Origin of the sequence: Agrobacterium sp. El2ro-1b (genome assembly GCF_048298475.1) — a bacterium.
Classification (GTDB): Bacteria; Pseudomonadota; Alphaproteobacteria; order Rhizobiales; family Rhizobiaceae; genus Agrobacterium; species Agrobacterium fabrum.
In genome coordinates, this window is record NZ_CP103458.1 from 1 (window position 1) to 115,343 (window position 115,343).

The window sequence follows — 115,343 nt, forward strand, 5'->3', positions numbered from 1 at the left end:
ATGATGCATGATGCGCTGTTTGAACGTTTTAGCGCGCGGCTCAAGGCACAGGTTGGTCCCGAGGTCTATGCAAGCTGGTTTGCACGGCTCAAACTCCATACCGTTTCGAAAAGCGTCGTCCGCTTTACCGTTCCGACGACCTTTCTGAAGTCCTGGATCAACAACCGTTACATCGATCTGATCACCAACCTCGTCCAGAGCGAGGATCCGGATGTGCTGAAGGTGGAGATTCTTGTCCGCTCGGCCAGCCGTCCGGTTCGCCCGGCGCAGACTGAAGAACGGGCGCAGCCTGTTCAGGAGGTTGGTGCGGCTCCGCGTAACAAGTCCTTCATTCCGTCGCAGTCCGCGACAGCGCCTGCGGCTCAGCCTATGGCGGCGCAGGTGACCCTGCGTCAGGGTGGTTCCGGGCCGCTGTTCGGTTCGCCGCTTGATACGCGCTTTACCTTTGATACCTTTGTCGAAGGGTCATCCAACCGTGTTGCCCTTGCGGCGGCAAAAACGATCGCCGAAGCCGGTGCTGGCGCCGTGCGCTTCAATCCGCTGTTCATTCATGCGGGTGTCGGCCTCGGCAAAACACATCTTCTGCAGGCCATTGCCAATGCAGCCATCGACAGCCCGCGCAATCCGCGCGTGGTCTATCTGACGGCCGAATATTTCATGTGGCGTTTTGCGACTGCGATCCGCGACAATGACGCGCTGACGCTGAAGGACACGCTGCGCAATATCGACCTGCTCGTTATCGACGACATGCAGTTCCTGCAGGGCAAGATGATCCAGCACGAATTCTGCCACCTGCTGAACATGCTGCTCGACAGCGCCAAGCAGGTCGTGGTTGCGGCTGACCGTGCGCCCTGGGAGCTGGAGTCGCTCGATCCGCGCGTCCGTTCCCGTCTTCAGGGCGGTATGGCGATCGAGATCGAAGGTCCCGATTACGACATGCGCTACGAAATGCTCAACCGTCGCATGGGCTCGGCGCGTCAGGACGATCCGTCTTTCGAAATTTCGGACGAAATCCTGACCCATGTGGCCAAAAGCGTGACGGCGAGCGGTCGCGAGCTTGAAGGCGCCTTCAACCAGCTGATGTTCCGGCGCTCTTTCGAGCCGAACCTCTCGGTTGACCGTGTCGATGAACTGCTGTCGCACCTCGTTGGCAGCGGTGAAGCCAAGCGTGTCCGTATCGAGGACATTCAGCGCATCGTCGCCAGGCACTATAATGTGTCGCGGCAGGAGCTGGTCTCCAACCGTCGCACCCGCGTCATCGTCAAACCGCGCCAGATCGCCATGTATCTGGCAAAGATGTTGACGCCGCGCTCGTTTCCCGAGATCGGTCGCCGTTTCGGCGGTCGCGACCATACCACGGTTCTTCACGCGGTGCGCAAGATCGAGGATCTGATTTCCGGCGACACCAAGCTCGGCCACGAGGTTGAGCTGCTGAAACGCCTGATCAACGAAAACAACGCATAAAAAAGAAGCGGCCTTCGGGCCGCTTTTTTATTGGTTCCTCGTTTATCGGGTGCAAGCGCGGATGGCGCTGGCCTCAGCAGGCGAGATCGGCCACCACGGCATCCAGAATAAGCATGCCTGAAGGCGTGCAGCGCAGGCGGGAATTGCCGAGCCTTTCCACGAAACCGTGCTGGAGAAGAAACTCCTCCTTTTCCGGGTCGAGGTCGCGGCCGGAAAGATCGCTCCAGCGGGCGAGATCGATGCCTTCGCGCAGGCGAAGGCCCATCAGCAGCAATTCATCTGCCTGTTCATCGACACCGAGCAATTCCTGATCGACCATGCCATGGCCTTCCCGCTCTACTGTTTCGAGCCAGGTCTCGGGGTGCCGCTCGGTGGCGGTGGCGAGCTTGGAAGCGCCCCGCGTCAGGCGTCCATGCGCACCGGGGCCGATGCCGGCGTAATCGCCATACCGCCAGTAGGTGAGGTTATGGCGGCTTTCGGCGCCGGGCCGGGCATGATTGGAAACCTCATAGGCGGGCATGCCGTAACGCTCGGTGATTTCCTGCGTCGCTTCATAAAGCACGGCCGAATGCTCGCCATCCGGCACGATGAGCTTGCCGGCCTTGTGGAGGCCATAAAAGGGCGTGCCTTCCTCGATCGTCAGCTGGTAGAGCGACAGATGGTCGACGGCATAGGAGACAGCCTCCTTCAGTTCGGCATCCCATTCGGCCACCGTCTGGTTCGGGCGGGCGTAGATGAGATCGAATGACATGCGCGGAAAAATCTCCCGCGCCAGCCGGATGGCTTTCAAGGCATCGGCGACATCATGCAGGCGGCCGAGGAATTTCAGGTCGCGGTCATTCAGCGCCTGCACGCCGAGCGAGACACGATTGACGCCTGCCGCGCGATAACCGCGAAAGCGTTCCGCCTCGACGCTGGAAGGGTTGGCTTCCATGGTGATCTCGATACCATCGGGCACGTGCCAGAAGCGAGAGACGCCATCGAGAACCGCACCCACTGTCTGCGGGTCCATCAGCGACGGCGTACCGCCACCCATGAAAATGCTGGTAACGACGCGCGGGCCGCTGAGCGTCCGCATATGTTCCATTTCACGCAGGAAAGCCGCCGTAAACCGTTCCTGATCCACTGGCCGGTGGCGGACATGGCTGTTGAAATCGCAATAGGGGCATTTGGCCGCGCAGAACGGCCAGTGCAGATAGATCCCGAAGCCGGGATCGCCCGTATCCGGCAGAAGCGATGCGCCGGGGGCAGAAAGTTGGTGCTCCCCGACCATTGGGTTCATGCCTCCAGGCAGGTTTCTACGAATTTTTTGAACGCCCGGGCGCGGTGAGAAAGTGCGAAAGCGTCGCCATGTTTCCAACCGTGTTTTTCATCCGCGCTCATTTCGCCGAATGTGGTGTCATATCCCTCGGGTTTAAAGATGGGATCATAACCGAAACCGCTCGTACCGCGCGGCGGCCACACGACAGTGCCTTCGACCTCGCCACGGAAATATTCGACATGCCCATCCGGCCAGGCCAGGCAGAGCACGCTGACAAAGCGGGCTGTGCGATCTTCCGGCTTGGAGGCTCCGCGCTCGGCCAGCGCATCCTCGACCTTCTGCATCGCCATGGCGAAATCGCGCGTGCCATCGGCCGTCTCCGCCCAATTGGCGGTATAGACACCGGGTGCACCATCGAGCGCGTCAATCACCAGGCCAGAATCGTCAGACAAAGCCGGCAGGCCGGACGCCTTCGCAGACGCAAGCGCCTTGATGGCGGCATTTTCCTCGAAGGTGGTGCCCGTCTCATCCGGCTCCGAGAAGTTCAACTCCGCCGCCGATTTGGCGGAGAAGCCGAAAGGCCCGATCAGATCGGCGATTTCGGCGATCTTGCCCTTGTTGTGGCTGGCGACGACGATCGTTCTGGTATCGAGCTTGCGCATGGTGCTTTCCTGTCGGCTCAGGCGATTGCCTGTTTCTGAAGGGCAACCAGTTCGCTGCAACCGGCCTTGGCAAGACCGAGCAACGTCAGGAACTCTTCCTCGGAGAAGGGCGCACCTTCCGCCGTTCCCTGAACCTCGACGATGCCGCCGGAACCGGTAATCACGAAATTCGCGTCGGTCTCGGCGGAAGAGTCTTCCAGATAATCAAGATCGATCACCGGCTGCTTGGCGAAGATGCCGCAGGAGATCGCGGCGATATGGTCCTTCAGAACCTTCTCGACCTTGATCATGTTACGGGTTTCCATCCACTTCAGGCAGTCATGCAGGGCAATCCATGCACCGGTAATGGAGGCGGTGCGGGTGCCGCCATCTGCCTGAATGACATCGCAGTCGATGCTGATCTGGCGCTCGCCAAGGGCCTGCAGGTCAACGACGGCGCGCAGCGAGCGGCCGATGAGGCGCTGGATTTCCTGCGTGCGCCCGCCCTGCTTGCCGGAAGCAGCCTCACGCTTCATGCGCTCATTCGTGGAGCGTGGCAGCATGCCGTATTCTGCGGTGACCCAGCCCTTGCCGCTGTTGCGCAGCCACGGCGGCGTCTTTTCTTCAAGGCTTGCGGTGACGAGCACATGCGTGTCGCCGAATTTCACGAGACAGGAGCCTTCAGCATGTTTCGAGAAATTGCGCTCGAAGGAAACCTTGCGCATCTGGTCGGTTTTTCTGCCTGAAGGCCGCATATGATCCACTCTCCATGTTGGTTCCTGCCTTCTAAGGTGCGCTCCGGGCTTTTGCAAAGCCAATTTCCGTTTTGCCCCGGCGTTGCAACGCATTATATTGGCGTAAAGTAGATTTGGACGATAAAGAACGGACAAGATGGGTTTTTCAGCACCGCTTTCAAAAGATCAGGCATCGCTGCTCGATGAGCGGTCGCGGGAAATTTTCCGGCGCATCGTCGAAGGTTATCTCGATACGGGCGAGCCGCTCGGATCGCGCAGCCTGTCGCGGCTTTTGCCGATGTCGCTTTCCCCGGCCTCCGTCCGCAACGTCATGAGCGACCTGGAGGAGCTTGGTCTCATCTATTCGCCGCATATCAGCGCCGGACGCCTGCCCACGCAGACGGGGCTGCGCTTCTTCGTGGATGCCTTCATGCAGGTAGGCGATCTGCCTGCCGACGAGCGGGCGAATATCGACCGTCAGATCGGGCCGGTCGCGGGCCACGAACAGTCGCTGGAAGGTTTGCTGACGGAAGCGAGCCGCATGCTCTCAGGCATGTCGCGCGGGGCTGGTCTCGTGCTGACGGCCAAGAATGATGTCATCCTCAAACATGTCGAATTCATCAGGCTCGAGCCCACCAAGGCGCTTGCCGTGCTGGTCGGCGATCACAATCAGGTCGAAAATCGTATCATCGAATTGCCGGCCGGCATCTCCTCCTCGCAATTGACCGAGGCGGCGAATTTCATCAATGCCCACCTGTCCGGACAGACGCTGCAGGAGCTGCGCGGGCAGTTCCAGACCCAGCGTACGGAGTTGCAGTCGGAACTCGGCATGCTGGCGCAGGATCTCGTGGAGCGAGGTCTCGCTATATGGGCGGGTGATAATGAGGAAGGCAAGCTTGGCCGGCTCATCGTTCGCGGCCGCTCCAACCTGCTCGAGGGCCTTGCCGGCGAGGAAGATATCGATCGGGTCCGCATGTTGTTCGACGATCTCGAGCGTAAGGAAAATCTGATCGAAATCCTCAACCTGGCCGAAAGCGGTTCAGGCGTCAGGATTTTCATCGGTTCGGAAAACAAGCTGTTTTCGCTCTCCGGTTCCTCTCTCATCGTTGCGCCCTATCGCGATGAGGAAAATCGAGTCGTGGGTGCTGTCGGCGTCATCGGGCCCACCAGGCTGAACTATGCCCGTATCGTACCGATGGTCGATTATACCGCGCAGATCATGGCGCGCCTTTCCCGTAAACAAAGATAGGACACATCGGCAAGATCAGAGAATGCGGCAAGCTTTTTGCCGCAAGCCTTGATTTTTGCGCGTCAAAGCTCGATATCGGGCCCAACCACTAACAGTCTAATCTGGAGAACGTCATGACCGACGATACAAAAAAGCCCGGACCTGACGCGGACGTCGCGGAAGAGTTTGTCGATCCTGCCCAGGCAGGTGAAGAACAGGCCGAAACGGCAGAGCCCGATCCGGTGGAGCTGCTCAAGGCTGAGAACGCCGATCTGCGCGATAAATTCCTCCGCCTTGCCGCCGAGATGGACAATCTTCGCCGTCGCACCGAGCGTGACGTCAAGGATGCCAAGGCCTATTCGCTGGCCGGCTTCGCCCGCGACATGCTCGCCGTTTCCGATAATCTTCGCCGCGCGCTGGAAGCCATTCCGGACGAACTCAAGACCAATGGCGAAGCCGGTCTCAATGGCCTGATCGAAGGCGTGGAAATGACCGAGCGCTCGATGCTGTCGACGCTGGAGCGCCACGGTGTGAAGAAGATCGACGCCGAAGGCCAGAAATTCGACCCGAATTTCCATCAGGCCATGTTCGAAATTCCGAACACGGCGGTTCCCAACAACACCGTACTTCAGGTCATTCAGGCCGGTTTCACCATCGGTGACCGCGTTCTGCGCCCCGCCATGGTGGGTGTCGCCAAGGGCGGCCCGAAGGCTGAGGCCTCCGCATCGGCCGAACCGGGCACGTCGTCTCTTAATGAAAAGGACGCGTGAGGCATTTATCCTTCCGTAATAAAAAACGCGCCTTCAGGGCGCGTTTTTTTATTGCCGTTGAACTGAGAGGATGTGCCTGGGATCAGGCCGCCGTTGCCTGTTCCTGATTGAGGAAAGCGTAGATTGCCGTGTCGGAATCGGTGGCGCGCAGCTTGGTCACCAGTTCAGGATCGCGCAGCGCCCGCGCAATGCGCGATAGCGCCTTCAGGTGATCCGCGCCGGCGCCTTCTGGCGCGAGCAGCAGGAAAACCAGATCGACCGGCTGGTCGTCCAGAGCTTCGAAATCGACCGGCGTTTCAAGACGTGCGAAGACGCCGGTGATCTGATGAATGCCGTTGAGCTTGCCATGTGGAATGGCAATGCCATGGCCCACACCGGTGGAGCCGAGTTTCTCACGCTGGAGGATGACGTCGAAAACTTCCCGTTCCGAGACCCCGGTAATTCTGGCTGCCTTTGCGGCCAGCTCCTGAAGCAACTGCTTTTTGGAATTCACCTTGAGGGCGGGAATAATCGCATCTTGTTGCAGCAAATCTGCCAACGCCATTCTCTTTTTCCTTCATGCCATCGAGACGATGCAGGAGGCAGATGCGCCTTGGCGCTCTGCCTCCCACGTCTTGTCAGACTGTTCAGCTCTTGATCGTTTCCGCGTCGATCCAGCCAATATTGCCGTCATGACGTCGGTAAACGATGTTGAGATATTCCTTGCCGGGGCTGCGGAACAGCAGAACCGGCTCGTCTGTCATGTCGAGCGCCATCACGGCGCTGGCGACTGACATTGTCTTAATCTGCTTCGAACTCTCCGCCACAATGGTGGGTGCGTAATCTTCGGGGACCTCGTGGTCCTCATCGGGAACAGCATCCATCACCGTATAGGCGATTTCCGGCAGCGCGCCGTTCGAACCACTGTGATGGTCCTTCAGTTTGCGCTTGTAACGACGCAGGCGCTTCTCGATCCGCTCTGCGGCAGCATCGAAGCTGGCTTGCGGATCGTTCGCCTGACCCGCCGCATGCAATACGACGCCGGTATCGAGATGCAGCTTGCAATCGGCCGCAAAACGCGATCCGGACTTCTCCACGGTTACCTGGCCTGAATACCCCCCATCGAAGTATTTGGTAACTGCCAGACCTATATTGTCCTCAATCCGCTGACGGAAAGATTCACCGATCTCCATATGTTTACCAGATACACGCACACTCATGGAAATTTTCCTTTTTGTAGTGATTTGCGAGTACCAGCTTACGTCAAGCCGAGCGCGCATCCAAGCGTTTCGAAGACCTTAAAAAGCCCTCATTCGAATTTTACGCCCATGGACGGAGGAGATTATTCCGTTACAAATGACCTTGCTGACGTGTGCGGCGGGCTTCTAGCCCCTGCCGTGACAAGAGTCAATGGTGCGGCAAAAAACCGCCGCAAACGTGATCACCGGGTTGCTCAGAAGGCGGAAAGTTTCGCCATCGCTTTCTTCTCCCGGCGCCTCTGCACAGAGGAGGGGATATTCATCGCCTCGCGATATTTGGCGACGGTGCGGCGGGCGATATCGATGCCGCTCTTTTTCAGATTGTCGACGATATCGTCGTCGGAAAGAACGGCCTCAGCGGCTTCCTGCGTGATCATCGCCTTGATGCGGTGACGCACTGCTTCCGCCGAATGGCTGTCGCCGCCTTCCACCGCGCTGATCGATACGCTGAAGAAATATTTGAGCTCGAACAGCCCGCGCGGCGTTAGCATGTATTTCTTCGACGTCACCCGGCTGACGGTGGATTCATGCATCTTGATGGCATCGGCCACCGTCTTGAGGTTCAGTGGGCGCAGCTGGTCGACACCGTTGATGAGGAAGGCGTCCTGCTGGCGCACGATTTCGCTCGCCACCTTCATGATCGTCCGGGCGCGCTGGTCAAGACTGCGTGTCAGCCAATGGGCCGTCTGCATGCATTCGGACAGAAAATCCTGATCCTCTCCTGCGCGCGCCTTATGTTTTGAAACCTCCGCAAAGTAGCTCTGGTTGATGAGCACACGCGGCAGGGTATCGGGATTGATCTCCACCAGCCAGCCACCGGTGGAGGAGGGGCGGACGATGATATCAGGAACGATGGTTTCCGAAACCATCGAATCGTAACCCGCTCCGGGGCGCGGATTGAGCGTCCGGATTTCCGCCAGCATGTCGAGAAGGTCTTCTTCATCGACGCCGCAGAGTTTTTTCAAGGAGGCGAAATCGCGTTTCGCCAGAAGCTCGAGATTGTCGACAAAAGCCCGCATGGCCGGATCGAGCCGGTCCTTCTGTGCGAGCTGGATCGCCAGACATTCACTCAAGGACCGGGAAAAGATGCCCGGCGGATCAAAGCCCTGAAGCGTCTTCAGAACGTGCTCGACCGCCGATGGGGTAGCACCCAGCCGTTCGGCAACGTCGTCGACGGCATCCGCGGCGATATAACCGGTCTCATCGAGCTGGCCGATCAGCGCATCGGCGATCATCCTGTCCTCGGCGGCGGAGATGGCGAGCGGCAGTTGCTGATTGAGGTGGTCACTGAGGCTTTGTCGGGCCGCCACGAAATCGTCGAGGTCGTAGCTTTCTCTGGACTCCTGCCCGGGCATGGATTTCCACTGGCTTGCGAGTTCGGGCGCATCGGCCTTTCTTGGTTCGCCATCATCGGGAAAGACGTTTTCGAAGCTGGTGTCCAGCTGCTCGCCAAGATTTGCGGCGCGCTCCCCGTACCAGTCATCGCTGTCGGGCGTTACCCTGGTGGCCGCATCCGAAGCTTCAGCGTCGCCGAAATTATCGACATCGACAGGAGTATCGCTGCCCAAATCGCCATCGTTTGCTGCAATTTCCAGCAGCGGATTGCGCTCCACCTCCTGCGCGATGAACTGCGTCAGCTCGAAATGCGTCATCTGAAGCAGCTGGATGGACTGCATCAGTTGCGGTGTCATCACGAGAGACTGGTTTTGACGCAGCAAAAGGCTGGCAGACAATGCCATGGCGGACGCGAAACTCCCCTTACAGCTTCTCCATAGCCACAGTTTTCATAAATTTTGCGGAGGAGACAGAACTTGGCCCAAAAATTGCTTTTTTATCTTGTTTGGTCAAGCGTCAGGGCGGGGCGCGATGAAGAATCTTTCGCGCCCTATCGTTAAAGGCTGAAATTATTGCCGAGATAGAGACGGCGTACGTCCGGATTGTTGACGATGTCGTCAGGACGTCCATGCGTCAGCACTTCGCCGGCATGGATGATATAGGCGCGGTCGATGAGGCCGAGCGTTTCACGCACATTATGGTCGGTGACGAGAACGCCAATGCCGCGTGCGGTCAGATGCCTGACCAGATTCTGGATGTCGCTGACCGAAATCGGATCGACGCCCGCAAAGGGCTCATCCAGCAGCATGAAGGTTGGATCAGTCGCGAGCGCGCGCGCGATTTCCAGACGCCGGCGCTCGCCGCCCGAAAGCGCCACGGCCGGCGATTTGCGCAGTTGCGCAATATGGAACTCTTCCAGGAGTTCGTCGAGCTTGCGGTTGCGCTTGGCGGCATCCGGTTCATGCACTTCCAGCACGGCGCGGATGTTTTCCTCGACCGTCAGCCCGCGGAAAATCGAGGCTTCCTGTGGCAGATAACCGACACCGAGACGAGCACGCCTATACATCGGCATGCCGGTCACATCGTTGCCATTGATGGCGATCTTGCCGCTATCGACAGGCACCAGGCCCGTGATCATGTAAAAACAGGTGGTCTTGCCGGCGCCGTTCGGGCCAAGCAGCCCCACGGCCTCTCCACGGCGCACGACCAGTGAGACGCCGTTGACGACACGACGGGTATCATAGGTCTTAGTCAGGCCATGCGCGATCAACGTGCCCTGGTAAGGGGTTTTGTCGGCCGGTGAGGCGGCGTCTGCGGAACGGTTGCGTCCGCCGCCGAGAATTTTTGAGATCGAAGGTATCTTCACGAGGAAAGACTACTGTTTTTTCTGGGATTTCGGATCAAGCATGATCCGAACAGGGCCGCCGCAGCTTTCGAGCTTTGCCTGCCCCGTATTCATGAGAACGGTCAGTTTGCAGCCGGTGAAGACATTGGTGCCTTCGGACAGGACTACTTGCTTGCCGGTCAGAATGAAGGTCTGCGCCGCCATGTCGAATTCGCCGTGATCGGCCGTGGCCTTCTGGGTCTCGGAGGTCAGGTAGACGTTGTTGTCGACGAAGATTTTCTCGATATTGGCATCACCGCTGGTGAGCGAGGAGCCCTGACCCTTGTAGTTCACCGTCATCTTGCCGGCCTGAAGGGTGGTCGTACCCTGCACAACCTTTACGTTGCCGGTAAAATAGGCCTTACGCTCCTGATCGCGAATCTCGAGCTGATCGCTTTCAATGGCGATCGGCTGGTCGCCGGAGAGCTTGACGCCCTGCATGCTGCTAGTCGTGTTCTGGGCGAAAGCCACAGTTGCAAGACACAAAAAAACAAGACCTGCGGCTGTAAGGCCTGCGGTTCTGCCAAGGGAAACGGGACGGGAAACTTGCATCATCTGGACCGGGCTCTCACTTGGCTTCATTTTTGATATTGGATGCAGCGATACGTGCCCGTACCTGCCCCGAAAATGTAATCGTCTTGCCATTATCGGCGATATCAATCGATTGCGCAACAATGGCACCGTCGTTTGTTTTGATCGAAACGGGCTCTTTGCTGCTCATTTTTCCGGCCTTCAGATCGACATCCGCAGACTGGAACTTCGCTTGTATGCCATTGCTGAGATTGATGTCAAAAGGCGCAGTCATCTTCAGCGTGTTGGTGGAGCGGTCGAAAATGCCTTCCTGGGCGATAACCTGCGCGACGCTGTCATTCACAGGCACGGCGGCCAGCACTTTTTCGAGCGTCATCAGGTTCGGGTTGGCGATATCCTGCAACGCGCGGTCGGCGTTCATGGAATAATCTATACCCTTTTCGTTGCGGCCCGCAACGGCGGGCTTTTCCATCACGATCTTGCCGTCTTCTATCCGCGCGCTTTCCAGCGAAACCTTTTCGGGCGCCCAGGTGCGGATGACCGAAACGGCGATGAAGGCGAGCGAGATGACGGCCGCGCTGAGCGGCAGAATGATCTTCAGCCGCTTTACACGCGCGGAATGCCGCAGCGCGGTGTCATAGGCGCCGTTCTGGTCATTGGGCAGCGAAAATGCTGGCGCGGGTTCACGGAGTCGTTCGAGCATAGGAGTAGGTCCGGAATGCTTCACCGGCGCCTTCTGGCGCGCAATCGAAGCTTGTGTCTTTATCTAAATGTGTTTGGCACGAGTGCTTTGTCCTGCCAATATGGTTTTTGTCTGGAGAGGTGCAAGGGAAATGCGAATTTTATCGTAATTCTGGTTTCTTTATTGTTTCCTTGCGGCTTCGCGTTAGAAGAACCATATGGCCTGAAACGCACGGGCGGACGACAGAGGTTTCTATGGATAATATGGCGATAGCTGATCGCAGGCGTTTGCGCCGCAAGCTGACTTTCTGGCGGATTGCCGCCGTTCTCCTGCTCGTCGCCGGCGCCTTCGGTCTTTACCGGTTTTTCTGGCAAGGCCCGCAGCAAAGCGCAAAACCCCATATCGCCCGCATCGAGGTCTCCGGCCTGATCACGGACAATACGGAACTTCTCGAGCGGCTCGACAAGATCGCCAAGAGCGATAATGTCAAAGGCTTGATCGTCTCGATTTCCTCACCCGGCGGCACAACCTACGGCGGGGAGCGCATCTTCAAGGCTATTCGAGGCGTCGCGGAAAAGAAGCCCGTTGTCTCGGATGTACGAACGCTCGCCGCTTCCGCAGGTTATATGATCGCATCGGCAGGCGACGTCATCGTTGCCGGCGAAACCTCCATCACCGGCTCGATCGGCGTGATCTTCCAGTACCCCCAGATCGGCCAGCTGATGGAAAAGCTCGGCGTTTCGCTGCAGGAAATCAAGTCGTCACCGATGAAGGCCGAGCCTTCTCCGTTCCATGAGGCGCCGGAAGAGGCAAAGACCATGATCCGCGCCATGGTGATGGACAGCTACGGCTGGTTCGTCGACCTCGTTGCCGATCGCCGCAAATTGCCGCGCGAAGAGGTGTTGAAACTGGCCGATGGGTCGATCTTCACCGGTCGGCAGGCGCTTGCCAATAAGCTGGTCGACACGCTCGGCGGCGAAAAGGAAGTTCGCGCCTATTTCGAAACCCGTGGTGTGGCCAAGGATTTGCCGATCGTTGAATGGCGCGCGCCGTCCTCGAATTCGCCTTTTGCGCTTTTCAGTGTTGCGCAAATAGCGAAACTTCTGGGATATGACGATTTAATTCCCTTCGCAGGCCCCAGCCAGCTCGGTGCGGACAAGTTGTTTCTTGACGGTCTTGTTTCCGTTTGGCAGGTTGAGCCGCGTTAAAAATCCAATTCTTTCAGGGGGCAACCGTGATCAAGTCTGAACTGGTGCAGATCGTTGCTGCGCGTAACCCGCACCTTTATCACCGCGACGTGGAAAACATCGTCAATGCGGTGCTGGATGAAATCACCGATGCCCTGGCGGCGGGAAATCGTGTCGAGCTTCGTGGTTTCGGCGCATTTTCGGTGAAGAACCGTCCGTCCCGTTCGGGCCGGAACCCGCGTACGGGTGAGTCGGTTTTCGTCGAGGAAAAATGGGTGCCTTTCTTCAAGACGGGCAAGGAACTGCGCGAGCGCCTGAACCCGGGTATGGGCGACGAAGAAGACGATTGATCGTTCTTGACGCCTGGCGACTGAAAAGGAGCCGGCGGAACACCCGCAGCGATGGAGTATTGTCGGATGTCTAAAAAAATCATCAACCTCATCATCCTGCTTCCGCTGGCGATCATCCTCGTCATCCTGTGCGTGGCCAATCGTCAGTCCGTGACGCTGGCGCTCAATCCATTCCGGCCGGACGATGGCGTTCTGTCCTTCACCGCGCCGTTTTTCGTTTTTCTGTTTCTGGCGGTCATTTTTGGCGTTCTCATGGGCTCGGCGGCCACATGGTTCACGCAGGGCAAACATCGCAAACGTGCCCGTATCGAAGCGAAAGAGGCCGTTCGCTGGCACGACGAGGCGAACCGCCAGAAGGCGGCCGCCACCGGGCAGCTGCCGCATGCGGGACAACTCCCGGCAAAGTGATGGTGGCGACAGCCGTTCCGGCTCTAGTCGAGCGGCGTGCGGAATGCTATTTGCTGGCGCAATAAGACGCGGGCAGAAGCGGAAAGATTTCCATTGAAGAAAAAAGACAGCCGGCCGGGCAATCGTGCGCGTGCCGGGAGCGAGAAAAAACAGGTCCATGCCGCAAAGCCGGCGCGCCGCGCGGACGCCGCGCCGAAAAAGCGCGAGCCTGATGCGGTGCGCATCGTGCAGAAAGCCGCGCCGAAGGAAAAAACCGTCGTGGCGGCTGCCGTTGAGCAAGTCCCCGCGCGCGCACTTATGCAGCGCACCGGTCAATTGCCCGCAGAACAGGTTCCTGTCATTCTGGAATCGAGCGGCGCGGGTGATTTTCACCTGATCGACAGTGGTAACGGCCTGAAGCTTGAACAATATGGTGATTACCGCGTCGTTCGTCCCGAGGCGCAGGCGTTGTGGCGGCCATCGGTTCCCGACCGCGTATGGCAGAATGCCGACGCCATTTTTACCGGCGATACGGATGAGGACGGCATGGGCCGCTGGCGTTTTCCGAAGGACGCGCTTGGCGAAACCTGGCCTCTCTCCCTGCTCGGGGTTGAATTTCTCGGTCGTTTCACGGCGTTCCGCCATGTCGGCGTCTTTCCGGAGCAGATCGTGCATTGGGAATGGCTGAAAAATGCCGTGGAGACCGCCGACCGGCCGCTGAAAGTACTGAACCTCTTCGGTTACACCGGCGTCGCCTCGCTGGTTGCGGCGGCTGCCGGTGCCGAAGTCACCCATGTCGACGCCTCCAAGAAGGCGATCGGCTGGGCGAAGGAGAACCAGGCTCTCGCCGGGCTCGAACAGGCGCCGATCCGCTGGATCTGCGAAGACGCGATGAAATTCATCCAGCGGGAAGAACGTCGTGGCAGCACCTACGACATCATTCTCACCGACCCGCCGAAATTCGGCCGCGGCACTCATGGTGAGGTCTGGCAATTGTTCGACCATCTGCCGCTGATGCTTGATATCTGCCGGGAAATCCTGTCGCCCAAGGCGCTCGGTCTGGTGTTGACCGCCTATTCCATCCGGGCCAGCTTCTATTCGATGCATGAGCTGATGCGCGAAACCATGCGCGGTGCCGGCGGTGTCGTCGCATCCGGCGAACTGGTCATTCGCGAAGCCGGGCTTGACGGCAAGACGCCGGGCCGCGTGCTTTCCACATCGCTGTTCAGCCGCTGGGAGCCGAAATGACGAAGGACATGCGCGAAAACACCACGCGCCGGGTTGGCCAGGTCAAGGAAGTGACGAGCCTTGCCAATCCCATCATCAAGGACATCAAGGCGCTCACCCAGAAAAAGGGCAGGGAAGAGACCGGCACCTTCATGGCTGAGGGCCTGAAGCTGGTCATCGACGCGCTTGAACTCGGCTGGACGATCAAGACGCTGGTTTACGCCAAGGCCGCCAAGGGCAAGCCGCTGGTGGAGCAGGCGGCGGTCAAGACCGTTGCGTCAGGTGGTCTGGTGCTCGAAGTCAGCGAGAAGGTCATCGCCTCGATCACCCGCCGCGACAATCCGCAGATGGTCGTCGGTATTTTCGAACAGAAATGGAAGCCGCTGAAGGATATCCGCCCTAAAAAGGGCGAGACCTATATCGCGCTCGACCGGGTGCGCGATCCCGGCAATCTCGGCACCATCATCCGCACGGCGGATGCGGCCGGCGCCTCGGGCGTCATTCTGGTGGGCGATTGCACTGATCCCTTTTCGCTGGAAACGGTGCGCGCCACCATGGGCTCGGTCTTTGCCACCCCCATCGCCCGTGCTTCGGTTGAGGAATTCCTCTCCTGGAAAAAATCGGCTCATGTCAGCGTCGTCGCCACACATCTTGCCGGTTCCGTGGATTATCGAAAGATCGACTACGCCGGCAAACCGGTCGTGATTTTGATGGGCAACGAACAGTCTGGCCTGCCGCCGGAACTGGCCGGCAAGGCGGACCAGCTGGCGCGCATTCCCCAGCAGGGCCGTGCCGATAGTCTCAACCTCGCCATCGCAACCGCTGTCATGCTGTTTGAAGCACGGCGACACCTCCTCGAACTTGCACCGGTGACGTAATGGCCAAAGCGGCATTGTTCTCGAAATTCGGCCCGGCTTTTGCGCTGATCGTCGCCGCACTGGTGCTGGATCAGATCGTCAAGCAGCTGGTCGAGGCCTATCTGCCGTTGCAGGAGATGGTTCCCGTTGCGCCGTTTCTGGCGCTTTACCGCACCTATAATCTCGGCGTCGCCTTTTCGATGCTGGAAGACATGCACGGCTGGTTCATCGTCAGCATGCGCCTCGTCATCGTGGTCTTCGTTCTGTGGCTCTGGCGCAAAACGGCGGCTGACCGGACCTTCGCCCATCTCGGTTTTGCCTTCATCATTGCAGGTGCTGCCGGCAATCTTCTCGACCGCTTTTTTTACGGTCACGTCATCGACTATATCCTGTTCCATACGCAGACATGGTCGTTCGCGGTGTTCAATCTGGCTGATAGTTTCATAACCATCGGTGCAGCCTGCGTCATTCTCGATGAATTTCTGCACGCCCGGACGGCCAAAAAGTAAAATTTTAGCGTTTCAGCCAAACATATCAAAACCGCTGCCGTGGTAGCGGTTGTGTATGAGCGAACTGGCACGACTTCGGCAAAAAGTTTCAGATGGTCTCGGCCTAGCCGCCCCAGCGGCGGATCCTGACGACAAGACAACGCGCCTTACGAACGAGGAACATGCCAGCGATGTCAGGGCGGTTGCGCTTTATGTCGCCGTTTCGCTATCGGTGGGGGCCTTCACCGCCGCCCTGATCGCACTTGCGGTGCCGTATGTCGTCACCGTCACGCTCGCCTGTTTTTTTGGCGCGGTGCTTATGGGTGCCCTGTTCTATGCGCTGTTCGGCAAATCTTTCCCGCTTCCCGGCACGCTGCCCGCGGATTATTCGGATGTCCGGCTGCGGCAAACGCAAAACCGGTCGCTGATTGCCGAAATGCAGGAGTCCATGGGCGATATCGTTGTGATCCGCAACATGAACCGGCGCATCGTCGAGGCGAACCGCGTTTTTCGTGAAATGACCGGCTGCACGTCGCCGGAAGGTTTGAGCTGCGAGGAGATCGGCATTGCTTTCCGCCCGGGTGACAGGGTCCATGCCTATGATGTGGAGATTGCGACCCCGTTCGGTCAGCGCATCTTCTCCTGGCACGATGTGGTAACCCGCGATCTCGCAAGCAGCCGTCTCATGATCAGCAGTATCGCAAGAGACGTGACCGAAGAACGGCTTGCGCTGGCCGAACGGGAAGATGCCCGCCTGCGCGCCGAAAAAGCCGATGCCGAAAAGGCGCGGCTCCTTGCCACAGTCAGCCATGAAATCCGCCTGCCGCTCTCCGGCATGCTCGGCATGAACCACCTTCTCTCGCAGACGAAGCTCAACCAGGAACAGCGCAATTATCTGGATGGCATGAAACAGTCCGGTCAGTCGCTGGTGCAGCTTGTCGAGGATCTCCTGGATTATTCGACCATGGAAGCCGGCCGCTTCAGGCTCAATCCGCGCGCGGAAAACCTGCGGCGGCTGATCGAGAGCATCGTGGAGATGCTGGCCCATCGCGCCCATGAAAAGGGCATCGAAATCGCCTCCTTCGTCACGCCTGACGTGCCTGATTATCTCGATTTCGATCCGGCAAGGCTGCGCCAGGTCCTGTTCAATCTTATCGGCAATGCCGTGAAATTCACGCAGGTGGGCGGGGTCGTCATCCGGGCGCGCATGGCTGACGGCGAATTGCAGATCACCGTCGAAGATACCGGCCCCGGTATGAGTGAGGCGGAGCAGGCCCGCATCTTCGGGGAGTTTGAGCAGGCCGGGCCGCTGTCGCAACGAAGCGCCGGCACGGGTCTCGGCCTTGCGATCTCCGCCCGCATCGTTCGGGAATTCGGCGGCAACCTCACGGTGTCGAGCCGCAGGGGTGAGGGCAGCACCTTCAAGCTGGTGTTCCGCCCGGGCAGGGCTCCCGCCGAGATGCCGGATTCCGGCCGGAGACATTGCCTGCAGCACACCAACGTCCTGCTGATTGCGCCGGAGGGTGTGGCGGCGGCGGTGACGATGGAAGCCATCGAGGCTTTCGGTGGCAAGTGTATTCTCATCCATCAGCCGCAGGATCTGGACAGGCTCAGGAATGGCCCTGCCAGCCGGACCGCCGATCTCACCGACATCATCGTCGATCTGCGTATCTCGGCACTGTTCAGGGATGCCCTGCGGGATTGGCCGCAGCAGACGATCCGCCGTACGCTGCTCGTCAGTCCCGAAGAGCGGGCTTCGACCACCCATGCGTCCTTCGACGCCTGGCTGATCCGCCCCCTGCGTGAAAAATCCCTGATCGATGTGCTGTGTGGCCGCCTGCGCGGCATAGAGCGGCGGGACGCGATCAACGATAACCACCCTGATGTGGGATTTTCGTCAAGGGTGGTGGAAGGGGTAAGCGGCATCGAGATACTCGTGGCCGAAGACGATGCGGTCAATGCGCGCATCATCCGGGTTGTCCTGGAAAAAAGCGGCTATATCGTCCGTGCCGTCGACAATTTTCAGGCCCTGCAGCAATCGCTGGCGTCGGGTGCGTCCCGCCTGCCAAATCTCATCGTCTCCGATCTTAATATGCCGGGCGGTGAGGGCCTCGACGTGTTGCCGGACCTCCTCGGTAAGCTGAAAGATGAAAGAAATATTCCCGTCATCATTCTCAGCGGGGACGCCGGTGAAGGGACCGCCCAGATACTGCTGAAGGCCGGTGCAGGCGCTGTTTTGGCCAAGCCCGCCGACCCGCGCCGGCTGGTTGAGGAAATCCGTCGCCTACTGGAGGCGAAACGCGTGTTGTCATCATAACTTGACAGACTCGCGTTGGCGGCATTTTGTCACTATTCTGTCGCGAATTAGTGATTTATGACAGGAAAACTCTTTGGTGGCGGAGCGATTCCCCATGGTTGCCGAAATCTTCAATCACGACATTTGTGAAAATAATGTTGTCATTAGTCCTCGTTCCGAGACAGCTCAGGACAATGAGGGTCTTTTCGGCCGTATCGGCACGCTGGAAACACGGCTTGCCAGAAATGAACGTGAAATCGATGCCGCGCAATCCGTGCGCTACCGTGTCTTTGTCGAGGAAATGAAGGCGCGCCTTCCTGCCGAAGCGATGCGCCGCAAGCGCGACGTCGACGCCTGGGACAGCGTCTGCGACCACCTTCTCGTGCTCGACAAGTCGATTGAAGGCGATAGCGAGGACCAGATCGTCGGCACCTATCGTTTGCTGCGGCAGGAAACGGCGATCGCCAATAATGGCTTCTATTCCGCCAGCGAATTCGATATCGCTGGGCTCGTCGCGCGCCATCCGGGCAAGCGTTTCATGGAGCTTGGCCGTTCCTGCGTGCTGCCGGAATATCGCACCAAGCGTACCGTCGAGCTTCTGTGGCAGGGCAACTGGGCCTATGCCGTAAAACACCGCATGGACGCCATGATCGGCTGCGCTTCCTTCCCCGGCGTGCAGCCGGAAGCACATGCGCTGGCGCTGTCCTTCCTGCACCATAATTGCCTTGCAAAGGGAGAGTGGGAAGCGGTCGCTTTGCCCGAACTCTATCATGAAATGGACCTCGTGCCGGTCGAGGCGCTCAATACCCGCAAGGCATTGAATGCCATGCCGCCGCTGATCAAGGGTTATATGCGTCTTGGCGCCATGTTCGGCTCCGGTGCGGTCGTTGATCATGCTTTCAACACCACCGACGTCCTGGTGGTTCTGCCGGTATCGTCCATCGCCGGCCGCTATATCAGCTATTATGGCGGCGAGGCCGAACGCATCAACGGCTGACCGGGTTTTGATCGAGGCCATCAGGATGTTCCTGTGGGCAGCGTTGCCGTGTGTGTTGTGTTGGGGCGGGCAATGCCGCTAGTGTCGGCGCTCCTTTTCCGCAACACGATATGACATCGGCAGGCCATTGACGGACGTTCTGACAACCGCTTCCCTGATCTCGGAAGAGAGCCGCGCGACGGCCACTCCGATGATGGAGCAATATATCGAGATCAAGGCGAACAATCCCGGTTCGCTGCTGTTTTACCGCATGGGCGATTTTTACGAATTGTTCTTTGACGATGCGGTCGAAGCCTCCCGCGCGCTCGGTATCACGCTGACGAAACGTGGCCAGCATATGGGGCATGATATTCCCATGTGCGGCGTTCCCGTTCACGCGGCGGACGATTATCTCCAGAAGCTCATCCTGCGCGGTTACCGTGTCGCCGTCTGCGAGCAGATTGAAGACCCGGCTGAAGCGAAGAAGCGCGGATCGAAATCCGTGGTCAAGCGTGATGTGGTGCGGCTCGTCACGCCCGGAACGCTCACTGAAGAAAAGCTGCTGTCGCCGACGGAATCCAACTATCTGATGGCGCTTGCCCGTATTCGCGGCAGTGCGGAGGCGCAGTTCGCGCTGGCCTGGATCGATATTTCCACCGGCGTCTTCCGTCTGGCGGAAACCACGCTGACGCGGCTTCTCGCCGATATCTGGCGTATCGATCCGCGAGAGCTGATCGTGGCCGACAGCCTGTTCCACGATGAGGAACTGCGGCCGGTTTTCGATGTACTGGGCCGCGTCGCGGTGCCGCAGCCGGCCATACTCTTCGACAGCGCCGTGGCGGAAGGCCGCATCGCGCGTTATTTCAACGTCTCGACGCTCGATGGTTTCGGCACGTTTTCGCGGGTGGAAATGGCCGCTGCCGCTGCCGCGGTGGCCTATGTCGAAAAGACCCAGATTGCCGAGCGCCCGCCGCTTGGTGCGCCGGAACGCGAAAGTGCGGCATCGACGCTTTTCATTGATCCTGCCACCCGCGCCAATCTGGAACTGGTAAAGACGCTGTCAGGCGACCGGGACGGATCGCTGCTGCACGCGCTGAACCGCACGGTCACAGGAGGCGGTGCGCGGCTTCTGGCCGAGCGGCTGATGTCGCCCTTGACTGATCCGGAAAGGATCAATGCCCGTCTCGATGCCGTGGCCTATCTCATCGATGACGTCGCCCTCTGCGATGGCCTGCGCGACGCGCTGAAACATGTCGCGGATATGCCGCGCGCGCTTTCCCGGCTTGCGCTGGAACGTGGTGGCCCGCGCGATCTTGGCGCTATCAGGCAGGGTCTGGTTTCGGCGGAAAAAATTGCAATCATTCTCGACGGTGGGCTGCTGCCGGATGAGCTGGCGACAGCTCTCAGGGATTTGAACGCCCTGCCCGGGGCTCTTGAGGCGATGCTTGGCTCGATGCTCGCCGACGATCTGCCGCTATTGAAACGTGACGGCGGCTTTCTGCGTGAGGGTGCCAATCCCGAACTCGATGAAGTGCGGGCGTTGCGCGACCAGTCGCGCCGTGTGATTGCCGGTCTGCAACTCAAATATGCCGATGAGACCGGCATCAAGTCGCTCAAGATCAAGCACAACAATGTGCTTGGTTATTTCATCGAGGTGACGGCGGGCAATGCCGATGTGATGATGGCAACGGATGAGGCCAAGGCGCGCTTCATCCACCGCCAGACCATGGCGGGCGCCATGCGCTTCACCACCACAGAGCTTGCCGATCTCGAAAGCCGCATCGCCAATGCCGCGGCCGAGGCTCTGACCATCGAGCTGGAAGCCTTCGAGCGCATGGTCAAGGCCGTGGTGCAGCAGGCGGAAGCAATCAAGGCCGGTGCGCTGGCACTTGCGGTGATCGATGTCGCCTCAAGCCTTGCCCATCTCGCCACCGAACAGGCCTATTGCCGTCCGATCGTCGATGCCTCCATGACCTTCGCGATCACAGGCGGGCGTCACCCGGTGGTCGAACAGGCTTTGCGGCGGCAGTCCGCCGGCCCGTTCATCGCCAATAATTGCGATCTGTCGGCAATTGATGGCGGCAAGAACGGTGCGATCTGGTTGCTGACCGGCCCCAACATGGGTGGTAAATCGACCTTCCTGCGCCAGAATGCGCTGATCGCCATTCTCGCCCAGATCGGTTCCTTCGTGCCGGCCGAGGCCGCCCACATAGGCGTCGTTGACCGGCTGTTTTCCCGCGTCGGGGCCTCCGACGATCTGGCGCGCGGCCGCTCGACCTTCATGGTGGAGATGGTGGAAACCGCCGCCATCCTCAATCAGGCAACGGATCGCTCGCTGGTCATCCTGGACGAGATCGGCCGTGGCACGGCAACTTTTGACGGACTTTCGATCGCCTGGGCGGCGGTGGAGCATCTGCACGAGGTCAATCGTTGCCGTGGTCTCTTCGCCACCCATTTCCACGAACTGACGGTACTGTCGGAAAAACTCGGCCGCCTTTCCAATGCCACGATGCGGGTGAAGGAGTGGGAAGGTGATGTCATATTCCTGCACGAGGTCGGGCCGGGTGCCGCGGACCGTTCCTACGGTATTCAGGTCGCGCGTCTCGCGGGCCTTCCGGCATCGGTGGTGGAGCGTGCCCGTGAGGTACTGACGAAGCTCGAGGATGCCGACCGCAAGAACCCGGCCAGCCAGCTGATCGACGACCTGCCGCTATTCCAGATTGCCGTGCGCCGCGAGGAAACCCGCAAGGCCGGCCCATCGAAGGTGGAGGAGGCTTTGAAGAGGTTCAACCCGGACGAAATGACACCGCGTGAGGCGTTGGACGCGCTTTATGCCTTGAAGAAAGAACTTGGCAAGACTTGAAGAGATACAGTGCCTGTCCATCGCCTTTAAAATTCTTTATAGGACACTCCCATCGCAAGCGGTGGGGTCTCCCACAGGACATGGATACCGGCATAGATGGCCATCAAGGACCTGGATTTTTCCGACATTCTCGATGTCTCGGCGCTGAAGCGTGACTGCGACGTTATCTTCAAGGAAGACGGCAAGCGTACCGCCGATATCAGGTCCGATCTGCTGCCGCTCTTTCGCAAGGCCAGCACGGAAGGCCGGGAAAAGGCGCGGGAACTGCTGAAAACCGATGGCAGCGGCATTGATTGCGCCCGGCGCATCTCCTGGCTTCAGGACCGGCTGATCGAGACGCTTTATGATCTCACCTGCCAATATGTCTATCCGAAGGATGCGCCCCAGATCGCGGTTGCGGCGGTCGGCGGTTACGGTCGTGGCACGCTGGCGCCGGGATCGGATATCGACCTTCTGTTCCTGCTGCCGGCCAAGAATACGCCTGATATGCACAAGGCCGTGGAGTTCGTGCTTTATCTGCTATGGGATCTCGGCTTCAAGGTTGGGCACGCCACCCGCACGGTGGATGAGTGCATTCGCCTCTCCAAATCCGACATGACTATCCGCACCGCCATTCTGGAAGTGCGGGCGATCTGCGGCAAAAAATCCCTGACCGACGATCTCGAAAAACGCTTCGAGTCGGAAGTCGTCACCGGAACCGGCCCGGAATTCATCGCCGCCAAGCTCGCCGAGCGTGACCAGCGCCACCGCAAGGCTGGCGACACACGTTATCTGGTGGAGCCAAACGTCAAGGAAGGCAAGGGCGGTCTGCGTGACCTGCACACGCTGTTCTGGATCGCCAAATATTATTACCACGTCCGCGATACGGCCGATCTGGTGAAACTCGGTGTTTTGTCGAGGTCCGAACTGAAGCTTTTCGAAAAGGCCGATGATTTTCTCTGGGCCGTCCGCTGCCAGATGCATTTCATCACCGGCAAGGCGGAAGAGCGTCTTTCCTTCGATATTCAGCGCGAAATCGCCGATGCGCTGAATTATCAGCCGCGCCCCGGCCTTTCCGCCGTTGAGCGCTTCATGAAGCATTATTTCCTCGTGGCCAAGGACGTCGGCGATCTGACCCGCATCGTCTGCGCCGCGCTGGAAGACCGGCAGGCGAAGGATGTGCCGGGTCTGTCAGGCGTTCTCAGCCGCTTCGCCCACCGCGTCCGTAAGATTCCGGGCTCCGTCGAGTTCGTGGAAGACCGCGGCCGCATCGCGCTGGCCAAGCCCGATGTTTTCAAGAACGACCCGGTCAATCTGATCCGGCTCTTCCACATCGCCGATATCAACAATCTCGAACTGCATCCGGATGCATTGCGCGTTGTCACCCGCTCGCTCTCGCTCATCAATGACGAGCTTCGCGAAAACGAGGAAGCGAACCGGCTTTTCCTGTCGATCCTCACCTCCCGTCGCGATCCGGCGCTGACTCTGCGCCGCATGAACGAGGCTGGGGTGCTGGGCAAATTCATTCCTGAATTCGGCAAAATCGTCGCGATGATGCAGTTCAATATGTATCATCATTACACCGTGGACGAGCACCTGATCCGCTCGGTCGGCGTTCTGTCGGAGGTGGACAAGGGAACCGCCGTGGATGCCCATCCGCTCGCCAATCAGTTGATGCCGGGCGTCGAGGAACGCGAGGCGCTTTACGTCGCCGTGCTGCTGCACGATGTGGCAAAGGGCCGGCAGGAGGATCATTCCATTGCCGGCGCGCGCGTCGCCCGCAAGCTCTGCCAGCGTTTCCGCCTCACCAGCAAGCAGACCGAGACCGTCGTCTGGCTGATCGAGCAGCATCTTTTGATGTCCATGGTCGCCCAGACGCGCGACCTGCACGATCGCAAGACCATCACCGATTTCGCCGACAAGGTGCAGTCCATGGAGCGGCTGAAGATGCTGCTCATCCTGACGGTGTGCGATATCCGCGCCGTCGGTCCGGGCGTGTGGAACGGCTGGAAGGGGCAGTTGCTGCGTTCGCTTTATTACGAGACGGAACTGCTGCTATCAGGCGGCTTTTCGGAAGTCTCGCGCAAGGAGCGTGCGCAGATCGCCAAACAGGCGCTCTACGACGCCCTTGAGGACTGGGGCCAGAAGGCGAGGCGCAAATATACCAAGCTGCATTACGAGCCCTATCTGCTGACGGTGGCGCTAGAAGACCAGGTGCGCCACACCCGCTTCATGCGCGAGGCCGACAAGCAGGAAAAGGCGCTGTCAACCATGGTGCGCACCCATTCCTTCCATGCCATCACGGAAATCACCGTGCTGGCGCCGGACCATCCGCGCCTGCTGTCGATCATCACCGGTGCCTGTGCGGCTGCCGGCGCAAACATTGCCGATGCGCAGATTTTCACCACCTCTGACGGACGGGCGCTGGATACGATCCTCATCAACCGCGAATTCCCGATTGACGAAGATGAGACGCGGCGCGGTGCCAATGTCGGCAAGCTCATCGAGGAAGTCCTCTCCGGCAAGCAGCGCCTGCCAGAAATGATCGCCACGCGCACGAAGAGCCGCAGGAAGAAAAGCGCCTTCACCATTCCGCCTTCCGTCACCATCTCGAATGGTCTGTCGAACAAGTTCACCGTCATCGAAGTCGAATGCCTCGACCGGCCGGGGCTGCTGGCGGATATGACGGCTGTCATCGCCGACCTGTCGCTCGATATTCACTCCGCCCGCATCACTACCTTCGGCGAGAAGGTCATCGATACCTTCTACGTGACGGATCTGTTCGGGCAGAAGGTGACGAATGACAACCGGCAGGCCAGCATTGCGCAGCGCCTGAAGGCCGTGATGAGCGAGCAGGAAGACGAATTGCGTGACCGCATGCCGAACGGCATCATCGCCCACCCAGACGTGGCGGCGCTGCCGGCCGCGCGCACGGCAAAGGCTTGATATCCCCATGAGTCTGATCGGCAAGTTCGCCACCGTTGGCACCGCCACGCTCGGCAGCCGCATTTTTGGCTTTCTGCGCGAAACGCTGATGGCCGCTGCCGTCGGTACTGGCCCGGTGGCTGACGCCTTCAATGCCGCGTTCCGATTTCCCAACACCTTCCGGCGGCTTTTTGCCGAAGGCGCCTTTAACTCGGCTTTCGTGCCGCTTTTCGCCAAGGAAATCGAGGCGAACGGCATGGAGGGCGCAAGGCGCTTTTCCGAAGAGGTTTTTGGCGTTCTCTTCACCGTGCTTCTGGCCTTGACGATCCTGATGGAACTGTCGATGCCGTTTATCGTGCGCACGGTGATTGCGCCGGGCTTCCTTGAAGATCCGGTCAAATTCGACAACACCGTCCGGCTCGCCACCATCATGTTCCCTTATCTCGCCTGCATGTCGCTTGCGGCGATGATGGGCGGCATGCTGAACTCGCTGCATCGTTACTTTGCGGCGGCGATCGCGCCAGTTTTCCTCAACATCATCCTCATTGGCGTGCTCGCCTTGGCATGGTGGAAGAATTACGATCCCCTGCAGGTGGGTTATGCGCTCTCGTGGGGGGTGATGGCAGCGGGTCTGGTGCAACTCGCCATCGTCTGGATCGCCGTGCGCAACGCCGGCATGCGGATCGGTCTCCGTAGGCCGCGGCTAACGAAAAATGTGCAGCGGCTGCTGGTTCTTGCCCTGCCGGCGGCAATCACCGGCGGCATCACCCAGATCAACCTCCTGATCAACACCAATATTGCGTCAGCCGGCGAGGGCGTGATCTCATCGCTTGCTTATGCCGACCGGATTTACCAGCTGCCGCTGGGCGTTGTCGGCATTGCCGTGGCCACCGTGCTTTTGCCGGAACTTGCACGCGCTTTGCGCGGCGGGCATATGGTGGAGGCGGGAAGCCTGCAGAACCGCTCGGTCGAATTCGTATTGTTCCTGACCTTGCCTGCAGCGGCGGCTCTTCTTGTCATGGCCGAGCCCATCGTTCGATTCCTTTATGAACGCGGCAACTTCTCACCTTCGGCCACCATCACCGTCGCGCAAATCCTCGGTATTTATGGTCTGGGTCTGCCGGCCTTCGTGCTGATAAAGGCCTTCATTCCGGGCTTTTTCGCCCGCGAGGACACCCGCACGCCGATGATCTTCGCGGCGGTTTCCGTGGTGGTGAATGTCTCCTTGGCACTGACGCTGTTTCCGCGTCTCGGCGGCCCAGGCATTGCCATTGCCGAGATCACCGCCGGCTGGGTCAATGCCGCCTTGCTGTTCGGCATGCTTTTGTGGCGCGGCCACTGGCATGTGGATATTCCGCTGCTGACCCGCATTCCGCGTCTGCTCCTGGCTGCGGCCCTGATGGCCGGTTTTGTGCATTATGCGCTGACCTGGCTGAGTTTCGAGCTGTCGTCGGCCTCGTCCATCTTCGTCCGGGCAGGAACCATCATGGGCCTCGTCTTTACGGCCATGCTGGTCTATTTCGTGCTGGCTTTCGTTTCTGGCGGTGCCGATATCGGCATGGTCAAGAGAGCCGTGCGCAAGCGCGGTAAAAAGACCGCCGAGACGGAGGTGGGCTGATGTCCTTTTCTGAAAACCGCCGCATCGCGCTGGTTACGCTTGTCGTCGATGACTATGATCGGGCAAAGGCGTTTTATTGCGATGTTCTCGGCTTCGAGTGCCTCGCCGATCAGCCGCTTGACGACGGCAAAAGGTGGCTTGTGGTCAAGCCGTAAGGCGCCGAGGGTGGCGCCCTGCTGCTCGCCGAGGCGGATGGCGAAGAGCAACGGCTTGCCATCGGCAACCAGACCGGCGGCCGTGTCGGATTTTTCCTGTATACCGACGATTTTGCCCGCGACTATGAAACCATGATTGCGCGCGGCGTTCGCTTTCTGGAAGAGCCGCGCCATGAGGTTTATGGTTCGGTCGCGGTCTTTGCCGACCCTTACGGAAATCGCTGGGACCTTCTTCAGCCGCGCGGTTGACGGCCCTTGAAACCGCTTGATTGCGAGGGGCTGTGGGTGCATAAGCGCGCGTGCAATTGCAAACACGGGGCGGGGCCCTCCACAAGCCTTTTCGAGGACGACAATGAACGCATTCAAGCCGCTGGTTTTCTCGGGCGTCCAGCCGACCGGCAATCTGCATCTCGGCAATTATCTCGGCGCGATCCGCAAATTCGTGGCGCTGCAGGAAGATAACGACTGCATCTATTGCGTCGTCGACATGCACGCCATCACCGCCCAGCTCGTTCACTCGGACCTGAAGGCGCAGACCCGCTCGATTGCGGCCGCCTTCATCGCAGCCGGCATCGATCCCGTGAAGCATATCGTCTTCAACCAGTCGGCCGTGCCGCAGCATGCAGAACTGGCATGGGTGTTCAACTGTGTGGCGCGCATCGGCTGGATGGAGCGCATGACCCAGTTCAAGGACAAGTCCGGCAAGAATGCCGAACAGGTCTCGCTCGGCCTGCTCGCCTATCCGAGCCTGATGGCTGCCGACATTCTCGTCTATCGCGCCACGCATGTTCCCGTCGGCGATGACCAGAAACAGCACCTCGAACTCGCCCGCGATATCGCCCAGAAATTCAACATCGATTTCGGCGGCCATATTCGCAACGCCGGTCTGGGCGTTGATATCACGGTTGGCGATGAGCCGGTTCATGCCTATTTCCCGATGGTGGAGCCGCTGATCGGTGGCCCGGCGCCGCGCGTCATGTCGCTGAAGGACGGCACCAAGAAGATGTCGAAGTCCGACCCTTCCGATCTGTCGCGCATCAATCTGATGGACGATGTCGACGCGATCTCTAAGAAGATCAAGAAGGCGAAGACCGATCCGGACGCGCTGCCGAGCGAAGTGGAAGGTCTGAAGGGACGCCCGGAGGCCGAAAACCTCGTCGGCATCTATGCTGCCCTCTCCGACAAGACCAAGGCGGATGTTCTTGCCGAATTCGGCGGTCAACAGTTCTCCACCTTCAAGCCGGCCCTCGTTGAGCTTGCCGTCAATGTCCTTGCGCCAGTCAACAACGAGATGCGCCGTCTTCTCGATGATCCGACCCATATTGACGCCATCCTCAGCCAAGGCGGCGAGCGGGCACGCACTATCGCTGAAAAGACGATGAACGAGGTGCGTGATATCATCGGTTTCCTGCGCTGACAGGCCGTTGCCACGCGAATGCGGCGGGTGGTTTGCGCCTGCCGTGATTTGATATAATCTTCGCCCGAACCGTCGGGCGGTTTTTCGGATCACGGCGGATTTTGGGAGTGCAGAATGGTTTCAACACGGCTGTCGCGTCTGGAAGGGCATCGCCGCAAGTTTCTCGCTGTAATCGATGACACACCGGAATGCGAAAGGGCCGTGCACTATGCCGGTCGTCGCGCCAAGAATTCCAATGGCGGACTGGTGCTGCTCTACATGATCCCGGAAGGTGATTTCCAGCAATGGCTGGGTGTCGAGCAGATCATGCGGGCCGAGGCGCGTGAGGAAGCGGAAGCGACGCTCGCCAAGGTCGCCCAGAAGGTGCGCGAAACAATCGGTATCGAGCCGGAATCCGTCATTCGAGAAGGCAGCGCCACCGAGCAGATACACGGGTTGATCGAGGAAGACCGCGATATCGCCATTCTCGTGCTGGCTGCCGGATCGACGAAAGAAGGGCCGGGACCGCTGGTCTCCTCCATCGCCGGACGCGGCGCGGCCTTCCCGATCCCGGTCACCGTCTTGCCGGATACACTGACGGATGAGGAAATCGACGCGCTCTGCTGATCCGGTTTCGGACGGGGTTTTAGAGCATGTCTCCCAAAAGTGTCATCGGTTTTGGGAAAAGACATGCGTAGAGAAAAGAATTAAATCGTTCTGGCTTTTTGAAGGAAAGCCAGAACGATTTAAAGACTGACGATTTCTTGAATGTAATTATCATGTCAGGGCTTGAAGTGTGGCTTCGCCGGGCGTATTTTTGGAAGAATTCTAAATTACGGGGCGTGAACCGCGACCTCGAAGGAGACGACGATGTTCATTCAGACGGAAGCCACGCCCAACCCCGCCACGCTGAAGTTCCTGCCGGGCAAGGTGGTGCTGGAAAGCGGGACAGTGGAGTTCCTCAATGCGTCGCAGGCGCAGGCTTCGCCCCTGGCGGAACGCCTCTTCACGATTCCGGGCGTCACCGGTGTCTATTTCGGTTTTGATTTCATCACCGTCACCAAGGATGATGCCGAATGGCAGCATCTGAAGCCTGCCATCCTCGGCTCGATCATGGAGCACTTCATGTCCGGCCGGCCGATCATGGGCACGGCCATTGCTGCCGAAGTCTCGGACGAGGAAGGCGAGTTCTTTGAAGAGGGTGACGAAACCATCGTCGCCACCATTAAGGAATTGCTTGATACCCGCGTTCGCCCGGCCGTGGCGCAGGATGGCGGCGACATCACCTTCCGCGGTTTTCGCGATGGTACGGTGTTCCTGAACATGAAGGGTGCCTGCTCGGGTTGCCCGTCTTCAACTGCCACGCTTAAGCACGGGGTTCAGAACCTGCTTCGCCATTTCGTGCCCGAAGTGCGCGAAGTCGAAGCGGTTTGATGCTGTCAGCCAGGCAATGATTGTTCTCGCACTCGACACGTCAGGGGTGGATTGTTCCGCCTGTATCTATGACAACGCCTCTGACACTGTGCTCGGCGAGGTCTGCGAGACGATCGGCAAGGGCCATGCCGAAAGGCTGATGGCGGTGATCGACGGTGCCCTGCAGCAGGCACAATTGCCGCTCCAGAAGGTCGAGCGCATTGCGGTGACCATCGGTCCGGGATCCTTCACGGGCATTCGGGTCGGCGTTGCCGCGGCGCGCGGTTTTGCCCTGTCGCTCGGCGTCGAGGCCGTCGGCGTTACGACGCTCGAGACGCTTGCCTTGCATCATCTGCTCGAAAATCCCGGCCGGCCTGTGGCCGTCGGGCTCGATGCGAAACGCGGCGAAACCTATCTCCAGACATTCGACACGGATGGATCACCACTCAACGAGGCGGCGCTTCTGTCTCTGGATGACGCCAAAGCTGTTCTTTCCGGTTTCGATGGTGCCGTCATCGGCTCCGCCGCGCGGCTGTTTGCGGGAGAGGAAATCGGCTCCGGGCCGGACCATTTCCCGATTGCGTCAGTCGCGCGCGCCGGAGCGCGCAAGCCGGCAGGCCAACCAAAACCCGCGCCGCTTTACCTGCGGGGGCCGGATGCCCGGCCACAGACCGGTTTTGCGCTGGCACGCCAGGACGTTGCCTGATACGGCATGCATGAGTGCTTGTTTCTGATTCCCGATATTTGCGATGTTTGACGATTACCTGAGCTGGAAACCCTATTTCGAGATCGTGCCGATGCAGCATGAGGATTGCGCCGCGGTGGCGGACTTGCATGCCTTGCGCTTCCCACGTCCGTGGAATGACGGGGAGTTTTCGGGCCTGCTCACGCAAGGGTCGGTTTTCGGAGCCGTCGCCCGCCAGACCAACGCCTTTTTCAGCAAGCCGCTCGGCGGTTTCGTTCTGGCGCGGGAAGTGGCTGGTGAGGCGGAAATCCTCACTGTCGCGGTGTCCGACAAATTCTCGCGCGCCGGTCTCGGCTGGCGTCTGATGCAGTCGGCCATTCGCGAGGCGATGATGCGCGGTGCCGAAACCATGTTCCTCGAGGTGGATAATAACAATGCCTCTGCGCTGGGGCTTTATAAAAAGCTCGGCTTCAAGACGGTCGCGGAACGCAAGGCCTATTACACGGCCAAGAATGGATCAAAGTCGACGGCGCTTGTCATGCGCCGCGATCTTCGCTAGTTCCCTGCGACAGGCATTTTTTGGCGAAAGCTGCGAAATTCAACCGGAATACTCAAAAGGCCAGAAGACGTGATAGACCTTTCGAAAACGCTGGAGGAGCTTTGTGCCGAGCGCGGCATGCGGATGACGGACCAGCGCCGTGTGATTGCCCGCGTCCTTCAGGAATCAGCCGATCATCCCGATGTCGAGGAACTCTATCGCCGTTCTTCCACCGTGGATCCGCGCATCTCTATTTCAACGGTATACAGAACGGTGAAGCTGTTCGAGGACGCCGGCATCATCGAACGTCATGATTTTCGCGATGGCCGCTCGCGTTATGAGACCGTGCCTGAAGAGCACCACGATCACCTGATCGATCTGAAGAACAGCGTGGTCATCGAATTCCATTCGCCCGAGATCGAGGCGCTTCAGGAAAAGATCGCCCGCGAGCACGGCTTCAAGCTCGTGGATCATCGACTGGAGCTTTATGGCGTGCCGCTGAAACCCGAAGAACGCTGAGACGCCGGTGAACAAGCGCGCGTTCCCATCATGATGTGGCTCCGGACAGCCTATATCGCGATCGTTCTTCTGATCGTGACGCTCATATTGCTGCCGCTGCAACTTCTGGGTCTCGCCTTCGACTGGCGGCTGCGCCGTCGCATTCCGCGCATCTGGCATCGCATTGCCTGTCACGTTCTCGGCATCCGCGTCCATGTTCATGGAGAGGTGGAGCGCGCAAAACCGCTGATGCTGGCGGTCAATCACGCTTCGTGGAAGGATATCCTCGTTCTCGGCAGCATTGCCGACGTGGTGTTCATTGCGAAAACCGAGGTGCGTGACTGGCCGGTTTTCGGCTGGCTCGCCCGCCTTCAGAAAAGCATCTTCGTCCAGCGGGAGCAGAAGCGCAGCACGGGCCAGCAAGTGGGTGAGATCGCCAGCCGCATGGCCGATGGCGAGATCGTCGTCCTTTTCCCCGAAGGCACGACTTCGGATGGCAACCGCATGCTGGCCGTCAAATCCTCTCTGTTCGGTGCCGCCTCCACCGCCGCCGAGCAGGTTCCTGGCAAGCTGGTTTACGTGCAGCCGGTCGCCATCGCCTATACGCGAGTGCAGGGCATGGCCATGGGCCGTTACCACCGGATCATTGCCGCCTGGCCGGGCAGCATCACGCTGGTGCCGCATCTGCTCGGTGTCATCAAGGCGGGCGCGACTGATGTCGACGTTACGTTTGGCGACAGCGTTCCATTTCACAGTGCTGACAACCGCAAGCGTCTTGCGACCGATATTGCCGCTGCCATCCGCTCGATGCTGGCCTTCAGCCTGCGCGGCGGCTGGCGGAAATAGAGCGTCGGACCGAAAACTGTGCGCGGTTTTCGGGAAATCCGATGCGTAAGCTAAAATCAAGAGCAACGGAATTACCCGGTTACTCTGGCATCCTCGCTTTTCCGGCATTTTTCTGTTTAATCTGGCTGTGAAAAACACTAGATAGCCGCCATGACCCAGGAAACACTTGGCCTTGACGCCCCAGAAATGATCGCCCGCGAAGGCTCTAACAGTCGAAAAGTCTTTATCAAGACTTACGGCTGTCAGATGAACGTCTACGATTCCGTGCGCATGAGCGATGCGCTGGCGAAGGATGGTTACGTCCAGACAGAAGACATGGGCGAAGCGGATCTGGTTCTCCTCAACACCTGTCATATCCGTGAGAAGGCGGCTGAGAAGGTTTATTCCGCGCTTGGCCGTCTGCGCGACATGAAAAAGTCGCGCGAAGAGCAGGGCCGTGAATTCATGATCGGCGTTGCCGGCTGCGTGGCGCAGGCGGAAGGCGAGGAGATACTTCGCCGAGCGCCCGCCGTGGATGTCGTCATCGGCCCGCAGACCTATCACCGCCTGCCTGACGCCCTGAAGCGGGTGCGCCGCGGTGAGCGCGTCATCGAGACCGAATATGCGGTCGAGGACAAGTTCGAGCATCTACCGGTCGCCGAGAAGGCGACGCTGCGCTCGCGCGGTGTCACGGCGTTTTTGACGGTGCAGGAAGGCTGCGACAAGTTTTGCACCTTCTGTGTCGTGCCCTATACGCGTGGTTCGGAGGTTTCCCGCCCCGTTCGCCAGATCGTCGATGAAGCGATGAAACTGGTGGATGCCGGCGTGCGCGAGATCACGCTGCTTGGCCAGAACGTCAATGCCTGGCAGGGCGAAGGCCCGAACGGTGCAAAATGGGGTCTGGCCGAACTGCTCTACAGGCTGGCCGAAATTCCGGGCCTTGCACGGTTGCGCTACACCACCAGCCACCCACGCGACATGGATGACCGCCTGATCGGCGCCCATCGCGACCTGCGCATCCTGATGCCCTATCTGCACCTACCGGTGCAGTCCGGCTCGGATAGCATTCTGAAAGCGATGAACCGTCGCCATACGGGTGAGGAATATATCCAGCTGATCGAGAAAATCCGCTCCGCCCGCCCTGATATTGCCATGTCGGGGGATTTTATTGTCGGCTTCCCCGGTGAGACTGATCGCGATTTCGAAGATACGATGGCGATGGTCGAGACGGTGAAATACGCACAGGCCTTTTCGTTCAAATATTCCACTCGTCCCGGCACCCCGGGGGCGGACCTGACGGACCAGGTGGCGGAAGACGTGAAGGCCGAGCGGCTGGAACGATTGCAGACCCTGTTGCTGCGGCAGCAGAAGGAATTTGCGGAATCGCTCGTTGGAAAAACCATGGATGTGTTGCTGGAAAAGCCCGGCCGCATGCCTGAGCAGTTGATAGGTCGCTCTCCGTGGCTGCAATCCGTGAATCTTGATGCAAAGACGTTGAAAATCGGTGACATTGTTAATGTACGAATCACCGCAACGGGTCCAAACAGCTTGTTTGCCGAGGTGGCAGGGAGTTAGAGTGAGGAGCCGACACTGATTGGGACAGGAGCCTGACCGCTTGAACGCACATGAATTGGTATCAACTTCATCGCGCCAGCCACGCCAAGCCGCGACCGACGCCAATCACTTCGTCCTCACGTTCGAGAATAACAGGATAGCGGGAGAGCTATTCGGTCAGTTCGATCAGAACCTGAAGCTGTTGGAACAGCGCCTCAACATCGACGCCCGCCCGCGCGGCAACTCCGTCGCCATCACCGGTGATGTCGTCGCCACCAATCAGGCCCGCCGTGCGCTGGATTTCCTCTATGAACGTCTGCTCAAGGGCGGAACCGCCGAGGCCTCAGACGTGGAAGGTGCTATCCGAATGGCAATGGCCGCTGACGACCAACTGACCTTGCCGACGATGGAGCGCAAGGCCAAGATTTCCATGGCGCAGATTTCCACCCGCAAGAAGACCATCGCTGCCCGCACGCCGACGCAGGATGTCTATATGCGGGCGCTGGAGCAGTCCGAACTTGTTTTCGGCGTCGGCCCCGCCGGCACCGGCAAGACCTATCTCGCCGTGGCCCATGCCGCACAGCTTCTGGAACGTGGCGCGGTCGACCGTATCATCCTCTCACGCCCCGCCGTCGAAGCGGGCGAGCGCCTCGGCTTCCTGCCCGGGGACATGAAGGAAAAGGTCGATCCGTATCTGCGTCCGCTTTACGACGCGCTTTATGACATGATGCCGGGCGACAAGGTGGAGCGCGCCATTCAGGCGGGCGTCATCGAAATCGCGCCGCTGGCTTTCATGCGCGGACGTACCCTTGCAAACGCCGCCGTCATTCTGGACGAAGCCCAGAATACCACGACCATGCAGATGAAGATGTTCCTCACCCGTCTTGGTGAGAACGGCCGCATGATCGTGACCGGTGACCCGAGCCAGGTGGACCTTCCGCGTGGCGTCAAATCCGGTCTTGTCGAGGCCCTGCAAATCCTACCCGAGGTGGAAGGCGTGTCCGTCGTGCGTTTCAAGGATGTCGACGTCGTACGCCATCCGATGGTGGCGCGTATCGTGCGGGCTTACGAATCCCACACGGCGGTGCCGGATGAGAGCCTTCCGAAGGGCAACTGACGTAAAGACAATGACAACTCTGGATATTCAAATCAGCGTTGAGGCCGAAGGCTGGTCCTCGGAAGAGGACTTGTCTGCCTTTGCCACCAAGGTGCTGAATGCGGCGGTCGATTTTCTGAAACGGGAAGAGGAGCAACCCTTCCCGAAAATGCCGGTCGAACTGTCGCTGGTCTTCACCGATGACGAAAATATCCGGGAAATCAACGCCGAATGGCGCGACAAGGACAAGGCGACCAATGTCTTGTCTTTCCCCGCTTTTCCGCTGGAGCCGGGCGGAATGCCCGGCCCGATGCTGGGCGATATCGTCATCGCCCGCGAGACGGTTGAACGCGAGGCTCTTGAACTTGACAAGAGTTTCGAGGATCATCTGACCCATCTTCTCGTTCATGGGTTCCTGCATTTGTTTGGTTATGACCACATGGACGAGGAAGAAGCGGAAGAAATGGAGTCGCTTGAGACTCGCATTTTGGCGGTGCTTGGCCTATCTGATCCCTACGCGGGTCAGGAACCGCTTTAAATATTGTCTGGAGCCATGAACGAACATTCTGCACGACCTGCCAATGAGGGCAGAGAAAACGGCGATCAGTCCTCTTCGGAGGAGGGCAGTAGTCACTTACGGAACGACTCTAATGCAAAGCCGAGATCGACGATCTGGTCGCGCATAGGGCGGTTGCTGAAACCGTCACAGGGCGAGCGCCTGCGTGAGGATCTGACCGACGCGCTGATGGCTGACACCGAAATCGGTGCCGCCTTTTCGCCTGAAGAGCGGGCGATGCTCAACAATATCCTGCGTTTCCGGGAGGTTCGGGTCGAAGATATCATGATCCCACGGGTCGATATCGACGGTCTCGACCAGAACATGACGATCGGCGAAGCGCTGATCCTGTTTGAAGAAACCGGGCGCTCCCGCATGCCTGTTTACGATGAGACGCTGGATAACCCCAAGGGCATGATCCACATTCGCGATCTGCTGGCCTATGTCGCCAAGCAGGCGCGTAACAAACGCCGCGCGGGTTCGCGCAGCGTCGCTTATGGCGAGGTGAAGGCAATAACGCGCTCACCACGTCCGAATTTCGATCTGGCGCGGGTCGATCTCGAGCAGACGGTTGCCGATGCCGGCCTCGTGCGCAAAATTCTCTTCGCGCCACCCTCGATGCTGGCCTCCGACCTCTTGAAGACGATGCAGGCACAGAGGACGCAGCTGGCCCTCGTCATCGACGAATATGGCGGTACGGACGGTCTCGTCAGCCACGAGGATATCGTCGAGATGGTCGTGGGCGATATCGATGACGAGCACGACAAGGACGAGGCGATGTTTTCGCGTCTCTCCGCCGATGTGCTTGTCGCGGATGCCCGCGCGGAACTCACCGAACTTGCCGAGGTGATCGGCCCCGAATTCGACGTGCGCGAACATCTGGAAGAAATCGATACGCTCGGCGGCCTCATCTTTTTCGCGCTCGGCCGCATTCCGGCCAAGGGCGAGGTCGTCAGAGCTGTGCCCGGTTTCGAGTTTCAGATTCTCGATGCGGATAGCCGGCGTATCAAGGGCGTCCGTATCGTCCGTGATCATGGCTCGGAAGGGCAGGACGACCAGGCTCCCGGCGAAGCCAACGGGGTTATCGCACTGCCAGCGCCGGATGTTCGCCTGATCACGCACCAGCAGAACGCTGACTAGAAAAGGTGACGGGGAGCCCCGTCATCTTTATCTCAAGACAGAGATTCGGCAGGTTGGAACGACCAAAAGGCCGCAGGAGACCGCCGCCGCGATCCCACCTGTGGACTGCGAATCTTTTTTCCTTTACGCCGGGTTTGAGGGGAAATTCCGTGGCGCGGCCTTGCCGGGAGCGGGCTTTTCCAGACGCGCATAAACGGAGATGGCATGGAGCGTCTTGCAGGCAGGGTAATGCTGGCCGGCGGCATGAGCCGCGCAGTAATGGCGATTGCTGCGGGTGCGGTCGGGGCGCTCGCTTTGCCTCCATTCGGCTTTTTCGCAGCGCTTTTTTTCTCTTTCACCCTGCTTGTCTGGCTCGTGGACGGCTGCACCGGCAAGCCGGGCGGTGGTCTCTTCAGCCGCATCCTGCCGGCTTTCGGCATCGGCTGGTGTTTCGGGTTTGGTTATTTCGTGGCCGGCCTGTGGTGGCTGGGCAATGCCCTCCTGCTGGAAGCGGATGAATTCGCCTGGGCCTTGCCGCTCGCCATCCTCGGTCTGCCGGCATTGCTGGCGCTGTTTTATGGTTTTGCCGTCGCGGCCGCCAATCTCCTCTGGTCGGATGGCCTTGGCCGCATTGCGGCGCTTGCCGCCGCCTTCGGCGTTTCGGAATGGTTGCGCAGTTTCCTCGCGACCGGCTTTCCGTGGAACGCCATCGGCTATGGCATCATGCCCATCCCGATCATGATGCAGTCGGCCCATCTGCTCGGCCTTTTCAGCATCACGATGCTGGCGGTTTTCATCTTCTCTTCACCGGCCCTGATCGGTACGAAAAAAGGCATGGCACCGGGGCTGGCGCTGGCATGCCTATTGCTTGCGGCCCACTTCGGTTATGGCTTTTACCGCCTGCAGACACCAGCGGAGACGCCGGCAGACGCCCTGATCGTCCGCATCGTGCAGCCGGCCATCGATCAATCCCGCAAGATGCTGAATACTGACCGGGCAGAGATTTTCGCAGAACATCTGCGATTGTCGGCCCTGCCGCCGGGCGAAGGGAAAAAACGCCCCGACATCATCGTCTGGCCGGAAACCTCCGTGCCGTTCATCCTGACGCAAAATCCGGATGCGCTCGCGGAAATCGCCAGAACACTCGAGGATGGCCAGGTGCTGTTCACCGGTGCAGTCAGGATGGAAGATCAGGGAGCCGGCCGACCGCCGCGTTATTACAATTCCGTCTATGCGATCGACAGCCAGGGAGAGATCATTGGCGCGACCGACAAGGTGCATCTGACGCCTTTTGGCGAATATGTTCCCTTTGAAGGCATCCTGCGGGAATTCGGCATCGATAATGTCATTGCCCTGCCGGGCGGCTTTTCCGCCGCCTCGTCGCGCACGCCGCTCACGCTTCCTTCGGGCAAGACCTTCTATCCCCTGATCTGTTACGAGATCATTTTCCCGGGTGAGATGACGCCGGGCCTTCAGGGGGCGGCGGCGATCCTCAATGTGACGAATGACGGCTGGTTTGGTGATACGCCCGGTCCCTACCAGCATTTTCTGCAGGCACGGGTACGCGCCGTTGAGACGGGTGTGCCGGTGATTCGCGGCGCCAATACAGGAATTTCCGCCGTCATAGATCCCTATGGCCGCATTATTGCTGGGCTGGACTATGGTCGGGTGGGAATTGTTGACGCCACTTTGAGTGGTGGGTCTAATGACGCATTTACTTACGACACACATCGGACGTATTTCTGGTTGATTTTTTCAATCTTGATGATCGTTGCGGTATTTCCCGCCTTGAGTTTTGCTCGGCGCCAGAATTGACCGGGAACCCCTGTAATTGCATAGTGAATACGTCAGTCGTAAAACAAGTTTAGACGCTGTCGAATTACCGACTCAATTCTTCGAATAGTAGTGAAACGAGATATCAACCCTTTCCGAGTGTCAGGACCGCATGATGACCGAGAATAAGAAAAAGCCTAACCCCATCGACATTCATGTCGGAAGCCGAATTCGCCTTCGTAGAACCATGCTCGGAATGAGCCAGGAGAAGCTGGGGGAAAGTCTCGGAATTACCTTTCAGCAAATCCAGAAATATGAAAAAGGCACGAACCGCGTTGGCGCCAGTCGCCTCCAGAATATTTCCGGGATCCTCAATGTTCCCGTTTCCTTTTTCTTCGAGGATGCGCCCGGTGATCAGGTCGGCGGCACGTCCGGCATGGCCGAAGCCTCAAGCTCCAATTATGTGGTCGACTTTCTGTCCTCGGCTGAAGGTTTGCAGCTGAACCGTGCGTTCGTGAAGATCGCCGACCCGAAGGTTCGTCGCCGCCTGGTCGATCTCGTCAAGGCGCTCGCCGCCGAAGGCGACGCCGAGTAAGCAGCCTGCGCAGCGCAAAATTTCCGGCACGGGATGCCGGGCACTCAACGGTCCGCAAGGACCGTTTTTTTGTGTCCGATCAGAAAGGAATTCTCACATAAAGATATATTTATGTGGTTGTGTCCTTGTTTTTCGCGGCCGAAATGACTAACAAACTCCAAGACCATTCTTTGAGGGGAATCCCGCATGCGTGCCAATTACCTGTTCACCAGCGAGTCCGTGGCCGAGGGTCATCCGGACAAGGTTTGTGATCGTATTTCCGATGAAATCGTGGATCTTATTTACCGTGAAGCGGCCAAGACGGGCGTTGACCCCTGGACTGTGCGCATCGCATGCGAGACGCTTGCGACGACCAACCGCGTGGTTATCGCCGGTGAGGTTCGGGTTCCCGACACGCTTCTGAAGAAGGACAAGGACGGCAAGGTCGTCAAGGACGCCGCCGGCCACCCGGTCATCAACCCTTCAAAGTTCAAGTCCGCCGCCCGCAAGGCGATCCGTGACATCGGCTACGAACAGGACGGTTTCCACTGGAAGACCGCCAAGATCGACGTTCTGCTGCATCCGCAGTCGGCAGATATTGCGCAGGGCGTGGATAACGCCTCCGACAAGCAGGGCGACGAAGGTGCCGGCGACCAGGGCATCATGTTCGGTTACGCCTGCAAGGAGACGCCGGACCTGATGCCGGCGCCGATCTATTATTCCCACCGCATCCTGCAGCTGCTTGCCACCGCCCGCAAGAGCGGCGAAGGCGAAGCGGCAAAGCTCGGCCCCGATGCCAAGAGCCAGGTGACGGTTCGTTACGTCGACGGCAAGGCTTCGGAAGCCGTATCCATCGTCCTGTCCACGCAGCACCTCGATGCCAGCTGGGACTCGAAGAAGGTCCGTCAGGTCGTCGAGCCCTATATTCGCGAGGCTCTGGGCGAGTTGAAGATCGCTGACGATTGCCAGTGGTATATCAACCCGACAGGCAAGTTTGTCATCGGTGGTCCCGATGGCGATGCCGGTCTGACCGGCCGCAAGATCATCGTCGACACCTATGGCGGTGCTGCCCCCCATGGCGGTGGCGCATTCTCCGGCAAGGACACGACCAAGGTCGACCGTTCCGCCGCTTATGCCGCCCGTTACCTCGCCAAGAACGTCGTGGCTGCCGGCCTTGCCGAGCGCTGCACGATCCAGATTTCCTATGCGATCGGTGTCGCCCAGCCGCTGTCGATCTATGTCGATCTGCACGGGACGGGCAAGGTCAGCGAAGATCAGGTCGAGGCCGCCATCCGTAAGGTCATGGACCTGTCACCGTCGGGTATCCGCCGTCATCTCGATCTCAACAAGCCGATCTACGCCAAGACGTCTTCCTACGGTCACTTTGGCCGCAAGGCTGGTCGTGACGGCTCCTTCTCCTGGGAGAAGCTCGATCTGGTGAAGCCGCTCAAGGAAGCTTTGAGCGCCTAACCCTTGTCATTTGACGGCGATTGAGAGATACCGTCACCAACTTTTGTAACCCGCACAGTGCCTCAAGTGGCGCTGTGCGGGTTAAGTCTATTTGTTGTTGAGAGTATGAGATGACGGAAGAACGGCGTTCGCGCGCAACGGAAGCGTTTTTTGGCAGACGCAAGGGCAAGCCCCTGCGCAATCAGCAGGTCGATACGATCGAGAATCTGCTGCCGCTGCTGAAAATCGATCTGGAAAGCGTGCCCCCGCAAAATCTTGTCGCTCTCTTTCCGGCGGATGTACGGTCGATCCGCCTGGAGATCGGTTTCGGCGGCGGCGAGCATCTCGCCCACCGCGCGGTCGAAAATCCCGAGACGGGTTTCATCGGCGTCGAGCCCTTCGTTAATTCCATGGCCAAGCTGCTCGCCACGGTCCGCGAACGCGAGCTGATGAATATCCGCCTTTACGACGATGATGCGACGCAGCTGCTCGACTGGCTGCCCGAGGGGTCGATCGATCACATCGATCTGCTTTATCCCGATCCGTGGCCGAAGAAGAAGCACTGGAAGCGCCGCTTCGTTTCCGACGTCAACCTCGCCCGTTTCCATCGTGTGTTGAAACCCGGCGGCAAGTTCTGCTTTGCGTCGGATATCGATACTTACGTCAACTGGACACTGCAGCATTGTGCCCGCCATGGCGGTTTTGAATGGACGGCAACAAGCGCTGACGATTGGCGCACGCCCTATGCCAACTGGCCGGGCACGCGTTACGAGAACAAGGCGAAACGAGAAGGCCGCAGCTCGGCCTATCTCACCTTCATCCGTCGCTAAAGCATTTCCAGTAAAACTGCGTAGCGGGTTTACGTCTGGAAAATGCGCCGGCAGCCTGATCCCTCAGAGCGCCGCATCCACTTCCACCGCCTGCGGAATGGAAGGCTGAGCGCCGGCGCGCGTGCAGGCGAGTGAACCTGCAACGGCGGCGCGCTTCAGCGCCTTTTCGAAATCCATTCCCTGATCAAGGCTGGCGGCAAGATAACCACAGAAGGTATCGCCCGCACCGACCGTATCGACCGGCTCGATCTTCAGGCCGGACGCCCTGAAAACCTTGCCATTGCGCATGGCGATCACGCCATCTGCACCAAGCGTGACGATCAAAGTCTGGCCGGTCCTGTCGTGAAGGGCCTTGAGTTCGCTCTCTCGTTCGGCACTGGAGAGGCCGTTCTTGCCGATCAGCAACTCAAACTCGGTTTCGTTGGCGATGACGATATCGGCAAGGCCGGCAAGGCGCGGACCGTCTGCAGTCAGCGGTGCGGTATTGATGACGGTGGTGATGCGCTTTGCCTTTGCAGCGGTCAGCGCCGCTTCGATGGCTGCAGCCGGTATTTCGAACTGCAGCATGAGAATATCGCCTGCGTCCATCTCGCCTACAACCTTTGTCGCGTCGGATGCGGAGACTTCGCCATTGGCGGCGGGAATGACCGAGATCATGTTCTCTCCGCCTTCACCGATGAGGATCACGGCCGTTCCCGTCGGGCCGGGCGCGGTTTTCACCAATGACAGATCGGTGCCCGCGTCGCGCAGCAAGGTCAGCGCCGGCGCGGCAAAGGTATCATCACCCGTAGCGCCGGCCATCTTCACCGTGACACCCGCACGCCGTGCGGCCAGCGCCTGATTGGCTCCCTTGCCGCCGGCGGCCGTGGAGAAGGTGTCTCCGGTCACGGTTTCACCGGGCTTGGGCAGGCGTTTGGCGGTAGCGACGAGGTCCATGTTGATGGAGCCGAAAACAGTAATCATGGGGCGCTGGGTCCGTATGAAATTTGAGCAAGGCGGCGACTTTGCCCGAGACGATCACTCGTCGTCAACTACCCGCAATTTGGCCGCGCCGGCCCGGTTTTCCGCAAAGCGACGGGCCTGCTCGATTTCTCCATGCGAAGCCTCTTTTTCCGTCGGGGAAAAATCAAGACCTTCGATCTTCTGGCCGCGCGCCAGCACCTTGTCGGAGGAGATCAGCATCATGTCGACATCCTTCTGCGCCAGCCCGAAATGGGCCTGCAGCTTGCGCGTCCTGTCGTCCAGCCGTCGCACATCGTCCATGAGCAGCGCCACTTCGCCCTGGATGAGATGCGCCTGTTCGCGCATGCGCTGGTCTTTCAAAACAGACTGGATGACCTGCACCGACAGCATCAGCAGCGATGGTGAGACGATGACGACGCGGGCGCGGTGGGCGCGCTGCACGAGATATTCGAAATGCTGATGGATGTCGGCAAAGATCGATTCGGAGGGCACGAAGATGAAGGCGGTATCCTGCGTTTCGCCGCGAATGAGATATTTCTCGGCCACGTCGCGAATATGCACTTCCATATCGCGGCGGAACTGCTGCACGGCGGCGCGTTTGGTTTCCGGCGTCTCATCCGCCTTGATCGCGTTCCACGCCTCCAGCGGAAACTTGGCATCGATGACCAGTGCCGGGGCATTGTTCGGCATCTTGATGATGCAGTCGGGCCGGTAGCCGTTGGAAAGAGTCGGCTGAAGCTGGAAGGCCCCGGCGGGAAGCGCGTCGGCGATCAGCGTTTCCATGCGCGCCTGTCCGAAAGCGCCGCGTGTCTGCTTGTTGGAAAGGATCGCCTGCAGCCCGACGACATCCTTCGCGAGATCCTGAATATTGCCCTGCGCGGCATCGATCACCGCCAGACGCTCCTGCAGGCGGCTCAGATTCTCATGGGTCGACCGGGTCTGCTCCGTCAACGTTTCACCAAGGCGCTGCGACATGCCGTCAAGGCGCTGGTTCAGCGTCTGGCTCATCTCGCTCTGGCGCGTGCCAAGCGTTTCCGCCATGGCCGCGATCCGCCCGTGCAATTCGGACTGTGTTTTCAGGAGATCGGAGATTTCACCGTCGGCTCCCGCTTTTCTTGCGCGGTTTGTCGTGACCAGCCATGTGATGGTCAGGCCGAAAACCAAGGCCACAAGAAGCGCGCCGAAGCTGATATCGACGGAGCCGGCCCGCAGCGCGGGATTAAGGAGAACGGAGAAATCTATGTTCATGATTAAATCTAGCAGATTTCCAGTGATTCGGAAGATCAAAACAAGAACACTTCTGCGGCGGAAATGAGTCGGGCAGGGTCGATGCAGGAGGCGGTTTTCTCCTTCGTGTTTTTTATTTCCTCCGCGCGAGAGATACGTTATGGGAAGCCATGACCATCAAACCGCTTATCATTTTGCCCGATCCCGTGCTGCGCCAGCAATCGAAGCTCATCGAACAGGTGGACGCCGAGGTGCTGCGCCTTGCCGACGACATGCTCGAAACCATGTATGATGCGCCCGGTATCGGCCTCGCCGCTATTCAGATCGGCGTGCCGCGCCGCATGCTGGTGATCGACGTGGCACGCGAAGGCGAAGAAAAAAACCCGGTCGTCTTCATCAATCCGGAAATCCTCAAAGTGTCGGACGATATCTCGGCGTACGAGGAAGGCTGCCTCTCCATTCCCGATTATTATGCCGAGGTGGAGCGTCCCGCGTCGCTCACGGTGCGTTATGTCGGCCGTGACGGCAAGCAGCAGACGGTCGAGGCGGATGGTCTGCTCGCGACTTGTTTGCAGCATGAGATCGACCACCTTAACGGCGTTCTCTTCATCGACCATATTTCGCGGCTGAAGCGCGACATGGTCATCAAGAAATTCACGAAAGCGGCCCGCGCAAAGATCTGATCCGTCCTCTTCGGGCCGGAATGGACGACAGGGCAGGGGGCGACGATGTCTCTTCGCATCATTTTTATGGGTACGCCGGATTTTTCCGTTCCCACATTGCGTGCATTGGTGGAGGCGGGCCACGAAATCGTTGCCGTCTACACCCAGCCGCCGCGTCCCGGCGGCCGCCGTGGTCTCGATCTGCAGAAGTCGCCGGTTCATCAGGCAGCCGAATTGCTCGGGCTTCCCGTACTGACGCCCGTGAATTTCAAGGCCGAGGAAGACCGCCAGCAGTTCCGGGATTTCAATGCCGATGTGGCAGTCGTCGTGGCTTACGGTCTGCTGTTGCCTGAAGCGATCCTCTCCGGCACGCGTCTTGGCTGTTACAATGGTCACGCCTCGCTGCTGCCGCGCTGGCGCGGTGCAGCCCCCATCCAGCGGGCGATCATGGCCGGCGATGCCGAAACCGGCATGATGGTCATGAAAATGGAAAAGGGGCTCGATACCGGCCCCGTCGCGCTTACCGCGAAGGTCGCGATCGACGAGAATATGACGGCTGGAGAATTGCACGACAGCTTGATGCTGGCAGGTGCGCGGCTGATGCGACAGGCGATGGACAGGCTGGAGGCAGGCGACCTGCCGCTCGTCACGCAGGCGGAAGAGGGAGTGCTCTACGCCGCCAAGATCGACAAGGGTGAGACCCGTATCGATTTTTCAAGGCCCGCACAGGATGTTCATAACCACATCCGTGGTCTTTCGCCGTTTCCCGGCGCATGGCTGGAGATGGATATCGGCGGCAAGCCAGAGCGCGTCAAGGTGCTGGCTTCGGAACTGGCCAGCGGCATGGGCGAAGCGGGCAGCGCTCTCGATGACGCGCTCACCATTGCCTGCGGCAGCGATGCCGTGCGGCTCACACGCTTGCAGAAGGCGGGCGGCAAGCCGATGTCGGCGGCCGATTTCGTGCGTGGTACGCCGGTTCCAGCCACAACGAGGCTCGGCTGATGCCACGGTTCCGCATGACCGTCGAATATGACGGCACGCCCTATTACGGCTGGCAGAGACAGGAAAACGGTCCCTCCGTTCAGGGCGCGCTGGAGGCTGCCGTCCGGTCGCTGACCGGGGAGAGCGTTTCCATTCGCGGTGCAGGCCGCACCGATTCCGGTGTGCATGCCGTGGGACAGGTCGCCCATGTCGATCTTTCCCGGGACTGGGAACCGTACAAACTCCGCAACGCCTTGAACGCGCACCTGGCCATGGCGGGTGAGGCCGTGGCCGTGCTCGATGCCGCCGCGGTGACCGAGGATTTCGACGCGCGTTTTTCAGCGCTGCGCCGCCATTATCTCTACCGCATCATTTGTCGCAAATCCCGGCTGGCGCTGGAGCACAAGCGGGCATGGTGGGTATCGAAGGATATGGACCATGAGCGCATGCATGAGGCCGCCCAGATGCTCGTCGGCCGGCATGATTTTACCACCTTCCGTTCTGTCCATTGTCAGGCGAACAGCCCGGTTCGAACGCTCGACCGGCTGGACGTGACGCGCAACGGCGATCTCATCGAGATACGCGCCACCGCGCAGAGTTTTCTCCACAACCAGATCCGTTCTTTTGCCGGGACGCTGAAAATGGCCGGCGAAGGCACGATGACACCGGACGATGTGCGCGCCGCACTGGAGGTGCGGGATCGCAAGGCCTGCGGCCCCGTGGCACCACCGGACGGCCTTTATTTCATGCAGGTCGATTATCCCGATGTCATTCCGCCGCGCCGCTGCCCTGAAGTCGCAATGACGGAAGACACGGACTGACCGAAGGCCTCGCCGCTCTCAGGCGGGATAGACGCCGAGAAAACGCTGCAATGCCTCTGACAGCAACATGGCGGGCACCAGCAGCGTCATCACCACTGCCGAGACGAGCAGCGACTGGTCGCGGATGAAAAATCTGACGATCCGCGAAAAGGCGAAGACCAGCGACAGAAGCAGTGCCAGCCACAGAATGGCGATCAGCCCCTGCAGAGGCGGGACAAAGAATGCGATCAGGATCAGGACCGCATAGGCATAAGAAAAGGGCAACGACAGCCAGTTCACGGTGGTGACGAGCGGCGCGAATTTTTCCCGGGCGCCAAAGGCGTAGAGCAGCATGCCGATCAACAGCAGCGGCACGATCCAGCAGATGGCCTCGACCATGGCCAGGCGAAAGAAGAAGAGGAAGCCGGTTTCGGCTCCAGGTGGATCGCTGGCCAGAAAGGCGGCGCGCAGCCAAAGCCAGGAAACCAGCATGGCCGGCAGGCACCACAGCGCCGAATAGAAGGATCGCCACATGCCGCGCTCGCTCAGATCCAGATACCGCGCGCCATTATGGTCGCCGAGCAGCAGCAGCCACAGGCCTGTCAGATAGAGCCTTATTTCACTTGCCGTCGGCATGGGCGAACCAGCGTTCGATGAAGGTCTCGTAAATGCGCGTCAGCGTCTCGAGATCAGCAACTGCAACGCGCTCATCGACCATGTGCATGGTCTGCCCGACGAGACCGAATTCCACGACAGGGCAATAATCTTTGATGAAGCGCGCGTCCGAGGTGCCGCCGGTGGTCGAAAGCTTCGGCTCCTTGCCGGTTACGGCTTCAACCGCACCTGACAGCGACGAGATGAGCGCATTGTTGCGGGTCAGGAAGACGTGGCTCGGACGGTCCGCCCAGACGATCTCATATTTGACCGGAGCCCGGTCGGGGCGAAGCTCGCCTTCGGTCGCCGCTGCATCGAGGCGGCGGATGATCTCCGCCCGCAGGCTCTCTGCCGTCCAGCTATCGTTGAAACGAATGTTGAAGGCCGCCGTCGCCCGCGCCGGAATGACGTTGGTCGCGGCATTGCCGGTGTCGACGGTCGTCACTTCCAGATTGGATGGCTGGAAATCATCCGTGCCGTGGTCGAAGGCCGGATGCATCAGCGCATGGGTGAGCTGCAGCAGACCACGAATGGGGTTGTCGGCCAGATGCGGATAGGCGGCGTGGCCCTGAACGCCATGGACGGTGATCCGGCCCGAGAGCGATCCCCGGCGGCCGATCTTGATCATGTCACCCAGCTGGTCGGGATTGGTAGGCTCGCCCACGACACAGGCGTCCCAGGTCTCGCCCCTGGCGGCAGCCCATTCCAGTAGCTTGGAGGTGCCGTTGATCGACGGGCCTTCCTCATCACCGGTGATCAGGAAGGAGACGGAGCCCTGTGGCTTGCCGTGTTTTTCGATATGGCGGGCGATGGCGGCGACGAAACAGGCGATGCCGCCCTTCATGTCCACCGCGCCGCGACCGTACATTTCGCCACCGGCGATATCAGCCGAAAAGGGCGGATGGCTCCATGCGGCCTCATCACCAACGGGAACGACATCCGTATGGCCCGCAAACATCAGATGCGGACCTTCGGTGCCGAGCCGGGCGTAGAGGTTCTCCACATCAGGCGTGCCGTCCTCTGTCGCCATCACACGCTCCACCGCAAAACCGAGCGGTGAAAGCAGGGTGTCGAGCAGGGAAAGCGCGCCGCCTTCCGCAGGCGTTACCGAGGGGCAACGGATGAGGGCGGCGAGATTGGCAACGGGATCGGTCGTGGTCATGGTATCAGCTTTTATCAGTCGCGCAGAAGCTCGTTGATGCCGGTCTTGGAGCGGGTCTTTTCATCGACGCGCTTGACGATGACGGCGCAATAAAGGCTCGGGCCTGGTTCACCGTTCGGGAAAGGCTTGCCCGGCATGGTGCCGGCAACAACGACGGAATAGGGCGGCACTTCGCCATAGGTGATCTCGCCGGTGGCGCGGTCGACAATCTTGGTCGACTTGCCGATGAAGACGCCCATGCCGAGAACTGCGCCTTCGCGCACGATGCAGCCTTCGACGACTTCCGAACGGGCGCCGATGAAGCAATTATCCTCGATGATCGTCGGGCCGGCCTGCAGCGGCTCCAGAACGCCGCCGATGCCGACACCGCCGGAGAGATGCACGTTCTTGCCGATCTGTGCGCAGGAGCCAACGGTTGCCCAGGTGTCGACCATCGTGCCTTCATCGACATAGGCACCGAGATTGACGAAGGAAGGCATCAGAACGACGTTCTTGGCCACGTAAGCCGAGCGGCGCACGACGGCGTTCGGCACGGCGCGGAAGCCGGCGGCGCGAAACTGGTTTTCACCCCAGTTCTCGAACTTCGATGGCACCTTGTCCCACCAGGTCGATTCACCGGGGCCACCGGTGACGATTTCCATGTCGTTCAGCCGGAAGGATAGAAGCACGGCCTTTTTCAGCCATTGATTCACCTTCCAGTTCCCGTCCGCCTGCTTCTCGGCGACGCGAACCTTGCCGCTGTCGAGAAGTTGAAGAGATGTGTTCACCGCGTCGCGAACCTCGCCCTTCGTCGATACGTTCACACCGTCACGGTTGTCGAAGGCTGTTTCGATGATGGTTTCGAGGGAGGTGAGATCCGTAGGGCTCATGGAAAATTCCTTGAATGTCGCGTGTGGTCTGGTCACGGAAGGTCCCGCGCCGCTGGAAGGCTTTGGCCATTTGATCTAAGGGAGTGTTGGAAAGGCGTCAATGTGATTTGGGTGATTTGGCGCGTCACACGAAAGGCATGGAAATGACACGACTGAAAAATGGCAAATTGCGGCGCAAGGACGGGGCATGGGACCCGTTGAAGCGCAGTGCTGTGGACAAGCAGCAGGCCGAGGTCGTCGTCAAAACGCCGCAGTCGGATTCCCCGTCCTATCGGCTGGCCTATGTGGATACGGACTTTCTCTGCCGTGAGGAATTGCGTCCGATCAGGCTGCAGCTGGAACTTCTGAAGACGGAAATGGCGCTTACCGAGCGCGGGATCAATTCCACCGTCGTGATGTTCGGCGGCGCCCGCATTCCCGAACCGGGCGGAGAGGCCTGGGCGGCTCGCAATGAAACGCAGAAGCGCAATCTCGAGCAATCCTCAGTTTATTACGATGAAGCGCGAAAGTTCGCCCGCCTTTGCACCGACTACGGCGCGAAATCCGATCACCTGGAATATGTCGTGGTCACCGGCGGCGGTCCCGGCGTCATGGAGGCGGGTAACCGAGGCGCCATGGATGCCGGAGGCCCGTCGATCGGCCTCAATATCGTTCTGCCGCACGAGCAGGCGCCCAACCCCTATGTCACGCCGGAACTGAGCTTCAATTTCCACTATTTCGCCATCCGGAAAATGCATTTCCTGATGCGGGCGAAGGCCGTCGTGGTTTTCCCCGGTGGCTTTGGTACGCTGGATGAGCTTTTTGAGGCACTGACGCTGATCCAGACCAAGCGCATGGCACCTATTCCCCTCATTCTTTTTGGTGAAAACTTCTGGCGATCCGTCGTCAACTTCGAGTTCCTGGCGAATTTTGGCACCATCGCTCCCGAGGATATGGATTTGCTGCACTTTGCCGAGACGGCGGATGATGCCTGGAAGATTATCTCCGAATACTACGAGCACTGATTATTCTTGGCGCGGCGAAGTAATATTAGGGCTTAATTAGCAATCATATTCTAATTTTGCGTCGTCGCGCTGCAGCGCACTGTCCCATGCGGACGGGCCTCCATGACGGAGATTGTCATCCGTTGACGTCAGCTCTTTCGGGTTGACAATTTCCATTGGGGCCAAGATGTTCAATTTCAAAGTGAAGTCGCTTGCGACGAAGCTCATCCTCGTGACCGGCTGCGCCATCACCACGGTTCTTATCGCATCGAATTCCTTCCTCATTTCCCAGACCAGTGAACGTGTCCATGCCCTGACCATGGATCAGGCCAATACCGAGGCGCGCGCCATCGCCAACGTCATTGCCGCCGATGTCGGCGAACTCGGCAGCGCGGCGCGCTCAATGGCCGGTGTCATCGGCCGTGCGCATCAGGCTAAGTCGATGGACCGGCCCGGTATCGTCAATATCCTCAAAGCGAATGTCGAGCAGAATACGTTCGCCTTCGGCAGCTGGTTCTGCGAGCAGCTCGGCCTTTTTGACGGCCAGTCGACGGAGATCGCCAACCGGCTCGATCTCGGCACCAACAAAAGCGGTGCTTTTGCCCCTTATTGGTCAAAGACCCAGAAGGGCGACATCCAGTTTTCGACCTTCGACAACGACTATGCGGCCGAATGGTACGCGCTGGCCTCCAAATCCGGCAAGGGAGCCATCACCCAGCCTTACCTCGCCCAGGGCACGGAAGTGCCCACCACCATGACTTCGCTCGCCTATCCCGTCATGTCGGATGGCAAGATGATCGGCGTCGCAGGTGTCGATATTTCGCTCGCCTCGCTCACCCAGAAACTGCAAGCCCTGCATCCTTTTGAAACCGGCCGCGTGACGCTCGTTTCCCAGGGCGGGCAGTGGCTGGTGCCGCCGACACCCGAGCAGAATATGAAGGCTTACGACGGAGAAGGCGCAAGCACCGTTCAGGCTGCCATCACCTCCGGCAAACAGGGCCTCATCGAAAATCTCGGCCTCGACACCGACGCGCCTTATAACCGTCTAGTTTATCCCTTCGCCGTTCCAGGCCTCAACGCGACGTGGGTCGTTCTGGTGGATATCCCCCATCAGGCGTTGAATGCTCCGGTACAGGAGCAGACCTTTATGATGATCATCGGTGCGATCGTCATTCTCGCCGCCGTTATTGCCGCGCTTTATTTTGCGGTTCGCTATTTCGTTCGCAATCCGCTCGCGTCCCTTGTCGCCGATGTCAGGACGCTCAGTGAGGGTCGCTACGATGTGACGGTGTCCGGTCAGGAACGTCAGGACGAAACTGGAGCCGTGGCAACTGCTCTCGAAGGTTTCCGCGCAAAGCTTGCCGGCATCCGCGAGATGGAAGCTGAAGCCGCCGCCCAGCGGGGCCATGCGGAGACGGAACGCCAGCGATCGGAGTTTGAGCGTAGCGAGAACAGCCGCATGCAGCAGCACATTGTCGGCGCGCTTGGTGCCGGCCTCAATGCGCTTTCGCAAGGCAATCTGACCTACCGCATCGAGGATGAATTCCCCGGCGAATACGCAAAGCTGCGCGCTGATTTCAACTCGGCGCTCGAAAGCCTCGAGGAAACGGTGTCCACCGTCAACGCCACCGTCGTCAGCATCGGCAATGGTACCGGCGAGATCACCCGCGCCGCCAGCGATCTCTCGCATCGCACGGAACAGCAGGCTGCAAGCCTGGAGGAAACCGCCGCGGCCCTCAACGAGTTGACCGCACAGGTCAACTCCAGCGCGGAAAACGCCGCAGAGGCGGCCGGTGCCGTCAGCCATGCCTGCGATGACGCCGGCAAGTCAGGCGAGGTCGTGCAGCAGGCCGTGAACTCCATGCAGGGCATCGCGCAATCCTCGGCGGAAATCTCCCGTATCATCGGGGTGATCGACGAGATCGCCTTCCAGACCAATCTGCTGGCGCTGAATGCCGGTGTTGAAGCGGCCCGCGCAGGCGATGCAGGCAAGGGCTTTGCGGTCGTTGCACAGGAAGTGCGTGAACTCGCGCAACGCTCCGCCACTGCCGCCAAGGAAATCAAGGGCCTGATAAACACGTCGGCGACGCAGGTGGGCGAGGGTGTCCAGCTGGTCGGCAAGGCCGGTGAGACGATGAAAAAGATCGCCGATCAGGTTCTGCAGATCAACCAGCTGATACGGCAGATTTCGGCTTCGGCCAGCGAGCAGGCGGTGGGTCTGAAGGAAATCAACTCCGCCGTGACCCAGATGGATCAGGTCACCCAGCAGAATGCGGCGATGGTGGAGGAAACCACGGCGGCCAGCGTGACGCTGAACAGCGAAGCCGAAACCCTGAAATCGCTCGTTGCCGGTTTCGCGGTCTCCGGCGGCCATTCCAGCCAGCAATTGCGCGCGACGGCAGCGACAATGCGCGCCCCCGCCGCTCCGGCCAGGGCGCAGGCTGCGGCTCCTCGCGCCCGTCCGAGAACCAGCGGTGCAAACGCGCTGGCGCAGGATGACTGGACGGAATTCTGATCCACCATTCCCGCTGAAAACAAAAGGGCCGCTGGTTTTCCTAGCGGCCCTTTTTTGTTCCTGTCCGGATCAGAGCCGGGCGAAACGTTCGGTCAGCAATTCGAAGAAGCCGTCGGCATCCACATTGCGCATCACGCGGGCATTGGCGGGACGGTCAGTCACCCGCCACCAGTCAACGACAGTCATGCCCATGGTCAGTTCGGAAATGACCTCGATTTCGACATTGCACTCGCGGCCCTCGAACAGCTCGGGCTTGAGGAGATAGGCAATGACGCTCGGATCATGCAGCGGGCCGCCATCCGAACCGTATTTCTCGATGTCGAAACGCTCGAAGAATTCCAGCATTTCCGCCATGGCGATGGCAGGGCGCGTGCCGATGTCACGAATGCGATTGACGCGCGCCTTGGTGGTCAGCAGCTTGTGGGTGACATCAAGCGGCATCATGACGACAGGCATGCCGGAACGGAAAACGATGTCGGCGGCCTGCGGGTCGACATAGATGTTGAATTCCGCCGCCGGCGTGATGTTGCCGCCTTCGAAGAAGCCGCCGCCCATCATCACCAGTTCCTTGACGCGATCGGCAATTTCCGGCGCCTTGAGGAGAGCCAGCGCAACATTGGTCAGCGCGCCAAGCGTGCAGAGCGTTACGGTGCCAGCGGGTTCCCGCATCAGCGTTTCGATGATGAAATCGACCGCATGCTGCTTTTGCGCCTCCATGGTCGGCTCATCGAGAACCGGGCCGTTAAGGCCGGTGCTGCCGTGAACATGCTCGGCGGTGATGGGCTTGCGCACCAGCGGCTTCTCCGCGCCCTCATAGACGGGAATATCGGTGCGGCCGCACAATTCGCAGATGATGCGGATGTTGCGGCTGGTCAGCTTCAGCGGAACGTTGCCGGCAACGGCGCACAGTCCGAGAATGTCGATTTCCTCAGGGCTTCCAAAGGCGAGCATGATTGCCGCCGCGTCGTCCTGGCCCGGATCGGTGTCGATGATGATTTTTCTGCGTTCTGCCATGTCTTGCCCGCCGTTGAGATGAGCGCTTTTTTCGAGCGACGGGTGCTCACTTGTCAAGCCTCATTCCTCCCTCCTGCCTTTGCCCGCGTTTCGTCTTGCGCATCGTGGTTCGGCTTCCCATATTGCTTGAGCCGGTGCGATTGACCGGCAAGGTTGCCGGAAGCGGGACCGCGAAACGTCGCTTGGTTGCAAGGACAGAAGAGATATGAGCCGCATGACGCCATTCACCCACCCTCTTTTGCTGGGTTTTGATGCCATGGAAAAAACGCTGGAGCGCATGGCGAAGGCCAATGACGGCTACCCTCCCTATAATATCGAGCGTCTGCCTGGCGGCGAGAATGTGCCGGAGCGTCTGCGCATCACCATTGCCGTTGCCGGTTTTTCGCAGGATGATCTGGATGTGACGACCGCCGACAACCAGCTTGTCATTCGCGGCCGCCAGCAGGAACAGGAAAAACGCGATTTTCTCTATCGCGGCATTGCAGCGCGCCAGTTCCAGCGGGTCTTCGTGCTTGCCGATGGTATGCAGGTTCGCGAGGCGCGCTTGCGCAACGGCCTTCTTTCCATCGATCTGGTCCGGCCGGAAATTTCAAACGTGGTAAAGAAAATTAATATTTCCGTCTCAGAGTAGACCATGAACGCCGGAATCGGACATGAATCGCTCGGCGTGAAGAAGGAGGCTGAAATATGCTCTTAAAAGAAGCGCATGCGCGTCTCACCCAGTCCCAGCTCGCCCATATCGGCGAAGGAGAAGTGGGATATATCCGCAAGATCCGTGCAGAAGAAGTAAGCCGCTGTTTCCCGGAAGCACCTGATCTCGATCCGCAGCTGGATCTCTGGGCCCTGTTCGGCGCGGATGGTACGCCTATCCTCCTGACCGACAATCGTTCCAGTACCTTTTTCAAGGCGGCGGAAGACGATCTGAAAACCGTCAGCCTCCATTGAAGGAAAAAGCCCGCCGATTGAGCGGGCTTTATATTTACGGGTTCAGAGGAACGGGCGGTCAGGCATGTCGTCGATGGAGATGACGCCGTCCTTGTTCCGGTCGAGCCGCTCGAACATCTTTTCGCCTGCGGCCGTGAACTCGGCTTTGCTGACCTGACCATTCTCGTCGGTATCGGCTCGGCGGAGCATTCCCAAGCCACCACCCTTGCCGCCGTGTTTGCCCCAGCCCTGATGGCCGGAGCGGCCTTCGCGGTCGCGCTCTGCTCGTTTGCCCTCGGGGCCCTTGGTCTCATCCGCCTTGGCGTCTTCCCGCTCGGGGCGCGGGTTGGCGGCTCTGAAAGCCTCCATCTTCGCCTTGCGATATTCGCGCATTTCCTTCGGCGTGATCGAGCCGTCCTTGTCCTTGTCGATCTCGGTGAAAAGCGCATCCTGGCGGGCGGCGAATTCCTCCTTGGAAATCTTGCCGTCCTTATTGGTATCGGCCACCTTCAAGAGGTGCACGAAAGCCGCTTCCGGCCGGATCGGCATGCGATCCTTGTGACCTTTTCCAGGCGCGGCGAAACTGGCCGTTGCGGCCGTGCTGAGCACAAGGGCTGCGCCAAGAGCAGAGAGGGCGATTTTGCGTGTGGTCATCGTCATTACCTTTCTTTGGTGTCCCTGAAGAAAAGATAGTGACGTCGACCAAGGCACACCACTTAAACATCCGTAAGGTGCATGAAGCTTCGGTAATGTTCGCTGCTCAGCGGACGATGGTTTTCGCCAGGAACCCGGTCAGGTCGTCGGTAATGTAGTCGATATGCTCATCCGTCACATCAGGGATTTCCCAGCGTTCCATGATCACGCCCTCAAGGTTCGAAGGCACGAGCAGCACGGTCTTCATGCCAAGCGCCTTGGGAGCTGTAAGATTGCGCGGCAAATCCTCGAACATGGCGGCTTTTTTTGTATCGAGCTTCGCAAGTGCTGCGAATTTCTCGTAGGTCGCGCTGGCCGGCTTTGGCAGATAATTGGCGGCGACAATATCGAAGATATCCTCGAAATGATCGAGAATGCCGAGCGCACCTGCTGCGGCCTGCGCATGTTTGACACTGCCATTGGTCAGAATGAACTTGCGGCCCGGCAGAGCTTTGATCGCCTCGCCAAGTTCCGGATGCGGTTTCAGTGCCGAATAGTCGATGGCATGGGCACGTTCCAGAAATTCGTCCGGGCTGATGCCATAATTGATCATCAAGCCCTGCAGCGTGGTGCCATGGTCGTGATAATAGCGCTTCTGCAGCACGCGCGCCTCTTCGGGGTCGAGCTTCAGAAGCTCGGCCACATAGGCCGTCATGTTACGGTCGATCTGGGAAAACAGATTGACGTGATGCGGATAGAGCGTGTTGTCGAGATCGAAGACCCATTCGCTGACATGGGCGAAATCGGCGGCGTCGGGCAGGTTTTTAGGCTTTGTGTCCATGGGCTGCTTTATGCCTGTTTCGAACGGCGAAGAAAATCGAAAAGACGACGATTGATCAGAAAATCGGGCTTGGCTGCGGCCTTGCGCGCATGATACCGCCAAGGCTATGGAACTCTGGATAGGCATTACTTTCGCAAGCGCGTTCCTGCAGAACCTGCGCTCGACGTTGCAAAAACACCTCAAGGGCATGATGGGCACGACAGGCGCAACCTTTGTGCGCTTCGTGTTCGGCATGCCCTTCGCGCTTGCCTATCTTGCGTTCCTGCATCTCGGGTTCGGCCGGCCGCTGCCGGTACCGAACATGTCCTTCGCCGTGTGGGCAACCGTCGGAGCCATGGCGCAGATCGCCGCCACTTTCCTGCTGGTGCATCTGTTCTCTTTCCGCAATTTCGCTGTTGGCACGGCCTATTCCCGCACCGAGCCGGCGCAGGCGGCGCTGTTTGCCCTTATCTTCATCGGCGAAAGCATTACTGGCGGCACATTGGTGGCCATTGCGATTTCAGTCGCCGGCGTCATGCTGATTTCCGTGGCGCGCACGCAAGTGACGCCCGCGTCCTTCCTGACCTCGATCTTCAGTCGGACGGCGGGTATTGGCCTTGCCTCGGGTGCATTCTTCGGCCTGTCCTCGGTTGCCTACCGATCAGCATCGCTGGCGCTTGCGCCGAGCCTGCCTGCCCCGGATGCCATGATGCAGGCGGGCTTCACCCTCGTCGTCGTCATCGTCATGCAGACGGTGTCGATGTTCCTCTGGATCATCTGGCGCGAGAGGGAAGAGTTGCCGCGCATCGCCAAGGTCTGGAAACCGTCGCTCGCCGTCGGTTTCGTGGGCGCCACGGCCTCATTCGGCTGGTTCACGGCAATGACCCTGCAGCAGGCCGCGGTGGTGAAGGCGCTGGCGCAGGTGGAGATGCTGTTCGCCTTCGCCTCGACCGTGCTTTTCTTCAAGGAGAAGATCAACCGGCTCGAACTGTCCGGCTGCATGCTGATTGTGGTGGGTGTTCTGTCGCTTCTGGCATTCGGCTGAATGCCAGATATGGCGGACAGGCTTGCCATCCGCCACTGCAATCATCAGGGCACGATGAGCGTGCCCGCGCCTTCTGTGAAGATTTCCAGAAGCACGGAGTGCGGCGTCTTGCCGTTGAGGATCACCACCCCCTGCACACCGGCCTTGATGGCGTCGATGCAGGTCTCGACCTTCGGGATCATGCCGCCGGAAATCGTGCCGTCCTTGATCAGCGCACGCGCCTCAGACACGGTGAGTTCCTTGATGAGTTCCTTGTTCTTGTCGAGAACACCAGGCACGTCAGTGAGGAACAGAAGGCGCGTGGCGTGAAGCGCACCGGCAATGGCGCCGGCGAAGGTATCTGCATTGATGTTGTAGGTGGCGCCGTCACGGCCGGGAGCGACGGGCGCGATGACCGGGATCATCTCCGATTTGGCAAGCAGATCGAGCAGGGTGCGGTCGACTTCCACGACTTCACCGACGAAACCGAGATCGAGAACGCGCTCTATATTGCTGTCGGGATCGATAACGGTCTTTTTCGCCTTTTCGGCGAAGACCATGTTGCCGTCCTTACCACAGAGACCGATGGCCCATTCGCCCGTCTGGTTGATGAGGGCGACGATCTCCTTGTTGATCGAGCCGGCCAGAACCATTTCAACAATTTCGACGGTCTTGGCATCGGTGACGCGCAGGCCGCCTTCGAATTTCGATTCAATGCCCATCTTCGATAGCATCGCACCGATCTGCGGGCCGCCGCCATGGACGACGATGGGGTTGATGCCGGACTGCTTCAACAGGGCGATGTCTTCCGCGAAAGCCTTGCCAAGCGTGGAATCGCCCATGGCGTGACCGCCATATTTCACCACGATTGTCTTGTTTTCGTATTTCTGCATGAAGGGCAAAGCCTGCGCGAGCAGCCGTGCCTGAATTTCGCTTTCGGAAGAAGTCATCGAAAAACCTCGGTCTATGGTGGCGGCCGGAAGAAGCCTGTCATCGCTCTAAAGCATGTTTTCGACGGATGAAATAACCTCCGGGCCTTATTGTGTCAGCGGCGATCAAATTTCTTTTTTTGCTGGGTTCGTCATTGTTATGAGATTGACATAAACGGCCAATGGGAACAGCCTTTGTATGGAAGGGGAGGGGTAATTCGAGCCATTACGCATCATGTTCACGATGCCGGCCCGGAACGCGAGGAGATTGAACCGATATGACGGCACCCGACAAAGACAAGCAGAGCGGTTTACAGGACGAGGTCCTTGCCGGGAAATATGTGCTGGGTGCCCTGCCGCCGGAAAACATGGCGGAACTTGCCAGACGGGTAAAACGTGACCGGCAGTTCGCGGCGATGGTGAAGAGGTGGCGGGAAAATCTTGCTGAAACGGACCATCGGGAAAAAGTAGCCGTCGCCGCGTTGCTTCATCGCAGTCCGATGAGTGGCGGCTTGCCATTCAGAAGTCAGCCGTTCCGTGCCGGCACGATCTTCAGCGTCATGGTAGCGGAAGTCTGGAATTCCGTGCGCTTCTGGCGGCTTCTGGCGTTGACGGCGATGCTCTGGACCGCCGTTCTGCTTTTCACCATCGCCTGACGCGAAAACGCCTTAGAGCGAAACCGTTCTGACGATCTCAGCCCGCAGATCGTCCAGCCCGAAGGATTTTTCCGACGAGGTGGCAAGAACTTCTGGATAGGCAGCGGGACGCTTGCGGATTTTCTCCAGCGTTTCTCCAATCAGCCGGGGAACGCCAACGTCCTTGATCTTGTCCGTCTTCGTCAGCACGACCTGATAGGACACAGCCGCCTTGTCGAGCAGGCTCAGGACCTCTTCGTCGTTTTTCTTGATGCCATGGCGGGAATCGATCAGCACGTAAACGCGCTTCAGCGTCGCGCGGCCACGCAGATAGTCGAAGACGAGTTTCGTCCAGGCATCGACATGGTCCTTGGGCGCCTGCGCATAACCGTAACCCGGCATGTCGACCAGCGCCATCGGCGGCAGGTCGCCCGGCTCGCCGGAATAACCTTCAGGAACGAAATAGTTCAGTTCCTGGGTGCGTCCGGGCGTGTTGGAGGTACGGGCAAGTCCCTTGTGACCCACCAAAGCGTTGATGAGCGAGGACTTGCCGACATTCGAGCGACCGGCAAATGCAATCTCCGGCGGGCCCTCGGGCGGCAGGAATTTCATCGCGGGAACGCCGCGAATGAAAATCCAGGGTCGCCCGAACAGGGGCTTTTCGGTTGCCGTGCCGGTCTCACTCATTTCGATTGCACCGACTTTCGCTTGAACAGCCCTTTTATATTATCGAACAGTTCGATCTTGGCGCCGTGACGCTTCATGATGAGGGCCTGCTGGCTGATGGAGAGCGTGTTGTTCCACGCCCAGTAGATGACCAGACCAGCCGGGAAGGAGGCCAGCATGAAGGTGAAGATCAGCGGCATCCAGGTGAAGATCATCGCCTGTGTTGGATCGGGCGGGGTCGGGTTCATGCGCATCTGCAGGAACATCGTGATACCCATGACGAGCGGCCATACGCCGATCATCAGGAAATGCGGCACGTCGTAGGGCAGGAGGCCAAACAGGTTAAACAGCGAGGTCGGATCGGGCGCGGAAAGGTCGTGAATCCAGCCGAAGAACGGTGCATGCCGCATTTCGATGGTGACATAGATGACCTTGTAGAGCGCGAAGAACACCGGAATCTGCAGCAGCATCGGCCAGCAGCCGGCAACCGGGTTGATCTTCTCTTCCTTGTAGAGCTGCATCATCGCCTGCTGCATGGCCATGCGGTCATCGCCATGCTTGGCTTTCAGCTCTTCCATCTTCGGCTGCACGCGCTTCATGTTCGCCATGGAAGCGTACTGCTTGCTGGCGAGCGGGAAGAAGAGCGCCTTGACGACGATGGTGGTCAGCAGGATGGCCACGCCGAAATTGCCAAAATAACGGAAGAAGAAGTCCATCATTTTGAACATCGGCTTGGTGATGAAGTAGAACCAGCCCCAGTCGATCAACAGGTCGAACTTCGGAATGGAATAGGCGGTCTCGTAACGATCCACCAGCGGCACTTCTTTGGCGCCGGCGAAGACAAGGCTCTTCATCTCGATGGACTGGCCGGCTTCGACCGTCATCGTATCGCTCTTGAAATCGGCCTGATAGCTCGGCTGATTACCGGTGATGTGCGAATAACGGGTTTCGAACGGCGTCGTCTGCGGCGGAACAATGGCCGCGGCCCAATATTTGTCGGTGATGCCGAGCCAGCCGCCGGTCGCCTTGGCAACCGTTACGGGCTCCTCTTCGACGTCCTTGTATTTCTTTTCCGTCAGGCTGCCGTCCGTGCCGGAAACGCCGAGGAACCCCTCATGAATAACAAAGACAGGGGGAATTGCCGGCTTGTTGTTGCGCGTCACGCGGCCATAGGTGGCAAGCGAGATCGGAGCCTGTCCGGGGTTCTCAACCTTGTCGGCGACCGTGATCATATAGTGTTCATCGATCGAAACGGTACGCGAGAAAACGACACCCTTGGAATTGGTGTAGGTCAGGGTGACCGGGGTGGTTTCCGTGAGCTTGTCGCCGCTTGCAAGCGTCCAGACGGTCGTCGGACCGGGAACGCCGCCGACTTCCTGTGCTGCGACGTAACCGAGTTCAGTGAAGTAACCTTCCTTGGTGTCGGAGGGAGAGAACAGCGTGATGATCGGGCTCGAGTCATCGACGGTCTCATGATAATCCTTGAGCCGGATGTCATCGAAGCGGGCGCCCGTCAGGTTGATCGAGCCGGCGATGGCATTGGTGTCAATGGCAACACGCTGGGTCTTGGCGATCGCTTCTTCCCGTGTCGCCGTGGCGGCGGCCTGCGTGGAGGAAGCGGGTGGGGCGCCTTCGACGGTCGTGCCGGATGCTGCACCCGGTGCCGGCTGCTGTTGCTGCGCGGTCGTCTGCTGCTGCGCCTGGCGGGCCTCTTCGGCGCGGCGCTGCTGCTCGATGCGCGGATTCATGTAAAGGAATTGCCAGGCGAGGACGATGACAACCGAAAGGGCTATCGCGATGAAGTAATTACGGTTCTTTTCCATCATTCTTTCCTGGAGCGGGTCTCCTGGGACCGTTTCGGTTTCGCCGTTCCTTCAATGCGCTCGGCAAGGAGAGACTGAAGTTTCGGGAAGGCCGTATCGAGTACGTCCCTGCGGGCGACAATCACATAGTCATGACCGGGCTTCATTGCGACCCCGGCAGAAAGCCTGACGGCTTCCTTGAGACGGCGGCGCATGCGATTTCGCTCGACCGCGTTGCCTTGTCTTTTTGTTACGGTAAAACCGACGCGAGGCTCGGTTTCCGGGGTTTTCCGGTCAAGCACTTCCACAAGGAAGGTGCTTCCCCGCCGTTTTTCCCCCGCCTGAACGGCAAGAAACTCCGACCGGTTTTTAAGCCGGCCGGGTTGTTTTTTAGTCTCGCTCATGTGCCCGCGACTTTCATCGGGCCACAGGCTCGGCAATTAAGCCGACAGACGTGCGCGGCCGCGCGCACGGCGGGCTGCGAGAACCTTGCGGCCGCCGGCAGTAGCCATGCGGGCACGGAAACCATGACGACGCTTGCGAACAAGCTTGGACGGTTGGAAAGTACGCTTAGACATTTATTTAATACCGCGGTGTGCGGCCCTTCTTGAATTTGCAATTATTTGCAACAGCGTTTCGTTTTTTGCACGGCTAACCCCGCCTGGGCGAGCTTTCTATGGCCGAGCGTGCGCGGCTTATAAGGGCATAGGCCGAGCAAAGTCAATTGCCGGAGGGGTTTTAGCACTTCACCTTTTGCGGAAAAGCGCATGAGGTTCGCTTCATCGGCGGGCGGTGCGCGCGCATTTCTATGCGTAACCGATAAAATACGAAATTCTTTCTTAACGCGGCATTGATAAATCTTGTGGCGCGAAAGTTATGCCAGCTTCCCATTTTCATCTTGGCGCTGGTTTTTGTTGGGGGAACGAAATTGAGAATTCGCGGTCGTATCAATCTACTTGTCGGGCTGATGAGCCTTGTGGCCTGTACCATCGGTGGACTGTCCATCTATGCGGTCAGCGAATTCCGGGTCCGCACCGTCGAATATGAAAAAGCCGCGGAGCGCGCCTATAAGGGCGAGGCGCTCAACCGGCTGGTCACCGCGGTCGTGATGGAGGCGCGCGGGGTCTATGCCGCCGCCGATATCGAAAAGGCGGCGCCCTTCGCGGAGGGCATCGTCAAGAACCTCGACGCCATGGAAAAGCTGATCGCCACATGGACCCCTCTCGTTCCGGCGGAACAGAAGGCGACCTTCGATAATCTCTCCAGCCGCTTCAAGGAGTTCAAGACCTTCCGTCTGGAGACAGCGCGCCTTGCCCGTGAAGCCGGCCCGCAGGCGGCCAACCAGCAGGGCAACAACGAGGCGAACCGAGCGAACCGTAAAGCCTATCAGGCAGAAATCGACGCCGTCGTGAAGAACGACATTGCCGAACTTGAGGCCGTCAAGGCCGGCATCGACGGTTTTGTAACGACAACATTCTGGCTGGTCATCACCGTCACCGGCAGCGGCATATTGGCCGGCGCGGCCTTTGGTCTTTATATCGGTGCGCGGCAGCTGAGCGCGCCGATCCGCAGGGTTTCGGAAGTGATGAACGCCGTGGCTGACGGAAATCTGGACGCGGATGTGCCCTATCTCGGCCAGAACGACGAGATCGGTGAAATGGCGGCGGCTGTTGAGGTCTTCAAGAAGAACGGCCGCGAAGTGCGCCGCATGAACGCGCAGGAAACAGCCATGCGCGCCAAGAGCGACGATCTTCAGGCCGGCATGGCTGTTGTCGTCGATGCTGCGGCAGGGGGTGATTTCAGCCGCCGTATCAACAAGGATTATGGCGACGACAACCTCAACCGTTTCGCAACAACGATCAATGCATTGCTCATCGGGGTAGACAACGGCGTCTCCGAGACCAGTCGCGTCATCGAAGGTCTGGCACGCGGCGACCTGACGGAAAAGATGGACGGCGACTTCCGCGGCGTCTTCGCCGAACTCAAGGAGAACGTCAACCAGACGCTGACCAAGCTGCGCGAGACGATGCGTGAAGTGCGCGGCAGCACGGAAGGCATCAGCGGCAACGCCAACGAACTGCGCTCGGCCGCCGACGATCTGTCGAAGCGGACGGAACAGCAGGCAGCCGCACTGGAGGAAACCTCCGCTGCGCTGGACGAAATCACCGCCGTCGTGCGTAATTCCACCGATCGTGCGCAGGAAGCCAGCGCCATGGTTGCCGAAACCAAACAGAAGACGGAAGAATCCGCCAATGTCGTGCGCGATGCCGTCTCCGCCATGGATCGCATCGAGCACGCCTCGCGCGAAATCAGCCAGATCATCAACGTAATCGATGAGATCGCCTTCCAGACCAACCTGCTGGCACTGAATGCCGGCGTGGAAGCGGCGCGTGCAGGCGAGGCCGGCAAGGGCTTTGCGGTCGTCGCCCAGGAAGTGCGCGAACTGGCGCAGCGTTCCGCAACCGCCGCGAAGGACATCAAGGCGCTGATCACCAAATCCGGCGAGGAGGTCGGCCGCGGCGTGTCGCTGGTGCAGAGAACGGGCAGTGCGTTGAGCGAGATCGAGACCCGCGTTCTGGCCATCAACGAGCATATACATTCGATCGCCACGGCCGCCAGGGAGCAGTCCACCGGTTTGCATGAGGTGAATACCGCCATAAACCAGATGGACCAGGTGACGCAGCGCAACGCCGCCATGGTGGAGGAGACCTCGGCCGCGACCCACAAGCTGAGCAGCGAGGCAGACCATCTCGTGACACTGGTGACGCGCTTTAATGTCGGCACCGAGACGGTGCAGCGCAGCCACCGTATCGAGCAGCCTTTGCGGCCAATGACGGCATCCTCCGGGCCGGTTGCTGTCTCCGGCAGGACGTCGGCCGTGTCGTCTCCGGCCCGTAAACTGATGAACAGCGTCAGCCGCGCGCTCAATGCTCAGCCCGCCGCAGCCCCGGCGCATGGCGACTGGCAGGAATTCTAGGCCGCCTGCATTCGCCTCAGACCAACTTACCCCAAGCGCCGCCCCTTTCGGGCGGCGTTCGTTTTTCCGGCACTGAAAACGTTTGTTTTGCAGCGCATTGGAAAAATATCCATTAGGTCCTATTATCGTTGCTGCATATAAACCGAGCCGTTCCACGCAAGCAGCGGCGCGCATACAGGATCATGGCCCGGTGTTTTCTAAAGGCGTAGACAGCTTGGACCGAACGCAAGACGATCCGGTGCATTGCATGCCGGGATTGACCGCCGGTCTTTCCGGGCGGCTGCTGCTGCTGACCGTGATTTTCGTGATGATCGCCGAAGTGCTGATTTTCGTGCCTTCCGTCGCCAATATGCGCCTTTCCTGGCTGCGTGACCGTCTGAACACGGCCGCTGCCGCCGGTGCTGTCATCGATGGCTTGCAGGCCGAACTGCCGCGAAGCGTGCAGAACGACACCCTGATGGCAACCGGGGCGAAGCTAATTGCCCTGCGCAAGGACGGGACCTCGCGCCTGCTCGCTGTGGCGGAAACACCGCCCGGTGTCGACGAGCAATATGATCTCTCCGATGTTTCGCAGGTGGCGGCGGTGCGGGACGCCTTTTCCACCCTGCTGTTCGGCGGCAACCGCGTCATCCGCGTCTTCGATGTGGTAGGAGACAGCGACACGATCATCGAGCTCGTATTGGGCGAAAACAAGCTGCGGGCGGCGATGCTTGCCTATGCCCGTAATGTTTTTCTAATTTCCATCGTGCTGTCGCTGGTCACCGCGGGCCTGATCTTCATCTCCATCAACCGCATCATGATCCGGCCGATACGCCGGCTGACGCTCGGCATGCAGAATTTCTCGGAAGATCCAGGCAATCCCGAGCGGATTTTCGTGCCGGAAGAGGGCACCGACGAACTGTCGGTTGCGGGCCGCCATCTCGCCGACATGCAGACGGAATTGCAGAAAACGCTGCGGCAGCAGAAGAATCTCGTGGATCTCGGCCTTGCCGTGTCGAAGATCAACCATGACATGCGCAATATCCTCTCCTCCGCCCAACTCATGTCGGACCGTCTTGTCGATGCCAAGGACCCGATGGTCAGGAGCTTTGCGCCGAAACTGCTGCGCACCATCGACCGTGCCGTGGCCTATACGGGTGAGGTTCTGGCCTATGGTCAGGCGACGGAGGGGGCGCCAAAACGCAAGATAGTGCCATTGAGCCTGCTGGTGCGGGATGTGCGCGATATTCTGGCGCTCGATCCGGACAGCGGCATCGAGTTTCACGACAGCGTCCCCCCCGACCTGACGGTGGATGCGGATTCCGAACAGCTTTTCCGGGTGATCCACAATCTCTGTCGCAACGCCGTCCAGGCCCTGCAATCCGACGTGGCGAATGCGGCACCAAGGCATCTTTCCATCTCGGCCCAGAGGGCCGGCAGCGTTGTCAGCATCGTCATAGACGACAATGGACCGGGAATGCCGCGCAAGGCCAAGGAGAACCTGTTCTCCGCTTTCAGGGGATCGGCCCGCTCCGGCGGCACCGGCCTCGGGCTGGTCATCGCCCGCGAACTCGTGCTCGCCCATGGCGGCACGATCGCGCTTGTCGAAAAGCCCGGTCCCGGCACGCAGTTCCGTATCGAAATCGCCGATCGCGCCGCCTCCGTACAGGCAGCCAGAACCGCCTGAAAAACTCGCCTGGTTACAGGTTCGGAAAGCCATTATCTCCGGTGGAATCGAGGCCCCATCAGGCCCGCGAAAAACGGCCTGGATGAAATTTACAATATAATCAATGTGATACGCGAATTGCTGCGGAAAAATGACAATTTCGAAACGAAATCGCTTGCATTCGGAATGAGGACGTTTTAGAGGATCGCCACGCCACCGGAAACGACCGGAACGGCACGCACCCGTAGCTCAGCTGGATAGAGCACCAGACTACGAATCTGGGGGTCAGGAGTTCGAATCTCTTCGGGTGCGCCATTTCTTTTCCCTTAAAAGCAGTTACCGAGATGCGCCGCTGATTGTCGTAAGCGCCTGCCGGTATCTTCAAATGCTGCTCTGCCCGCGTTGATGTCGAAGCCTTGCAAGGCCGAATGAAATCAGGAAGCTCGAAGCCGCGACGGATTATGCCGCTGCCGCCATTGAAGCCCGGCATGGTAATGGCGAGGTGGTAGCCAAGATTCAAGCTCATGTGATTCTCGCCGCCATATAGATCGGAGCCGCTGACCCGGTTTTACAGCAGATAGAAGCGTGCTGAGAACATTTGGGAATATCCCCCTAAATATTAGTGGTTTTGGGTGGAGGCCCATACCGTAACGCTTTCCGATTGCCTGCAATTTCCGGGCTTTCGAGTGTCATAGAACTTTCCCCAAACCTTCGTCATATTGTCATACAATATAAGCATATGCGCTCCAGAAAAGGAGCGCAGAATGACGCCACAATCACTTGAACTTTCAGGAATCGGCAAGGGTTTCGGGGCTGACGATGTTCTGAAAGAGATCGATCTTTCCATTCGTCCAGGAGAATTCCTGTCGCTCGTCGGCATGTCGGGCTGCGGCAAGTCCACGCTGCTGCGCATCATTGCGGGGCTGGAATCGCCGGATCGCGGTTCGGTTTCGATCGGCGGACAGGATGTGACGGAGATCGATCCGAGCGATCGCAATCTGGCGATGGTGTTCCAGTCCTACGCGCTTTATCCGCATATGAACGTGCGCCAGAATATTGCGACGCCGCTGCGCATGCGGCGCCTGCCTTTCGCTGCCCGCCTGCCGCTGATCGGACGGTTTGCCGCGCCCGCGGAAACGTTGAAGCAGATCGATGCCGCGGTCGAACAGGCTGCCGAGACGCTGCAGATCGCGCATCTGCTGGATCGCAAGCCGGCGCAGCTTTCCGGTGGCCAGCGCCAGCGTGTGGCGCTTGCCCGGGCGCTGGTGCGCTCACCCGCAGCCTTCCTGATGGATGAGCCGCTTTCCAACCTCGATGCCAAGCTCCGCGCCCATATGCGCGAGGAACTGGCGGGCCTGCACCGCCGGCTCGGCGCGACCTTCATCTATGTCACCCATGACCAGATCGAAGCCATGACCATGTCTGACCGCATTGCGCTGATGTCGGAAGGGCGCATCGAACAGCTCGGTACGCCGGACGAGCTTTACCGCAAACCCGCAACACTGACCGTCGCGCGCTTTATCGGCACGCCATCGATCAACCTGCTGCCGGTCGAAATCGATGCGCAGGGTAAGGTCACGGCCTTTGGACGCGATCTTGGCATCGATGCTGCGGGCCGTGATGCCGGCCCGGCGACGCTCGGCCTTCGTGCCGAGGATCTGCGGCCGGGCGAAGACGGTTTTACCGTCCGTGTGGTGCGCAGCGAAACCCACGGTGCCGACCGTTTCGTGAGCTGCCGCCTGCTGAGCGACGAGACAGTCTCGATGACCCTGCGTCAAGGCGCGGATGAGGTGCTGGGCGCCGATGCAAATGGCATGATGAATCTGGGTTTTGCACCGGAGCGCGCGCATCTTTTCGCGGCCGATGGCCTGCGCCGCAAGGTGACGGTGCGTGAGCGGGTGCCGGCATGACGGCTGTCGATATCTCCACGCCCCTGCGTGCCAAGTCTCGCTTGCGCCTGTCGAAGGCCGACAGGCGGATGATGTGGCGCGGCCTCATGTTTGCGGCGCCCGCAAGCCTGTTGCTTCTGGCCATCTATATCGTTCCGATGTTTGTTCTTGCTGGTTTTTCCGTCACGGATTACCAGCTTGGGGCGCTCTCCACCCGCTTCATTGGCCTCGGCAATTTCGTGAAAGCGTTTCAGGATCCGGTTTTCCTGCGTGCGCTGGCGAACACCGCTCTTTATGCGATCATCGTCATTCCCTTCGGCGTTTTTCTCGCGCTCGGGGTGGCCCTGCTGGTCTATAACCGCAAGCGCAGCCGCGCCTTCTGGGAGGTCGCCTATTTTCTTCCCGTCACCGCAACCCTCGTCGCCATGGCGACCGTGTGGCAGTTCCTGCTGCACCCTTCGCTCGGTCCGGTGAACGCGGCGATCAAATGGCTGGGATTCGAGCCCGTCGCGTTTCTCTCCAACCCGGTGCTCCTTATTCCCACCATGGCGTTGATTGGCATCTGGCAGGTTCTGGGCTTCAACATGGTGCTCTTCCTCGCCGGCCTCACCGCCATCTCGAAGGATCTGCACGAGGCGGCGCGGCTCGACGGCGCCAAGAACCCGGTTGACCGGTTCCTGACAGTGACATGGCCGATGCTCGGACCGACCACCATGTTCGTTGTCGTCACCACCTCCATCTCTGCCTTCAAGGTGTTCGAGACGGTCGCCGTGCTGACCAAGGGCCGCTCCGGTTCGGAAACGCTGCTGTTCGATCTTTATCTCGAAGGTTTCGAATATTCCAACACCGGTTATGCCGCCGCGCTGACGATCATCTTTCTCGTCATCGTGCTGATCCTGTCGATCGGACAGACGCTGCATATGGACCGGAAGGTGCATTACTGATGGCCGTATTCCGCAAATATTTCCCGCATCTCGTCCTTGCGCTCGGCGCTTTCGTGATGCTCCTGCCATTCTATTGGATGGCGCTGACGTCTATCCGCTCGCCGGCGGAAATATTCGATGTCTCGCTCTGGCCCATTCCGCAGAAATTCGACGCGGCCGACAATTATGCCCGGGCGGCAGGCCAGGTGCCGATGGCGCGTTTCATGCTGAACGGCGTCATCGTCTGCGTCGGTATTCTCGTTGTGCAAATCCTCACCTCGGTTCCGGCGGCCTATGCTCTGGCAAAACTCCGCTTCCCGGGACGCAAGCTGCTGTTGGGTCTCGTCATCGCAGCGCTCTGCGTGCCCATCCAGGCGCTGGCGTTGCCGCTCTTCGTCGGTCTGGCCAAGACGCAGCTTCTGAATACCTATTTCGCGATGATGATGCCGTTCTTCTTGTCGGTCTTCGCCATCTTCCTGTTCAACCAGTCCTTCCGCAGCTACCCCGACGAAATCATCGAGGCTGCCCGTATGGACGGTTTCTCGGAAATGGAGATTTGCTGGGGGCTGGTGCTGCGCGGCTCTCTGCCGTCGCTTGCGGCTTTCTCGATCTTTTCGCTCGTTGCCCACTGGAACGATCTCTATTGGCCGATGATCGTCATCTCCGACACCAATCTCGCCCCGCCGCCGCTTGGCATGATGCTTTTCGCGGATGTCGAATCCGGCGCGAATTACGGTGCGCTGATGGCGGGCGCCACACTGATTACCGCGCCGATGGTGCTGTGCTTCCTCCTTGCACGGCGGCACTTCATCGCCGGTATTACCATGACCGGCGTCAAGTGATGCCGTTCAGACTTCCTCCTCCCAACCTTTCTGGAGACTGACATGAAACTCAACCGACGCGCCGTGATGGGCGGTCTGGCTCTTGGCATGGCTTTTGCTGGCCTCGCACAGCCGGTTCTGGCCAACGAAATCACGCTCAACGTTCTTTACAACCTGCCGGGCTTCACGAAATTCCATCAGCCGCTGGCCGATGAATTCATGAAGAAGAACCCTGACGTGAAGATCAACTTCCTCGCTCCGGCCGCTGGTTATAACGAAGGCCAGCAGCAGGTTCTGCGCTCTGCCGTCACGGGTAATCTGCCGGACGTTTATTTCTCGGGCTACAATCTGACGGCGGAACTGGTCCACACGCTTGCACCGCGCAACCAGATCACCGATCTCGGCCCGTTCATTCAGGCTGAAGGCGGTCAGGCCTTCCTCGACAAGAACTACAGCCCCAAGATGGCCGCACTCGGCCAGATCGACGGCAAGCAATACGGCCTGCCGGTCAATGCTTCCTCGCCGATCATCTACATCAACTCCGACCTCGTCACCAAGGCCGGCGGCGATCCGGACAAGATGCCGACGACCTTCCCGGAGCTCATTGCTCTCGCCAAGAAGATCAAGGCTCTCGACCCGAAATTCGCCGGCATGAGCTACGATATCAACGGCTGGCCGGATGACTGGTTGTGGCAGGCGCTCGTCGTTGAACAGGGCGGCAAGCTCGTTGACGAGAAGACCAAGACCGTTGCCTTCGACAATGAGATCGGCCTCAACGCCCTGAAGATGACGCGCCAGTTCGTCACCGAAGGTGGCCAGAACCTGCTCGACTGGGATCAGTCGCGCCAGCAGTTCGGTGCAGGCCTCACCGGCTTCATCTTCTCGACGCCTGCTCACGTTCAGACGATCCAGGGTCTGGTCGGCGACCGCTTCAAGCTGAAGACGGCGACCTTCCCGCTCGACAACAAGGAAAAGGGCGGCGTGCCGACCGGCGGCAACTCCGCTGTGATCCTCACACAGGAAAAAGCCAAGCAGGATGCTGCCTGGAAGTACCTGAAGTGGATCACCGGTCCGGAAGCGCAGAACACCATCGTTCGCATCACCGGCTACCTGCCGACCAACAAGCTGGCAACCGGCCCGGACTTCCTCGCGCCCTATTATGTGGAGAACCCGAATGTGAAGACCGCTTCGCTTCAGGCTGACCGTTCTCTGCCCTGGGCCGGTTATCCGGGTGGCGATTCCGTCCGCATCTGGCGCACCCAGCGCGACATCATCGGCACCGTCATGCGCGGTGAAGTGACGCCGGAAGCCGGTCTCAAGCAGATCGTCGAGCAGACCAATGCCCTGCTGAAATAAGCAGAGCCATAAATGAGGCTGCGGGGAAATCCGTTCCCGCAGCCATCTTGCTTAGGAAAATGACAATGAAGATCATCCAGATCACCGATACCCATCTTCTGCCGCCCGGCATCGCGATAAACGGCGTGGACCCGGAAAAGCAGCTGCGTGCGGCAGTGGCCGATATCGTCGAAAAACACGCTGACGCCGATCTTCTTGTCATGACGGGTGATCTTTGCAATTACGGCGATCCGGAAGCCTATGAGCTGCTGCGCGATATCCTCGCGCCGGTCGCCATGCCCGTGCGGCTGATGCTCGGCAATCACGACCGCCGCTCGGAATTCGTCGCAGCTTTCCCGGAACAGCCGCGCGACGACAATGGCTATATCCAGTCCTTCATCGATACGGATTTCGGCCGCCTGCTGTTTCTCGACAGCCACGAAGCCGATGTCATCGGCGGCATCTATGGCGCGGATCGTCTGGCATGGCTGGAGAGTGCGCTGGAAAGTGCGGGCGATCTGCCGATGACGGTGTTCGTTCATCATCCACCGATGGATTGCGGCATCCGGCATTTCGAACATATCGGCATGCATGATGACGGCGCTGTCATGCGCCGCCTTGCGGCACACCCGGCCGGCATACGCCATATTATTTTTGGCCATATCCATGTGCCGATGGCAGGCACGACGGCGGAGGGCATTGCCTATAGTTCCGGTCAGGCCTGCGCGCATCGTTTCATCACCGATATCGATGTTGTCGATCCACTGTGGACGGGCGGCAATCCTTGCTACCGGGTCATAAGCCTCGGTGCATTCGGTCTGCGCGCCTATGATGCGGAAGTTGGGCAGTCCGTTCTAGGCCGGGCGCCGGTCTGCAAAGGCCCCTGACGCAGCGCGATTTTACGGGCGGCGATGAGGCGCCTCCGCCTTGTTGCTTGTCGGCGATGGAGAGACTTGGCGGAAGTCTTGCGCCGATCGGGAGGCTGCGATTGTCTGAAGACCTCTCAGCGTGTCGCGCCGATGCGCCACTTGCGATGTGTTGAACGGGATTTATGTGCGAAAGCCATGGTTGCGTTCACACCCTTGATCTATGTCAGTTTCATCAATCAAACTGCACGCCATAGTCGCCCGAGAGGTGGCCAACCGAATGCCGTGCCATCGTGATGACAGATCATGGAGAAGTGCATGCTTGAAAAGCGTATCCGCAACGCGTCCCTCTTGAACAGGATCGTCAGCGCCGAAGAGGCCGCCAGTCTCATTCAGGATGGCATGACGGTTGGCATGAGCGGTTTTACGCGCGCCGGTGAAGCCAAGGCCGTGCCGCTGGCGCTGGCCGAGCGCGCCAAGACGAACCCCATGAAAATCACCCTGATGACCGGCGCATCGCTTGGCAATGATCTCGACAAGACCATGGTCGAGGCGGGCATGCTGGCACGCCGCATGCCGTTCCAGTCCGATCCGGCTTTGCGCAGGGCGATCAATGACGGCAGGGTGATGTTCATCGATCAGCATCTGTCCGAAACGGTCGAGCAATTGCGCGGCGGTCAGATCCATGGCGTCGACGTCGCCATTGTCGAGGCGGTGGCAATCACGGCGGAAGGCGGTATCGTTCCCACCACCTCCGTCGGCAATTCCGCAAGCTTCGCCATTCTGGCCGACAAGGTTATCGTCGAGATCAACCTGTCGCAGCTCGAGGTGCTGGAGGGACTGCACGACATCTTCATTCCCGCCAAACGCCCGACCCGTATGCCCATCCCCGTCGTGGCGACGGATAGCCGTGTCGGCCTGCCTTTCATTCCGGTTCCACCGGAAAAGATCGCCGCCATCGTCCTGAGCGACAAGAGCGACAGTTTTTCAACGGTGCTGCCGCCGGATGACGAGACGAAGGCGATTGCCGGCCATCTCACCGAATTCCTGCTGAACGAGGTGCGCCACGGCCGCATGACCCATGAACTCCAGCCGCTTCAGGCGGGCATCGGCACCATCGCCAATGCCGTGATGCACGGGTTCATCGATACGCCGTTTCACGATCTCAAAATGTATTCGGAGGTCCTGCAGGATTCGACCTTCGAACTGTTCGATGCGGGCAAGCTGACCTTCGCCTCCGGTTCGTCAATCACGCTCTCCTCCGCCATGAACGAGCAGGTCATGCCGCGATTGGCCGAGTATAAGAGCAGGTTGATCCTGCGCCCGCAGGAAGTCAGCAACCATCCGGAAGTCATTCGCCGCCTCGGCATCATCGGCATCAACACCGCGTTGGAATTCGATATTTACGGAAACGTCAATTCCACTCATGTCGGTGGCACCCACATGATGAACGGTATCGGCGGTTCGGGTGATTTTGCCCGCAACGCTTACATGTCCATCTTCGTGACGAAATCCATCGCCAAAAGCGGCGCCATTTCCAGCGTCGTGCCCATGGTCAGCCATGTCGACCATACCGAACACGATGTCGATATTCTCGTCACCGAAACGGGCCTCGCCGATCTGCGTGGTCTCGCGCCCCGCGAACGCGCAGCGGTCATCATCGCAAACTGCGTGCATCCCAGCTATCGTGATGCGCTGACGGATTATTACCAGCGGGCGGCGGCGCGGGGCGGGCACACGCCGCATCTCATCGAAGAAGCGCTGTCCTGGCACAATGCGCTTCGGGAAAGAGGCACCATGCTGCCGCAGCGATAGGCGCGTTTTCCGGCGGCCGAGCGTCCTGCCTGTCGCCCGGCAATTGGGTCCGTTCGGACACACCGGGGCGGAAAGTGTCGCTGATCCCAGTTGGTTGCTGGCGCGGCAGTTCCGCCTCCGGTAGAAAATCCTCTCCCCCTGGCCGCTATCCGGCTGCCTTTGGGTTGTAGGAGAGTGATGTGATGCCCATTCGTTTCGTGGCCGTAATCGCCATTGTCGCCCTGCTTGCAGGCTGCGGCGGGCGTCCCATCGGGGTCATGACGCCGACGGGGCAGACGGTGGCGGGCACGACGCCGGTCAACCTTCTCGTCGCCACCACGCGTGCGCCGTCCGAAAATGCCGCCGTGCTTTTCGGCGGCGAGCGCGGAACGGGCCTGAAGGTCGATGCCGTCACGATCTCCATTCCGCCCAAGGCCAATCGCAAAGTCGGTCAGGTTCAATGGCCGAAGAAGCTACCGCCCAACCCGCTGAAAGATTTCACGACGGTTGCCGTAGAGCCCATTCGTTCCGAAGCGGAGACAAAAAGCTGGATCAGCAAGCATATTCAGAAAGATCGCCGCGTGCTGGTCTTCGTGCACGGTTTTAATAACCGTTACGAGGAATCCGTCTATCGCTTTGCCCAGATCGTCTATGATTCCGGCTCGGACGTCGTACCCGTGGTTTTCACCTGGCCGTCGCGAGCCAGTATTTTCGATTATAATTACGACAAGGAAAGCACCAATTACTCGCGCGATGCGCTTGAGGAAATGTTGACCCGCCTCGCACGAGACAAGTCGATCGGTGAGGTCACCGTGATGGCGCATTCCATGGGCACCTGGCTTGCGGTGGAGGCGCTGCGCCAGATGGCGATCCGTAACGGCCGCGTTGATCCAAAGATCGGCAATGTCATTCTGGCTGCCCCGGATCTCGACGTGGATGTGTTCAGCCGGCAGTTCACCAGCCTCGGCAAGACGCCGCCTAAATTCACGCTGTTCGTCTCGCAGGATGACCGCGCGCTCAGCCTGTCGCGCCGCATTTCCGGCAATGTTGATCGGCTGGGCCAGATTGACCCATCCGTCGAGCCCTATCGCAGCCAGCTGGAAAAGGCGGGCATCACGGTTCTCGATCTCACCAAGCTGCAATCCGGTGATCGCCTGAACCACGGCAAATTTGCCGAAAGCCCAGAGGTCGTCCGCCTGATCGGCGACCGCCTCATTGCCGGCCAGACGGTGACGGATTCCGACGTTGGCCTGGGCGAAGCGCTGGGTGCTGTCAGCATCGGTGCTGCGCAAACCGTCGGAACAGCGGCCAGCGTGGTGGTCAGTGCGCCGATTGCGGTGTTTGATCCACGCACGCGGGAAAATTACGGCAGGCAGGTGGAGCGGCTTGGGCGTTCCGTCGAAAACACCGTTGGATCGGTAGGCGATACGGCCGGTTCCGTGGTGGACGATCAGGCGCTTCAGTCGTCAAGGATCAACTGCGATGCTGCCGCCAATCGAAACCGGGCGGAGTGCCGTAACCGCTAAAGCCATGATGCGGCTGAGGGTGGCGGAAACGTCAGGCGTTTTTGTCGTTGCCCTTCCGCAGATTTGTATACAGCTTGTATTTTTATCTGTATGGTCGGGCTAATAACCCAACTTCCGGAGTAGACCCCCATGCGTTGGAAACGCACCCTCCAGCTTCTCGATGTTCATTGCGAAGGCGAAATCGGCCGTGTCGTCACCGGCGGCGCACCGAAGATTCCCGGCAACACCGTGGCCGAGCAGTTGCATTGGATGAACACCGATCCGCAAGGAGAAGCCTTGCGCCGCTTCCTGACGCTGGAGCCGCGCGGCACGCCCATGGGGTCGGTCAATCTCCTCCTGCCGCCGAAACATCCGGATGCGCATGCCTCCTTCGTCATTCTGCAGCCGGATCAGGCGCATGCCAGTTCCGGTTCGAATTCCATTTGCGCGACGACCGCGCTTCTGGAAAGCGGCATGGTGGAGATGCAGGAACCGGAAACCGTTATCATTCTGGAAACGGCCGCCGGCCTCGTCAAAGCGACGGCCACCTGCCGTGATGGGCGCTGCGAAAAGGTCAAGCTGACCATGGTTCCGTCCTTCGTGCATGAGCTGGATGTCAGTATCGACACGCCCGAATGGGGCAGGGTGACGATGGACATTTCCTACGGCGGCATTTTTTACGCACTCGTCGATGTACGCCAGATCGGCCTCACCATTGAGAAGGCCAATGCTGCGAAACTCGTTGCCGCCGGTATGACTCTGAAGGACCTTGTCAACCGTGAAATGACGGTCGTTCATCCGGAAATCCCTGCCATATCAGGCGTCGCTTATGTCATGTTCCGGGATGTTGATGCCGATGGCTCGATCCGCACCTGCACGACCATGTGGCCGGGCCGCGCGGATCGCTCGCCCTGTGGCACCGGCAATTCCGCCAATCTTGCCACGCTTTATGCGCGCGGCAAGGTGAAGGTGGGAGACGAATATAAATCCCGCTCAATCATCGGGTCGGAATTCGATGTCGGCCTTTCCGCCGTCACCGAGGTGGCAGGCCGTCCGGCCGTCATTCCCACCATTGCCGGGCGCGGCTTCACCTTCGGTCTACATCAGGTTGGCCTCGATCCCTTCGACCCCTTTGCCGATGGCTTCGCGATGACCGATGTCTGGGGTCCGGAAGCGGGCAACATCTGAAGCACGCTTCAAAAAAATGACATTTACAGCCGCCCGATGACCTCTGGCGGCTGTTTTCCCGCGACAAAAGATGCTAAGCGGGCGCAATTCCATCATGCTCCGAGGTATCCCGATGAAGTCGCTCACCCTGCGCCGCCCTGATGACTGGCACCTGCATCTTCGTGATGGTGCCATGCTTGAAGGGGTGATCGGGGATACGAGCCGCCATTTCGCCCGCGCCATCATCATGCCGAATCTGGTGCCGCCGGTCGTCACCACGGCCGATGCCCGCGCCTATCGCGAACGCATCGTCAAGGCGATCCCGGCAGGCGATCGTTTCGAGCCGCTGATGACCCTCTACCTCACTGAGGATACTGTTGCCGATGACGTGGAAGAGGGCAAAAAAAGCGGCCTCATCACCGCCGTAAAGCTCTATCCTGCGGGTGCGACCACCAATTCTCATGGCGGCGTGCGCGATTTCAACAAGGCGATGCCGGTGCTGGAACGCATGGCAAAGATCGGCCTGCCGCTCTGCGTGCATGGCGAGGTGACGACGCCAGAGGTCGATATTTTCGACCGGGAAAAGGTCTTCATCGAGACGGTTCTTGAGCCCCTGCGCCAACGCCTGCCGGAACTGAAGGTGACGATGGAGCACATCACCACCCGCGATGGCGTGGACTATATCAAGTCTTCCAAGGCCAATCTTGCCGGCTCCATCACCACGCACCATCTCATCATCAACCGCAACGCCATTCTGGTCGGCGGCATCAAGCCACATTATTATTGCCTGCCCGTCGCCAAGCGCGAGGAGCATCGTCTCGCGCTGCGGGATGCTGCGACCTCGGGTGACGCCCGCTTCTTCCTCGGCACGGATTCCGCCCCGCATGTGGATCCTTTGAAAGAATGCGCCTGCGGCTGTGCCGGCATCTATACTTCCATCAACACCATGAGCTGCCTTGCCCATGTCTTCGAGGACGAGAATGCCCTCGATAAGCTGGAGGCCTTCGCCTCGCTCAACGGCCCGGCCTGGTATGGTCTTGCGCCGAACGAAGAAACCATCATCCTGGTCAAGCGCGCGGAACCGTTGGCGTTTCCCGAAAAGATCGAAACGGGCGCCGGGCCGGTGACCGTATTCGATCCGATGTTCCCGCTTCATTGGGATGTAAGCTGATTTTTAGGACCGCCGGCACTGCCGGCGGTTTTGTTATGGTCCACAGGCATTCGCCTGCGGGGGTACGAAATACCGAACAAAGACGTCGTGCTTTCCGAACACCGATGCGGGTTTTCGGAGCGATAAACCAAGGCCGAAAAAGGAGAACGCCTATGAACCATTTCACATTCACTGACCGCACCGTCGTCGCGGAACTGGTTGCGAAGATGTTGTGGGAAATCAAGGCGGTCCACTTCAATTCAGAAAGCCCCTATACTTTTGCGTCAGGCATGAAGAGCCCCGTTTATATCGACATGCGCAAGCTCATCTCCTTTCCGCGCATCCGCTCGGCGGCGATGGATTTCGCAGCTGCCGCAGTGATGCGCGAAGCCGGTTTCGAGAAGTTTGACTGTGTCGCCGGCGGTGAAACGGCGGGCATTCCCTTTGCCGCTTTCCTTGCCGAGCGTCTTGGCCTGCCGATGATCTATTGCCGCAAAAAGCCGAAAGGTCACGGCCGCAACGCCCAGATCGAAGGCCATATGCCTGAAGGCGCCCGCGTTCTCGTCATCGAGGACCTGACGACGGCTGGCGGCTCGATGTTCACCTTCATCGACGCCATCCGCGCGGCTGGCGGCATTGTCGATCATGGTATCGCGCTCTTCTATTACGGCATCTTTGAAGAAGCCGAAGCGCGTTTCGCCAACGGCAATGTCAAGCTGCATTATCTGACGACCTGGCGCGATGTTCTGGCTGTCGCCCGGGCTGAGAAACTGTTCGATGAAAAGACGCTGTCGGGGGTTGAAGCCTTCCTCGACAATCCGCTGCCCTGGTCGGCGAAGCACGGCGGTGTCAGCGAATTGCCGCAATCGTGATTTCGGATACGGGAAGCTGGCTTGTGGCTGGCCTTCCGATCGATCTTCGTCTAAATCGATTTAAGTTCATTTGATTTGCTGTTTTGAGGAGGACCGTAATGATCCTGTGTTGTGGTGAAGCCCTGATCGACATGCTGCCCCGGCAGACGACGCTGGGTGAGGCGGGTTTTGCCCCTTACGCAGGCGGAGCGGTCTTCAACACGGCAATTGCGCTGGGGCGTCTCGGCGTCCCCTCCGCCTTTTTCACCGGCCTTTCCGACGACATGATGGGCGATATCCTGCGGGAGACCCTGCGGGCCAGCAAGGTGGATTTCAGCTATTGCGCCACGCTGTCGCGCCCCACAACCATCGCCTTCGTCAAGCTGATTGACGGCCATGCGACCTACGCTTTTTACGACGAGAACACCGCCGGCCGGATGATTACAGAGGCCGAACTTCCGGCTCTGGGAGCCGATTGCGAGGCGCTGCATTTTGGCGCCATCAGCCTCATCCCGGAACCCTGCGGCAGCACCTATGAGGCGCTGATGACGCGCGAGCATGAGACCCGCGTCATCTCGCTCGATCCGAATATCCGTCCCGGTTTCATCAAGGACAAGCAGTCGCATATGGCGCGCATCCGCCGCATGGCGGCCATGTCTGACATCGTCAAGTTCTCGGATGAGGACCTTGCCTGGTTCGGTCTGGAAGGCGATGAGGACACGCTTGCCCGCCATTGGCTGCACCATGGTGCGAAACTGGTCGTTGTCACCCGTGGCGCCAAGGGTGCGGTGGGTTACAGCGCCAATCTCAAGGTGGAAGTGGCCTCCGAGCGGGTCGAAGTGGTCGATACGGTCGGTGCCGGCGATACGTTCGATGCCGGCATTCTCGCCTCGCTGAAAATGCAGGGCCTGCTGACCAAGGCGCAGGTCGCGTCGCTGAGCGAAGAGCAGATCAGGAAGGCCCTGTCGCTGGGTGCGAAAGCGGCTGCGGTCACCGTTTCGCGCGCTGGCGCAAATCCGCCTTTTGCGCATGAAATCGGTTTGTGAAGAGCACGGTTGAACCATTTTGAAAAGGTGGTTCAACACTCTTCCCGGCACTAGAGCCGTAAAAAACCGTTATTTCGCGATTATCAAGCTTGTCTCCGCTGTTCTTTCACGAAACAAGCATCGCATGAGCGTTCCGAAAACCCATCCTTTCGATTTCGACCCCACTTATGGCATGCAGCGAGAGCAATTGCTCGCCATTACCCCGCCGGAAGCGCCGCCGGGTTTTGATGATTTCTGGAAGAAACGCTATCGCCGTGCGCTTGCCACAGATCCGCGACCGGTGCTGCGCAGGAGCAAGTTAACCCACCCCCGCTGGCAGGTCATCGATGTTACCTACGCATCCACCGACGGTTTCCGTATCGGCGGGTGGCTGCTTTTGCCGCGTGAGGGACAGGTGCGGCGCGGTCTCGTCGTCGGCCATGGGTATGGCGGACGCGGAGAGCCCGATTTCGATGTGCCCGTGGAAGAGACAGCCGTGCTGTTTCCCTGTTTTCGTGGGCTTTCACTCAGCGCCTGCCCGCCGATCTCGTCCGATCCGGCCCTGCATGTCCTCTATAATATCGACCGGAAGGATGACTACATCATCGGCGGTTGCGTCGATGATCTGTGGGTCGCCGTGTCGACGCTTGTCAGCCTTTATCCCTGGCTGGAAGGGCAGGTGGGCTATAGCGGCATCAGTTTCGGCGGCGGCATCGGCGCCCTGGCCATCCCCTTCGACGCGCGCATCGACCTCGGTCATCTTGTCGTGCCGACCTTCGGCCACCGGCCGTTCTGGTTGACGCTGCCCACTGTTGGCAGCGCGGATGCGGTTCAGACCTATCAGAAGACCCACGCCAATGTGCTCGAAACCCTGCGCCTGTTCGATGCCGCCTGTGCCGCCGCCCGCATAAAGGTGCCGATGCTGGTCGCGCCCGCGCTTTTTGATCCGGCAGTGGCGCCGCCCTGCCAGTTCGCGGTGGCCAATGCCCTGCTGCAATCAAAATTTAATGAAATCTTCATCCTAGACGCGGGCCATTTCGAATACCCTGACAGCGCATCGCAAGATGCGGTCCACAAGGACAAGGTCAGACGGTTTTTCAAGGTGCCATGAAACGCGAATATCTCCGCTGGTATAGTCACAGGCTCCATCGCGACATGGAGCTCCTGATATTTGGTCATGCCGGCGCGAAGGTGCTGATGTTCCCGACACGCGACGGACGCTTCTTCGAATATGAGGAATTGGGCATTGTCGCGAGCCTTTCCGACAAGCTGGAGGCCGGCCACCTCCAGCTTTATTGTATCGAGGGTCTGGCACAGGAAAGTTTTTACGCGGGCCATCACCACCCCGCCGACCGTGTGCGCCGTCACGCCGCACTTGAGGCCTATATTCTCAACGAAGTGCTGCCGCTGATGTCACAGAGAAATCCTGACAGCAGCACCATTGTGCAGGGCTGCAGCCTCGGTGCCTTTCAGGCCGCCAGCCTCGTTTTCCGCCACCCGCATCTCTTCACCAAGCTCGTTGCCTTTTCCGGCCGCTATGATCTGACGATGAGGGTGGAATCCTTCGGCGATCTGTTCGACGGCTATTATGACGACGATGTCTATTTCCACATGCCGAGCCACTTTCTGCCCGGCCTTGCCTGCCCCTTCCGGCTGGAACAGCTGCGCCGCGTCGACATGGTCTTCACCATCGGCGATGCCGACCCGTTTCTCGACAACAACCAACATCTGAGCCGTCTGCTTTCAGACAAGGAGGTGGGCCATCAGATGCATGTCTGGGAAGGGCGTGCCCATCGTGCGGGTGCGTGGCGGAAGATGGCGGCACTTTATATTTGAGCGGAGCGCATTAAAAAAGCCGGAGACAGCTCCGGCTTTTTTTAAGGATAGCCTCAGCCAGCGAGACCCGCCAGCGCCTTCACCAGCCCTTGCGTCGAGCTGTCGTGGCCGGCAGCGCTTTCCTTGCCCTCGACGACCGGCAGCAACCCCGTAGCCAGTTCCTTGCCAAGCTCCACGCCCCATTGGTCGAAAGAGTTGATGCGGAACAGCACGCCTTCCACGAAAACGCGATGTTCGTAGAGCGCGATGAGGCGGCCGAGCGCAAAAGGCGTCAGCTTGTCGTAAACGAAGGTGATGGAGGGACGATTGCCGGTGAAGACACGGTGCGGGGCGATGAAATCGGCTTGGCTGTCTTCCATGCCCTTGGAGGTGAGCTGGGCCTTCGCTTCGGCAAGCGTGCGTCCCTTCATCAGCGCTTCCGACTGCGCTAGGCAATTGGCGATGAGAAGCTGGTGCTGATGGCGCAGTTCGGGCTCAAAGCCATTGGCGGCGATCATGAATTCGGCCGGAATGACGCTCGTGCCCTGGTGGATCAGCTGGTAGAAGGCGTGCTGGCCGTTGGTGCCGGGTTCGCCCCAGACGACCGGACCGGACTGGCCTTCGACCGGGGTGCCGTCGATGGTCACACCCTTGCCGTTCGATTCCATGTCGAGCTGCTGCAAATAGGCGGGGAAACGCGACAGGCGCTGGTCATAGGGCAGGATCGCGCGTGTCGGATAGTCGAGCACGTTACGATTATAGAAGCCGATGAGGCCGAGCAGCATCGGCAGGTTTTCACGGATCGGCGCCTCGCGGAAGTGGCGATCCATGGCATGCGCGCCATCCAGGAACTTGCCGAAATTATCCGGGCCGATGGCGATCATCAGCGGCAGGCCGATGGCCGACCAGATCGAATAACGTCCGCCCACCCAGTCCCAGAAACCGAAGATGCGGTCGCTTTCGATGCCGAAGGCGGCGACCTTGTCTAGCGCGGTGGAAACGGCGGCGAAGTGATGCTTGACGGCGCCTTCGCCCAGCTTTTCGGCGATGAAACGGCGCGCGGTGGCGGCATTCGTCATCGTCTCGATGGTGGTGAAGGTCTTCGATGCGATGATGAAGAGCGAGGTTTCCGGATCGAGGAGCTTCAGCGTGTCGGCAATATGCGCGCCGTCGATATTCGAGACGAAATGGGCACGCGGGCCGTCATGGAAAGGCGCGAGCGCGAGCGTCGCCATGACCGGGCCGAGATCGGAACCGCCGATACCAATATTGACGACGTCGGTGATCTTTTTGCCGGTCGCACCCTTCAGCGTGCCGGAACGGATGGCGTCGGCAAACTTGCCCATGGCTGCCAGAACGGCGTTCACATCAGGCATCACGTCCTTGCCATCAACGAGAACGGGCGTGTTGGAGCGATTACGCAGGGCGGTATGCAGCACGGCGCGGTCTTCGGTGAAGTTAATCGCCTTGCCGGAGAACATCTCCTCGCGCTTGGCCTCGACACCGCCTTCGCGTGCGAGCTGTTCGAGAAGCGTGACGATCTCCTCGTTGACGGCGCATTTGGAATAATCCATCAGCAGGTCATCGAATTTGACGCTGAAACGGCTGAATCTCTGGTCGTCGGCCGCAAAAGCGGCGCGCAGATCGGTTGCGGCTGTGCTGCTTGCCGTTGCTTTCAGTTTTTCGATGGTGGCCTGCATCTTATGCTCCTCGGCTTCCGTGGAAGGATGAGGAAACTATTCTTTTTCCGGCGGCCAAATCAAGGCGGCTTTGATAAAAGAAAGGAGCCGGTCGCCCGGCTCCATTGGTTCAGTTCAGATTGCGCAATTCGCGCCGCAAAATCTTGCCGACATTCGATTTCGGCAGGTCGGTGCGGAACTCGATGATCTTCGGCCGTTTGTAGTTCGTCAGGTTCTTGGCGCAGAACGCCTTGAGCTCCGCTTCCGTCAGGGACTGATCCTTTTTGACGACGAAAAGCTTGACGGTTTCGCCGGAATGTTCGTCCGGAACGCCGATTGCGGCGCATTCCAGCACGCCCGGATGGCTGGCGGCCACCTCTTCCACCTCGTTCGGATAGACGTTAAAGCCGGAAACGAGGATCATGTCCTTCTTGCGATCAACGATCTTGGTGTAACCGCGCTCGTCCATGAACCCCATGTCTCCAGAGCGGAAGAAGCCGTCTGCCGTCATCGCCTTTGCGGTTTCATCGGGCCGCTGCCAGTAACCTGCCATGACCTGCGGGCCACGAATGCAAATTTCTCCGACTTCGCCTGTTGGCAGGCTGTTGCCATCGTCGTCGCGAATGTCGATGTCGGTTGATGAAAGCGGCAGGCCGATGGTGCCGCTGAACTCCGGCGAATCCAGGCGATTGACGGTTGCCACCGGCGATGTCTCGGAGAGGCCGTAACCCTCGGCGATGGGGCAGCCGACGATGGAAAGCCAGCGTTCCGCAACGGGCCTTTGCACGGCCATGCCGCCGCCGAGAACCAGAATGAGCGACGACAGATCGAGTTTGCGGAAGTCCTCATTGTTCATCAGCGCGTTGAAAAGCGTGTTGATGCCGGGGAAAACATGCGGCTGATAATGCGCCAGCTCCTTCACGAAGCCGGGAATATCGCGTGGATTGGCGATCAGCAGATTATGGCCGCCAAGCGCAATGCCCATCAGCGAATTCACCGTTAGCGCAAAGATGTGGCATAGCGGCAGCGCGCAGATGAAGTTCAGAACATCCGGGCGGTTCTTCAGGCCGTTGAAGGCAGCGTCCAGCCACAGGCTGATCTGCGCCTTGTTGGCAAGAAGATTGGCATGGGTAAGAACAGCGCCCTTGGAGACGCCCGTCGTTCCACCGGTATATTGCAGGAAGGCAATGTCCTGCGCCGTCAGGCTGACCGGCTTCAAGGAAGCTTCCTGGCCTTCCTTCAGCATGATCTTGAAGCTGATCGAGCCGGGAATGGCATAGGCAGGCACCAGCTTCTTGACCTTGCGGACCACCAGATTGACGATATGTCCCTTGAGGCCGAGAAGATCGCCCATTGCTGCGACGACCACATGCCGGACGGCGGTTTTCGGTGCAGCCTGCTGCGCCACATGGGCGAAGTTCTCCAGCACGAACAGGGCTTTCGCGCCGGAGTCCTTGAGCTGGTGCTCCAGTTCGCGCGGGGTATAGAGCGGGTTGACATTGACCACGACCATGCCCGCCCGCAGAATTCCATAAACCGCGACGGGATTTTGCAGGATGTTCGGCATCATCACCGCAACCCGGTCTCCTTTTTCCAGTCCTCTGGATTGCAGCCAGGCTGCGACCGCACGGGTGTCAGCGTCGAGCTCCCGGTAGGTCAGGGATTTTCCCATGCTGGAAAAGGCCTTGCGGTCGGCAAATTGCTTGCAGCTCTTTTCGAGAAGGTCGACGAGAGAGGCATTTGCCGAGATGGGAATCTCTGAGGGCACGCCCGGCGGATAGGATGCCAGCCAGCGCTTGGCAACGCTGACATTTTCCGGATGTCCCAGGGACAATTCACTCATGCTGCTCCTCCCAGAGTCTTTGTCGCGCCGCGCGTTCCATGAAACGCGAAGAGGCGCTTTGTGCTGCCTGATGGTCACGACGCTCCCGCATCAACCGGCGTATCCGACCGGTCTGAGGGGACCTTCATGTGGCGTCACCGGATCGACCGCTCCTCTCGCTCCCCGGTAACGAATGATAGACGCCTAATCCGTTGACGTCCATCAGATCGGCAAAGCCTATTTAACTCTAACGTAAACGTCAATATTGCTGCCGCACATCTCGCAACGTCGTGAATGGAAACCGTATCCGGCGCAGCTTTGACTTTAATCCTGATTTGAGCGATCAACATAATTCGCAAAGCAGGGCAGGATTGGAAATGGCAGGCAGCGCAGCGCTTGAACTGAAATCGGTGGGAAAAAGATTTGGCGATACGGATGTTCTGTCCGATATCGATCTTGCCGTTGAACGTGGCGAAATTATTTGTCTGGTGGGACGCTCCGGCTGTGGAAAATCGACGTTGCTGCGTATCGTGGCCGGCGTGGAGACGCCGGATCGCGGCAGCGTGTCCCTCAATGGCAATGTTGTTGCCGGCCCCGCCGCCTTTGTCGAGCCGGAAAAACGCAATATCGGTTTTGTCTTTCAGGATTACGCGCTGTTCCCACATCTGACCGTGGAGCAGAATGTCATGTTCGGCCTCCGGTCGCTGCCGAAGGCAGAGGCGCGTCACCGTGCCGCGGAAATGATCGAACATGTTCATCTGCAGGATCTGGCTAAACGGTATCCGCACACACTTTCGGGCGGTGAGCAGCAGCGTGTTGCACTCGCCCGCGCGCTCGCTCCGCAGCCCGGCCTGCTGCTGATGGATGAGCCCTTTTCCAATCTGGACCGCGGATTGCGCGACAATGTGCGTGAGGAAACACTCGGCCTTCTGCGGCAACTGGGCACCACGGCGATCATGGTGACCCATGACCCGGAAGAGGCGCTATCGGCAGGTGACCGCGTGGTGCTGATGCAGCGCGGGCGCATCGTTCAGAGTGGTACGGGTTACGAAATCCACGACAATCCCAAAAGCCGCTATGCCGCCGATTTTTTCTGCGCCTTCAACAAGATCGAAGGCCGGGTGAAACAGGGCCGTGTCGAAACGCCGCTTGGGCTGCTGGGCGATGCCTCCGATTTACCTGATGGCCTCGCCGCGATCGCCTATGTTCGTCCGAATGCGATTTCGATCATCGAGGATGGCACCGCCAGAGAAGGCATTGCCGGCGAAATATCGAGCCGTGTCTTCCTCGGCGAGATCGAGCAGCTTGGCATAGCCGTGCCCGGACTGTCTTCCGATCTGCGCGTCAGGACGATGCAGCGCACCCCCGCCAGAACCAAGGCCGTGCGTTTTGGCATCGATCCCAAGGGGGTCCTCATATTTACCTGAAGTTGAATTAGTGGATTGTTTTTTTTATTCCCCGCCCTGTTTTCAACTCTTGGTGATCAAAGACGTGGAAAAAACCGAGAAATAAAACTTGATTTACTTCGTCATGTATGATGTTTGCTCTCCCCATTGCCGCTATCGGAGAGGGAACACTATATGACGAAATTTACTCGATTTGCCCTGCTTGCCAGCACGGTTGCCTTTGCCGCCGGAACGGTGAGCGCCGCTGAGCTCAACATCTACACGACCCGCGAGCCGGGCCTGATCCAGCCCCTGCTGGAATCCTTCACCGCTTCGAGCGGCGTCAAGGTCAACACCGTTTTCCTCAAGGATGGTCTTGCTGAGCGTGTTCTGAGCGAGGGTGCCAGCTCTCCTGCCGACGTTCTGATGACTGTCGATGCCGGTAATCTCGTTGATCTCGCCGAAAAGGGTGTCACCCAGGCGGTTGAATCCGAGACGCTGACCAAGGCTGTTCCCGCTGAGCTTCGCGATGCCAAGGGTCACTGGTTCGCGCTTTCCATGCGCGCCCGCGTTCTTTATGCGGCGAAGGACCTCGATCTCGCTTCCTTCAATTATGAAGATCTGGCGGATGCGAAGTGGAAGGGCAAGGTCTGCATTCGCGCCGGCCAGCATCCCTATAACACGGCGCTGTTTGCCGACTACATCGCCCATTACGGCGCGGCGGACACCGAAAAGTGGCTTGCCGGCGTCAAGGAAAACCTGGCCCGCAAGGCCGGCGGCGGCGACCGTGACGTTGCCAAGGATATTCTCGGCGGCATTTGCGATATCGGCATTGCCAACTCCTATTATGTCGGCCTGATGCGCTCGGGCAAGGGCGGCGAAGAGCAGGTTAAGTGGGGCGATGCCATCAAGGTGGTTCTGCCGACCTTCAAGAATGGCGGCACCCAGGTCAATATCAGCGGCGCGGCCGTCGCCAAGAACGCGCCGAACAAGGCGGAAGCCGTCAAGCTTCTGGAATATCTCGTTTCTGACGAAGCCCAGAAGATCTATGCCGAAGCCAACTATGAATATCCGGTCAAGCAGGGCGCTGCTCTCAATGAGATCGTCGCTTCCTTCGGCACACTGAAGATCGACAACAAGCCGCTCACGGAAATCGTGTCGCATCGCAAGCAGGCGAGCGAGCTGGTCGACAAGGTCGGTTTCGACAAGTAAGGCCAGTCGACGATAACAATGTGGAAGGCGTTCGCACCCGCGAACGCCTTTCCGCGTATTTTCCAGAAGCACATGAATCCAGACACCATCCAGCCATTGACCCGTCCGGCGAGAGCCAGGTTTTCCTCCACCTTCTGGTGGCTGGGCCTTTCTTTGTTGGCGGTCTGTGGCGCCATGGTGCCGGTTCTGGCTCTTGTTTCGCAGGCGGTGCAGGGCTCGGAAGGCCTGTGGGATCATCTCGGCGCGACCGTGCTCTGGACGGCCCTGCCGGATACGGCCATCCTTCTTGCCGGCGTCGGGCTGCTGGCGGGTGTGGTCGGAACCTCTGCCGCCTGGCTGGTCACCGCGTATGATTTTCCCGGGCGCAGAGTGCTGGAATGGGCGCTTCTGCTGCCGCTGGCCATGCCCACCTATATCGTCGCTTACGCCTATCTCGATATTCTGCATCCGATCGGGCCGGTGCAGGGCGCGATACGGTGGCTACTCGGTTATTCCAGCCCGCGCGAATTCCGGCTGCCGGATATAAGGTCGACGGTGGGCTGCATTGTCCTTCTCGGCTTCGTGCTGTTTCCCTATGTCTATATTCCCGTGCGCGCCATGTTCCTGACGCAGGCGGGTAACCTGCTGGAAGTGGCCCGCACGCTCGGCGTTTCCCGGCGTGCGGCTTTTTTCAAGGTCGCGGTGCCGCTGGCGCGCCCGGCAATCGCCGTTGGTGTCAGTCTCGCGCTGATGGAGGCGCTGAACGATATCGGCGCTTCGGAATTTTTGGGCGTGCGCACCCTCACGGTTTCGGTCTACACCACCTGGGTCACAAAATCGGACCTGCCGGGGGCGGCGCAGATCGCGCTTTCCATGCTGTTCATCGTCGTCGCCCTCGTGGCGCTGGAGCGTTGGGCGCGGCGCAAGCAGCGTTACTCGGTTTCCGCGCAGAAAAGCCGGGAGCTGGAGCCGCTGCGGTTGACTGGTCCCAAGGGCTGGGCCGCCTTTACGCTCGGAAGCCTGCCGGTCCTGATCGGCTTTGTGGGGCCGGCGAGTTATCTCGTCATCGAGGCATGGAAGCGGTTCCGTTTCAGCGGCCTGTCGGTCCGTTTTGCCGATGAGGCCGTGAACACCATCGTCTTTGCCGGGCTGGCGACGCTGATCACCCTGATCCTCGGCCTCGCGGTCGCTTACGCCATGCGCCTTGCGCCGGGGCGTCTGTCGCTCTGGTCTTACCGCCTCTCGACGGTCGGTTATGCGGCCCCCGGCACGGTGATCGCCATCGGCGTGCTGATAGCGCTTGGCGGTTTCGACCGTTTCGTCGACCAGACCATGCGTGACTGGTTCGGCATTTCCACCGGCCTCATCTTCATCGGCAGTGGTGCGGCCCTCATCTATGCCTATTCCGCCCGTTTCCTCACCATAGCCGCAGGCGGTGTCGATGCCGGGCTCAGCCGCATCCCGCATTCCTTCGATCATGCCTCACGCACGCTTGGGCGATCCGCGACCCAGACCTTCCGCCAGATTCACCTGCCGCTTTCCAAGGCCTCGCTGGCGGCGGCGGCATTGCTGATCTTCGTCGATTGCGTCAAGGAGCTTCCCGCCACGCTTCTCCTTCGCCCGCTCAATTTCGAAACCTTCGCCACCCATCTTTATGGCGAAGCGGCGCGCGGCACCTATGAGGAGGCGTCTATCGCAGCACTGGCGATTGTCGTCATCGGCATGCTTCCCGTGGTGTTGCTTGCGAGGATCGGCCGGCGCAAGGGCTGATATCCACCTCCGCCCTCACAAATGACGGGTCTGAAACTGTGCGAGAAGCCAATAAGCTTCAAATCCGCCCCGAAAACGACAAGCATCCCGTCTTAATCCTGATGTAAACACTCATCTTAATTGAGGTGCTGCGGCCTGTCGGATATGAACATCGGCCGCTATCTGTTTCGGGGCATATCTTGAAAAATTTGCATGGGATGTTTTTGAGCCGTCTGGCTTTGGGAACGGCTGCCGTTGTTCTGATGGGGCCTGTGATGGGCCACGCACAGGAAACGACCGTCCTGAAGCAGATTACTGTTGAGGGACAGGGCGCGGAAAACGCGACGGGACCGGTTCGGGGGTATGTCGCGAAGAAAAGCGCGACGGGTTCGAAAACCGAGACGGAAACGAAAGACATTCCCCAGTCCGTATCGGTCGTCGGCCGTCAGGAAATGGACGACCGCGGCGCGGTGACCAAAATCGACGAGGTGTTGCGTTATACGCCCGGCGTGACGGCGGAACCCTTCGGCACAGACCCTGACACGGACTGGTTTTACATCCGTGGTTTCCAGGCCACCCAGACCGGTGTGTTCCTGGACGGGCTGAACCTGTTCAGTTACGGTTTTGGTGGTTTCCAGATGGATGCCTACGGTCTGGAGCGGGTGGAGGTTCTCAAAGGCCCCGCCTCGGTGCTCTATGGCGGTGCCAATCCGGGTGGTATCGTGCAGATGGTCCGCAAGCGCCCGCAGGACGCGCCGGTCCGCGAAACGGAAATCGGCATCAACAATTTCGGCAATGCCTTTTTCGGTTTCGATCTCGGCGACAAGGTCGACGCCGAGGGCGTGTGGAAATATCGCGTCACCGGCAAGGTCTCGGGCGGCGACAATTACACTGACTATTCCGAGGATCTGCGCGGTTTCATCATGCCGCAGATCACCTTCGAGCCCGATGCCCAGACGAGCGCTACGCTCTACGGTTATTTCTCGGCACTCGATCAGGTCCATGTCGGCAACGGTTTCCTGCCCTATGTCGGCACCGTGGTCGACGCGCCGTTCGGCAAGCTCGACCGCAAGGCCTTTTATGGCGAACCGGACATTGATAATGGCCGTGTCTATCAGTCGATGGTGGGCTACGACGTCAGCCACGAGTTCGACAATGGCTGGAAGATCAGCCAGAATGCCCGTTACGGCCATCTCTACAAGCACGAGACCGGGCCCTATCCGGGCGGCTGGGCCAATGCTGATGCCAACGGCCAGCCGATCCTCGATCCCACCACCAACGACTATATGCTGACCCGCTTCGGTTATGACGGTGTGTCGAAGGTCGACAGCTTCGGCGTCGACAACCGCGTCGAAGGCCAGTTCGATACAGGTGCGGTCAGCCATTCACTGTTGTTCGGCCTCGACTACAAATATTACCGGCTGGACCAGGTGCAGGCCTGCTGCGGATCGAATGCGATCGGCGCGCTGAAGCCGGTCTATGGCTCGACGCAGGGAACGAACTTCGTTTATGCCGACAATATCGTCACCCAGCAGCAGATCGGTATCTATGCCCAGGATCAGCTGCGGTTTGGTGATGGCTGGCTGGTCACGCTGAATGGCCGTTATGACTATGTCGATACCGAACTGAACAACCGGCTGCCGGCGGGTGTTTCCCGCCGCTCCAATGATGACGCGCTGAGCGGCCGCGCCGGTCTGGCCTATGAGTTCGACAATGGCCTCACCCCTTATGTTTCGGCCGCCACCTTCTTCAATCCGCTGATCGATACGCTTGCCGATGGCACCCCGGCTTCTCCGGAGGAAGGGCATCAGTTCGAGGCGGGCATCAAATACGAGCCGAGCTTCTTCGACGGCAGCATCACGGCTTCCGTCTTCAAGCTGGTCAAGGACAATGCCATTGTTTCCTATACGGCGGGCGGCGTGACCACGAGCGGTCAGTTCGGGCAGGTGGAATCCACCGGCTTCGAGCTGGAAGCCAAGGCCAATCTCGACGAGAACTGGAAGGCGCTCGCCTCCTATTCCTATACTGATCTCGATATCACCAAGGATGCCAATCCCAACCTGATTGGCAAATCGCCGTGGATCGTGCCCGCTCACACCGCGTCGCTATGGGTAGACTACGCTTTCACCGATCAGACGTTTGAAGGCCTCAGCATTGGCGGCGGCGTGCGTTATCAGGGCAAGTCCTGGGCGGATGCAGCAAACACGCTGCGTGTTCCAGACGCTGCGGTCTTCGATGCCGCGATCCGCTATGAGAAGAACGACTGGACGGCCTCAGTCAACGTCGCGAATGTCTTCGACAAGGAATATGTCAAGAGCTGCGCCGGCGTCTCCGTCTGCGGCTGGGGCGATAGTCGCACCATCACCCTCAAGCTTTCCAAGAAGTGGTGACACCGGGCCTATGGCCGGCAGTTGCGGGAAATATAGTTTGCCACTATAAACATGAATAGATTTATCATGTTTATAGTGGCGCCGTGGCGCTTTGCGGGATTGAGAGGCCATGGCTTTCCGCGTTCGGATGGAAAATGAGATCGAGGGTTTCGCCGTTATCGGCGGCCCGCGCTCAAGGGTGTGGAACGGCATCGTTGCCGATCTCTGGGATGTGCGCTGCGCACCGAAGGCGGGCGGGCGTTATGTCGGCAAGGATCCACGGTTCGTTTTCCTGCTGGACATGGAGGGGACGGATGACGGCCGTTTCATGATGAACCGCTGCCGCCGCGACACTTGCGGCTCGTCCAGGGCGAACCGGATTTCCTTCGTGCCCGCCGATATCGATGTACATGCCGAACTCAGCAATGTCTCCTTCGTGCGCCATCTCGATCTACATTTCGATGCGGGGTTGCTGGGTGCGCGGCTGGTGCAGGGCTTCGATCCGCACGCGCTTCTCGATCCGCATCTGATGTTCGAGGATGAACGCCTGCTGGCGCTCGCGCGGCTGATCGCCGCGGAATGCGATAATCCCGATCCGCTGCATGATCTTTACGGCGAAAGCCTTGTGCTGGCGCTCTTGACGGATTTCCTCAAGGTGAAACGGGAACCGGTGAGGAAACGCAGCAAGCTTGCCGCGTGGCAATTGCGGGCGGCGACCGATTACATCCGTCAACATTGCCTGCGGTCGATCCGGCTGGAGGAACTGGCGGAACTCACCAACCTGTCTCAATCCCATTTCAGCCACGCCTTCAAGGCGTCAACCGGTGTGCCGCCGCACCAATGGCAGATGCAAGCCCGCATCGATCGCGTCAAGGAACTGATGATGCGGCCGGACATGGCGCTGACCGATATCGCCATCGCCGCCGGTTTTTCGGATCAGGCGCATTTTTCCCGCGTCTTCCGCAAGATGGTCGGCGTTTCCCCGTCCGTCTGGCAAAAAATCCGCCAATAGGCGCCGTTTCGTTCCATCTTCCTTTAAAAAAATCCAGGCGCGAAGCCGGAGATCCTTCGGAACGATTTGCTGGGTGCCGGGGTTTACCAAATGTGACACCAACGAAGAAGTCGATGGAGGAAACTATCATGTTGCATCAGGAACCCCGCGTCGGACAGGATCCCTATGTCAAGGACACGCCGAGCCTCATCGCCAGCGACAAGGTCGAAGGCACCCGCGTTTATGGCGCCGATGGCAAGCATATCGGTTCGATCCAGCGCATCATTCTGGAAAAACGCGGCGGCCGCGTGGCTTACGCGGTATTGAGCTTCGGCGGCTTCCTTGGCATTGGCGACGATTATTACCCGCTTCCCTGGGAAAAGCTTCACTATGACGAAGAGCTCGACGGTTACCGTATCGATCTCACCAAGGAGCAGATCGAAAACGCGCCGCACTTCACCAATCTCGATGATGACGACCTTCTCTACGCCAAGGACCGCAAGGTCTACGACTATTACGGCGTTGCACCCTATTGGATGTAAAAGGTCTGGAAAGGCGCTTCCGGCCATTCAATCATCGGAAGCGCCAACCTAAAAGAACGGCTCCCTATTGGGAGCCGTTTTCTTTTGGACCTGTCAGTGCGGATTTTTTTGCATCTCGGAAACCGCATCGGTGAAGCATTTGCGCGCTTCCTCCGGCGATTTTCGCCCGTCAAGGGCGGCGCGGCAGGCGCTTCTGGCTTTCACGAAGCTCAATCCGCCAATCCTGGGCCAGCCTTCGGTCAACAATGTCAGCGCTTCAAAGGGGCCGGCGACGACACTCTTGCCCTTCGCCTCAAGATTGACCTCGACAGGTTCTGTCCATCTCTCGTTCTTCATCGTGCACCTCCCAGAGCAACGCGATCCCGAAATACACCCGACAGCGAAGTAACCCATGAACGCAGTCGTGTGTCACTGTTGCTTAGGATATGCGCAAGCAATCGAATTGACAACGGGGATCAACGAAAGCCGAAAAACGACAGGATCGCGAGAACGATGACGACGAGGCCGACAATATAGATGATCTGGTTCATGATTTTCTCCTTGGCTATGTCATCACCATAACGTGAAGGAGAAGTTCGGGTTCCAGAAGCAAGTGAGAATTTAATCACGTACTAAAATATTGTGGACGCCTTATCGTCGGTGATCGGCGGGTGTCATTTGCGCAAGATGACCCAGATGGCATGAATGATGCCGGGAACATACCCGCACAGCGTCAGAAGAATATTCAGCCAGAAGTGCAGCCCGAGGCCGACCTGAAGAAACACGCCGACGGGTGGGAGGAGGATGGCGATGAGGATACGAATAACGTCCACGATGATTGGCTTTCCAGTTTGCGATAACTGAGCAGTCAACGCGTATAAGCACAATTTTGTTTCAAATCTCGCTTGGGCCCGCAGGGCGGTAGCAAAGCGAAGATCAATCGCGTGGAGGCGCAATCACGCAATATTTGAAATTTGGGAAAATAAAATGGTGCCGCTTACGTGAAGGCTTTCCATTTATCTAAGAATTTGAATACTAATGATAACTACAGCTGGATAGCAGGACACGATGTCTCACTTTATGGTCCCCCAAGCTACATAGAATCCCGACAGACTGCAACAACGTGAATAGCTACCGGGATCAATGCCTAAAATCTGGGTTATGAAGTGATCGTCCTCGTCCGCGCTTCAGGCCTAAGTTGGCCTTGTTGAAATTGGGAGACAGCGAAGGCAGCGATTCTCGTTGATGCAAAAGCCGATGTTAGTCGGCCATTGATTCAGCCCTTAGGGAGGTTGCCGAAGCCTCTCAGTGATGCAGTAAATGGCGCGCATAGAATGGATGCATAAGTTTGTTTGCAAATATGCAACATCAGCAAATTGCATTTAGTTTTTCGAATAAAACCCAAGGGCGAAGTTGACAACTATCCCGCTATATGTAGCTGGTATACCTCACATACAAGTGTGGGAGCGAACGGCGAATGGGTTTGTTGATTTCGGGTGATGACGAGGCGTATCTTCTTAAGGCTATTCAAGAAGGAAACGCTATGCCAGTTCTTGGCGCTGGGGCGTCTGTTTCCAGTAGGAATGCAGAGGATTTACCTGTTCCTTTGTCCGATGCCTTGGCTGAACGTCTATGTAAAGCCGCAGCAATACCCTATGCTGGCGAGCGTCTTAAAGATGTTTTGGACGCTATCTCCGGTGATAAACTGTTGAGCTCTCCTCAAATATTAGATGTTTATAAAAAATCGTACAAAGGATGTAAGCCGTCAATTGAATTTGAGAAATTATTCAAATACACGTGGCGCAGGCTATACTTGTGGAATGTCGACGATCTTATTGAAAATAATAGATCTCTGAAGTCTCAGTCGATTCAAATATACAACGGCATGATTGATAGAGCTATAGAATTCGATAGTCACGAATATCTCCATATTGTTTATCTTCATGGACAAATAACAAAGCCGGAACATCGGTTCATATTTACAGAGAATGAATACAATAACGCTCTAAACGGGAACTGGCATCACTGGTATAAGAGGCTCGCCCAGGATTACTTTACCACATGCCCTATTATTATTGGCTCAGCCATGAATGAGCCAATTCTTTCCGCCGAGATAGATAGAGTTAAAAGGGAAGCAGAAAGTCAAGTCGGCAGAGCGTTTCTAGTTACGCCTGATGAGCTCACACAAATAAATCTCAAAGCGCTTCGAGCTCGCGGCATAGTGCATGTCAAAGGTACTTTGGAGAGTCTTGTCGAATGGTTAGAGCAAAAGATTCCCGGTGGTTCAACACCTATCGACGTCCTCAGCAAAAAAAGTTCATACAAAACGGCAGAACTCGACCAAATCACCAAGGCGGAGATTGGTGTCGCTCATTCCCTATATCCCGTTAACCCTACAGAGCTACGTTTAAGGGCTCGTCAATTAGGCGGTGCAGATTACACTGCGTTAGCACGTCAATTCTTCAATGGTTTCCCTCCGTCGTGGCAACTTGTAGCAACTGATATACCGGTCGAGCTTGCCGCTACAAAAAATTTGTATGAAGCATTCTTAAGTTACCTTAAAAGTGACCATCGCCTTTTTGTTGTAACAGGTCAGTCAGGAAGCGGAAAATCCGCCGCTGCTATGCAAAGTCTCTTACATTTTGCTAATGAAAATCCAAAAATTCCAGTATTTGATATGTCCCCTGATGTAAAGTCAGTGCAATCTGCTTTTAAATTGATAGAGAAGCTTCATCCTGATGGTGCTGTTGTTTATATTTCAGACATATTTGTATATGGCGATAATTTTTCATCTGATTTAGAATATATAAAAGGCAAGAATATATGGGTTGTGTCTACGGCAAGAACAAATGAGTGGCGCGATAAACTATCAAGATATACGTCACGATATTCGGATGAGTTCCTTTTTGAAAGATTTTCTGAACAAGATATGGAGCCTCTCATTGAGAGAATTCTAAAGTTCGTTCCATCTCCCCGCTTTAGAAGATTGACTCTTGATCAGCAAAAAAAGCGCCTGAGATCGTCGCGAAAACAGTTACTAATCGCTCTAAGAGAAGCCACAGATTCTGAGAACTTCACAAATGTTATATCGCATGAATTCGAGAAGCTACCCGACGCTGATACAAAGAAGCTTCTCTTGATCGTTGGCCTTGCCACGATTGCTCGTGTGGGTATATCCGATGAAATGGCTAGAGAGGTATATGGTCGTGTCGCGCTAGAGCGATCCTATCAGCGTGCGCTTGATGCGCTAGCTGGTATTGTTGATTTCGACAGAGATGCGCGATTGTTTGCAAGGCACGAGTTGTATATCAGACATATCATTGAAAAGCTCATCTCGTTTGCGGACATTATAGATGCAATCGTTGCGACGCTCAGGTATTACTTGAAGTATAATATACCCGTAGTACGCAGTGTGGGCCGCCGCGATGCGCTGCTATTCCGGGCGATTTTGAATCATAAATTTATTTCTGAGAACGAGCGACGAAAAAATTCGCGTGGCGGTGGAATTAAGATTTACGAAGAATTCGAAGTAGATTTTCAACTAGACGGTCATTTCTGGCTACAATATGGACTTTACTTGGCTGGTCATGGTGACGTGCAGGAATCTATTAAAATGCTCCGTCGTTCCATCGATGCATTTCCGGAAAACCCATTTGCCGTCCATGCATATGGCGATGTGCAACTGCGATATGCAGCTGAACGTACTGAGTATGATTCGATCACAAAGGATATAATCAAAAATGCAGTTGCTTCGCTGAAAAAATTGGACGCAGATTCTCCTATTGAGGTTGATGTTTATCCTATCGTTACTCTTGTGAATGGTCACATATCTGCTTTGATAAAGCACAAAGATAAGGATGAAGCTACAAAGGTCGCAAGAGAATATTTTGATCGTTTAACTCAAGTTGAAAAGCTGACAAAATCTATAACGGTCAAAAATGCACGAGAGCGTGTGCTCCGCTTCGTAACTTTGGGAGACTGGCAAGAAAGATATATGGATCATCCAAATAAGCATCGTTCCAATAAGCGCAGACAGCAGCGAGGCAAAGTTAGGCCTGGGTAACCCTATAATCAGGCGTCATCTGGACTGAAGTAATAAAAATTTGTCTAGCGGGTATCTAGCTAAGTTGGTCAGGATAGGCACTCCAGCATGATTGAAGATTTATTGTGTTCTTGCACTGCCCCTACGTCAATAAATGCGTAATACCAGCATGCGAAGATAAGTCCATGAGTGTCTGCTCTGCTGGCACAATTTAGCACACTACGATCATTACTAATTTAGAAATTTTTACTGGTAGGTGCTAGGTTGATAATGAAATTTCTACCAGCGCTCGGCCGCAGGTCAAGCATCCTTGTGACTTCTTGGCGACTAGAGTTGAAATGTTATAAAATTTTTCGTGTGGGTATTTAGATCAGATCAAGCCTGTCACTTCCCCCCCCCTGCCAGTCCATTGATGTCGCTTAATGCCGTAGGCGACAACCAGAATAGAGTTGCCGTCTGCTGACAGGTTCTCCTTTTAAATGACATATGGGGGTGGGTACCTATTATGTGTCCACAAATGTATACCTTATTATCACATGTGCCTTGACTGTACATTTTGAGTACACTAATTATGCGTCTGCATATCCTTAAGACATTAGGAGTACAGAGCATGGGTGCGATTATCGGTTACGCAAGAGTGTCCACTAGCCAGCAGGACTATTCTCTTCAGGTTGGGAAATTGGAAACAGCAGGCGCAGCCAAGATATTCACGGAAAAACGATCAGGTCTCGACGGCGAGCGCCCCGCACTGGCTGAGTGTCTGCGGTATCTGCGAGAGGGGGATACATTGCTCGTCACCAAGCTGGACCGATTGGCTCGTTCGACGTCCGATCTCTACAGGATTGTAAGCAATTTGGAACAGCAAGGTGTTGCCTTCAAGGTGCTGGACGACGCTGCAATCGATACTAGCAGCCGCACCGGCAAACTCGTAATGGGCATACTGGCGTTGATAGCCGAATTTGAAACGGATATTCGCAAGGAGCGGCAGATAGAGGGAATTGCGAAGGCAAAGGCTGAAGGACGATCGGGTGGCAGGCCCGCAAAAGTTACTGACGATGTTCGCAAGCAGGTAATGGCGCTACGGCATCAAGGTGTGAGCATTCGTAAGGTCGCTGATGCAATCGGTTATTCGAAGGCGACGGTGCAGAAGATTGTAGCAGCCGGGAGCAAGGATGGGTCAACCTGAGCTGGTTTTGGACCGCTGCCCGCCAGTTCGAGGTGACAAGAGCGTCTTGATGAGAATAATACGCCTTGTTTCGGCCAAGGAAGGCCTCTGACGCGAGTTGCGGATTCGGATCGGGGTTTTACCCAAAAGACCGTAAATGCCATTCTGCGACCAAATGCGACGATTTTCTAGTTGCGGCTTACCGGTAAATATTTGATTTACAGCGATCTTTTGTAGTTGCTCCTATAGATAATCCTGTATGAATCACATTGTGAAGGATCGCAGACTAAGTTCAATTCAGCGCGGCCGGAATATCTGTAGGCGCAGCGATGCGATAGATTAGTAGCGAAGTAAAGCCGACCTGATGGGTGCCGGTCTTTTATGTCTTAAATAACTGATTTTAATAGTAAATCTCGGTATTGATGATGTCCTTCGTATAAGGAATAAAATAGCGACCGACCAAAAAGATATCGGTTTCAGGCTAGGAGTGGAGTGGATAGGAATACAAGAGAGAATGACCGATTAGAGATTGAGTATATAGATAGATAAGAGTACAATATCGTAGATATATGAATAATACAAAGGCTGAATGCTAGGTAATGAAAAGAGTTAGATAAAGGTGAATGTGCAGATATATATGGGAGTGGGATATAGATATAATAATGTATGTAGATTGACCGCATAAATCATGCCGGTAAAACATGCATGATACGCATTCTTTGTTAATTTCGGATGATTTTTTATTCAAAGACCTTAATCGGTGCAATGCCGACCGGTTGTCCTATTTTCTAGGGTTCACCCTTGCGCCATCAGGAAACGCTCTCTGTGGTCCTTCTCGTCTGAATACGTCACGGTTGAACGTGATGCTATTGGTGGTGGCCCGGCGCGGGGAAGGCAACAGCCAACTCCTATTGCCACCCGGGTAAGACACTCCGCGACGGATTAGTAGCTATCTTGAATGTTCTAGCCAGTTCTTCAGGGCCTGTGCCGGAAACGAAAGCATGCCGGAATGGCTCATCCCCGATAATTTCCACCGGATGAACCTCATTTACCGGGATGTCACGAAGCCGCTTTATTTCAGCAACGAAAATTCGGCAGAACTCATCAAAGGCAGCTATCTGTTCGGTTAGCTTTGGGTCGAACTTGTCGTGTTCCGTTGTATGGCCTCGTGGTCAGGAATTACTGCTTCTGAATCTGTGTCATTCCAATCTGGCAGATTGTTGAAGGCGATCATCTCCGCTTCAAATTGTTCGTAGCTTTTATCGTGTCTCGCGCGGAACTCGTCTTCCGTAATCGACAGCAAGCCCATCCCGTACATCATTTGAACAACGTCTACTCCTTCTGCTTGGCGCTGTTTCATCACTGCTGTCAGTTCGTCCAGTTCGGTTTCCGTTATTGGAGAGCCGCTGGTCTGGACATGTTGCTTTTGCAGCATCTGCCTCATAATCCCCGGTTGCCCAAGGTGCCGAATGGTTTTTGTGAGATAGTCCCTGATTTCGGAAGGAAGAAAATCGCTGCGGAATTGTTCAGTAGCTGGAAAGGCAAACGCCATGTAGCGCTGTAGGGAGGCGGGGATTGAAAACTGATAATAATCCGGAACGTTGCCTTCTATCAGGGCGACAAGGTTGTCAGGCATAAGCACCGTGCCGGGTATCGCGGCCTCCGGTTCTCCCTTTAATTCGCCTATTACGAAATATCTGACGAAAGACTGCACCCAACGCGGCTCTTTTTCTTGCATAGTCAGCGGGCTTGCGTAGACCGCGAACACTGAAGTCGTGGGGTCGCATTGCGAAGCCGACCATCGATACCATCCTGGCATTCTGCTTGACATACCCCGTCTGTAGGCTTCGGCAATCAACGGTAATTGCCTGCCCGCATGAACAACTCGAATTTCGCTGACGATGTGCTGGATCACTTCTGTATCAAGATCGATCATATTGCCAGATGCGAGGGACTGTGCAGTTTCGCTACCGTCTCCCCGAAGCAGCGCCTCAAGGTAGATATATGCGCGCAAGGCTTCCGCACCTGAGTTCGTATTGTATTTGAAGAACTGGTACGCACCCCATGCGAGGGCACCGAGGATAAGGATGACAAACATGACCGCCCCTACTGTGGGGCAATCGTTGCGGTACGTCCCCGCAAGCAAGCCCCTTGATCTCTGGTGATCGGGGAGTTGGAAAACCGCACGAGACGGTCCCTGTAGCCTTTAGTTCGGGTGAACCTGTTGCATACGCCACAGGCTCCCCGACCATAGGTCAAGGAGTGCGGTGCTGAAACGGCCAGCACCAGCTTCTCGTGTGGGGTTTCCACGCCCCAGAGCCGCACGTACGGCTCCACAACCTGTTTGAATCTTTGGGGACTCCCTGTCAATAGTGGGGAGGCTTACTCGTTTCCATCCTGAACGCTGTAGTCCAGTTTCTGTATAGCGTCATTTAACTGCCGCAAGGTGTAGCCTTCCTTGAAATAGTGCTGTTGCGTCACGCCTTGTTGCGCATGTCCGACGATTGCTTTGATGATTGATTCCGGGACGTCTGCACGACTTAGTCTGGTAACCACGGTATGCCGGAGGCTGTGGAATACCAAGCCTTTGTCCTTGATGCCGAGTTTTGGTAAAAGCGTTTCGTTGAACCAACGACCGATATTCCTACCCCTGCCATGCTCGACCGTGTTCGGCAAATCGGGGAACAGCTTCCGTTTCTTCTGCTGGCGCATTGCATCTGCATAGTCCAAGAAGCCGTGTTCGATGAGCTTAGCGTGCACGGGGACGAGCCGTCTGGACGAGGCTGTTTTCAATTGCTTGTCTTCACCCTCATCGTTCAGGTCAAAAAGCCATATGCCGCTTTCTTGGCGAACATCTGCAACATCGATCTGCGCGATCTCATTCAAGCGGGCTCCTGTATATAGTCCGATAAGTGGTCCCCATTTTTGGTGCGGTTTCTTTACGAGAACCGGCAACGGGTCGGTCAAAGCGTTGATGAGCAATCGAGCTTGAGCAAGCGAAAAAGCGCCTCTCTCGTTTTGTGACCGCTGCCTATTCTGTTTGATGGAGAGGCCGGAAAACAGATTCTTTTCAACGAAGCTGTGCTGTAGCGCGTACTCGAACAGATCGCCGTATGTTTGCAAGTACTTGTTGATCGACGCTACCTGAAGCCTCTCGACATTGGCCATCTTCAGAACCTCAGCTAATGGTTTGTGTCTCGTCACCTTATTTTTATGACGGTTTTTCGGAAGAGATGTCAGTGTGTCTTTGACCTGTGCCACATCCTGCGGCGTCAGGCTGGATATGTCTCGGGACGAACCGACTATTTCTTTCAACAGGTCAATGTGATCCCGCTTCTCAAGCTTGGTTCGGGGAACCCAGTTGTTGCCAAGGCTGCGCTCCGCGATAAAGCGGTCTGACAAATCGTGCAGAGTTACCGTCGTTTTTTTGGGGCTTGGTCTGGGCGCAGGCGAAGAAACCGGAGTTATAGGGATAGACTGCCCTAGATCAAAGTGATCCAGCGAGTCATCATAGGCTAGAACTGATGTAATGAGACTACGAAATGCCGGTTTGATATCCCGCTGTAACCAACGGTACTGTTCGCTATCTGGAAGAATGTTGAGTTGATATTTTAGGATGAAGGTGTCCAGCAATTCGCTTTCAGTTTTATTCGTTGGGATAGGCGTATTGGTATCAATCGCCTTTTGCACTTCATGCTGACGAGCAATAAATTTCTCGCGATCAGATGAACCGAGCCTGCCGGTTGCGGCAATGTCCCGCTTCTTCTTTTCTAGAAGGTCTTTAAAATGGCGTGTCAAAGCCGCCCGTATTTCATCGTACCGCATTCCGTATGCAATTCCGTCCTCAACCAACTCTTCGCCTATCTGGATCAAGGACCGTGACAAGCGCAATGCTTTTCGTGGGTCGCGTGTCTGTAGCGAAAGTTTGATCGTTTCAGATTTCTGGCGTGGGTGTAGTTGCTTCGGCAAGGGCCAGCGGAAGTAGAAGACACCGTGTCGGGACTTAAGAATGTAGGAGGGGATAAACAAAGAAATGTCTCACCGAAATGTCCCACCTGCGGAAACCGGTATTCAAGTCTTTGATTTTAAAGGAAATGGTGCCGCTTACGTGACTCGAACACGTGACCCCGTCATTACGAATGACGTGCTCTACCAACTGAGCTAAAGCGGCCCGATTATGACCCGCTTGTTGCGGATCAGCTTCTTGGCGGGCTGATACAGCCAATGCTGACGGATTTCAAGCCTTGAATGTGCTGGTTTTGAAATTTCCGTAAAAAGCTTTGCCTGTCCATTGTTTACAAGGCGTCAGGCCTTGGCGCAAATCCGGCCTTTCGCTGCTTCATATTCTCCTGCCAGCCGATCGACGAGTGCGGCCACCGGTTCCACCGCTTTGATAGCACCGATGCCCTGGCCCGCGCCCCATATGTCCTTCCAGGCCTTGGCACCGCCGGTGGCGGTCTCAAAATCCATTTTTGAAGGGTCGGCTTCGGGCAGGTTGTCGGGGTCCATGCCGGAGGCGACGATGGAGCTTTTCAGATAGTTGCCGTGCACGCCGGTGAAATAATTCGAATAGACGATGTCCTTCGCCTGCGCGTCGACAAGCGCCTGTTTATAACCGTCGGAAGCACGCGCCTCTTCGGTGGCGATGAAGGGCGAGCCGATATAGGCCATGTCAGCGCCCATGGCCTGCGCCGCGAGGATTGAGCCGCCATTGGCGATGGCGCCGGCCAGAAGCAGCGGACCGTCGAACCATTCACGGATTTCCTGAACGAGGGCGAAGGGCGAAAGCGTGCCCGCATGTCCGCCCGCACCCGCCGCCACTGCAATCAACCCGTCGGCGCCCTTGCGGATGGCGGAGCGGGCGTGGCGATCGTTGATGACGTCGTGCAGCACGATACCGCCATAGGAATGCACGGCGGCATTCACCTCGGGCACGGCGCCGAGCGACGAAATCACCACCGGCACCTTGTATTTCACGCAAAGCCCGAGATCATGTTCCAGCCGGCGATTGGACATATGCACGATCTGGTTGACCGCGAAGGGTGCCGCCGGACGCTCGGGATTGGCCCGGTTATACGCTGCAAGATCTTCGGTGATCATCGCCAGCCATTCGTCGAGCTGGCTTTCAGGTCGCGCGTTCAATGCCGGGAAAGCGCCGATGACGCCGGCCTTGCATTGCGCCAGCGTCAGTTGCGGATGCGAAATGATGAATAGCGGTGATGCTATGACCGGAAGACGCAGATTGTCTTTCAGCACGGACGGTAGCATGTCTCCTCCCACGAATTACGTTTACGCGCACGTAAGTCAATAACGCGTTCGGCCACGGATTGAAAGCGAAAACAGTGCGGCATTGCACCGCCGAACCTGCGTTCGTAACGCCACAATGGATCGATTTTCCTCAAGGCAATCCGGTCTTTATCATAAACGACGCTTGCGGAGGGGCGGCATAGCCGTTACCGAATCGTGAAGACATGGCGCAGCGCCGCATATTTTTGCACAGCGCAATAGAACAAGGATCGGTCGTGAGCGGACTGGAAACGGCAATCAGAAATGCTCTGGAAAAATCGGACAGATCGAACGCCGAAGTTCGTGCACGGATTTACCAATCTTCCCGTCAGGCCTTGGAAGCGGGCCTGCGCAAGCAGGGCATAGACGATCCGCAGGTCGTTGCCCAGCAGCGTCAGCGGCTCGAGAGCCTGATTCATCTCATTGAAAATGAAGAGCGCAACCGTCTCCTGGACAGGGTGGAGCAGCAATTGCGCCCGCCGGCGCCTGAAAGTCCGGTGGAACACGACCACGCGGTTGATCCTGTTTCGCAGCCAGCCCATCACGACCATGTGGCCGTCGAGCCGGAGCTGCGCGGGGAAACGCGCGATGTGCGGCCGGGTGCCGCTGCCGTTGCTCCAGAGCCCCCGCGTGGGGGACGACGCAATGGAAAGCCGCCAAAGCGGGGCTCCAGCGCGGCCGATGCATCACTTGCTTTCCGCCCGGAAGGCGCGGTTGGCCGACGCAAGCGCCGCGGGCTGTTTGCCCGGCTTTTCATCTATCTGACGCTTCTGGCCTTTATCGGCTTCGGCGCCTGGTGGGTCTATTCTTCCGGCCTGCTGCTGTCACCGGAACAGCGCGATACCAGCGTACCCAATCCGCCCGCACAGGTGCAGGCGGAGGATTTCAACGGCACGGAGCCTGCGCCCAGCCTTTCGGCCGGCCGCGGTTTTTCCGATGACTGGGTCGAGGTCTTTAATGCGGAGCGCGGCAGCTCCGGTGTTTCGGCCGGCCCGCGCGCCAGTGTTGAAAACGTCGCCACGCCCGCCGGCAAGGTAATACGGGTGACCTCGAAAAGTGTGGCGCAGGATGGTGCCGTCAGCGTCGAGGTTCCGGTGGAGGTGATGCGGGACATGGCGGGCAAGTCCTCGACCATATCGATCACGCTGCAATCCTCCAGCGATCGCCAGACACAGGTGTCCGTCTCCTGCGATTTCGCTACGCTGGGCGATTGTTCCCGCCACCGCTTCACAGCGACGGCCGAGCGTGCGGATATGCTGCTGAACACGACATTCGAGCGGTCTCTCGCTCCCAATGCGCCGGGCAAGATCTTCATCAACAGCGATATTGATGGCAGCGGCCGCCCGATCAATCTTTATTCGGTACGCATTCTGCCGGGCCAATAAGGGAAAGCACAAGCGCCTCGGTTGGGGCGCTTGTCACGGTTTCCGGGTCTTATTTGAGAAAATCGGGTCCTGATCCCAATATCTTGTCGTCGATCTCGCCGATGGCCTGTCTGTCCTTGCCCTCATAATCAAGCGCAAGGAGAATATGGCGAATGAGGTTCACCCGTGCGCGGCGTTTGTCATTGGCGCGCACCACCGTCCAGGGGGCGGCATCGGTGTGGGTTTTTTCCAGCATCTCGTCACGCTTTTGCGTGTAATCGTCCCATTTCGTCAGTGCAGCGATGTCCATGTCCGAAAGCTTCCAGCATTTCAGCGGGCTGTGGCGACGGTCATGGAAGCGTTCGATCTGCGTTTCGCGGCCGATGTCGAGCCAGAATTTGAAAAGGTGGATGTCGTCGTGAACGAGCATCTTTTCCAGACGCGGCGTTTCCTTGAGGAAGCGTTTGTGTTCGTCCGGGGTGCAGAAACCCATGACCGGTTCCACGCCGGCGCGGTTATACCAGGAACGGTCGAAGAGAACGAATTCGCCGGCAGTCGGAAAATGGGAGATATAGCGCTGGAAATACCATTGGCCGCGTTCGGTTTCCGTTGGTTTGGTCAGCGCCACCACGCGGGCATAGCGGGGGTTCAGATAAGCATGCGTCGCAAAGATCGCACCGCCCTTGCCCGCCGCGTCACGGCCTTCAAAAACCGCCATGACCCTTTTACCGGTGGCCTGCAGCCAGAACTGCACCTTGACCAGCTCCACCTGCAGTGCTTCCAGCGTGGCGTCGTAATCCTCCCGCTTCATCTTCTTGTCATAGGGGAAATCGCCGGCGGAAAGTTTCTTTTCCTCCACCCAGTCGGGAAGAACCGGGTCATCAATGTCGAAGCTGCGCAACTTGCCGCCAATGGTGATCTCGACCGTCCGCTTCTTTTTTTCTTCGACCATGGTTTCCTCCTGATGCTGTTGTGTAAAGGCAACTCGCCGCCAATGAGTTCACATCCATTGTCGGAATTCAAGTGAAACAGGACCGGCGAGCCGGGCTGCAACGGCGCTGACGATTGCGGCGCAGATTTCGCGCATATACGTTGTGGAAAATGCGCGATGATGAATCTCTGTCATGAAGCTGGCCTATGAGATTTCGATGTGCTGTCAGATGAAAGTGGAGAGCAGGCTGAAATGGCAGTGAGGGAAGGCGAGAGTGGATTGAGGCTTTTGGGGAAGAAGCTCGGCCGGAACTGGTTGCCCGTTCTCATCGTCAGCATGCTTGCCGTGGTGGCCGTTACAGAGCTGCACACGCCCTATATGCCCGCGGCTCTTTGGCTCTGCGCGATCATCGCCATTCTTGCCGTTCGGGAAAAACCGGCGGCGCCCGAGAAGGATAAAGAGACAGTCGCGGATGTGGATGAGCCGGATGTGCCGGGTGAAAACGTCATTTCCGGCGTAAGGGCGGGCCTTGCTGTACTGGATACGCCCGTTTTCATTCTCGACAAGAATGCCAGCGTGCTGTTTCAGAACGGTGCAGCCGAGCGCGCCTTTGGCCAGCTTCCTGCCGGTGCGCATATTTCCGCAAGGCTGCGCTCGCCCGGCTTGCTTGATGTCATTCGCGAAACCATCACCACCGGCCAGCCCAACCAGGTCGAACATTCCGAGCGTTTCCCTTCCGAACGGGTCTTCATCGTCCGCATCGCCCGTGCGGATGTGGGCGAGGGGGCCGGCCCGCCATTCTACATCCTGTCCTTCCGCGACGTTTCGGAGCTTCGCCGCATCGACCGTATGCGCAGCGATTTCGTCGCCAATGCCAGCCATGAATTGCGCACGCCGCTCGCCTCCCTGCGCGGTTTCATCGAAACCATGCAGGGGCCGGCGCGCAACGACCCCAAGGCGCAGGAGCGCTTCCTTGCCATCATGCTGGATCAGGCAACCCGCATGAGCAGGCTGGTGGATGATCTCATGTCCCTTTCACGGCTGGAGCTGCGGGCAAATATCGCGCCGGATCAGAAGGTCGATCTCGTGCCCGTCATCGGCCATGTGCGTGATGCCTTGTTGCCGCTTGCCGATGAGCTTGATGTAACCATCACGCTGCATCTGCCCGACCGGCCGGCGGAAGTGCAGGGAGACCGTGACGAGCTGGTGCAGGTATTCCAGAATCTCGTTGAAAACGCTTGCAAATATGGGCAGGAAGGCAAGGTCGTGGATGTCTGGCTGCGCGCCGAACCCGGTAAGCCGGTGGAGGTCAGCATCATCGACAAGGGGCCGGGCATTCCCGCTGAGCACGTGCCACGGCTGACCGAGCGTTTTTATCGCGTCAGCGTGGCCGACAGCCGTTCGAAAAAGGGCACGGGTCTTGGGCTTGCCATTGTCAAGCACATCCTCACCCGCCACCGCGCCAGGCTCATTATTAAATCGGAAATGGGCAGCGGCACGGACTTCACCGTCAGATTTTGACATGAAAGATTGGCCGTGTTTAAATATTGCAGAAATATATAAATTAAATCAATAATTTAGTCTGTCACAAATCTTTCGTCAAAGTGACATAAAAGGATGTGGCTACGGTGGTTAAGAAAAGGTCGCCGAGCGCATGCTTAGAGCGAGTGCCGCTATCGGCTGCGTCCACAAACAAGCCCACGACGGGAGAGACAAATGAACTTCGTTAAATTTTCCGCAGCAGCCTTGGTGGCTTCTGTCGCCTTCGCTGGCGCCGCCGCTGCTCGCGACCAGATCCAGGTTGCTGGTTCCTCCACGGTTCTGCCTTACGCCAAGATCGTTGCTGAGACTTTTGCCGAGACTTTCCCGAACTTCAAGGCTCCGGTTGTTGAGTCCGGCGGTACGGGCGGCGGTCTGAAGGCATTCTGCTCCGGCGTCGGCGAAGGCACCATCGACATCGCCAATGCTTCGCGTCCGATCAAGAGCGACGAACTGGCCGCCTGTAAGGCTGCTGGCGTTGCCGACGTTCAGGAAGTGAAGATCGGTTACGACGGTATCGTCTTCGCAATGGACTCTTCCAACAAGGACATCAAGCTCGAGCCGAAGGATCTGTACCTTGCGCTCGCCGCTGAAATCGTCAAGGACGGCAAGCTCGTTGCCAACCCTTACAAGAAGTGGTCTGAAATCAACAAGGAACTGCCTGACGTCGCGATCGCCGCTTACATTCCGGGTTCCAAGCACGGCACGCGCGAAGTCTTCGAAGAGAAGATCATGGCTGACGGCTGCAAGGAAGCCAAGGCAACCGACGCCATCAAGGCGCTGGTCCCTGACGCCAAGCAGGCTGCTGCCAAGTGCGTTGCAGTCCGTAAGGACGGCGCTGCAGTCGACATCGACGGCGACTATACCGAAACGCTTGCTCGTATCGATGCCAACAAGACCGGCCTCGGCGTTTTCGGCCTCGCTTTCTATGAAAACAACGCTGACCGCCTGAAGGTTGCGACTGTTTCCGGCGTCGTTCCGTCCACCGAAACCGTTGCCAGCGGCAAGTACCCGGTTTCCCGCCCGCTGTTCTTCTACGTTAAGAAGGCTCACCTGGGCGTTATCCCGGGCCTCAAGGAATACGTCGAGTTCTTCGTTTCTGACGAAATGATCGGCCCCGACTCCCCGCTCGCAAACTACGGCCTCGTTGCCGCTCCGGACAAAGAGCGCGAAGAAATCCGCTCCAAGTTCGCTGCCGGCGCTTCGATGTAATAAAGAAAGAGGGGTGCGGCCTGCCGCGCCCCTCGTTCCGCTTCGTTGCCATTCTGCCGTGCCGATTGTCTCCGGTTGACATTTCCCATTCATCGCCATCCACATGATTATTGATGGATTACAGATGGATAGGATGTATCAACCTTGACGCTTGCCAGACTTTATTACAGTCAGGCGGCAAGCATCTCCGGATGGTCCAGCGGTCTCGTTTTGATGACTTTTTGATTTGCCCGATATCGCACCGTGCTCTTGAGGCACGCCGAGGGAACTCTAATGAACACATCGATCCTTTTGCTGATACTGGCGCTCATCGGCATCGGCAGTTATCTGCTCGGCAGCCGCCGCGCTGTTGTCCTGTCTGGTGGCCGTCCCTCCAGCATGCACTCCCGTGCCGGTTATCACGGCTCTTACGCGGTCGTCTGGGCTATTTTGCCCGCGGCGTTCATTCTCTGTGCCTGGCTGGTCATCAGCCCGTTGCTCGTCACTTCCGCGGTGCGCGGTGATTTCCCGGAGGATGTCCGGGCGCAATCCGAGGCACAGCAGAGCCTCACCTATGGCATGGTGACCTCCATTGCCCGCGGCCTCCAGCGGCTGGCACCGGAAGAAACCGCGCAGGTTGAGGCGGACACGGCAGCGGTCCGGCCGCTTCTGGCATCGAAAGGTGTCGCGATCGCCGGTGAACCGCAGCGTTTCATGGTCGATGCTGCCCAGACGCTGAACGCGATGACCTCCACCAGCCGCCTGGGGATGATCGCCACTGTGCTGCTGGCCGCATTCGCCGGTGCTGCTTATGCACTGCGTTCAATCGCGCCGCGTTTTCGGGCGCGCAACAGGGTGGAGAGGGTCATTCTCGCGGCTCTGGTCGTCGCGTCGTCCATCGCCATCCTCACGACCATCGGCATCGTCCTCTCGATGCTCACGGAAGCGATCCAGTTCTTCACCATGGTTCCGGCGCACCAGTTCTTCTTCGGAACGGTGTGGGATCCGCGTTTCGCCGCAGCCGGCGCGACGGACTCGTCCGGCCAGTTCGGCCTGATCCCGCTGCTGGCCGGCACGCTCTATATCGGTTTCGTCGCCATGCTGGTCGCCGTGCCGGTCGGGCTGTTTTCGGCGATCTACATGTCGGAATATGCAACGCCGCGCCTTCGCTCGGTGGTAAAGCCGCTGCTCGAGGTGCTCGCGGGCATCCCCACCATCGTCTACGGCTTCTTCGCGTTGACGACGGTCGGTCCTTTCCTCAGAGACATTTCCACGCAGATCAACGGTCTGGCGACGGGCAACTACGCCAATTTCATCCAGGCGCAGAGCGTCATCACCGCCGGCTTCGTCATGGGCATCATGTTGATCCCCTATGTCTCGTCGCTGTCGGATGACATCATCACCGCCGTTCCGCGTTCGCTGCGTGACGGTTCGCTGGGTCTTGGCGCTACACGGTCCGAAACCATCAAGAAGGTCATCGTTCCCGCCGCTCTTCCCGGCATCGTCGGCGCCGTGCTGATGACGGCCTCGCGCGCCATCGGCGAAACCATGATCGTGGTTCTGGCGGCCGGCGTTGCTGCCCGCCTGCAGCTCAATCCTTTCGAGCCAATGACCACGGTGACGGTGAAGATCGTCAGCCAGCTTACCGGTGACCTTGAATTCACCTCGCCCCAGACGCTGGTCGCCTTCGCGCTCGGCATCACGCTTTTCGCCATCACGCTTTGCCTGAATATCTACGCGCTATACATCGTGCGCAAATACCGGGAGCAATATGAATGACCGACATCGTCTCTCCCGCAGCCGGCGGTAGCGCCGTGAACAAGGCCACGCGCCGTGATATCGGCATCAAGCGCCGCTATGCCGCCGAACGTCGCTTCCGTGCCTACGGAATGGCAGCGATTTCCTTTGGCCTTCTCTTCCTCTTCCTGCTGCTTTTTTCGGTTGTTTCCAAGGGTTACACCGCTTTCCAGCAGACGATGATCACCGTTCCGGTCGAGTTCTCCGAACAGATCATCGATCCGAAGAATGAGCGCGCCACCAATCCGGCGAAGCTGATGACGGCCAATTACCCGGTCGTTGCCCGCGATGCAGTCGCCAAGGTTCTTGGCGTTGCGCCGACGGACCGTGCCGGCCTTCGTGCCGTCAACCTGCTGATCTCCGACAGCGTGCGCACGCAGTTGCGTGACATCGTCGTCGCCGATCCTGCCGTCATCGGCACCACCCGCACAGTGACACTTCTGGCGTCAGGCGATGTCGACAGCGCCTTCAAGGGCCAGGTCGATCTGACGGCTGATGAAGCCAATCGCCGCATCTCGAACCAGCAGCTCGGCTGGATGAACCAGCTCGCCGAAAGCGGCCAGCTCGGCAAACATTTTAACACCGGCATCTTCATCAACGGCGCCTCGAGCCGTCCGGAAGCGGCGGGTGTCGGCGTGGCGCTGATCGGTTCTTTCTACATGATGCTGATCGTGCTGGTGCTGGCGTTGCCTATCGGTGTTGCGGCTTCCATCTATCTCGAGGAATTCGCTCCGAAGAACCGCCTGACGGATCTCATCGAGGTGAACATCAACAATCTCGCGGCTGTTCCCTCGATCGTTTACGGTCTGCTCGGGCTTTCCGTCTTCATCAACTTCATGGGCTTTCCGCGCTCGGCCTCGCTGGTCGGCGGTCTCGTCCTGACGCTGATGACCTTGCCGACGATCATCATCGCGACGCGTGCTGCCCTCAAGGCCGTACCGCCGTCGATCCGCGCCGCAGCCCTCGGGCTTGGCGCTTCCAAGATGCAGACGATCTTCCACCATGTGCTGCCGCTCGCCATGCCCGGCATTCTGACCGGCACCATCATCGGTCTCGCCCACGCGCTGGGTGAAACCGCGCCGCTGCTGCTGATCGGCATGGTGGCATTCGTTGCGAATTATCCGACAACGCCGATGGATCCGTCCACGGCCCTGCCGGTGCAGATTTACATGTGGGCGAACGAAGCCGAGCGCGCCTTTGTCGAAAGGACATCTGGCGCTATCATCATCCTGCTTCTGTTCCTCATCGTCATGAATGTTGGCGCAATCCTGTTGCGTCGCCGCTTCGAACGGCGCTGGTAGAGGGAGATTGAGCAATGAACATGTTGTCGGAAGCAGCAGTTGAAAAGGCGCTGGACAAGAAAATGAATGAAGTCTCATACAAGATGATCGGCAAGGACGTTTCGGTTTATTACGGCGAAAAGCGTGCGCTTTACGACGTGAACCTCAACGTTCGCGAAAATACGGTGACCGCGCTGATCGGCCCTTCGGGTTGCGGCAAGTCCACATTCCTGCGTACCCTGAACCGTATGAATGACACGATCGACGGCTGCCGGGTCACCGGCAAGATCACGCTCGACACCGACGATATCTACGATCAGCAGATTGACGTCGTGGAACTGCGCGCCCGCGTCGGCATGGTGTTTCAGAAGCCGAACCCCTTCCCGAAGACGATTTATGAAAACATCGCCTACGGCCCGCGTATCCACGGTCTTGCCCGCAACAAGGCGGATATGGACCAGATCGTCGAACACAGCCTGCAGAAGGCCGGTCTCTGGAACGAAGTGAAGGACCGTCTGCTGGAATCCGGCACCGGCCTTTCCGGCGGTCAGCAGCAGCGTCTTTGCATCGCCCGCGCGGTTGCCGTCAGCCCGGAAGTGATCCTGATGGACGAGCCGTGCTCGGCGCTGGACCCGATCGCGACCGCCAAGGTCGAGGAACTGATCCACGAGCTGCGCACCAATTACACGATCGTCATCGTCACGCACTCCATGCAGCAGGCGGCGCGTGTTTCCCAGCGCACGGCCATGTTCCACCTTGGTCACCTTGTCGAAGAAAACGAAACCGACAAGATGTTCACCAATCCGGACGACCAGCGCACGCAGGACTACATCATGGGCCGCTTCGGCTGATCCTGGCCGGCGCTTTCTCGAAACCGAACAAGACTGGTGCCTCTGCCGTGCCCGCTTCCGGGCACGCGCATGCAGGCCAAGCCGGAGGACTAGACCATGACACAGACAACGACCCATTCGCATATTCTGTCGGCCTATGACGACGAACTGAAATTCCTGACACGCCGTATCGCCGAAATGGGCGGTCTCGCGGAGCAGATGTGCGCCGACGCCGTGCGTGCGCTCGTGAATTCCGATGCTGCGCTCGCGCAGAAAGTCATTTCGGACGATACCATTCTTGACCACGCTGAGCGCGAAATCGGCGACAAGGCGATTGTCACCATCGCCAGACGCCAGCCGATGGCGGCTGACCTTCGCGAGATCATCGGCACCCTGCGTATTGCCGCTGACCTTGAGCGCGTTGGTGATCTCGGCAAGAACACTGCCAAGCGCGTCATTGCGGTTGCCGGAACCGGCGTGCCGCGCAAGCTCGCCCGTGGCATCGAGCATCTGTCGGAACTGGCGCTGGTGCAGCTCAAGGAAGTGCTTGACGTCTATTCCACCCGTTCCGCCGAGAAGGCCAATGCCATCCGCGAGCGCGACGAGGAAATCGACGCCATGTATACGTCGCTCTTCCGTGAGCTTCTGACCTACATGATGGAAGATCCGCGCAATATCACAACCTGCACGCATCTTCTGTTCTGCGCCAAGAACATCGAGCGTATCGGCGACCACGCTACCAATATCGCCGAGACGATCTATTACATGGCCACCGGCAGCCAGCCGGAGGGCGAGCGTCCGAAGGACGACAGTTCCAACACGCTCGGTTCGGTAACCGAATAACAGACAGGCAAAGGCTTGTGCGGAGTTAGCATATGGTGCCCAAGATTGCAGTTGTGGAAGACGAGGAAGCGCTGAGCGTCCTGCTTCGTTACAATCTCGAGGCTGAGGGATACGACGTCGACACGATACCCCGTGGCGACGAGGCGGAAATCAGGCTGCAGGAGCGTATTCCGGATCTTCTCATTCTGGACTGGATGCTGCCTGGCGTTTCCGGCATCGAACTGTGCCGGAGGCTCAGAATGCGGCCGGAAACCGAACGCCTGCCCATCATCATGCTGACGGCGCGTGGCGAAGAGAGCGAGCGCGTTCGTGGTCTGGCCACTGGCGCCGACGATTATGTCGTCAAGCCTTTCTCGACGCCGGAACTCATGGCCCGCGTTAAGGCCATGCTGCGCCGGGCCCGTCCCGAGGTTCTGTCTTCGGTGCTGAAATGTGGTGATATCGAACTGGATCGCGAGACCCATCGCGTTCACCGCAAAAGCCGGGAAGTGCGCCTCGGCCCGACGGAATTCCGCCTGCTGGAGTTCCTGATGACCTCTCCGGGCCGGGTGTTCTCCCGTTCGCAATTGCTGGATGGCGTCTGGGGCCATGATATCTATGTCGACGAGCGCACTGTCGACGTGCATGTCGGACGCCTGCGCAAGGCACTGAATTTCTCCCATATGCAGGATGTCATCCGCACCGTGCGTGGTGCCGGATATTCAATGGAAGCCTGATCGGAACCGAGCTAAGGGTACCCCCCTCAGCGCGACATTCTCCAAAATCGAAAGGCCCGAAACCGGAATGGCGTCGGGCCTTTTCATTTGAATCTTCCGCAAAGACGACAGCGTCATCCCTTTGACAAGTTGCCGATGCCTCGCAGAAATCTGGATTGCCGGGAGAAACCCGACGGCGATGAGGAAAGCCTTGACGCTTCGCTGTCGCTGACCGGGAAGCGCGGTACGTTTTTCCATAAAACTACGGGCCCGAAGGCCCGTTGAGTGTCAAATGCGTGCCGCAACACTCAAGCCTTACGGCGCTCGCTGACCGGCTGGTAGGCGAGCTTCGCATGGAACTTGCAATAGGGCGAAGATTCCAGCGCTTCACAACCGCAGAAATGGAAATCGTCTTTCAGGGGGTCGCCGACGGGCCACTTGCACGTGCGCTCCGTCAGTTCCGTCAGCGTCAGGCGACGGGAAATCGGGGTGACGACGTTTCTGGAAGGAGCGTAATCGAGAACTTCAGCAGTCTCGATACCGATCTCTTCCTGAAGAGCCGTTGCCGCGTTGGAACGCGTCAGGATCCGGGCCGGTGCCGCGCCGACACGACCGGCGAAATTCGCCGCGCGCGGGGCAGGGGCGGCAGCGCGCTTTGGCGCGGAACGCGCCGACGTGACCGGGCCGCCGGCCTTGACGCGTCCCGGCAGATTGAGGCGGTGGACCTTGCCGATGACGGCATTACGGCTGACACCGCCCAGCTGCGCTGCTATCTGGCTGGCGCTAAGTCCCTCGGCCCACAATTTCTTGAGTTTCTCGACTCGCTCGTCTGTCCAGTTCATGCCGCTTCTCCGCTTTTCGCGTGTATTGTCGGCAGAATCCCTCTCCGCCCCGCGGGCGTGCCGCAAGCGTGGTTTCCGCCAGATTTTCGGTGACTAGTTCCGCCGCAATGCAGTCTAGTAATTAGCGATTAACCTAGTGCCAGCCCGACTCCGTGGCAAGAGTCGGGGGAATCATCTGGAATCGATTTTCCGGTTTTCCCCAACTTGCTGGCGAGTTGAGTCTGAAAGGCAACACCTTGGGGCTCGAAAGCTTCCATCTACTAGTGCTTGAAACGCCCGGCAAATGCGGACTTTTGTTGACATCGGCAGGCGAACTGACAATAGTGCCGGTGCCGCCGCAAGGCGGCATTTTTGATTTTCAGGCAAGGGGTAACCTCGCCAGCCTATTGACAACCGTCTGACAGCGCATCCGCGCAAGGAGTGATACAGCCATGGCCGAAGCCGCCGCGCCATTGTTCGATACGTTTGCAAGAGCCCCCCTGCGCTTTGAGCGAGGCGAGGGCGTCTGGCTTTTCACGGAAAGCGGCGAGCGATATCTGGATTTTGCAGCCGGCGTCGCGGTCAACTCGCTGGGTCATGCCCACCCGCACCTCGTGGAGGCGATCAAGACCCAGGCCGAGAAGGTCTGGCACGTCTCCAACCTTTATGAAGTGCCCGGACAGGAAAAGCTTGCAAAGCGACTGACGGAAGCGACATTCGCGGACAAGGTCTTCTTCACCAATTCCGGCGCGGAAGCGCTGGAATGCGCGATCAAGACCGCACGCCGTTACCATTATTCCAAGGGACATCCGGAAAAGTTCCGCATCGTCACTTTTGAAGGCGCCTTCCATGGCCGCACGCTGGCGACGATCGCCGCCGGTGGCCAGCAGAAATATCTCGAAGGTTTCGGTCCCAAGGTCGAAGGTTTTGACCAGGTGCCGTTCGGTGATGTCGATGCGCTGAAGGCTGCCATCACGCCGGAGACGGCCGCACTTCTGATCGAGCCCATTCAGGGCGAGGGCGGCATCCGCGCGCCGGCCAAGGAATTCCTGCAGCTGCTCCGGTCGCTCTGCGATGAGCACGACCTGCTGCTGATTTTCGATGAGGTCCAGACCGGCGTTGGCCGCACGGGCAAATTTTTTGCCTATGAGCAGACGGGTGTCGCGCCTGACATCATGGCGGTTGCCAAGGGTATCGGTGGCGGTTTCCCGCTCGGCGCGTGCCTTGCAACGGCGGATGCCGCTTCAGGCATGACGGCCGGCGTACACGGCACCACCTATGGCGGCAATCCGCTGGCCATGGCGGTTGGCAATGCCGTGCTCGACGTCGTTCTCGCTGAGGGCTTTCTCGAAAAGGTTCGGGATGTCGCACTGGTCTTTCGCCAGGGGCTTGCCTCGCTGAAGGATCGTTATCCCGATGTCATCGAGGAAATTCGCGGCGAAGGCCTGCTGCTTGGCATCAAGGCCAGGGTTCCCTCGGGTGAGTTGCTGCAGGCCATGCGTGCGGAACATCTGCTCGGCGTACCGGCGGGAGACAACGTCATCCGCCTTCTGCCGCCGCTCGTCACCACGGCGGAAGAGGCTCGCGAAGGGCTGGCACGCGTGGAAGCGGCAGCTGCATCCCTGACCGCCAAGCAGGCGAAAATCGCCTGAGGAAACAATAAAAAGCGGGCCTCTACCCCGGGGCTCGCGAGCATGGGACAGTTTGAAATGGCTTCACCTAAACATTTTCTCGACCTGTCGGCCGTTGGCCCACAGGACCTGCGGACAATTCTTGACGATGCGCGCGCGCGCAAGGTCGCCACGAAGGCCGGAACGGCGGACAAGCCGCTCGCCGGCAAGATGCTGGCAATGATCTTCGAAAAACCGTCCACCCGCACCCGCGTTTCCTTTGATGTCGGCATGCGCCAGCTCGGCGGCGAGACCCTTTTCCTGTCGGGCACTG

At 58.5% G+C, this 115,343-nt stretch carries 102 protein-coding genes, 2 tRNA genes and 4 pseudogenes (1 of these 108 running past the window's edge); 75 read left to right on the forward strand and 33 right to left on the reverse strand.

From position 1 onward, the window contains the following. Positions 1-7: 7 nt before the first annotated feature. Positions 8-1,461: pseudogene (gene dnaA / locus NYR50_RS00005) on the forward strand (chromosomal replication initiator protein DnaA); the annotation flags it as partial. A gap of 76 nt (positions 1,462-1,537) precedes the next feature. Here dnaA and hemW read toward each other — a convergent pair. Genes hemW through rph form a run of 3 tightly spaced genes read right to left on the reverse strand, consistent with a single transcriptional unit; the run spans position 1,538 to position 4,121 of the window. Further along, complete coding sequence (gene hemW, locus NYR50_RS00010; RefSeq protein WP_092770521.1) at positions 1,538-2,737, reverse strand: radical SAM family heme chaperone HemW; 1,200 nt, start codon at positions 2,735-2,737, stop codon at positions 1,538-1,540. Between the two features lie 5 nt (positions 2,738-2,742). Further along, positions 2,743-3,387 carry an RdgB/HAM1 family non-canonical purine NTP pyrophosphatase gene (rdgB, locus tag NYR50_RS00015; RefSeq protein WP_418136391.1) on the reverse strand — a complete coding sequence of 215 codons (645 nt, stop codon included), beginning with the start codon at positions 3,385-3,387 and terminating at the stop codon, positions 2,743-2,745. A gap of 17 nt (positions 3,388-3,404) precedes the next feature. Beyond that, entirely contained in the window at positions 3,405-4,121 is a 717-nt protein-coding gene (gene rph / locus NYR50_RS00020) for a ribonuclease PH (protein WP_006310174.1), read from the reverse strand. 136 nt (positions 4,122-4,257) lie between these two features. On the opposite strand from rph, the gene hrcA reads away from it, so the two are divergent. After that, positions 4,258-5,349, forward strand: coding sequence for a heat-inducible transcriptional repressor HrcA (hrcA, locus tag NYR50_RS00025; RefSeq protein WP_006310175.1), 1,092 nt, complete (start codon positions 4,258-4,260; stop codon positions 5,347-5,349). Between the two features lie 113 nt (positions 5,350-5,462). Then, positions 5,463-6,098 carry a nucleotide exchange factor GrpE gene (gene grpE, locus NYR50_RS00030; protein ID WP_006310176.1) on the forward strand — a complete coding sequence of 212 codons (636 nt, stop codon included), beginning with the start codon at positions 5,463-5,465 and terminating at the stop codon, positions 6,096-6,098. A gap of 82 nt (positions 6,099-6,180) precedes the next feature. Here the strand turns inward: grpE and ptsN are convergent, their stop codons facing one another. From ptsN to lptC, 6 genes are all read right to left on the reverse strand, one after another. Beyond that, the gene (ptsN, locus tag NYR50_RS00035; RefSeq protein WP_418136392.1) at positions 6,181-6,642 is read right to left on the reverse strand and encodes a PTS IIA-like nitrogen regulatory protein PtsN; all 462 of its coding nucleotides are present in this window, start codon (positions 6,640-6,642) and stop codon (positions 6,181-6,183) included. 82 nt (positions 6,643-6,724) lie between these two features. Further along, positions 6,725-7,297 carry a ribosome hibernation-promoting factor, HPF/YfiA family gene (gene hpf / locus NYR50_RS00040; RefSeq protein ID WP_010970823.1) on the reverse strand — a complete coding sequence of 191 codons (573 nt, stop codon included), beginning with the start codon at positions 7,295-7,297 and terminating at the stop codon, positions 6,725-6,727. A gap of 233 nt (positions 7,298-7,530) precedes the next feature. Next, positions 7,531-9,075: an RNA polymerase factor sigma-54 gene (rpoN, locus tag NYR50_RS00045; protein ID WP_418136393.1), complete on the reverse strand. Its 1,545-nt coding sequence runs from the start codon at positions 9,073-9,075 to the stop codon at positions 7,531-7,533. A gap of 152 nt (positions 9,076-9,227) precedes the next feature. Next, a complete protein-coding gene (gene lptB, locus NYR50_RS00050) occupies positions 9,228-10,037 on the reverse strand; it encodes an LPS export ABC transporter ATP-binding protein (RefSeq protein WP_006310180.1) in 810 nt (269 codons plus the stop codon). Positions 10,038-10,046: 9 nt separating this feature from the next. Then, positions 10,047-10,610, reverse strand: coding sequence for an LptA/OstA family protein (locus tag NYR50_RS00055; protein WP_418136394.1), 564 nt, complete (start codon positions 10,608-10,610; stop codon positions 10,047-10,049). Between the two features lie 13 nt (positions 10,611-10,623). Further along, positions 10,624-11,289 carry an LPS export ABC transporter periplasmic protein LptC gene (gene lptC / locus NYR50_RS00060; RefSeq protein ID WP_111805780.1) on the reverse strand — a complete coding sequence of 222 codons (666 nt, stop codon included), beginning with the start codon at positions 11,287-11,289 and terminating at the stop codon, positions 10,624-10,626. A 233-nt stretch (positions 11,290-11,522) separates the two neighbouring features. On the opposite strand from lptC, the gene sppA reads away from it, so the two are divergent. From sppA to trmB, 27 genes and pseudogenes are all read left to right on the forward strand, one after another. After that, positions 11,523-12,476, forward strand: a complete 954-nt coding sequence (sppA, locus tag NYR50_RS00065; protein ID WP_418136395.1) for a signal peptide peptidase SppA — start codon at positions 11,523-11,525, stop codon at positions 12,474-12,476. Positions 12,477-12,502: 26 nt separating this feature from the next. Continuing rightward, positions 12,503-12,805, forward strand: coding sequence for an integration host factor subunit beta (locus NYR50_RS00070; protein WP_003493505.1), 303 nt, complete (start codon positions 12,503-12,505; stop codon positions 12,803-12,805). A 66-nt stretch (positions 12,806-12,871) separates the two neighbouring features. After that, complete coding sequence (locus NYR50_RS00075; protein ID WP_174006809.1) at positions 12,872-13,213, forward strand: LapA family protein; 342 nt, start codon at positions 12,872-12,874, stop codon at positions 13,211-13,213. Between the two features lie 93 nt (positions 13,214-13,306). Further along, on the forward strand, positions 13,307-14,440 hold the full coding sequence (locus NYR50_RS00080) for a class I SAM-dependent methyltransferase (protein WP_174006812.1): 1,134 nt from the start codon (positions 13,307-13,309) through the stop codon (positions 14,438-14,440). Beyond that, positions 14,437-15,297: a TrmH family RNA methyltransferase gene (locus NYR50_RS00085; RefSeq protein ID WP_418136396.1), complete on the forward strand. Its 861-nt coding sequence runs from the start codon at positions 14,437-14,439 to the stop codon at positions 15,295-15,297. The genes NYR50_RS00080 and NYR50_RS00085 overlap by 4 nt, the downstream gene beginning before the upstream one ends. Then, positions 15,297-15,785 (forward strand): signal peptidase II, encoded by a 489-nt coding sequence (gene lspA / locus NYR50_RS00090; RefSeq protein WP_003520075.1) that lies wholly within the window; start codon positions 15,297-15,299, stop codon positions 15,783-15,785. Before NYR50_RS00085 ends, lspA begins: the two co-directional genes overlap by 1 nt. Before the next feature lie 55 nt (positions 15,786-15,840). Then, positions 15,841-18,081, forward strand: a complete 2,241-nt coding sequence (locus NYR50_RS00095) for a hybrid sensor histidine kinase/response regulator (RefSeq protein WP_418136397.1) — start codon at positions 15,841-15,843, stop codon at positions 18,079-18,081. Between the two features lie 94 nt (positions 18,082-18,175). Further along, positions 18,176-19,057 carry a GNAT family N-acetyltransferase gene (locus NYR50_RS00100; RefSeq protein ID WP_174007601.1) on the forward strand — a complete coding sequence of 294 codons (882 nt, stop codon included), beginning with the start codon at positions 18,176-18,178 and terminating at the stop codon, positions 19,055-19,057. 190 nt (positions 19,058-19,247) lie between these two features. Further along, positions 19,248-21,899 (forward strand): DNA mismatch repair protein MutS, encoded by a 2,652-nt coding sequence (gene mutS / locus NYR50_RS00105; protein WP_418137312.1) that lies wholly within the window; start codon positions 19,248-19,250, stop codon positions 21,897-21,899. 96 nt (positions 21,900-21,995) lie between these two features. Beyond that, a complete protein-coding gene (locus NYR50_RS00110; RefSeq protein WP_418136398.1) occupies positions 21,996-24,824 on the forward strand; it encodes a [protein-PII] uridylyltransferase in 2,829 nt (942 codons plus the stop codon). 7 nt (positions 24,825-24,831) lie between these two features. Further along, entirely contained in the window at positions 24,832-26,421 is a 1,590-nt protein-coding gene (gene murJ / locus NYR50_RS00115; RefSeq protein WP_006310192.1) for a murein biosynthesis integral membrane protein MurJ, read from the forward strand. Beyond that, positions 26,421-26,825: pseudogene (locus NYR50_RS00120) on the forward strand (VOC family protein). The gene murJ and the pseudogene NYR50_RS00120 overlap by 1 nt, the downstream one beginning before the upstream one ends. A 103-nt stretch (positions 26,826-26,928) precedes the next feature. Continuing rightward, complete coding sequence (trpS, locus tag NYR50_RS00125; protein WP_080810945.1) at positions 26,929-27,993, forward strand: tryptophan--tRNA ligase; 1,065 nt, start codon at positions 26,929-26,931, stop codon at positions 27,991-27,993. Positions 27,994-28,107: 114 nt separating this feature from the next. After that, positions 28,108-28,599: a universal stress protein gene (locus NYR50_RS00130; RefSeq protein WP_006310195.1), complete on the forward strand. Its 492-nt coding sequence runs from the start codon at positions 28,108-28,110 to the stop codon at positions 28,597-28,599. A 243-nt stretch (positions 28,600-28,842) separates the two neighbouring features. After that, the gene (locus NYR50_RS00135; RefSeq protein ID WP_006310196.1) at positions 28,843-29,406 is read left to right on the forward strand and encodes a NifU family protein; all 564 of its coding nucleotides are present in this window, start codon (positions 28,843-28,845) and stop codon (positions 29,404-29,406) included. Positions 29,407-29,422: 16 nt separating this feature from the next. Beyond that, entirely contained in the window at positions 29,423-30,091 is a 669-nt protein-coding gene (tsaB, locus tag NYR50_RS00140) for a tRNA (adenosine(37)-N6)-threonylcarbamoyltransferase complex dimerization subunit type 1 TsaB (RefSeq protein ID WP_418136399.1), read from the forward strand. A gap of 43 nt (positions 30,092-30,134) precedes the next feature. Continuing rightward, positions 30,135-30,629, forward strand: a complete 495-nt coding sequence (locus NYR50_RS00145) for a GNAT family N-acetyltransferase (protein ID WP_006310198.1) — start codon at positions 30,135-30,137, stop codon at positions 30,627-30,629. Positions 30,630-30,698: 69 nt separating this feature from the next. Then, positions 30,699-31,127 carry a Fur family transcriptional regulator gene (locus tag NYR50_RS00150; protein ID WP_306018200.1) on the forward strand — a complete coding sequence of 143 codons (429 nt, stop codon included), beginning with the start codon at positions 30,699-30,701 and terminating at the stop codon, positions 31,125-31,127. A 30-nt stretch (positions 31,128-31,157) separates the two neighbouring features. Then, positions 31,158-31,952 (forward strand): lysophospholipid acyltransferase family protein, encoded by a 795-nt coding sequence (locus NYR50_RS00155; protein WP_418136400.1) that lies wholly within the window; start codon positions 31,158-31,160, stop codon positions 31,950-31,952. Positions 31,953-32,102: 150 nt separating this feature from the next. Then, positions 32,103-33,506, forward strand: coding sequence for a tRNA (N6-isopentenyl adenosine(37)-C2)-methylthiotransferase MiaB (gene miaB / locus NYR50_RS00160; protein ID WP_418136401.1), 1,404 nt, complete (start codon positions 32,103-32,105; stop codon positions 33,504-33,506). A 40-nt stretch (positions 33,507-33,546) separates the two neighbouring features. Next, complete coding sequence (locus NYR50_RS00165) at positions 33,547-34,602, forward strand: PhoH family protein (RefSeq protein WP_418136402.1); 1,056 nt, start codon at positions 33,547-33,549, stop codon at positions 34,600-34,602. Between the two features lie 10 nt (positions 34,603-34,612). After that, positions 34,613-35,119: an rRNA maturation RNase YbeY gene (gene ybeY, locus NYR50_RS00170; RefSeq protein WP_418136403.1), complete on the forward strand. Its 507-nt coding sequence runs from the start codon at positions 34,613-34,615 to the stop codon at positions 35,117-35,119. A gap of 15 nt (positions 35,120-35,134) precedes the next feature. Further along, a complete protein-coding gene (locus NYR50_RS00175; protein WP_418136404.1) occupies positions 35,135-36,277 on the forward strand; it encodes a hemolysin family protein in 1,143 nt (380 codons plus the stop codon). A 204-nt stretch (positions 36,278-36,481) separates the two neighbouring features. Further along, entirely contained in the window at positions 36,482-38,071 is a 1,590-nt protein-coding gene (gene lnt, locus NYR50_RS00180) for an apolipoprotein N-acyltransferase (protein WP_418136405.1), read from the forward strand. Between the two features lie 133 nt (positions 38,072-38,204). Next, positions 38,205-38,624, forward strand: a complete 420-nt coding sequence (locus tag NYR50_RS00185) for a helix-turn-helix domain-containing protein (RefSeq protein ID WP_010970843.1) — start codon at positions 38,205-38,207, stop codon at positions 38,622-38,624. 186 nt (positions 38,625-38,810) lie between these two features. Beyond that, positions 38,811-40,073: a methionine adenosyltransferase gene (metK, locus tag NYR50_RS00190; RefSeq protein WP_306018205.1), complete on the forward strand. Its 1,263-nt coding sequence runs from the start codon at positions 38,811-38,813 to the stop codon at positions 40,071-40,073. A 110-nt stretch (positions 40,074-40,183) separates the two neighbouring features. Then, a complete protein-coding gene (gene trmB / locus NYR50_RS00195; protein WP_006310208.1) occupies positions 40,184-40,882 on the forward strand; it encodes a tRNA (guanosine(46)-N7)-methyltransferase TrmB in 699 nt (232 codons plus the stop codon). Positions 40,883-40,945: 63 nt separating this feature from the next. Here trmB and NYR50_RS00200 read toward each other — a convergent pair whose 3' ends face one another. Next, positions 40,946-41,845 (reverse strand): ribokinase, encoded by a 900-nt coding sequence (locus NYR50_RS00200; RefSeq protein ID WP_418136406.1) that lies wholly within the window; start codon positions 41,843-41,845, stop codon positions 40,946-40,948. 54 nt (positions 41,846-41,899) lie between these two features. Further along, a complete protein-coding gene (locus NYR50_RS00205; protein ID WP_418136407.1) occupies positions 41,900-43,093 on the reverse strand; it encodes a DNA recombination protein RmuC in 1,194 nt (397 codons plus the stop codon). A 149-nt stretch (positions 43,094-43,242) separates the two neighbouring features. On the opposite strand from NYR50_RS00205, the gene def reads away from it, so the two are divergent. The 3 genes from def to truA are packed head-to-tail and all read left to right on the forward strand — an operon-like array spanning position 43,243 to position 45,536. Continuing rightward, on the forward strand, positions 43,243-43,755 hold the full coding sequence (gene def / locus NYR50_RS00210) for a peptide deformylase (protein WP_418136408.1): 513 nt from the start codon (positions 43,243-43,245) through the stop codon (positions 43,753-43,755). Between the two features lie 45 nt (positions 43,756-43,800). After that, positions 43,801-44,736: a methionyl-tRNA formyltransferase gene (gene fmt, locus NYR50_RS00215; protein WP_080810925.1), complete on the forward strand. Its 936-nt coding sequence runs from the start codon at positions 43,801-43,803 to the stop codon at positions 44,734-44,736. After that, a complete protein-coding gene (truA, locus tag NYR50_RS00220) occupies positions 44,736-45,536 on the forward strand; it encodes a tRNA pseudouridine(38-40) synthase TruA (RefSeq protein WP_418136409.1) in 801 nt (266 codons plus the stop codon). The genes fmt and truA overlap by 1 nt, the downstream gene beginning before the upstream one ends. 18 nt (positions 45,537-45,554) lie before the next feature. On the opposite strand, the gene NYR50_RS00225 is transcribed toward truA, so the two are convergent. The 3 genes from NYR50_RS00225 to dapD are packed head-to-tail and all read right to left on the reverse strand — an operon-like array spanning position 45,555 to position 48,200. Then, positions 45,555-46,151, reverse strand: coding sequence for a hypothetical protein (locus NYR50_RS00225; protein ID WP_418136410.1), 597 nt, complete (start codon positions 46,149-46,151; stop codon positions 45,555-45,557). Then, the gene (gene dapE / locus NYR50_RS00230; protein ID WP_418136411.1) at positions 46,135-47,331 is read right to left on the reverse strand and encodes a succinyl-diaminopimelate desuccinylase; all 1,197 of its coding nucleotides are present in this window, start codon (positions 47,329-47,331) and stop codon (positions 46,135-46,137) included. The genes NYR50_RS00225 and dapE overlap by 17 nt, the downstream gene beginning before the upstream one ends. A gap of 14 nt (positions 47,332-47,345) precedes the next feature. Continuing rightward, entirely contained in the window at positions 47,346-48,200 is an 855-nt protein-coding gene (gene dapD / locus NYR50_RS00235; protein WP_418136412.1) for a 2,3,4,5-tetrahydropyridine-2,6-dicarboxylate N-succinyltransferase, read from the reverse strand. A gap of 137 nt (positions 48,201-48,337) precedes the next feature. Here dapD and NYR50_RS00240 point away from each other — a divergent pair, with 137 nt between their 5' ends. Both NYR50_RS00240 and NYR50_RS00245 read left to right on the forward strand, forming a co-directional pair. After that, positions 48,338-49,204 carry a TIGR00730 family Rossman fold protein gene (locus tag NYR50_RS00240; protein ID WP_418136413.1) on the forward strand — a complete coding sequence of 289 codons (867 nt, stop codon included), beginning with the start codon at positions 48,338-48,340 and terminating at the stop codon, positions 49,202-49,204. 166 nt (positions 49,205-49,370) lie between these two features. After that, entirely contained in the window at positions 49,371-51,698 is a 2,328-nt protein-coding gene (locus NYR50_RS00245) for a methyl-accepting chemotaxis protein (RefSeq protein WP_174006873.1), read from the forward strand. 69 nt (positions 51,699-51,767) lie between these two features. On the opposite strand, the gene NYR50_RS00250 is transcribed toward NYR50_RS00245, so the two are convergent. Beyond that, positions 51,768-52,712: a nucleoside hydrolase gene (locus NYR50_RS00250; protein ID WP_010970851.1), complete on the reverse strand. Its 945-nt coding sequence runs from the start codon at positions 52,710-52,712 to the stop codon at positions 51,768-51,770. 205 nt (positions 52,713-52,917) lie between these two features. On the opposite strand from NYR50_RS00250, the gene NYR50_RS00255 reads away from it, so the two are divergent. Next, positions 52,918-53,343: an Hsp20 family protein gene (locus NYR50_RS00255; RefSeq protein WP_174006879.1), complete on the forward strand. Its 426-nt coding sequence runs from the start codon at positions 52,918-52,920 to the stop codon at positions 53,341-53,343. Positions 53,344-53,399: 56 nt separating this feature from the next. Beyond that, positions 53,400-53,657 (forward strand): DUF1150 family protein, encoded by a 258-nt coding sequence (locus tag NYR50_RS00260; RefSeq protein WP_006310223.1) that lies wholly within the window; start codon positions 53,400-53,402, stop codon positions 53,655-53,657. Positions 53,658-53,699: 42 nt separating this feature from the next. Here the strand turns inward: NYR50_RS00260 and NYR50_RS00265 are convergent, their stop codons facing one another. Continuing rightward, positions 53,700-54,296 (reverse strand): EF-hand domain-containing protein, encoded by a 597-nt coding sequence (locus tag NYR50_RS00265; protein WP_418136414.1) that lies wholly within the window; start codon positions 54,294-54,296, stop codon positions 53,700-53,702. Positions 54,297-54,396: 100 nt separating this feature from the next. Continuing rightward, a complete protein-coding gene (locus NYR50_RS00270; protein WP_418136415.1) occupies positions 54,397-55,110 on the reverse strand; it encodes a pyrimidine 5'-nucleotidase in 714 nt (237 codons plus the stop codon). A 106-nt stretch (positions 55,111-55,216) separates the two neighbouring features. On the opposite strand from NYR50_RS00270, the gene NYR50_RS00275 reads away from it, so the two are divergent. Beyond that, positions 55,217-56,134: an EamA family transporter gene (locus tag NYR50_RS00275; protein ID WP_418136416.1), complete on the forward strand. Its 918-nt coding sequence runs from the start codon at positions 55,217-55,219 to the stop codon at positions 56,132-56,134. A 44-nt stretch (positions 56,135-56,178) separates the two neighbouring features. Here NYR50_RS00275 and argB read toward each other — a convergent pair whose 3' ends face one another. Continuing rightward, positions 56,179-57,063 (reverse strand): acetylglutamate kinase, encoded by an 885-nt coding sequence (argB, locus tag NYR50_RS00280; RefSeq protein WP_006310227.1) that lies wholly within the window; start codon positions 57,061-57,063, stop codon positions 56,179-56,181. A 257-nt stretch (positions 57,064-57,320) separates the two neighbouring features. Between argB and NYR50_RS00285 the strand changes: the two genes are divergently transcribed. Further along, entirely contained in the window at positions 57,321-57,698 is a 378-nt protein-coding gene (locus NYR50_RS00285; RefSeq protein WP_418136417.1) for a hypothetical protein, read from the forward strand. A gap of 12 nt (positions 57,699-57,710) precedes the next feature. Here NYR50_RS00285 and yihA read toward each other — a convergent pair whose 3' ends face one another. From yihA to rpmH, 4 genes are read right to left on the reverse strand one after another with little or no spacing between them, the layout of a single operon-like run. Then, on the reverse strand, positions 57,711-58,364 hold the full coding sequence (yihA, locus tag NYR50_RS00290; RefSeq protein WP_006310229.1) for a ribosome biogenesis GTP-binding protein YihA/YsxC: 654 nt from the start codon (positions 58,362-58,364) through the stop codon (positions 57,711-57,713). Next, positions 58,361-60,166, reverse strand: coding sequence for a membrane protein insertase YidC (gene yidC, locus NYR50_RS00295; RefSeq protein WP_418136418.1), 1,806 nt, complete (start codon positions 60,164-60,166; stop codon positions 58,361-58,363). Before yidC ends, yihA begins: the two co-directional genes overlap by 4 nt. Beyond that, entirely contained in the window at positions 60,166-60,549 is a 384-nt protein-coding gene (gene rnpA / locus NYR50_RS00300; protein WP_418137313.1) for a ribonuclease P protein component, read from the reverse strand. Before rnpA ends, yidC begins: the two co-directional genes overlap by 1 nt. Positions 60,550-60,585: 36 nt before the next feature. Then, positions 60,586-60,723 carry a 50S ribosomal protein L34 gene (gene rpmH / locus NYR50_RS00305; protein ID WP_010972613.1) on the reverse strand — a complete coding sequence of 46 codons (138 nt, stop codon included), beginning with the start codon at positions 60,721-60,723 and terminating at the stop codon, positions 60,586-60,588. Between the two features lie 350 nt (positions 60,724-61,073). Here rpmH and NYR50_RS00310 point away from each other — a divergent pair, with 350 nt between their 5' ends. From NYR50_RS00310 to NYR50_RS00390, 17 genes and pseudogenes are all read left to right on the forward strand, one after another. Further along, complete coding sequence (locus tag NYR50_RS00310; protein ID WP_418136419.1) at positions 61,074-63,122, forward strand: methyl-accepting chemotaxis protein; 2,049 nt, start codon at positions 61,074-61,076, stop codon at positions 63,120-63,122. Positions 63,123-63,369: 247 nt separating this feature from the next. Further along, positions 63,370-64,788 carry a sensor histidine kinase gene (locus NYR50_RS00315; RefSeq protein ID WP_418136420.1) on the forward strand — a complete coding sequence of 473 codons (1,419 nt, stop codon included), beginning with the start codon at positions 63,370-63,372 and terminating at the stop codon, positions 64,786-64,788. 217 nt (positions 64,789-65,005) lie between these two features. Beyond that, a tRNA-Arg gene (locus NYR50_RS00320) sits at positions 65,006-65,082 on the forward strand. A gap of 124 nt (positions 65,083-65,206) precedes the next feature. Continuing rightward, positions 65,207-65,314 (forward strand): annotated as a pseudogene (locus tag NYR50_RS00325) (SAM-dependent methyltransferase); the annotation flags it as partial. 217 nt (positions 65,315-65,531) lie between these two features. Next, a complete protein-coding gene (locus NYR50_RS00330) occupies positions 65,532-66,677 on the forward strand; it encodes an ABC transporter ATP-binding protein (protein ID WP_418136421.1) in 1,146 nt (381 codons plus the stop codon). Next, on the forward strand, positions 66,674-67,600 hold the full coding sequence (locus NYR50_RS00335; protein WP_418136422.1) for a carbohydrate ABC transporter permease: 927 nt from the start codon (positions 66,674-66,676) through the stop codon (positions 67,598-67,600). Before NYR50_RS00330 ends, NYR50_RS00335 begins: the two co-directional genes overlap by 4 nt. Continuing rightward, positions 67,600-68,421: a carbohydrate ABC transporter permease gene (locus tag NYR50_RS00340; protein ID WP_006310642.1), complete on the forward strand. Its 822-nt coding sequence runs from the start codon at positions 67,600-67,602 to the stop codon at positions 68,419-68,421. The genes NYR50_RS00335 and NYR50_RS00340 overlap by 1 nt, the downstream gene beginning before the upstream one ends. A 42-nt stretch (positions 68,422-68,463) precedes the next feature. Continuing rightward, positions 68,464-69,756, forward strand: coding sequence for an ABC transporter substrate-binding protein (locus NYR50_RS00345; protein WP_080826657.1), 1,293 nt, complete (start codon positions 68,464-68,466; stop codon positions 69,754-69,756). 65 nt (positions 69,757-69,821) lie between these two features. Beyond that, positions 69,822-70,622 carry a phosphodiesterase gene (locus NYR50_RS00350; protein WP_418136423.1) on the forward strand — a complete coding sequence of 267 codons (801 nt, stop codon included), beginning with the start codon at positions 69,822-69,824 and terminating at the stop codon, positions 70,620-70,622. A 297-nt stretch (positions 70,623-70,919) separates the two neighbouring features. After that, positions 70,920-72,416, forward strand: a complete 1,497-nt coding sequence (locus NYR50_RS00355) for an acetyl-CoA hydrolase/transferase family protein (protein ID WP_418136424.1) — start codon at positions 70,920-70,922, stop codon at positions 72,414-72,416. Between the two features lie 182 nt (positions 72,417-72,598). Continuing rightward, positions 72,599-73,921 carry an alpha/beta hydrolase gene (locus tag NYR50_RS00360; protein WP_418136425.1) on the forward strand — a complete coding sequence of 441 codons (1,323 nt, stop codon included), beginning with the start codon at positions 72,599-72,601 and terminating at the stop codon, positions 73,919-73,921. A 129-nt stretch (positions 73,922-74,050) separates the two neighbouring features. Next, positions 74,051-75,088, forward strand: coding sequence for a 4-hydroxyproline epimerase (locus NYR50_RS00365; RefSeq protein WP_418136426.1), 1,038 nt, complete (start codon positions 74,051-74,053; stop codon positions 75,086-75,088). Positions 75,089-75,200: 112 nt separating this feature from the next. Then, on the forward strand, positions 75,201-76,238 hold the full coding sequence (gene pyrC / locus NYR50_RS00370) for a dihydroorotase (RefSeq protein ID WP_418136427.1): 1,038 nt from the start codon (positions 75,201-75,203) through the stop codon (positions 76,236-76,238). Between the two features lie 152 nt (positions 76,239-76,390). Next, on the forward strand, positions 76,391-77,089 hold the full coding sequence (locus NYR50_RS00375; RefSeq protein WP_006310650.1) for an orotate phosphoribosyltransferase: 699 nt from the start codon (positions 76,391-76,393) through the stop codon (positions 77,087-77,089). A gap of 98 nt (positions 77,090-77,187) precedes the next feature. Beyond that, complete coding sequence (locus NYR50_RS00380) at positions 77,188-78,114, forward strand: carbohydrate kinase family protein (RefSeq protein ID WP_418136428.1); 927 nt, start codon at positions 77,188-77,190, stop codon at positions 78,112-78,114. A 124-nt stretch (positions 78,115-78,238) separates the two neighbouring features. After that, positions 78,239-79,204, forward strand: a complete 966-nt coding sequence (locus tag NYR50_RS00385) for an acetylxylan esterase (RefSeq protein WP_418136429.1) — start codon at positions 78,239-78,241, stop codon at positions 79,202-79,204. Then, complete coding sequence (locus tag NYR50_RS00390; RefSeq protein WP_418136430.1) at positions 79,201-79,929, forward strand: esterase family protein; 729 nt, start codon at positions 79,201-79,203, stop codon at positions 79,927-79,929. The genes NYR50_RS00385 and NYR50_RS00390 overlap by 4 nt, the downstream gene beginning before the upstream one ends. Positions 79,930-79,982: 53 nt before the next feature. On the opposite strand, the gene pgi is transcribed toward NYR50_RS00390, so the two are convergent. Continuing rightward, positions 79,983-81,608: a glucose-6-phosphate isomerase gene (pgi, locus tag NYR50_RS00395; protein ID WP_418136431.1), complete on the reverse strand. Its 1,626-nt coding sequence runs from the start codon at positions 81,606-81,608 to the stop codon at positions 79,983-79,985. 109 nt (positions 81,609-81,717) lie between these two features. Next, positions 81,718-83,430 (reverse strand): long-chain fatty acid--CoA ligase, encoded by a 1,713-nt coding sequence (locus NYR50_RS00400; RefSeq protein WP_418136432.1) that lies wholly within the window; start codon positions 83,428-83,430, stop codon positions 81,718-81,720. A 356-nt stretch (positions 83,431-83,786) separates the two neighbouring features. Between NYR50_RS00400 and NYR50_RS00405 the strand changes: the two genes are divergently transcribed. From NYR50_RS00405 to NYR50_RS00430, 6 genes are all read left to right on the forward strand, one after another. After that, entirely contained in the window at positions 83,787-84,836 is a 1,050-nt protein-coding gene (locus NYR50_RS00405; protein ID WP_418136433.1) for an ABC transporter ATP-binding protein, read from the forward strand. Positions 84,837-84,989: 153 nt separating this feature from the next. Beyond that, positions 84,990-86,006 (forward strand): extracellular solute-binding protein, encoded by a 1,017-nt coding sequence (locus NYR50_RS00410; RefSeq protein WP_010970877.1) that lies wholly within the window; start codon positions 84,990-84,992, stop codon positions 86,004-86,006. A 72-nt stretch (positions 86,007-86,078) separates the two neighbouring features. Then, on the forward strand, positions 86,079-87,755 hold the full coding sequence (locus NYR50_RS00415) for an ABC transporter permease (RefSeq protein ID WP_418136434.1): 1,677 nt from the start codon (positions 86,079-86,081) through the stop codon (positions 87,753-87,755). Positions 87,756-87,952: 197 nt separating this feature from the next. Then, positions 87,953-90,124: a TonB-dependent siderophore receptor gene (locus NYR50_RS00420; protein WP_418136435.1), complete on the forward strand. Its 2,172-nt coding sequence runs from the start codon at positions 87,953-87,955 to the stop codon at positions 90,122-90,124. A 109-nt stretch (positions 90,125-90,233) separates the two neighbouring features. Further along, on the forward strand, positions 90,234-91,115 hold the full coding sequence (locus tag NYR50_RS00425; protein WP_174006963.1) for a helix-turn-helix transcriptional regulator: 882 nt from the start codon (positions 90,234-90,236) through the stop codon (positions 91,113-91,115). 128 nt (positions 91,116-91,243) lie between these two features. Then, positions 91,244-91,636: a PRC-barrel domain-containing protein gene (locus NYR50_RS00430; protein WP_174006966.1), complete on the forward strand. Its 393-nt coding sequence runs from the start codon at positions 91,244-91,246 to the stop codon at positions 91,634-91,636. A gap of 93 nt (positions 91,637-91,729) precedes the next feature. Here NYR50_RS00430 and NYR50_RS00435 read toward each other — a convergent pair whose 3' ends face one another. Next, the gene (locus tag NYR50_RS00435; protein WP_006310665.1) at positions 91,730-91,972 is read right to left on the reverse strand and encodes a DUF982 domain-containing protein; all 243 of its coding nucleotides are present in this window, start codon (positions 91,970-91,972) and stop codon (positions 91,730-91,732) included. Between the two features lie 317 nt (positions 91,973-92,289). After that, positions 92,290-92,448, reverse strand: a complete 159-nt coding sequence (locus NYR50_RS00440; protein WP_046799460.1) for a YqaE/Pmp3 family membrane protein — start codon at positions 92,446-92,448, stop codon at positions 92,290-92,292. Positions 92,449-93,092: 644 nt separating this feature from the next. Here NYR50_RS00440 and NYR50_RS00445 point away from each other — a divergent pair. The 3 genes from NYR50_RS00445 to NYR50_RS00455 all read left to right on the forward strand — a co-directional run bounded on the left by NYR50_RS00445 (position 93,093) and on the right by NYR50_RS00455 (position 97,952). Further along, entirely contained in the window at positions 93,093-95,678 is a 2,586-nt protein-coding gene (locus tag NYR50_RS00445; protein WP_418136436.1) for an SIR2 family protein, read from the forward strand. 589 nt (positions 95,679-96,267) lie between these two features. Further along, positions 96,268-96,843 carry a recombinase family protein gene (locus tag NYR50_RS00450; RefSeq protein ID WP_418136437.1) on the forward strand — a complete coding sequence of 192 codons (576 nt, stop codon included), beginning with the start codon at positions 96,268-96,270 and terminating at the stop codon, positions 96,841-96,843. Positions 96,844-97,823: 980 nt separating this feature from the next. Next, positions 97,824-97,952 carry a hypothetical protein gene (locus tag NYR50_RS00455; RefSeq protein WP_418136438.1) on the forward strand — a complete coding sequence of 43 codons (129 nt, stop codon included), beginning with the start codon at positions 97,824-97,826 and terminating at the stop codon, positions 97,950-97,952. Here the strand turns inward: NYR50_RS00455 and NYR50_RS00460 are convergent. From NYR50_RS00460 to NYR50_RS00480, 5 genes and pseudogenes are all read right to left on the reverse strand, one after another. After that, positions 97,949-98,920, reverse strand: coding sequence for a hypothetical protein (locus NYR50_RS00460; protein ID WP_418136439.1), 972 nt, complete (start codon positions 98,918-98,920; stop codon positions 97,949-97,951). The genes NYR50_RS00455 and NYR50_RS00460 overlap by 4 nt on opposite strands. Positions 98,921-99,204: 284 nt before the next feature. Continuing rightward, a complete protein-coding gene (locus NYR50_RS00465; protein WP_418137314.1) occupies positions 99,205-100,647 on the reverse strand; it encodes a site-specific integrase in 1,443 nt (480 codons plus the stop codon). A gap of 99 nt (positions 100,648-100,746) precedes the next feature. After that, positions 100,747-100,851, reverse strand: a pseudogene (locus NYR50_RS00470) (hypothetical protein); the annotation flags it as partial. A 66-nt stretch (positions 100,852-100,917) separates the two neighbouring features. Beyond that, positions 100,918-100,993, reverse strand: a tRNA-Thr gene (locus NYR50_RS00475). Between the two features lie 134 nt (positions 100,994-101,127). Continuing rightward, the gene (locus NYR50_RS00480; protein WP_418136440.1) at positions 101,128-102,090 is read right to left on the reverse strand and encodes an NAD(P)H-dependent flavin oxidoreductase; all 963 of its coding nucleotides are present in this window, start codon (positions 102,088-102,090) and stop codon (positions 101,128-101,130) included. A 254-nt stretch (positions 102,091-102,344) separates the two neighbouring features. Between NYR50_RS00480 and NYR50_RS00485 the strand changes: the two genes are divergently transcribed. After that, a complete protein-coding gene (locus NYR50_RS00485) occupies positions 102,345-103,493 on the forward strand; it encodes a hypothetical protein (protein ID WP_418136441.1) in 1,149 nt (382 codons plus the stop codon). A gap of 49 nt (positions 103,494-103,542) precedes the next feature. On the opposite strand, the gene ppk2 is transcribed toward NYR50_RS00485, so the two are convergent. Then, a complete protein-coding gene (ppk2, locus tag NYR50_RS00490; protein ID WP_418136442.1) occupies positions 103,543-104,424 on the reverse strand; it encodes a polyphosphate kinase 2 in 882 nt (293 codons plus the stop codon). A gap of 231 nt (positions 104,425-104,655) precedes the next feature. Between ppk2 and phoR the strand changes: the two genes are divergently transcribed. From phoR to phoB, 7 genes are all read left to right on the forward strand, one after another. After that, positions 104,656-105,924 (forward strand): phosphate regulon sensor histidine kinase PhoR, encoded by a 1,269-nt coding sequence (gene phoR / locus NYR50_RS00495; protein WP_418136443.1) that lies wholly within the window; start codon positions 104,656-104,658, stop codon positions 105,922-105,924. A 195-nt stretch (positions 105,925-106,119) separates the two neighbouring features. Next, the gene (locus NYR50_RS00500) at positions 106,120-107,154 is read left to right on the forward strand and encodes a substrate-binding domain-containing protein (RefSeq protein ID WP_006310673.1); all 1,035 of its coding nucleotides are present in this window, start codon (positions 106,120-106,122) and stop codon (positions 107,152-107,154) included. Between the two features lie 273 nt (positions 107,155-107,427). Then, the gene (pstC, locus tag NYR50_RS00505; protein ID WP_174006978.1) at positions 107,428-108,912 is read left to right on the forward strand and encodes a phosphate ABC transporter permease subunit PstC; all 1,485 of its coding nucleotides are present in this window, start codon (positions 107,428-107,430) and stop codon (positions 108,910-108,912) included. Next, positions 108,909-110,231, forward strand: coding sequence for a phosphate ABC transporter permease PstA (gene pstA, locus NYR50_RS00510; RefSeq protein WP_174006981.1), 1,323 nt, complete (start codon positions 108,909-108,911; stop codon positions 110,229-110,231). Before pstC ends, pstA begins: the two co-directional genes overlap by 4 nt. 14 nt (positions 110,232-110,245) lie before the next feature. Then, complete coding sequence (gene pstB / locus NYR50_RS00515; RefSeq protein ID WP_003514913.1) at positions 110,246-111,061, forward strand: phosphate ABC transporter ATP-binding protein PstB; 816 nt, start codon at positions 110,246-110,248, stop codon at positions 111,059-111,061. A gap of 96 nt (positions 111,062-111,157) precedes the next feature. Beyond that, positions 111,158-111,883: a phosphate signaling complex protein PhoU gene (phoU, locus tag NYR50_RS00520; RefSeq protein ID WP_174006984.1), complete on the forward strand. Its 726-nt coding sequence runs from the start codon at positions 111,158-111,160 to the stop codon at positions 111,881-111,883. 32 nt (positions 111,884-111,915) lie between these two features. Continuing rightward, positions 111,916-112,599 carry a phosphate regulon transcriptional regulator PhoB gene (gene phoB / locus NYR50_RS00525; protein ID WP_003493692.1) on the forward strand — a complete coding sequence of 228 codons (684 nt, stop codon included), beginning with the start codon at positions 111,916-111,918 and terminating at the stop codon, positions 112,597-112,599. Between the two features lie 287 nt (positions 112,600-112,886). On the opposite strand, the gene NYR50_RS00530 is transcribed toward phoB, so the two are convergent. Then, positions 112,887-113,420 carry a GcrA family cell cycle regulator gene (locus tag NYR50_RS00530; RefSeq protein ID WP_418136444.1) on the reverse strand — a complete coding sequence of 178 codons (534 nt, stop codon included), beginning with the start codon at positions 113,418-113,420 and terminating at the stop codon, positions 112,887-112,889. Positions 113,421-113,851: 431 nt separating this feature from the next. Here NYR50_RS00530 and NYR50_RS00535 point away from each other — a divergent pair, with 431 nt between their 5' ends. Both NYR50_RS00535 and argF read left to right on the forward strand, forming a co-directional pair. Beyond that, positions 113,852-115,051, forward strand: a complete 1,200-nt coding sequence (locus NYR50_RS00535; protein WP_174006990.1) for an aspartate aminotransferase family protein — start codon at positions 113,852-113,854, stop codon at positions 115,049-115,051. A gap of 57 nt (positions 115,052-115,108) precedes the next feature. After that, positions 115,109-115,343 carry the start of an ornithine carbamoyltransferase gene (gene argF / locus NYR50_RS00540; protein ID WP_418136445.1) on the forward strand. Its footprint extends 683 nt past the window's final position, so 235 of the gene's 918 nt are visible here — the first part of the coding sequence; it begins with the start codon at positions 115,109-115,111; the stop codon falls past the right edge of the window.

Bases quoted from the DNA above. Each gene is read 5' to 3' on its own strand.
- dapD (WP_418136412.1), bottom strand. From the start codon at position 48,200: ATGAGCCCTACGGATCTCACCTCCCTCGAAACCATCATCGAAACAGCC.
- dapE (WP_418136411.1), bottom strand. From the start codon at position 47,331: ATGACCACGACCGATCCCGTTGCCAATCTCGCCGCCCTCATCCGTTGC.
- NYR50_RS00275 (WP_418136416.1), top strand. From the start codon at position 55,217: ATGGAACTCTGGATAGGCATTACTTTCGCAAGCGCGTTCCTGCAGAAC.
- NYR50_RS00245 (WP_174006873.1), top strand. From the start codon at position 49,371: ATGTTCAATTTCAAAGTGAAGTCGCTTGCGACGAAGCTCATCCTCGTG.
- NYR50_RS00445 (WP_418136436.1), top strand. From the start codon at position 93,093: ATGGGTTTGTTGATTTCGGGTGATGACGAGGCGTATCTTCTTAAGGCT.
- NYR50_RS00425 (WP_174006963.1), top strand. From the start codon at position 90,234: ATGGCTTTCCGCGTTCGGATGGAAAATGAGATCGAGGGTTTCGCCGTT.
- NYR50_RS00340 (WP_006310642.1), top strand. From the start codon at position 67,600: ATGGCCGTATTCCGCAAATATTTCCCGCATCTCGTCCTTGCGCTCGGC.
- NYR50_RS00450 (WP_418136437.1), top strand. From the start codon at position 96,268: ATGGGTGCGATTATCGGTTACGCAAGAGTGTCCACTAGCCAGCAGGAC.
- rpmH (WP_010972613.1), bottom strand. From the start codon at position 60,723: ATGTCTAAGCGTACTTTCCAACCGTCCAAGCTTGTTCGCAAGCGTCGT.
- hpf (WP_010970823.1), bottom strand. From the start codon at position 7,297: ATGAGTGTGCGTGTATCTGGTAAACATATGGAGATCGGTGAATCTTTC.
- tsaB (WP_418136399.1), top strand. From the start codon at position 29,423: ATGATTGTTCTCGCACTCGACACGTCAGGGGTGGATTGTTCCGCCTGT.
- pgi (WP_418136431.1), bottom strand. From the start codon at position 81,608: ATGCAGGCCACCATCGAAAAACTGAAAGCAACGGCAAGCAGCACAGCC.
- NYR50_RS00330 (WP_418136421.1), top strand. From the start codon at position 65,532: ATGACGCCACAATCACTTGAACTTTCAGGAATCGGCAAGGGTTTCGGG.
- rnpA (WP_418137313.1), bottom strand. From the start codon at position 60,549: ATGAGCGAGACTAAAAAACAACCCGGCCGGCTTAAAAACCGGTCGGAG.
- yihA (WP_006310229.1), bottom strand. From the start codon at position 58,364: ATGAGTGAGACCGGCACGGCAACCGAAAAGCCCCTGTTCGGGCGACCC.
- NYR50_RS00240 (WP_418136413.1), top strand. From the start codon at position 48,338: ATGGAAATGACACGACTGAAAAATGGCAAATTGCGGCGCAAGGACGGG.
- trmB (WP_006310208.1), top strand. From the start codon at position 40,184: ATGACGGAAGAACGGCGTTCGCGCGCAACGGAAGCGTTTTTTGGCAGA.
- NYR50_RS00315 (WP_418136420.1), top strand. From the start codon at position 63,370: ATGCCGGGATTGACCGCCGGTCTTTCCGGGCGGCTGCTGCTGCTGACC.
- NYR50_RS00110 (WP_418136398.1), top strand. From the start codon at position 21,996: ATGGCCATCAAGGACCTGGATTTTTCCGACATTCTCGATGTCTCGGCG.
- lnt (WP_418136405.1), top strand. From the start codon at position 36,482: ATGGAGCGTCTTGCAGGCAGGGTAATGCTGGCCGGCGGCATGAGCCGC.
- NYR50_RS00455 (WP_418136438.1), top strand. From the start codon at position 97,824: ATGCCGGAATGGCTCATCCCCGATAATTTCCACCGGATGAACCTCATT.
- NYR50_RS00400 (WP_418136432.1), bottom strand. From the start codon at position 83,430: ATGAGTGAATTGTCCCTGGGACATCCGGAAAATGTCAGCGTTGCCAAG.
- ptsN (WP_418136392.1), bottom strand. From the start codon at position 6,642: ATGGCGTTGGCAGATTTGCTGCAACAAGATGCGATTATTCCCGCCCTC.
- NYR50_RS00415 (WP_418136434.1), top strand. From the start codon at position 86,079: ATGAATCCAGACACCATCCAGCCATTGACCCGTCCGGCGAGAGCCAGG.
- grpE (WP_006310176.1), top strand. From the start codon at position 5,463: ATGACCGACGATACAAAAAAGCCCGGACCTGACGCGGACGTCGCGGAA.
- NYR50_RS00260 (WP_006310223.1), top strand. From the start codon at position 53,400: ATGCTCTTAAAAGAAGCGCATGCGCGTCTCACCCAGTCCCAGCTCGCC.
- NYR50_RS00390 (WP_418136430.1), top strand. From the start codon at position 79,201: ATGAAACGCGAATATCTCCGCTGGTATAGTCACAGGCTCCATCGCGAC.
- NYR50_RS00380 (WP_418136428.1), top strand. From the start codon at position 77,188: ATGATCCTGTGTTGTGGTGAAGCCCTGATCGACATGCTGCCCCGGCAG.
- NYR50_RS00385 (WP_418136429.1), top strand. From the start codon at position 78,239: ATGAGCGTTCCGAAAACCCATCCTTTCGATTTCGACCCCACTTATGGC.
- NYR50_RS00460 (WP_418136439.1), bottom strand. From the start codon at position 98,920: ATGTTTGTCATCCTTATCCTCGGTGCCCTCGCATGGGGTGCGTACCAG.
- NYR50_RS00130 (WP_006310195.1), top strand. From the start codon at position 28,108: ATGGTTTCAACACGGCTGTCGCGTCTGGAAGGGCATCGCCGCAAGTTT.
- pstB (WP_003514913.1), top strand. From the start codon at position 110,246: ATGAACATGTTGTCGGAAGCAGCAGTTGAAAAGGCGCTGGACAAGAAA.
- NYR50_RS00185 (WP_010970843.1), top strand. From the start codon at position 38,205: ATGACCGAGAATAAGAAAAAGCCTAACCCCATCGACATTCATGTCGGA.
- NYR50_RS00335 (WP_418136422.1), top strand. From the start codon at position 66,674: ATGACGGCTGTCGATATCTCCACGCCCCTGCGTGCCAAGTCTCGCTTG.
- NYR50_RS00205 (WP_418136407.1), bottom strand. From the start codon at position 43,093: ATGAACATAGATTTCTCCGTTCTCCTTAATCCCGCGCTGCGGGCCGGC.
- hrcA (WP_006310175.1), top strand. From the start codon at position 4,258: ATGGGTTTTTCAGCACCGCTTTCAAAAGATCAGGCATCGCTGCTCGAT.
- NYR50_RS00250 (WP_010970851.1), bottom strand. From the start codon at position 52,712: ATGGCAGAACGCAGAAAAATCATCATCGACACCGATCCGGGCCAGGAC.
- sppA (WP_418136395.1), top strand. From the start codon at position 11,523: ATGGATAATATGGCGATAGCTGATCGCAGGCGTTTGCGCCGCAAGCTG.
- NYR50_RS00200 (WP_418136406.1), bottom strand. From the start codon at position 41,845: ATGATTACTGTTTTCGGCTCCATCAACATGGACCTCGTCGCTACCGCC.
- lptC (WP_111805780.1), bottom strand. From the start codon at position 11,289: ATGCTCGAACGACTCCGTGAACCCGCGCCAGCATTTTCGCTGCCCAAT.
- NYR50_RS00270 (WP_418136415.1), bottom strand. From the start codon at position 55,110: ATGGACACAAAGCCTAAAAACCTGCCCGACGCCGCCGATTTCGCCCAT.
- truA (WP_418136409.1), top strand. From the start codon at position 44,736: ATGCCACGGTTCCGCATGACCGTCGAATATGACGGCACGCCCTATTAC.
- pstC (WP_174006978.1), top strand. From the start codon at position 107,428: ATGAACACATCGATCCTTTTGCTGATACTGGCGCTCATCGGCATCGGC.
- def (WP_418136408.1), top strand. From the start codon at position 43,243: ATGACCATCAAACCGCTTATCATTTTGCCCGATCCCGTGCTGCGCCAG.
- NYR50_RS00535 (WP_174006990.1), top strand. From the start codon at position 113,852: ATGGCCGAAGCCGCCGCGCCATTGTTCGATACGTTTGCAAGAGCCCCC.
- NYR50_RS00365 (WP_418136426.1), top strand. From the start codon at position 74,051: ATGCGTTGGAAACGCACCCTCCAGCTTCTCGATGTTCATTGCGAAGGC.
- pstA (WP_174006981.1), top strand. From the start codon at position 108,909: ATGACCGACATCGTCTCTCCCGCAGCCGGCGGTAGCGCCGTGAACAAG.
- ppk2 (WP_418136442.1), bottom strand. From the start codon at position 104,424: ATGGTCGAAGAAAAAAAGAAGCGGACGGTCGAGATCACCATTGGCGGC.
- NYR50_RS00085 (WP_418136396.1), top strand. From the start codon at position 14,437: ATGACGAAGGACATGCGCGAAAACACCACGCGCCGGGTTGGCCAGGTC.
- argB (WP_006310227.1), bottom strand. From the start codon at position 57,063: ATGACTTCTTCCGAAAGCGAAATTCAGGCACGGCTGCTCGCGCAGGCT.
- NYR50_RS00285 (WP_418136417.1), top strand. From the start codon at position 57,321: ATGACGGCACCCGACAAAGACAAGCAGAGCGGTTTACAGGACGAGGTC.
- rpoN (WP_418136393.1), bottom strand. From the start codon at position 9,075: ATGGCATTGTCTGCCAGCCTTTTGCTGCGTCAAAACCAGTCTCTCGTG.
- ybeY (WP_418136403.1), top strand. From the start codon at position 34,613: ATGACAACTCTGGATATTCAAATCAGCGTTGAGGCCGAAGGCTGGTCC.
- NYR50_RS00375 (WP_006310650.1), top strand. From the start codon at position 76,391: ATGAACCATTTCACATTCACTGACCGCACCGTCGTCGCGGAACTGGTT.
- NYR50_RS00530 (WP_418136444.1), bottom strand. From the start codon at position 113,420: ATGAACTGGACAGACGAGCGAGTCGAGAAACTCAAGAAATTGTGGGCC.
- phoR (WP_418136443.1), top strand. From the start codon at position 104,656: ATGGCAGTGAGGGAAGGCGAGAGTGGATTGAGGCTTTTGGGGAAGAAG.
- pyrC (WP_418136427.1), top strand. From the start codon at position 75,201: ATGAAGTCGCTCACCCTGCGCCGCCCTGATGACTGGCACCTGCATCTT.
- NYR50_RS00355 (WP_418136424.1), top strand. From the start codon at position 70,920: ATGCTTGAAAAGCGTATCCGCAACGCGTCCCTCTTGAACAGGATCGTC.
- NYR50_RS00145 (WP_006310198.1), top strand. From the start codon at position 30,135: ATGTTTGACGATTACCTGAGCTGGAAACCCTATTTCGAGATCGTGCCG.
- mutS (WP_418137312.1), top strand. From the start codon at position 19,248: ATGATGGAGCAATATATCGAGATCAAGGCGAACAATCCCGGTTCGCTG.
- NYR50_RS00135 (WP_006310196.1), top strand. From the start codon at position 28,843: ATGTTCATTCAGACGGAAGCCACGCCCAACCCCGCCACGCTGAAGTTC.
- phoU (WP_174006984.1), top strand. From the start codon at position 111,158: ATGACACAGACAACGACCCATTCGCATATTCTGTCGGCCTATGACGAC.
- NYR50_RS00405 (WP_418136433.1), top strand. From the start codon at position 83,787: ATGGCAGGCAGCGCAGCGCTTGAACTGAAATCGGTGGGAAAAAGATTT.
- NYR50_RS00435 (WP_006310665.1), bottom strand. From the start codon at position 91,972: ATGAAGAACGAGAGATGGACAGAACCTGTCGAGGTCAATCTTGAGGCG.
- hemW (WP_092770521.1), bottom strand. From the start codon at position 2,737: ATGGTCGGGGAGCACCAACTTTCTGCCCCCGGCGCATCGCTTCTGCCG.
- NYR50_RS00055 (WP_418136394.1), bottom strand. From the start codon at position 10,610: ATGATGCAAGTTTCCCGTCCCGTTTCCCTTGGCAGAACCGCAGGCCTT.
- rdgB (WP_418136391.1), bottom strand. From the start codon at position 3,387: ATGCGCAAGCTCGATACCAGAACGATCGTCGTCGCCAGCCACAACAAG.
- NYR50_RS00410 (WP_010970877.1), top strand. From the start codon at position 84,990: ATGACGAAATTTACTCGATTTGCCCTGCTTGCCAGCACGGTTGCCTTT.
- NYR50_RS00095 (WP_418136397.1), top strand. From the start codon at position 15,841: ATGAGCGAACTGGCACGACTTCGGCAAAAAGTTTCAGATGGTCTCGGC.
- NYR50_RS00465 (WP_418137314.1), bottom strand. From the start codon at position 100,647: ATGCGGTACGATGAAATACGGGCGGCTTTGACACGCCATTTTAAAGAC.
- lspA (WP_003520075.1), top strand. From the start codon at position 15,297: ATGGCCAAAGCGGCATTGTTCTCGAAATTCGGCCCGGCTTTTGCGCTG.
- NYR50_RS00420 (WP_418136435.1), top strand. From the start codon at position 87,953: ATGTTTTTGAGCCGTCTGGCTTTGGGAACGGCTGCCGTTGTTCTGATG.
- rph (WP_006310174.1), bottom strand. From the start codon at position 4,121: ATGCGGCCTTCAGGCAGAAAAACCGACCAGATGCGCAAGGTTTCCTTC.
- NYR50_RS00100 (WP_174007601.1), top strand. From the start codon at position 18,176: ATGGTTGCCGAAATCTTCAATCACGACATTTGTGAAAATAATGTTGTC.
- NYR50_RS00430 (WP_174006966.1), top strand. From the start codon at position 91,244: ATGTTGCATCAGGAACCCCGCGTCGGACAGGATCCCTATGTCAAGGAC.
- NYR50_RS00265 (WP_418136414.1), bottom strand. From the start codon at position 54,296: ATGACGATGACCACACGCAAAATCGCCCTCTCTGCTCTTGGCGCAGCC.
- murJ (WP_006310192.1), top strand. From the start codon at position 24,832: ATGAGTCTGATCGGCAAGTTCGCCACCGTTGGCACCGCCACGCTCGGC.
- NYR50_RS00500 (WP_006310673.1), top strand. From the start codon at position 106,120: ATGAACTTCGTTAAATTTTCCGCAGCAGCCTTGGTGGCTTCTGTCGCC.
- yidC (WP_418136418.1), bottom strand. From the start codon at position 60,166: ATGGAAAAGAACCGTAATTACTTCATCGCGATAGCCCTTTCGGTTGTC.
- NYR50_RS00075 (WP_174006809.1), top strand. From the start codon at position 12,872: ATGTCTAAAAAAATCATCAACCTCATCATCCTGCTTCCGCTGGCGATC.
- NYR50_RS00155 (WP_418136400.1), top strand. From the start codon at position 31,158: ATGATGTGGCTCCGGACAGCCTATATCGCGATCGTTCTTCTGATCGTG.
- NYR50_RS00480 (WP_418136440.1), bottom strand. From the start codon at position 102,090: ATGCTACCGTCCGTGCTGAAAGACAATCTGCGTCTTCCGGTCATAGCA.
- NYR50_RS00225 (WP_418136410.1), bottom strand. From the start codon at position 46,151: ATGCCGACGGCAAGTGAAATAAGGCTCTATCTGACAGGCCTGTGGCTG.
- fmt (WP_080810925.1), top strand. From the start codon at position 43,801: ATGTCTCTTCGCATCATTTTTATGGGTACGCCGGATTTTTCCGTTCCC.
- NYR50_RS00360 (WP_418136425.1), top strand. From the start codon at position 72,599: ATGCCCATTCGTTTCGTGGCCGTAATCGCCATTGTCGCCCTGCTTGCA.
- NYR50_RS00350 (WP_418136423.1), top strand. From the start codon at position 69,822: ATGAAGATCATCCAGATCACCGATACCCATCTTCTGCCGCCCGGCATC.
- NYR50_RS00175 (WP_418136404.1), top strand. From the start codon at position 35,135: ATGAACGAACATTCTGCACGACCTGCCAATGAGGGCAGAGAAAACGGC.
- NYR50_RS00345 (WP_080826657.1), top strand. From the start codon at position 68,464: ATGAAACTCAACCGACGCGCCGTGATGGGCGGTCTGGCTCTTGGCATG.
- phoB (WP_003493692.1), top strand. From the start codon at position 111,916: ATGGTGCCCAAGATTGCAGTTGTGGAAGACGAGGAAGCGCTGAGCGTC.
- NYR50_RS00255 (WP_174006879.1), top strand. From the start codon at position 52,918: ATGAGCCGCATGACGCCATTCACCCACCCTCTTTTGCTGGGTTTTGAT.
- trpS (WP_080810945.1), top strand. From the start codon at position 26,929: ATGAACGCATTCAAGCCGCTGGTTTTCTCGGGCGTCCAGCCGACCGGC.
- miaB (WP_418136401.1), top strand. From the start codon at position 32,103: ATGACCCAGGAAACACTTGGCCTTGACGCCCCAGAAATGATCGCCCGC.
- metK (WP_306018205.1), top strand. From the start codon at position 38,811: ATGCGTGCCAATTACCTGTTCACCAGCGAGTCCGTGGCCGAGGGTCAT.